The following is a 115,343-nucleotide window of genomic DNA, read 5'->3' as shown; positions in this document are numbered from 1 at the left end:
GGCGACGCCCTCGCCCTCGCGGATCAGGCCGAGCAGGATGTGCTCGGTTCCGATGTAGTTGTGACCCAGCTGGAGAGCCTCGCGCAGCGAGAGCTCCAGCACCTTCTTCGCCCGCGGCGTGAACGGGATGTGCCCGCTCGGCGCCTGCTGACCCTGGCCGATGATCTCTTCGACCTGTTGCCGGACGCCCTCCAACGAGATACCCAGGCTCTCGAGAGCCTTGGCGGCGACACCCTCGCCCTCGTGGATCAGGCCGAGCAGGATGTGCTCGGTCCCGATGTAATTGTGGTTGAGCATCCGGGCCTCTTCTTGGGCCAGGACGACAACCCGTCGCGCTCGGTCGGTGAACCGCTCGAACATGCCCTCGTGCTCCTCACGTGCCGTGCGCCAATGCTGAGCGCCTGTCTCAACAGCTGGCGGGGCCAGCGCACGGGCATCGGTGATGCCCGTGCTGTAACTCTATCGCCGCCCGGGGGTTCTGCTGGGCCCTCGTGGCCCCGCGAAACCGTCCGCAACGTTGATTTAGCCAACTTCGCACGCTCAACGGCTGTTCCCCCACCCGAACGAGTACGCGGACAGCGAAATCGCCGTGGGACGTGCGTCCACAGCCTGTGGACAACCCGCTCCACACCTGTGGATAACTCTACGTATCCGGCCCGAAGATCACCTGAGAAAGCTCACAGGGGCCCGTCACGCCGAGCGTGACGGGCCCCTGTGACGTACGCCTACCCTCAACCCCTTCCGGGGCCCTTCGAGTGGAACTCGTCGACGATCTCCTGGGGGATGCGCCCCCGGTCGGAGATCTCCTTGCCGGACTTCTTGGCCCACTCCCGGATCGCCTTGTTCTGCTCCCGGTCCGCGGTCGCGCCGCCGCGGCCGCGTGCGGCCCGGCCCCCCACGACCACACCACCCCGGGCGACACGAGAGCCGGCACTGACGTACTGGGCGAAGACGTCCCGCAATTTAGCGGCGTTCTTCTCCGAGAGGTCGATCTCGTACTGAATGCCGTCGAGCGCGAACTTGACGGTCTCCTCGGCGTCACCGCCGTCGAGGTCATCGACCAGCTTGTGAATGATCTGCTTGGCCACGCGCCGCTATCCTCCCGAACACAGGTTCTCCCGCAACGGACAAGACAATAACGCCAGGGCGGCAGTATCCGTCAATGGCGGGTCGAATATTACTCGGGCCGGACCAACGGGAACAGGATCGTTTCCCGAATGCCGAGCCCGGTCAGCGCCATCAACAGCCGGTCGATTCCCATTCCCATCCCGCCGGTCGGCGGCATTCCGTACTCCATGGCGCGCAGGAAATCCTCGTCCAGCTGCATGGCGTCCGGATCGCCGCCGGCGGCCAGCACCGACTGGGCGACCAGCCGTTCGCGCTGCACCACCGGGTCCACCAACTCGGAATACGCGGTGGCCAGCTCGAAGCCGTTGACGTACAGGTCCCACTTCTCGGTGAGGCCCGGGGTTTCCCGGTGCGCGCGGGTGAGCGGCGCGGTCTCTTCCGGATAATCCCGTACAAATGTGGGCTGCTGAAGCGAGCCGACGACCAGGTGCTCGAAGAGCTCTTCGGCCAGCTTCCCGTTGCTCCACTTCGGGTCGACCGAAAGGTCATGCTTTTCCGCATAACTCTCGAGTGCTGCCCGATCGGTCATCACGGTGACTTCTTCGCCGAGCGCCTCGGAGAGCGACCCGAACAGGGTCACCGAGCGCCACTGGCCGCCGAAGTCCCACTCGGTGCCGTCGTAGTGGGTCACCACGTATGATCCGGCGACCGCGAACGCGGCTTCCTGAATCCACTCCTGAACCTGCTGCTGCATCACGTTGTAGTCGGCGTACGCCTGGTACGCCTCGAGCATGGCGAACTCCGGTGAGTGACTGGAGTCCATGCCCTCATTGCGGAAGTTCCGGTTGATCTCGAAGACCCGCTCGATGCCGCCGACCACGGCCCGCTTCAGAAATAGTTCCGGAGCGATCCGTAGATAGAGATCCGTGTCGAGCGCGTTGCTGTGCGTCACAAACGGGCGGGCCGCCGCCCCGCCGTGCAGCAACTGCAGCATTGGTGTTTCCACCTCGAGGAAATTGCGGCGGAACAGCGACTCGCGCAGGCTGCGCACCACGGTGGCCCGGGCGCGAACGGTCTCCCGGGCCTGCGGCCGGACGATCAGGTCGACGTACCGCTGCCGGATCCGGGTCTCCTCGGAGAGCGGCTTGTGCGCGACCGGCAGCGGGCGCAGCGCCTTGGCGCTGATCGCCCAGGAGTCGGCGAGCACGGAGAGCTCACCCCGCCGGCTGGTGATCACCTCGCCGGTGATCCCGACCAGGTCGCCCAGGTCGATCAGGTGCTTCCAGTCGGTCAGCGCCTGCTCCCCCACCTTGTCCAGGGAGAGCATGGCCTGCAGCTCGGTGCCGTCGCCGTCGCGCAGGGTGGCGAAACACAGCTTGCCGCCGTTCCGGATGAAGATCACCCGGCCGGTGATCGAGACCGAGTCGCCGCTCGCGGTGTCGGTCGGCAGCTCGGCGTACCTCTCCCGGATCTCCTTCAGCGTCGCGGTGCGCGGCAGGTTGACCGGGTACGGCGGGATGCCCTCGGCGAGGAACCGCTCCCGCTTGGCCCGCCGGACCCGCATCTGCTCGGGCAGGTCCTCGGTGGCGTCGGTGGGCGGCACATTCTGCTCGGTCACGGCACGACTCTCTGGTGGGAAATCTGACAACGACAGCGCCCTAGCCTACTGAGCGGCCCTCAGACGTTCCGCTCATATACCATCCGCAGCCCGATCAGCGTGATCATCGGCTCGTGCACGGTCAGCGTCCGGCACTCGTCCTTGACCAGGCCGGCCAGCCCGCCGGTGGCGATCACGGCCTTCACCGGGCCGATTTCCTCGATCATCCGCTCGACGATCCGGTCGACCTGACCGGCGAAGCCGTAGTACATGCCCGACTGCAGGCACTCGACGGTGTTCTTACCGATCACCGAGCGCGGCTGCGCCGGCTCCACCTTGCGCAGCTGGGCGGCCCGGGCGGCGAGCGCGTCGAACGAGATCTCGATGCCCGGCGCGAACGCCCCGCCGAGGAACTCGCCCTTCGCGCTGATCACGTCGAAGTTGGTGGTGGTGCCGAAGTCGACCACGATCGACGGGCCGCCGTAGAGGGCGTGCGCGGCCAGCGTGTTGACCACCCGGTCGGCGCCCACCTCCTTCGGGTTGTCGATGGCCAGCTGCACGCCGGTCTTCACGCCCGGCTCGACGACCACGTTGGGCAGCTCGCCGTAGTAACGCCCGAGCATGGTGCGCAGGCTGCGCAGCGCGGCCGGCACCGTCGAGCAGGCGGCCACCCCGGTGATCTCCACGTTGTCGCCGGCGAGCAGGCCGCGGAACATCAGCCCGAGCTCGTCGGCGGTGTTGCGGGAGTCGGTCTTGACCCGCCAGTTGTGCACGAGCTTGTCGCCGTCGAAGGTCGCGAGAACGGTGTTCGTGTTACCGATGTCGATACAGAGCAGCATCTAAGGCCTCAGGTCCATGGCGATGTCGAGGATCGGCGACGAGTGCGTCAGCCCACCCACCGACAGGTAGTCGACCCCGGTCGCCGCGTAGGCCTCCACAGTGGCCAAGGTGAGATTACCCGTGGCCTCGAGCTCGGCCCGATCTCCGACGGCCGCCACCACGTCACCGAGCAAGGACGGCGTCATGTTGTCGCAGAGGAGGAATGTCGCCCCCGCCTCCACGGCCTCCCATGCCTCGGCCAGCGTGGTCACCTCCACCTGCACGGGAATATCCGGAAATTTCCGAACAACCAGCTCGAAAGCCGCCGTAATACTCCCCGCCGCGAGCTTGTGGTTGTCCTTGATCATGGCGACGTCGTAGAGGCCCATCCGCTTGTTCGTTCCCCCGCCACAACGCACCGCGTACTTCTCCAGATGCCGCAGCCCCGGGGTGGTCTTGCGGGTGTCGAGCACGGTCGCCTTCGTGCCGGCCAGAGCATCGGCCCACTTCCGGGTATGGGTGGCCACGCCCGACATCCGGCAGAGCAGGTTCAGCGCCGTACGCTCGGCGGTCAGCAACGCCCGGGTAGGGCCTGTCACCACCGCGAGCACATCGCCGCGGCGTACCCGATCTCCTTCCGCCACGCGCGGCGAAAAGCTCGCCGTGCCGCCCGAGGTGGCCGCGAAGACCTCCAGCGCCACCGGCAGCCCCGCCACCACTCCGTCGGCCCGGGCCACCAGCTCGGCCGTGTCCATCTGGGTGGCCGGGATCGTGGCCTCGCTGGTCACGTCCCGGGGCGGATCGCCGAGGTCCTCGCCGAGGGCGGTGTAGACGATCCGCCGTACCTCATCCAGATCAAGACTCACGACATCTCCTCGAAGCTCTGCGTCAGCGCGCCCTTGCCGGACAGGCCGTTGAGCAGGTGACCGCGCCACTCGTCCTCGGCCACCGGGAAGTCCTCCCGCCAGTGGCAGCCCCGCGTCTCGCGCCGGGTCGACGCCGAAGCGACCAGCGCCGAAGCGACCGTCAGCAGGTTCGTCGCCTCCCAGGCCGCGTTGCGCGGGGTGGTGCGCAGCCCGGCCAGCCGGACCAGCTCCTTGGCGGTGCCGGCCAGCGACTCGGCCGAGCGCAGCACGCCCGCGCCGCGGGTCATCGCCCGCTGCAGCTCACCCCGGATCGCCGGGTCGGCCACCCAGGCCGGCCCTTCGCTTGGGAAAGACGGCTCGGCCTGCGGCGGCAGCTCCCGGGCGATGTCGCCGGCGATCCGCTTCGCGAAGACCAGGCCCTCCAGCAGCGAGTTGCTGGCCAGCCGGTTGGCGCCGTGCACGCCGGTGCAGGCCACCTCGCCGCACGCGTACAGGCCGGGGATAGTAGTCCGGCCGTGCAGGTCGGTGCGGACGCCGCCGGAGGCGTAGTGCGCGGCCGGGGCGACCGGGATCAGCTCGACGGCCGGGTCGACGCCGGCCGCCCGGGTGGCCGCCACGATCGTCGGGAACCGGTGCTCGAGGAACTCGCCGCCCAGGTGCCGGGCGTCCAGATAGACGTGGTCGGCGCCGGTGGCCAGCAGTACCCGGTGGATGCCCTTGGCCACCACGTCGCGCGGGGCCAGCTCGGCCAGCTCGTGCTGCCCGACCATGAACCGCTTGCCGGACTCGTCGACCAGGTGGGCGCCCTCGCCGCGGAGCGCCTCGGAGATCAGCGTCCGCTGCACCGAGGTGACCGCGGCGCTCACGAACGAGGTCGGGTGGAACTGCACGAACTCGACGTCGGTGACGGTCGCCCCGGCCCGCATGGCGAGCGCGACGCCGTCGCCGGTGGAGACCGACGGGTTCGTGGTGGACGAGTAGATCTGGCCCATCCCGCCGGTGGCCAGTACCACCGCGCGGGCCAGGATCGCGCCGACGCCGTCCTCCGCGCCCTCGCCGAGCACGTGCAGGGTGAGCCCGCAGGCCCGGCCGTCGGCGCTGCGCAGCAGGTCCAGCACGAGCGCGTGCTCGACCAGCCGGATCCACGGGTCGCGGCGGACCGCCTCGTGCAGGGCGCGCTGCACCTCGGCGCCGGTCGCGTCGCCGCCGGCGTGCACTATCCGGTCGGCGCGGTGGCCGCCCTCGCGGGTCAGCATCAGCGAGCCGTCCGGGTGGCGGTCGAACTCGGCGCCCAGCCGGATCAGCTCACGCACCCGGGCCGGCCCCTCCTCGACCAGCACCCGCACGGCGGCCGGGTCGCACAGCCCGACGCCGGCGATCTCGGTGTCGTTGGCGTGCGCGGCCGGGGTGTCCAGCGGGTCGAGCACGGCCGCTATCCCGCCCTGCGCCCACCGCGTGGAGCCGTCGTCGATGTTCACCTTCGTCACCACTGTGACGTGCAAGCCCTGTTCCCGCAGGTGCAGCGCGGCGGTCAGGCCCGCGATGCCGGAGCCCACGACCAGCACGTCGGTGGTCTCGCTCCAACCCGGCTCGGCGGCGGCGAGCCGGCGCGGCAGCTCCGGTAGATCGGCCAGAAGTGACATCTGCTCAGTAGACTCCGCCACCGCGGCGCTCGTCACGCGGGGGCGGCATCGGAGTGGTGGCCGTTACTTGTACTGGATGGGCAGGCTCTTGGCGCCCTTGCCCTTGAGCGTCGAGGTCAGGTCGGCGCCGTCCAGCCACAGGTAGCAGCGCACGCCGTAATCGCCCAGCGCCCACACGTCGGAGCTGCCCGGGAGCGAGATCACACCCGTACGATATTGAAGGTCTTTGTCGTTCGGGACGTTGACGTAGGACGCGACCAGCGTGCGGCAGCCGTCGTGGAAGGTGCGCCAGCCCTTGTCGTCCTTCGGGTAGTCCAGGTTCTTCGCGTACCAGATGCCGACGAACTCCGCGTTGTGCTTGGCCGAGCAGGCCACCCCCGGCATGTTCGCGATCGCCCCGGAGCTGTCCATCGCCACCGCGTAGCAGCCCAGCAGGAGGTCGGAGGAGCCGTCGGCGAGCACATTCTGCAGCGTGCCGACCCGCTGGACCACGGCGCCGTCGTCCTCCACCGAGCTGAGTTCGAGCGCCTCGCAGCGGAACCAGCGGGCGCCGCCGCTCCAGGCCGCCTTGCTGGGGTGGGTGACGCCGATCCAGATGCGCGCGGTGCGCCACTGGCCGCCGAGGTAGGTGGTGGCCTGCTCGTCGCAGACCCGGTAGGCGGCCTTGGCGCCGGCGGATCCGTCGGCCGGGGGCTCGTCGGCCTCCGCGACCGGCGAGTCGTAGGTGCCGACGTACACGGTCTCGGTGCGATGCCGCAGCTTGCAGTCGATCTCCTCGTAGGTCGCGCGCGGCCCGATCGGATCGAAATTGGCCCCATGGCAGGTCCCGGCGGTCGGCTCGAACCCGGTGGCCGGCTCCATCGCGCTCCACCCGTTGGTGAGGTCGCCGTCGACTCCACCGGGCATCCCGCACGCCGTGAGCAGCGTCAGGCAGGCAGCCATGATCCCCAGCCGGATCCCCGCCCGGTGTCCCACGCCCAGCTACCCCCCATTTTCGCCTGCTTGCCCGAGCATATGGCGATAAAAACCGAGGAGAAGCCCAAAAACCATTTTTCCGTACGGGAGGCGGGGCATCGCCGATCGCGGCCGCCCCCGCCTCACCACGCGGCCTGGCTGCCGCGCAAGGCCGTGGACGCGACTCTCGCGTGAGGTGGTGGGTCAGGGGCCGTCCCGCCGGTCACGTGGGAGCGACGGGACAGGCCTCAAACCGCGAGCGTGAGATCGCCGCGGACCAGGTCGCCGGCCATGCCGTCGGCCGCGGCGGCCGGGTCGGTGCCCAGGTCGATGATTTCGTTGTCGGCGTTCACGTGCACGACCCGGGGCTGGTAGGCGCGCGCCTCGGCGTCGTCCATCTGGCCGTAGGCGATCAGGATGACCAGGTCGCCGGGGTGGATCAGGTGGGCGGCGGCGCCGTTGATGCCGATCACGCCGGAGCCGCGCTCGCCCGGGATCACGTATGTCTCGAGCCGGGCGCCGTTGGTGACGTCCACGATCGCGACCTGCTCGCCGGCCAGCAGGTCGGCCTCCTCCATCAGGTCGAGGTCGACCGTCACCGAGCCGACGTAGTGTAGGTCGGCCTGGGTCACGGTGGCCCGGTGGATCTTGGACTTGAGCATGGTGCGCAGCATCAGCGGCCCTTCGCGAGGTGGAGCGGGACGTTGTCGATCAGTCGGGTGGCGCCGACCTTGGCGGCCACCAGCAGGCGCGCCGGACCCTCGTCGGGGGCCGGGCCCAGGTCGGGGCCGGTCAGGGCGAGGTAGTCGACGCGTACGGCCGGCTCTTCTTGGAGAATTTTGGTCGCGGTGGCCTGGACCGCCTCGGGGTCGGTGTGGGTGGCGCCCTCGCGCAGTGCCCGGGAGAGGGCGAGCGCGGCCGACCGCTCGTCGGCCGAGAGGTAGCGGTTGCGGCTGGAGAGGGCCAGGCCGTCCGGCTCGCGCACGGTCGGCACGCCGACGATCTCGACGCCCAGCTCCAGGTCGCGGACCATCCGGCGGATCAGGGCCAGCTGCTGGAAGTCCTTCTCGCCGTAGAACGCCACGTCGGCCCGGGTGAGCATCAGGAGCTTCTCGACGACCGTGAGCATGCCGGCGAAGTGCCCGGGCCGGCTCGCGCCCTCGATGATCTCGCCGAGCGGGCCGGCGTTCATCGTGATCGACGGCGCCCCGCCTGGGTAGACGTCCTCCCGGCTGGGGGCCCACACCACACTCACGCCCTCGGCGCGGCAGGCCTCGAGGTCGGTTTCGAGGGTGCGCGGGTATTTGTCGAAGTCCTCGTTCGGCCCGAACTGCAGCGGGTTCACGAAGATCGTCACCAACACGAACTGCGAGCGCTCGCGAGCGGCCCGCATCAGCGTGCGGTGGCCCTCATGCAGCGCTCCCATGGTCATCACCACGGCTACCTGATCGGGCGCTCCGGCGACGGCCGCCGCCAGCTCGGCTCGGGTATGGATCAGCGCGGTCACCGAGCGCTCCCTACGGCGGCGCGGGCGAGGACGTCCATCAGCGGGGCGGCGTCCTGGGGGCGAAGGCGGCCGGCGGCGATGGCGCGGTCGGCGGTCCGGCGGGCCAGCGCCAAATAGGCCGGGAGTGACTCATGCGGGAGGCGGTCCAGGTGCTTGCCGACGGTGCCGGCGTCGCCGCGGGAGACCGGGCCGGTCAGGGCGGCGTCGCCGAGCCGCAGCGCGTTGTCGAGCGCGGCCGACAGCAGCGGCTCGAGCACCCGGCGCGGCTGCTCGACGCCGGCCGCGCGCAGCAGGTCGGCCGCCTCGTCGACGAGGGTGACCAGGTGGTTCGCGCCGTGGGCGAGCGCCGCGTGGTAGAGCGGGCGGGCGTCCTCGGCGATCCACTCAGGGACACCGCCGAGGTCGGCGACCAGCCGGGTGGCGAAGGCGCGGTCCCGGGTGGTCACGCCCCAGGCGATGCCGGGCAGCCGGTCGAGATCCGCGTCGGCGCCCGTGAAGGTCATCGCGGGGTGCAGGGCCATGCCATGCACATCGCCCAGAACGGCGAGTCCATGAGCTCCCGAGGTGTGCGCCACGATCTGGCCGGGACGCAGCGCGCCGGTGGCGGCCAGGCCGGCGACCACCGAGCCGAGCGCGTCGTCGGGGACGGCCAGCAGCAGGAGATCGTCGGCGACGCGGGCGACCTCGTCGGCCGGAAGGGTCGCGGCCCCCGGCAACAGGCGGTGCGCCCGGTCGCGGGAGGCGGCGGAGACGGCCGCCGCGGCGACCACATGATGGCCGGCGGCGACGAGAGCGGCGCCCAGCACGGCTCCGACCCGGCCGGCGCCGATGACGCCGACGCTGAGAGGATGCACTGCACTCATATCAAGATCCAGTCCTCGAGACGGGGTACCGGTCGGGGTGAAGTATGCGCCGCCGTAACAGGCCCGTGACAACACCGTGTGAAGAACTGCACCGCACGGTGGGGCCTATGGTGTCGGGTGTGACGGGGTGGCGTGCCGCGATGGCTGCCGGGCTCTACGGGCCGGGCGGGTTCTTCGCCGGGGGTGGGGGCGGTCCGTCCCAGCATTTCCGGACAAGTGTGCACGCTTCGCCGCTGTTCGCCGGGGCCCTGCTGCGGCTGGTCGAGCGGGTCGACGCCGCGCTCGGGCTCCCGGAGACGTTCGACCTGGTCGATGTGGGGGCGGGCCGCGGCGAGCTGCTCGCGACCCTGCGCGCGCTGCTGCCGGCCGGCCTGGCCGAGCGGGTCCGGATGACCGCCGTCGAGGTCGCGCCGCGACCGGCCGGGCTCGATCCGGCGATCGCCTGGCGGCCGGCGGTGCCGGACGGCCTGGTCGGGCTGCTGGTCGCCACGGAGTGGCTGGACAACGTGCCGCTCGACGTCGCCGACCTGGACGACCACGGGCGGCTGCGGCTGGTGCTGGTCGACCCGGCGACCGGCAAGGAGACGCTGGGCGGCCCGCCGGACGCGGCCGACCTGTTCTGGCTGAGCCGCTGGTGGCCGGGGCCGGGCCGGGCCGAGATCGGCTGGCCGCGGGACACCGCCTGGGCCGACGCTGTGGGTTGTGTGCGGCGCGGGTGCGCGCTCGCGGTCGATTACGGGCACCTGCGTGACGAACGACCCGCTCTGGGCACACTCACCGGCTACCGGGGCGGCCGTCAGGTGCCGCCGGTCCCGGACGGAAGCTGCGATGTGACCGCCCATGTGGCCATCGACGCTGCGGCTGGGGCGGCCGGCGTACCGTACGAAATCGTCAGTCAGCGGACGGCGCTGAAGGCGCTCGGGATCGACGGCGCGCGACCACCCTTGGATCTGGCCCGCAGCGACCCGGCGGGGTACCTGCGAGCGCTCGCCGCGGCCGGTGCGGCCGCCGAGCTGATCGACCCGGCCGGGCTCGGCGGACATTGGTGGCTGCTGCACCGGATCAGGCTGGACGGGCGTGGGAGCATGCTCAGGTGACGGATGCGCTGCGGGAGATGACGGTCGGGACCGGCGCCGGGCTCGACACCGCCGACATGGTGCTCAACATCGGGCCCCAGCACCCGTCCACGCACGGCGTGCTGCGGCTCAAGCTCACCCTGGACGGCGAGCGGGTGGTCGCCTGCGAGCCGATCGTCGGGTACATGCACCGCGGCGCCGAGAAGCTGTTCGAGGTGCGCGACTACCGGCAGATCATCATGCTGGCCAACCGGCACGACTGGCTGTCCGCGTTCGCCAACGAACTGGGCGTGGTGCTCGCGGTCGAGCGGCTGATGGGCATCGAGGTGCCCGAGCGGGCGATCTGGCTGCGCACCGCGCTGGCCGAGATGAACCGGGTGCTCAACCACCTGATGTTCCTCGGCTCCTACCCGCTGGAGATCGGTGCGATCACCCCGATGTTCTACGCGTTCCGCGAGCGGGAGACGCTGCAGGCGGTGCTCGAGGAGGCCACCGGCGGGCGGATGCACTACATGTTCAACCGGGTCGGCGGCCTCAAGGAGGAGGTGCCGGCCGGCTGGACCAGGCGGGCCCGGCAGGCGATCGCGACGGTCCGCAAGCGACTGCCCGACCTGGACAACCTGATCCGCCGCAACGACATCTTCCTGGCCCGTACGGTCGGGGTCGGGGTGCTCACGGCGGCACAGGCGGCCGCCTACGGCGCTTCCGGGCCGGTGGCACGGGCCAGCGGGCTCGACTTCGACCTGCGCCGGGACGAGCCGTACCTGGCGTACGACCAGCTCGAGGTTCCGGTCATCACGAAGAAGGCCGGGGACTGTCACTCGCGCTTCGAGGTGCTGCTCGACCAGGCGTACGTGTCGCTGGACCTCGCCGAGGAGTGCCTCGACCGGGTGGACCAGATCTCCGGGCCGGTCAACGTGCGGCTGCCGAAGGTGGTGAAGGCGCCGGAGGGGCACACGTACGCGTGGACCGAGAACCCGCTGGGGGTGAACGGGTACTACTTGGTGTCCCGGGGCGAGAAGACGCCGTGGCGATTGAAGTTGCGGACGGCCTCCTACGCGAACGTGCAGGCGCTGGCGACGCTGATCCCGGGGTGCCTGGTGCCGGATCTGATCGCGATCCTGGGGTCGATGTTCTTCGTCGTGGGCGACATCGACAAGTAAGCCGGTCAGCGCCTGCGCGGGCCGTACCCCTGCACGTAGCGCTCGTCGGGCTGCGGCTCGTCGGACCAGCCGGGGTAGGCGGCGAAGTCGGCCAGGGTGCCCACGTTGGTGTCGTTGGCCGAGGGGCGGTGGCGGCGGGCCTTGTAAGCCGGGTCGCCGGGCGCCTGTGGGCCGTCGTAGCCGCCGCCGAGGCCGTAGCCGGCCACATCATGGTCCAGGTGCGAGTAGTCGCCGTAGCCGTCGTCGTGGTAGCCGTTCGCCGATCCGTATTCGTTCACGGGGGCGTAGTCGTTCGACGGGTCGTAGCCGTTCGACGGTTCGTAGTGGTTCGACTGGTCGTATCCGTTCGGCGATTGGTAGCCGTTCGGCGAGTCGTAGCCGTTCGAGGGCGCGAAGCCGTCTGACGACTCGTAGCCGTTCGGCGACTCGTAGCCGTCGTCGGGCGGCTCGTAGCCGTTCGACGGCTCGTGGCCGTTCGGGGCGCCGTAGATTCCGTTGGGCTGGGCTTGGCCATCGCCCGGGCGGCCGCCGTAACCATTGGCGGCGGAGCCGTCGCCGAAGCCGTTCGGGGCGGGAGGGACGACCCGCGGGGAACCATAGGTGCCGCCAACCCGCGCCGCGGCATACCCGTTGCTTCCGCTGAAGTCGGCGCCCGGCGAACCCGTGCGCCCGTACTGCCCGCCGCCGGGCCGGACCGAGGCCGAGGCGCGCTGCACGGCCGGCGAAGAAGGAGCGGGCACGGCGGCCGCCCCGCGCGGCGCCGGGATCGACGCCGAGGCGGCGACGGGACGAGGGCCGGAAGTCATGCCGGGCTCGCGGCGGCCTCCGAAGGACGGCTCGTCGAACTCGGGATCGGAACCGAGATGCGGACCAGGGCCGAAACCGGGGCCGGCGTGCGGGCCGGGGCCGGGCGGGCGGACTGCTGCGACGGCCACTGCAGCCGCAGCGGGAGCCGGGGCCGGGACTGCCGCTCGGCCGCCGCTGGCGAAGCCGGGGTCGGGCATGCGGCGCGGGGCGGCCGGAAAGGGGTCGTCGGCCGGTCGCCCGGCATCCCGGAAAAATCCGGAATTGTCGGATTGGGGGGCGCCGGACGCGCCGCGGCCGAACTCGGCTCGCAGGTCGCGGCGTAGGCCCTCGATCTCCTCGGAGACCCGGTCCTCGACGTGCATGCGCTGGAGCACCGGGTCGTTGCGGATCAGCACCGACGCGCCGATCAGCACCACGCTCACCGCGATCAGCAGCACGGCGAAGCGCACCGCGCCCGAGCTCTGCCCCAGCAGCACGACGGCCGCGGCCAGCGGGGCGAGCAGCACGCCCGCCCAGATCAGGCCGCGGAGCAGTCGCGAGCTGCGTCCCGTCTCGTCGTCCCCATCCGGCATGGGCGCCGATGCTACCGAGCGGACGCCAAGATTGAAACGGGGAAGCGCCGGGCTCCGGGGTGGAAACCCGGCGCTCATCCCACAATCGGCCAAATGAGGGTGAAAAAGGTCACCCCGCGGCCAGCGCGCCGTCCGAGCTGAAGACCAGGCCCACGCTGATCGTGCCCTGCTTGAGGGCCGTCTTGGTGAGCGGGCCGCCGGCGTCCAGGGTGGCGAACTTGCCGGCCTGGAACTTGTAGACGTCGACCAGGCCCTGCTGGCACTTCGGCCGCTGCGGGCACTCCGCCGGGCCGCCCAGCACGGTCGCCGCGCCGGAGCACTTGGCGGCCAGGTCGGACAGCGTCTTCACGCCGTACTTGTCGGCGAACGCGGTGGTGACGGCGAAGGCGTTCTGGTCCTGCGCCTGCGACGCCTGCCCGAAGACCAGGCCGACCTTGTCGCCCAGCGCCTGCAGGTTGGTCACCGTGGTGGTCAGGTCGGACGAGGACGGGTCCTTGCCGTTCTTGTCGACCTTGCCCTGGAGGAACGTGGCGAGGGTGGCCGCATACTCCGGCACGACCGAGAGGGAACCCTTTTCCAGCGCGGGCTCGTAGAGCTCGCGGTTGCCGATCTGCTGCACCTTGACCTGGAAGCCGGCCGCGGTCAGCACCTGGCCGTAGATCTCGCCGAGGGTGGCGGACTCACTGAAGTTCGCCGCGCCGACGGTGATGTTGCCGGAGCCTTTCGCCAGGCCCGCGGTCAGGTTGTTGGTGGTGATGAACTCGGTCGCCGCGGCCTTGGAGGACTTGCGGTCGATGTCGACCGCCTTGTTCAGCGCGATGAGCTTGGTCGTGTCGAGCGCCGCGGACACCTTGTCGAGCGCGGCGATCAGCTGCGGCGACGACGCCTTCTTGTTGATCGCGGGGATGACGTTGTCGGTGTTCTGCAGGTTCTTGTCGTCGGTGAGCACCACCAGGCCGTTGCCGGCGACCGGGGCACAGCCCGCGCCCGCAGCCGACGAGGGTGGCGCCTGCGTACCGGAGGAGCCGGCGCTGCCACAGCCGGCGAGAGTGACGATGGCCGCTGTGGCGCTGGTGGCCATCAGGAGCAAGTGTCGACGCATACTGCCGCCTTCTGTGTCCCGGCACGACCGTCGGGGCCGTGCCGCGTGTCCGACGGGCAGCCGAAGTGCGTTGCCCGTTTGTATGCAGGCCTAGGTCTACCCGGTGGGTATGACAACATCGCGGAAAGATGCTGGTCTGTTACGCGGTCGTCGCCGCCCGGCCCCGGCGGCGCCGCCGGGCGGAACGCAGCGGACGGGGCGTGACCAGGCGTTCTATCCCCGCGAACAGTCCCTCGGCGAGAAGTGCGAGGAGCACCACAGCGATGCCGCCGGCCACGATCTGGGCGCCACCGCGGCTGATGCCGAGTCCGAACCCGGCCGAGATGATCGTTCCGAGGCCGCCGCCGTTGACAAGTGTTGCGAGCGTGGCGGTCGCGACCACCTGCACGACCGCGGTCCGCAGCCCGGCGGCCAGGTACGGGACCGACAGCGGAAGCTCGACGCTGCGCAGCAACTGGCCGCCGGAGAGGCCCATCCCGATCGCCGCCTCCTTGGTCTCGGGGTCGACCGAGCGCAGCCCGACGTACGCGTTCGCCAGCAGCGGAGGCACCGCGAACACGGCGAGCGCCAGGATGACCGGCAGCTTGCCGAAGCCGATCGCGGTCAGCGGGAGGATCGTGAGCAGGGCGAGCGTCGGAATCGCCCGGGTGAGATTGGCCACGGTGACCACCAGGCCGCCGCCCCGGCCGCGGTGGCCGAGCCAGATGCCCAGCGGCAGCCCGACCACGCAGGCGATCAGCACCGCCCAGAACGTGATCACCAGGTGTTCCTGGAGCCGGTCGAGCAGGCCGCCCGGATTGGTCCAGTTCAACGGGTCGTTGAGCCAGACGATGCCGTCCCGGAAGTAGCTCATGAGGTACGCCTCCGGCTCCACGGGGTCAGCACCCGGCCGACGCCGACCAGGGCCAGGTCGAGGACCAGCGCCAGGACGACGCAGAGCACCGTGCCGGTGACGATCTCGGCACGGTAGAAGTTGTTCGCGAAGCCGCCCAGGATCAGGTCGCCGAGGCCGCCTTGGCCGATGATGGCGCCGATGGTGACCAAGGCCACGGTGGAGACCGTGGCCAGCCGCAGGCCGATCACGATGGCGGGCAGCGCCAGCGGCAGCTCGACGTGCCAGAGCCGGCCGAATCGCCCGTACCCCATGCCGGCCGCGGCGTCCTTGACGTCGGCCGGCACCTCGGTGAGGCCGGTCAGCGCGTTGCGGATCACGAGCAGCAGGGCGTAGAGCACCAGTGCGATCAATACCGTCACCCGGCTGGTCGCGCCGAGCAGCGGGGCCAGCAGCGCGAGCAACGCCAGCGACGGAATCGTGTACAGCACGCCGGAGAGTGCAAGAATCGGGCCGGTCAACGGTCTGATCCAGTACGCGAGGACGGCGAGCGGCACCGCGACCAGCAACGCGATCACCACGGTCTCCAGGGTGATCCCGATGTGGAAGCCGAGCTTGCTCATGATGGTGTCCGCGTTGTCCTGGACGTACTGCCAGGAGAACCACGGATTTCCCGGCCCGTCACCCGCGGGTGCGGCCAGCGGCACGGGCGCCGTCGCCGGCGACAGGAAGGACATAGGTGGACGCTACCGCGATCAAGGGGACCGGGCCCGCCCGGAGCGCCGCGTCGATCACGCTGGAGGACATCGGCAAGACGTACCCGGACGGCACGGTCGCGGTCGGCGACTTCAGCCTCGACGTGCGCGCCGGCGAGCTGACCGTGCTGATCGGGCCGTCGGGTTGCGGAAAGTCCACCATCCTCCGCATGATCAACCGGCTGATCGAGCCGACCCACGGCCGGATCCTCATCGACGGGCAGAACATCCTCGAGCGCAACCCGGTCGAGCTGCGCCGGCACATCGGCTACGTGATCCAGAACGTCGGCCTGTTCCCGCACCAGAACATCCGGACCAACATCGGCACCGTCCCGCGCCTGCTCGGCTGGGACTCCAAACGGATCACCGAGCGCGCCGACGAGCTGCTCGACCTGGTCGGCCTCGACCCGTCCCGGTACGCCAAGCGCTACCCGCACGAGCTCTCCGGCGGCCAGCGGCAGCGCGTCGGGGTGGCCCGGGCGCTCGCCGCCGACCCGCTGGTGCTGCTGATGGACGAGCCCTTCTCGGCGGTCGACCCGATCGCCCGCGGCCGCCTGCAGGAGGAGTTCCTGCGCCTGCAGGCCACCGTGCGCAAGACGATCGTGCTGGTCACCCACGACATCGACGAGGCGGTACGGCTGGGCGACCGGATCGCGGTGCTGGCCGAGGGCGGCAGGCTGTTGCAGTACGCGCCGCCCGCCGAGCTGCTGGCCAATCCCGAGTCGGCCGCGGTGAGCGACTTCGTCGGCGCCGACCGGGGCATCCGGCGGCTCGCGGTCACCCCGCTGCGTCGGGCGATGGTGGCGATCGAGTCGGCCGCCACCAAGACGGGTGGGCCGACCGTGGACGCCGAGGGGACGCTCTACGACGCGCTGGCGGTGATGCTGGCGAGTGACGCCCCGGAGGTCGTGGTCGTCGAGGAGGGCAAGAACGTGGGAGTGGTCACGCGTACGTCAATCTTCGAAGTGCCCGAAGCGGAGGCGACGCGCTGAGATCGCGTCGCCTCCGGTGGGTCTATCTGGTGCCTCGATAGCCGCCGAGCGTCGCCAGGCCGACGAGCCAGCCGACGAACAGGCCATAGGTGGCGCCGCTGCCGGCCGATTGGAACGCGCCGAGCATCGACGGGTTCTTCAGGAACAGTGTGGTGACCAGCGCCGCGAAGCCGCCGGCGAAGATGTACGACGCCCAGCCCGCGAAGAACTGGCTGATGGTGCCGCGCGCCCGGGCCAGTTGCGAGCCGGGCAGCAGGTAGAGGAACAGCGCGGTGAACACGACCACGAGAATCGCCCGCAGGTCGGCCACGAGGATCTCACGGAGCGAGTCGCTGGAGTTGAACGTCCAGTGCGGCCAGGCGAGCAGCCGGAGCCACCAGCCGCCGGCGGTGTTGGGGTTGGTGTTGTGGGATACCCAGTTCGCGTACCAGGTGCTGCCGAATACGAGAACCAGTATGAGCGCGGCCATTGTGCCCGCACCGGGTGCCGACTTGAAGCGATTGCCGAGAGCCATGCGCCGGTATTTCCCGGAATGGCTGGCCCCTCAAACTGGCTCCGTCAAACGACGCTAGTGGATCAGTGCGTTTGGAGGTAGTCGATGAACGCGGCGCGCAGGAGCGGCTCCGACTCGCCGTACCCGTGCTCCGCGTAGCCACCCTTGCCGCGGAACTCCCGCCAGAGCGCCACGTACTCGTCGATGATCGGGCCGATCGAGTTGGGCGCGCCGTCGAGCTCGCCGACGTCGTCCGAGTCGGGCAGGTGCTTGGACACGGTCCAGAAGAACTTGATGTCGTGGTGCTTGCGCGCCACGGCGAACGCTCGCTCGCGCAGCTCCTCGGTGGGCAGGGCGTCCAGTTCGGCGAAGCTCGGGGTGGTCATGACGGCAAGCATAGGACCGCCCGGATCGGCTATCGGGTGGATCCCCAGGGTCCCTCGTCCCAGCGGTCGGTGCGGGCCGCCGCGGTGCTGGCCGGGGTCCAGCTCTCCAGGTCGGGCGTCCAGTTCGCGGCGGCGGTCGTCGGCGCGGCGTTCCAGTCTTCGCCGACACTCGGCAGCAGCGGCCGCCCGTAGGTCTCGACCAGCCGGGTGACGATCAGGCCGCCACCGAAGACGCAGGCCGCGGTGGCGAACAGCGCGATGTCCAGCCCCTTGCGGCCGGACCAGTCCAGGTAGAGCGTCATCGCCGCGACCGCGAACAGCGTGCCGAAGATTCCGCCGCGCCGGCCGTACGCGCTGGTGCCGGCGAGCATGGCGAGGCCGAGCGCGATGCCGCTCCACTCCAGGCCGGTGCCCGGCACGATCGGCTTGGCCGACTGGGCGGACATCAGGATGCCGGCGCCGACCGCGAAGACCGAGGAGACGACCAGCGCGATCATCACCGGCGCGATCACCACGCCACCGCGTCGGCGGGCCGGATCGCCGTACGGCCGCATGCTGCCCAGCCAGCGACGGACCGGGGTGACCGTGCCCAGGGCGCCGCCCAGCACGGCCAGCAACGCGAACCCGCCGAACAGGAAGAACGCCTGGTGGGTCGGGTCGTACCGGCCCTGCACCACGATCGGGTGACTGCTGAGCTGATCGAAGACGATGACGCCGAACGCGGCCCCGAGGGTCGCCGCCCAGCCCGGCACGTGCAGCACCACCACGACCAGGCCGACCACGATCGCGCCGGCCGCCGCGATGATCAGCGCCGGGACCGCGGCCTTGACCAGGCCCTCGTCGCCCTGCGTCGCGTACTGGAGGGCGGCCGCCAGGGCGATCGGGCCCAGCGCGACATTGGGCACGCCGGCCCGCAGGCTGAGCCCGGCACCGAGCGTGAGCAGGCCGATCGCGGCGCCGTTGACCAGCAAATTGTCCAGGCCGGGCCGCTTGAGCGCGTTCGGGTCGAGCCGCCAGAGCAGGAAGCCGAACGCGGCGGCGGCCAGCAGGAGCACGACCTCCCAGCCGAGGTGGATGCCCAGCCGGTCGCGGCCGTCGTCGTCGCGGCGCAGGTCGGTCGAGGAGATCTCGCCCGAGTCGGCGAACTCCTGACGGCGCTGCTCGGCCGTGGCCAGCGTGTTCGCTCGGTAGGCGGCCGGATCGGCCGGCTGCTCGCCGGTCCGACGGAAGGTCGTCTCGTCGTACGCCATCGTCCGTGCCTCCTCATGTGCGTCTCCGTGCGGCCGAGACGCACGCCAAGCGCGAGCACGCATGCTCGTGCTCCGAAGCATACGGATAGTGCTCGGTCACAGTTCAAGGCCGAAATCGTGCCGGATCAACGACGGGCGGTAGCCCCCGGCGCATCGACGCTTGCCATTGACGACAATCTACCGGCGGCCGCTCGGGCGGTCCGAGTCGTCCTCGTCCTTGGCGTCGGGTTTTTCCGGCACCCGGCAGGCCCGCTCGAGCCAGAGCGCGGCCCCGACCAGGGCGAGCGCGGCGACCAGGCTGCCCACGGCCTTGGGCAGGTCGTCGTGCGCCGCCTGGGTCGACTCCATCGCCAGGTAGATCACCAGCCCGGCCGAGAAGCCCGTGGAGATCGCCCCGACCAGCGAGGAGGCCTTGGCCAGCGCGACGTACCGGGCCACGGCGAGCGGATCGACCCGCATCGTGCCGGGTTTGCGCTGGATGCGGGCGCTGGTGTTCTGCGCGAGCAGGGCCTCGGCGATGGCCAGCACGACCAGCACGATCACCGGCGACCACGGCAGGTCGGGCAGCGAGCCGTAGGAGAAGCTGATCAGCAGCCAGCCCAGCGCCGCGGCGGCCAGCCCGGCGACGACCAGCACCGAGATGCTGGTCGGCCGCAGCGACGGGTCCGACTTGGGCGCCTGCGGATTGCTCACGCCTTGAACTCTAACGGCAGATCCGGGCGGGGGGTCATCCCCGCGAGGTCGGCGGCGAGGGCGGGATCGTTGAGCAGGTCGGTCAGCCAGCCGTGGCCGGGCAGCCGCCCGTACGGCTGGATGTCGATCCACGGGCGGAGCACGAACGCCCGCTGGTGCGCCCGGGGGTGCGGCAGGGTCAGCTCCGCGTCGTCGACGAGCACCGGCTGGTCGTCGGCGTCCCAGACCGCGATCACGTCGACGTCCAGGGTGCGGGGGCCGAACCGGCGCTCCGGGTCGCGGACCCGGCCGGCCGCGGTCTCGCACGCGCGCGCCCGGTCGAGCCAGTCCCGCGGGGCGGCGGCCGGGTCCACCGCCAGCACCGCGGCGTTCAGATAGGCGGGCTGGTCGGTGTCGCCCCACGGCGGCGTCTCGTAGATGCCGGAGACCAGCACCACGCTCTCGCCGAGCAGCCGGACGGCCAGCTGCAGGTGCTGGTACCGGTCGCCGAGGTTGCTGCCGATCGACAGCACCGCCCGGCTCACGACCGGACCCGCCGCAACGTGCCGGACACCCGGCTCACGACCGGCCTCCCCGCAGCGTGACGGCCACGTCGGCGAAGTCGTGCGGGATCGGCGCCTGCGGCTTGTGGACGGTGACCTCGGCCGCCGCGACCCGCTCGTCGGCCAGGCAGACCGCCAGCAGCCGGTCGGCCAGCGTCTCGATCAGGTTGACCGGTTCGCCGGTGATCACCGCGACCAGCCGCTCGGCCAGTTCCCCGTAGTGGACGGTGTCCGCCACGTCGTCGGTGGCGGCCGCCTTGGCCAGGTCGAGCTCGAGCAGCACGTCCACCACGAAATCCTGACCCTGCTCCCGCTCGAAGTCGAAGACCCCGTGGAAACCGCGCGCCTTGAGCCCGCGCAGCGCGATCCGACCGTTCACGAACGTCACCTCTTACTCAATCGGGGGGCGCCGGAGGCGCGCCAGACGGCGAGGGCGTCGGCGGTTCCGCGGACGTCGTGCACGCGTACGCCCCAGGCGCCGGCCGCCACGGCGAGCACCGAGGTGGCCAGGGTGGCAGCCTCGCGCTCGTCGACCGGGCGCGGGTTGCCGTCCGGGCCGGCCAGCAACCGGCCGAGATAGGTCTTCCGGCTGGCCGCGAACAAGACCGGAAAACCCAGGTCGACGAGTACGTCGAGGTGGCGGGTGAGCTGCCAGTTGTGCTCGGCGTTCTTGGCGAAGCCCAGGCCCGGATCGATGATGATCCGGCCCGGGTCGACACCCGCGGCGACCGCCTCGCCGACCCGCTCGAGCAGTTCGTCGCGCACCTCGGCGACCACATCGTGGTACACGGCCAATTTGTTCATGTCCCGGGAATGGCCCCGCCAGTGCATCAGGATCCACGGGCAGCCGGCGTCGCGGGCCACGGCGGCCATCGCCCGGTCGGCGAGACCGCCGGAGACATCGTTGATCGCGGTGGCGCCGGCCGCCAGCGCCGCCTCGGCGACCGCGGCCCGGGTGGTGTCGATGCTCATCGGCACGCCCGCCGCGGCCAGCCCGGTGATCACTGGGACGACCCGGGCGATCTCGGTCTCCGCGTCCACCCGCTCCGCTCCCGGTCTGGTGGACTCGCCCCCGATGTCCACGATGCCGGCGCCGGCCCGGTACAACTCGACGCCGTGCTCGACCGCGGTGTCCACGTCGGTGTACCGCCCGCCGTCCGAGAAGGAATCGGGAGTGACGTTGAGGATTCCCATCACGACCGGGTGATCTCGGCGGCTTGTTTCCCCGCCCGTGAGCTGCGCATCCCTTGGCTGAGTCGTCACGCAACGAGGGTAGGACGGGCGGGTTGTGGCACGTATGTACGATGTCCGGTGACTCATTTTCACGCACGCGTTTACCTTGCGTAACGAATGAGCCGCTTGTAGCCAAGAAGTACCCGCCGTACTCTTCGGATCTGGGCATCATCGAACCGAAGAGAGCAGACGAGCATGGCAGTGCCCGAACGGCTCACTCGACGTGGTGAGCTGGAAGTAGCACGATATGGGCGTCGCCGTGCGGCTTCACAACTGCGACGTGTCCGGACCCCCCTAACCGGACGCGGGGAGGTTTACCAATGATCGCCACTGAACTCGCCACGCACGTCGTGACAGTGTTGCAGCAGGGCATCCTGGCCGCACCCCAACAGCCAAAGGGCATCAACACTCAGGGCATCGTCACTTTCTTCGCCAGCAACATCGCGCCGATCCTCCTGGCCGTGCTGGGCGTGATCTTCATCGGGCGAGCCAGCCGCGGTGAGATCTCCAAAGTCCTCACCAGCTCGGCGATCGCGATCGTCGGCCTCGCGTTCATCGCGGGCGCGGCGACCCTGTTCTTCCTCGGCGACTTCCTCATCTCTCTGATGTTCAAAAACTGAGATGCGGCTCCGAACCGACGACGACATCTACCGGGCGCGCTTGGTCTATCTGGGTCCGCCCGGCTACACCCTGCCCGTCCACCTGCCGTACGCGCAGTACGGCATGTTCGTCGCGCTGGTACCCCTGTTCTGGCTCGGGCACTACCTGATCACGTTCGACTTCGACCCCTTCCCGGCGTGGGAGATCGCCCTCGCCATGGTCACCACGTCCTACGTGTTCCGGCACGTCGACCCCGACCGGCCCGCCCGGGTCGTCATCCGCACGGCGCTGACCGACTGGCGGCGCACGCGAGAGCCGGCCGTGGAACAGCGCGATCCGAGACTTGTCGCCACTCGTATCCGGGTTCGGGAGGAGTTGGTATGACCAGTTTTGCCGTACGCTCCCTCGGAGTCGGCGCATGACCGGACCTTCACCGCACGGGCGTTCCCCGGCGGATTCCCCCACGCCGGACAGGCACGGTAACGGTATGCGATCAGACCACTACCCTTCGCCAGATTCGGCGGATGTCAACGCCGAAGAGTTCGTCGCCGCGCCGGGCCATGGCGCGGTCGGTGTCTTCCAGGCGCCGCAGCCGGTCCGGCCGCGCGGCACGAGCGTCGACACCACCCTCGATATCGACTCGCCGTTCCTCGACCTGTTCGGTTCGACGCCGGCGCCGGTCTCGGCGGCGCCCATCGCCACCGCGGGCTCGTCGGCGGATCCCGAGGCCGACTTCGACTTCGGATTCGACTTCGACTCGCCGGGCGCGACGCCGGCCCCCAAGACGCTTCCCGCCCAGCCGGTCTCGCCCCCGGCCACGTCGGCGCCGGTGAGCGCTCCACCGCCGGCCCCGTCGCGGGTGAGTCCCCCACCGCCGCCCCCGTCGCGGGTCAGCGCCCCGCCCGTGGCCCGGCCGCAGGTCAGCGCGCCACCGTCGGCCGCGCCGCCGGTCGTCGACGACGGGCCGTCCGGCGCCTGGGGTGTGCCCGAGCCGGTCTCCCCGTTCAGCCGGGCGCCGGTCGGGCCGCGGGCCGACTTCTATCCGGATGCCGCCGCGTCCAGGGACGAGCAGTGGCCGGACTTCGACGACTGGCCGGCCAACCCGTCGATGGCCGTCGCGCCCCCGCCGACCGCCCCGCCGCCCAGCACGCCTTCGCCGGCGACCGCCGAGCCGACCGCGCCGCCGCTGTGGCAGACCGTCGGCACGCGACCCGCGCCGGCGTCGGCCGTCCAGCCGTACGCTCCCCCGGCACCGGCCGAACCGGAGCCGGCCCTGCCCGTACCGTCGCCGGCGAAGCCGCCCGCCAAGCGCAAGGAAAAATCCCCGGCCCGGAAGAAGAAGGCCGAGGTCAGTCCTTCGAAGACGGACGCCAAGGCGGCGCAGCTACGCCCGCACAAGCTGAAGTTCAACGACCGTGACCCGGTCATGGAGCTGGCGATCAGCGAGATCGCCGGGCACCTGACCTTCACCCAGAGCACGGTCACGGCCTGGTATTACCTGCCCGAGGTGCGCTGGGCGTTCCGGCCCGACGCCGAGCGCGAGGCGCTGCTGTCGGCCATTTCCGAGCAGTATGCCGGCCTGGCCGGGTTCCGCCTGCACCTGCGGCGCACCAACCGGCCCTTCCCGGCCGACGAATGGGCCCGCACGGTCGACTCGTTCACCGCAAAACCCCTTCCCGACGTACGCGGTGCGACAAGCTGGTCCGACCACCTCGTCGCGGCCCAGCGCCACCTCCTCTCGGTCAACCACGCCGAGGGGCAGACGTATCTCGGCGTGACCTTCGCCCGGCGCTCGCTCGGCGACACCTTCGCCGAGCGGATCCTGCGCGTCTTCGGCAAGGGCACCTCGGACGGCGAGCGGCGCAAGCTCGGCCGCACGGTCGAGCAGTTCGACGAGGTGCTCAACGCGTTCGGCATGCGCGGCCGCCGGGTCGCGCCGAACGAGCTGGAGTGGCTGCTCTACCGCTCGGTGGCGCTGTGCATGGCGCCGCCCGCGCTGCTCTCGCCGATCACCAACGGCCAATGGGAGACCGGCGACCTGCTCGCGCTCACCGAGCAGGTGGAGCGGTACCGGACCCCGTACGGCTCGACGGTCAAGCTGGTCAACCGGATGACCGGCGAGGAACGGCACGTCGCGGTGCTCTCGGTCGGCCGGATGGAGCCGTTGGAGATCCCCGAGAAGCACGAGCCCTGGCTGCACTTCCACGAGCGCCTGCCATGGCCGATGGAGCTGTCCTCGCGCCTCGACATCCTCGGCTCGAACAGCTCCTTCAAGAACCTCGAGCACCGGCTCCGGATGATCCGCTCGCAGCAGCTGGACTACGCCGAGCACGGCATCGACGCCCCGCCCGAGCTGGAACGGCTCGCCAAGCGGGCGCTGGTGATCGGCGACGAGATGACCACCGGCCTGCCGGTCGAGTCGGCCCGGGCGCACGGCTGGCACCGGATCGCGGTCGGCGGCGCCACCCGCGAGGAGTGCCTCGAGCGGGCCCGCCGGCTGATCCAGCTCTACTCCCGGGAGTTGCGGATCTCCCTGCAGCACCCGAAGAACCAGGACCAGCTGGCCCGCGAGTTCATCCCGGGCGAGCCGATCGCGAACACCGGCTACGTCCGGCGGATGCCGGTCAAACTGCTGGCCGCGGCGGTGCCCCAGGCAGCATCGACCGTCGGCGACCGTCGTGGAGACCTGATCGGGCGTACGGCGGGGACGTGCCGGCGGCCGGTCTTCCTCGACCTGCACTTCCCGATGGAGGTGCGGGAGCGCTCCGGGCTCGGCGTGTTCGTGGCCGAGCCGGGCGGCGGCAAGTCGACCCTGATGGGCGCGCTCGGCTACCTGAACGCCCGGCGCGGCGTGCAGGTGACCCTGCTCGACCCGTCCGGGCCGCTCGCCCGACTGTGCCAGATGCCGGAGCTGCGGCCGTACTCTCGCGTCCTGAATTTGACCGGCTCCGAGCAGGGAACGCTGGCTCCCTACGCGCTGATCCCGACGCCGGTCCGCTCGGAGTTCCCGACCGGGCCCGGGGGCGACCGGGAGTACGAGATCGCCGTCTCCAACGCCCGGGCCGAGCGCCGCATGCTGGTCCAGGACATCTGCTCGATGCTGGTGCCGCCGCAGGTCGCCAAGGAGGCGTCCACGGCGACGCTGCTGCGGCACGCGGTGCGGCAGGTGCCGGCCGAGGAGGCGTCCACCCTCGACGACGTGGTCCGCACCCTGCAGGGCCTCGACGACGAGGAGGGCAAGGAGCTGGCCAACCTGCTCCTGGACACCGCCGAGATGCCGCTGGCGCTGCTGTTCTTCGGCTCGCCCCCGCAACACCTGCTCGGCGCCGACGCGGCCCTGACGGTCATCACGATGGCCGGCCTGCGCCTCCCCGACCTGAAGATCGAGCGCGAGTACTGGTCGGCCGAGGAGTCACTGGCCCTGCCGATGCTGCACACGGCCCACCGCCTGGCGGTCCGGCGCTGCTACGGCGGCTCGATGTCGTCCCGCAAGATGGTCGGCTTGGACGAGGCGCACTTCATGGAGGGCTGGCGCTCCGGCCGGTCGTTCCTGGTGCGGCTAGCCCGAGACTCCCGCAAGTGGAACCTGGCGGCACTGGTGGCCTCCCAGAACCCCAGAGATATCCTCGGGCTGGACGTGCAAAACCTGGTGTCGACGGTCTTCGTGGGCCGCATCGCGGAAGACCAGGAGATCGCGTCCGAGGCGCTACGCCTGCTGAGGGTCCCGGTGCACGACGGCTACGAGGCGACGCTGGCCTCGCTGTCCCAGGTCGACGCGTCATCCCAGCAGAGGCTCGGCTTCCGAGAGTTCGTGATGCGCGACGTGGACGGGCGAGTCCAGAAGGTCAGAGTCGACGTTTCGTACGTCGAGGGCCTGCTGGAACACCTGGACACCACGCCATCGGCACCCCCGACAGCAATCCCGGCGTCCACACCGGACATGGAGGACTGACCGATGCTGCGGCGGGCGCTGGCCCTGACCATGACAATGTTCATCACAGTCGTAGCCTCTATCGTCTGGGCAGTGGCACCCACAACCTCCGCCAGCGCGGCTGTCGGCGGCGGCGTGCTGAAGGCTCCTAACGGAGCTTGCAACACCGAGGAATGGCAAATTGATATTTCGGGCTGCGTCAGCCGTCTAGCAGATGTGAGCGCAGATCGCGCTCAATGCCTTTTACCTCCGACGCCAAGCACGCCAGATTCCGGATTGGCGGGATGGTTCGCGGAGAAGCCAGCCTCAGCTGACGGCCTCGGCTATGACGGCCTCTACAGCAAATACGGCTACGCCGGTTACAGCTACACCACCTACGACCTCAGCAGCGGCTGCGCTTCAACCCTGATAGATCCGGACTATAAGTTCGAGACGACAATCGCCAACGGCGAGTTCATGATCTCAACAGCGGTGATCGGTGCCTCGAATGCGCTCAGAGAGCGCGCGTGGGACCCACAAACCCTGTGGGGTTGGGCAAATCCGCTGGTCGAGCAGGCTACCAAGGCTGTCTATGAGAAGGTATTCAGCGTCTTCGGCGTCATCACGCTCGCCATCGTCGGTCTTTACCTTCTATGGCGATCGAGGCAAGCGGATATGGGTGCTGCCACCACGACGGCAGGCTGGGCAATTCTTGTAATGGTCGGAGTCACAGCAATTGCAGCATGGCCAGTTCGATCCGCCAACCTTGCGGATCAGACCCTCGTCACAAGCCTCAGTGTCGTACATGAGGCCGTTGGCCCTCGTGCGCACAACACGCCTCCAGGCCAATGCGATGACCCCACTCCTGGCGCGTGCGACGACAACCGTCCACCGGCCGTTCGCGCGAGTGACACTGCGACAGAGACGATCCTTTATCGAAACTTCCTCCGCGGCCTTCTCGGTTCAGCCGACAGCGAGACTGCCAAGAAGTACGGATTGGCTCTGTATGAAGCGAAATCCATCTCGTGGCAAGAAGCCGAGAAGCTGCGGGCGAATCCCCAAACTCGAGACGCTCTAATCAAGCAGAAGAATGCGCAGTGGGAAAAGGTTGCCGAGCAAATCAAGCAGGAGGACCCTGAGTCATATCAGTACCTTCAGGGGATTAACGGCATGGACCGGATCGGCGCCGGGTTCATCTCCATGCTGGCCTCGGTCATGTTTGCCATGTTCGATCTGACCGCATCGGTACTGGTCCTGTTAGGTTTCCTTGTCTTCCGCTGGGCCGTCATAGCTGCTCCAATCCTCGGCACGGTTGGCCTTCTGCGGCCGGCCAGCGCAGGCATCCGGCGGCTTGGTAATGCGGTTGTCGCTGCGATCTTCAACATTGCGATCTTCGGGACCGGCGCGGCGATTTATTTGTTCGCTGTTGATCTGATCATGAATACGGCTAGCCTTCCCGGCTGGCTGCAGGTCGTGCTGGTCTGGTTGGTTGGCGTCGTCGGCTGGCTGCTGCTGCGTCCATACCGGCGGATCACGCAGCTCGGCGGCAAGGACAGCGTGCGGGCGATCGCGTCGGCCGGGTCGTGGCATCGGCGGTTCTTCCAGGACATGCGCGAGGCCGCCAAGCTGGACATAGCCGACGGTGGCGGCACCCGTGAGCCCACGATGGGCAAGAATGGCCGGCCCGTCTACATCGACCAGAGCAACCTGCGGCCCGAGGCCCGCCTCGAAGACCCGGCGCACTCGGCGAACCGCCCGGAACTCGAATCCACCCGGAGCGGCGGCCGCGAGATCGTACCGGCACAGACCCGGCCCGACGGCAGCGAGACCCATCATCGCGACGCCCCAGCTTCGGTCGGCGATCACCCACGACCCGAGCCCGCACGGGCCCGCACGAGCCGCTCCCCAGGGTGGACCGAGCCGGATGTGGCCGAGCAGCCGGCGTCCTACGCGATCTATCGACCGGAGACCGGGAGCACCACCCGCGAACCGGCCACTCCTCGGGTGCGCTCCGAGGCTAAGTGATCCGCATGCCCCGATTCCTCGAAATCAGCCTCAATCGGATCTTCCGCTCGCGCGTCGGCGTGGCCATCGTCATCGTGGCCATCGTGGCGGCGGTGGTCGGGATCGGCCGGATCTTCTCGGACGGCCACCCCTCCACACCGGCGTTGGGCGCGGTCTCGCCCGCTCCGGTGGTCAGCATCAACCCGAGCGACGACGACAGCGTGGTCGACGACTCGGCGCCCCCGCCGGCGCCGTCCACTAGCCCGGGCCGGGCCCAGCCCGAGGAGGTCGCGTACGCGTTCGCCTCGGCCTGGTGCAACCACCAGAAGGTGACCCCTAAGGCGTGGCGTGACCGGCTGCTGCCCAACGCCACCCAGAACCTTGCCGATGAGCTCAACGGCGTCGACCCGGCCGGCGTCCCGGCCGATCACGTGGTCGGCCGGCCGTCGCTCGTGCCGGTCGGTGCCACGGTGGTGAACGCCGTCGTCACGATGGACTCCGGCAAACTCAACCTGCGCCTGGTCGCGCCGGACGGACATTGGCTCGTCGACGGCATCGACTGGGACGGGTCATGAGGATCCCGCGACCTCGCAGGATCGTCCTCCTGGTCGCGCTCGTGGCGACCCTCGCCGTACTGTGCTGCGCCGGCAGCGTCACCGCCGTGTTCTTCGGCTTCTACGACGAGAGCAACAACAGGTCGGACGTCAACAGCGCGTTCGGGTGCGGCAAGGGCGGACCGATCAACCCCGACACCAAGATGCCCTCGATCCGGCAGTACAGCGCGGCGCAGATCCGGAACGCCGCCATCATCATCAATACCGGTTCCGACCTGAAGATGCCGCCGCGGGCCTGGGTCATCGCGGTCGCCACCGCCATGCAGGAGTCTCGCCTGACCAACCTGGGCAACCTCGGCGCACGCAACGACCACGACTCGCTCGGGCTCTTCCAGCAGCGGCCCAGCTCCGGCTGGGGAACGCCGACGCAGATCATGGACCCGGTCTACGCGAGCACCAAGTTCTACGAGAAGCTCAAGACCATCGCCGGCTGGGAGACGATGCCGCTGACCGAGGCGGCCCAGCGAGTGCAGGTCAGCGCCTACCCGGACGCGTACGCCAAGCACGAGCCGGTCGCCACGCAGATCGTCAACGAACTCGCGCACGGCGCAGCCGGCGCGTTGGGCAGCTCGGTGACCATGGTTTGCGCCGCCGCCGGACAGATCGCGGCCTCCGGCTGGACCGTGCCGGTCAAGGGCGCGGTGGTCGGCTCCGGATTCCGCACCCCGGAACGGCCGACCCACCAGGGCGTCGACCTGATCGTGGCCCGGTACACCCCGATCATGGCGGCAGCCAGCGGAATCGTGTCGAAGGTGAAGTGCGACGAGGACCATCAGGGCCGGCAGACCTGCGATGTCGACGGGTATCCAGGCAAGGGCGGCTGCGGCTGGATGGTGGAGATCCAGTCGGCTGGCAACATCATGACCAGGTACTGCCACATGGTGCAGCGACCGTTCGTCAAGGAGGGCCAGCAGGTCACGGCCGGCGAGGTCATCGGGCGGGTCGGCACCAGCGGCAATTCCTCCGGGCCGCATCTACATTTCGAGGTACACCTGAACGATGACCGGTCGAGTGCCGGGGCGATCGACCCCGTCCCGTTCATGAAGCAGCAGGGCGTACCGCTGGGAGGTGAGGGATGACCGGAGGAGCCGTGCCGGATCCGTTCGCGGGCCATCCCGACTGGGCCCTCGATCCGCCGCGTTCGATCGTGCCCACGCCCGCCAACATGAGCGGAAAGCTCCGCGGTCGGCGGGTGCTGATCGGCCTGCCGGGTCATGGGTGGCGCGCCGACCTGCGCGCGGACGAGAAGGTGGTGCAGGGCAGCCGCACCTACGTACCAGTGATGGTCGAGTCGGAGTGGTATCGCGCCGAGGCCGAGCAGACCGAGGTCTTCGCTCCGCTGGTCCCCATCGAGCGAGTCTGGGTCGAGGAGTTCGGCATCGCCGGCGCCTTCCCAGCCGACCTGGGCCTGGCCTCGCGGCTAGTATCGCTGGACGAGCCACCGCGGAAGGAACCGGTGGCCGCCCTCGACGCCGGAACGATTACTGGTCGACGGGTCGTCCAGATGCGCGAAGACGGCAGCGAGCGTCGTGACCTGCGAGGCGTGACCGAACTGCACACTAACGAAATCGGCGACGTCTGCGCTCGCGTGGCTGCAGAACTCGACTGGTATCGCTGGGCTGGGAGCGGCAAGGCTCCGAAAACGCTGGAGGTTCGAGCTAACCTGCTATGGGTCGAATGAGATCAAGCGATTTTGGCGCCTGAGCAAAGGCGCCAGCCTCCGCCTTCCTCTATCACGCGAAATCGCCAGTCCTCGTTGCGGCTGCTGCCGAGCTCGCCGTTCGCAGATCCCGAGATCGTCAGCTGAGTGGTCACGTCCTCTTGCTTTGCGGTGACGGCTTGCCGTGTGAGGGCACCCCAACTTACCGACACCTTGACGTTGAATTGTTTCTCGCGGGCGACGATCTGATCGCGCAGGGCGCCGATCTCAGCAAGTTGTGGGTTCTTACAGGTGAACAACTGAGCTGACTTGTCATCACGGTTCACCAGATAGGCGAGCAGAAAGCTGTCGGTCACGACGTCCGGCTCACTTCGATCGATCTTCGTGGCGTTGTCGTAGATCGAGACGAAAACACCGACGCCTCCCAGGCACAGCAAAGCCATGATGCCGCCGACGGTGGCCAAGATCAGCCGACTGCGTCGCGCAGGCGGCTTTCGCACGGGTGGGACCGCCGGCGGCGGCATCTGTGGCGCCTGTGGCACTCCTCCGACAACGGGCTCCTGCGGCTGCACACATACGACAGTAGTGCCTCCGTACACCCGAACCGTGCCACACCACCCACCTCCGTGAATGCCGCGGCGCGTAACCCGCTGGCCCCCGGGAGCGCGATCCCGGCCCCGGTCTGGGATAAGTTTTATCCGCACAGAGGAGGTGAGGGCGGTGGCGGATTCAGCTTCACGGGTCCAGCAGGCTGCTGCCCTGCACCGGCAGGCTGCCGCCGTCGCCGAGGCCGCCGCTGTGGCGCTGGAGTCCGAGGTGCTGCCCGCCGCCGATCCGCTGGAGCAGCATTCGCTGGCCGAGCAGCTGCGGGTTGCGGCCGCCAACCTCGCCCCGGGGTGGCTGGGCTCCCCTCTGGAGGCTCAGTCGGCCAACACCCCTCTCGGCGGCGTCTTCCCGCCCCAATTCGTCCGGCTCGGCGTCGCCCAACCCCTCGACGATGCCCGTTTTCCGGCAATTGTCCCCCTGCTCGGCACCGGACACCTCACGATCGACGCCAGCGCCACCGATTCCCGGGTCTTCGGCCTCTTGCGCTGCCTGCTGCTCCGCCTACTCGCCGCCGCCCCGGCGGGCTCCGTGCTGGTCCGCGCCGTCGACGGTGTCGGCGGCGGCGCCGTCTTCGAGCCTTTCGCCGACCTCTATGACGCCGGCCTGATGTCCCCACCCGCCACCGACCGGCAGGGCCTGCGCGACGTGCTCGCCGAGGCCGACAAATGGCTGCGCCCCGGCCGCGGCGGCCCCCCGCGGCGCAGCCGCCGCGATCGGATGATGCTGGTCGTCATCGCCAGCCTGCCCGAGCTCACCGAGGGCGAGGAGCTGCGGCGGATCGCCGCGCTGGCCCAGCAGGGGCCCGATTCCGGCCTGCACCTCATCGTCGCCGGCTGGCCGCCCCCGCCGCTGACCGCCGAGACTACTCAGGCGCCGCTCCCGCGGACGACCAGCGTCACCGTCCGCGACCCGTATGTGGTGATCGGCGACCCGCCCGGCGCGACGTACGGCTCGGCGCCGGAGGCGGTCTGGTTGAACGCCCCGGTCTATCTCGATGACGACCCGCCGCCCAGCCTGGTCGACACCGTCTGCCGTGAGCTGGCCACCCACTCCGCCGCCGCCAAGGTCGGCCTCGCCGATCTGCTGCCCGAGCCCGGCGAGCAACTTTGGTCCGGCGACGCCGCCGACGGCCTGGGCACGATCGTCGGGCACGACGGCGACACCCCGCTCGTGCTGCGCTTCAACGACCTGACCCCGCACTGGCTCGTCGGCGGCCGGTCCGGCGCCGGCAAGACCGCCTTCCTGATCAACGTGCTGTACGGCCTCGGCGCCCGGTACAGCCCCGCCGAGATGGCCCTCTACCTGCTGGACTTCAAGGAGGGCGTGTCGTTCGCCGAGTTCGTGCCGACCCGCCGCGATCGCACCTGGCTGCCGCATGCCCGCGCCGTGGGCGTCGAGTCCGACCGGGAGTACGGCCTGGCCGTCCTGCGTGAGCTCGACGCCGAGATGACCCGCCGCTCGGTGGCCTACAAGCGGGCCGGCGTGACCCGCTTCGCCGACCTGCGGCAGGTGGCCGCCGAGGAGGGCCAGTCCCGGCCGCTGCCGCGGATCCTCTGTGTCATCGACGAGTTCCAGGTGCTGCTGGCCGGCAACGACCCGATCGCGACCGAGGCGGTCGGCCTGCTCGAGTCGCTGGCCCGCAAGGGCCGCTCGTACGGCATCCATCTGATCCTGGCGAGCCAGACCGTGCTCGGCGTCGAGGCGCTCTACGCGAAGCGTGACTCGATCTTCGGCCAGTTCCCGGTGCGGATCGCCCTGCCCGGCGGCGGCGACGTGCTGGAGCCCACCAACGACTCGGCCGCCGGCCTGCCCCTGGGCACCGCCGTGGTGAACACCGCGGGCGGTCTCGGCGGCCCACGCGGCGCGACCCGGGGCCACGAACGGGTGGTTCGCTTCCCCGATCCGCATGCCGACCGCGAGGTGCTCAGCGCCCTGCGCCACAAGCTGTGGGGCGCCCGCGACCCGGAGGCTATCCCGCCGCGCATCTTCGCCGGGTACGCGCATCAGCACCTGGCCGACGACCCGACGTACCGGTCGGTGCTGGCCGGTCGGGCCGCCCGCCCGGCCGCCCTGGTGGGCCGCGTGATCGACGTGAGTCTGTCGACGGCCGCCTTCCCGCTCGACTCCTCCCCGGGCCGGCATCTGGCCATCTTCGGCTCGTCGGCGTCCGGTTCCGAGGTCCTCGACGCGGCCGCCCGCAGCGTGGCCGCCTTCCACCAGCCCCGGACGACCCGCTTCGTGATCTCCTCGCTGGTGGCCGAGGGCGACCGCCTCGCCGAGACCCTGGCCGCCGAGATCGGGCACCGGCAGGAGGTGTCGCTGGTCGACGCAGCCGGCCTGGCGAAGGGCATGGAGCTGGAGACGCCGGGCTACCTCGTGGTGTTCGGGATGGACGCGGCGAGCCCGGGCGGCCTGCCGGGCCTGCGCCGGCTGCTGCGCGAGGGCCCGGGCCGCGGCGTGCATCTGTTGTCCTGGTGGCGGGGCATGCGCCGGTTCAGCGAGGAGACCGGCGGCAGCGCGGGCCGGGAGGATGTGGCCGGCCTGCTGTTCCTGAACTGCCCACAGTCCGATGTGGCGCTGATGCTGGGCCGCCCGGTCGATTGGCACCCCCGGCCGAATAGAGCGCTGCTGCACGACCGCCACGCCGACCGCACCGTCACGGTCGTGCCCTTCCTCGAGCCGGAAAGCGACGAGCTATGACGGGGACAAGAGGGCCGGAGAGCGACGAGCAATGACGGACCAACAGGAACAGGCGATTCCCGCGCAGGCAACCCCGCCGGCGCCCGGCCCATGGGCGGAGTATCTCGCCGCCGCCCAGCGCCTGGATGCCGTCCGTCGCGCCGCCAGCACCGCGGCGGGCGAACAGCAGGCGGCCGCGACGGCGGCAAGGCAGGAGCTTTCCGCCGTACGGGCACGGCTCGCCCCCCAGCAGGCGCGTCTGGTCCGCGACTTCGGCGTACCGGAAATGGATCTCGCCCCGCGCCCGCCGGAGGTGCAATCGGCCGCGCTGGCCATGGCCGGCGGCCCGACCGCCGTGCTGGTGGCGCTGCAGCAGGCCCGACGCACCGCCGACGCCGCGGACGCCACCATCATCGGCCCGGCCCCGGGCGGCGGCGCGCTCCGACCGGTGGCCCGCAACCTGCTGATCTACGGCCCGTTCGCGGCCGCCGTACTGCTCGTCCAGATCGTGCTCTACCTGGTCGCCCCGCAGGGCTCGGTGCCGACCTATGCGCTGCTCTGCGGCCTGAGCATGCCGGTGCTCGCGTTCGGGCTGGGCTGGGCCACGATCGGCTTCGTCTACGACGACAAACAGACCAAGACCAAGGTGGACCGTACGCCGATCCTGGGCGCGATCGTCTGCCTCACCCCGGTGCTGCTGACCTGCATGGGCGTCGGCCTAGTAGCATTTTTCCGATAAATCCGACAGGCGAGGCGGACATGGCGAACGTCGAAGAGGTCAAGGCCAACGTGGCCGCGTCGGTCGACGGCGCCGGCCGCGCGGCGAACGGCATCCAGCAGGTCAACGACCAGCTGGAGGACGCGCTGGCGCTCCTCCGGATGACCGCGATCGGCTCGTTCCACCCCTCGGTCGCGTCGGCGATCGCGCAGCTCGAGCAGGCCCGCACCCGCCTGGACGAGGCGGCCCAGCTGACCCGCGCCGCGATGGACGCCGCCGATGCCTTCCGCACGGTGATCTAGGGCAGCGCCGCCGTCAGGTCCACCTCGATCAACTGACCGCGGTAGCCGAGCGCCGTCACCCCGAGCAGCGTGCTGGCGGTCGTAAAGGCCGGCCCCAGCGCCGACGCATTGAGCCGGTCCCACACCCCCGCGAGAACCGCGCTGTCCGGACTGACCACGTAGATGATTGATCGCACCACATCGCCCGGAGATGCGCCGGCCGCCGCCAGCACGGCAAGACAGTTCGCGATGACCTGGTCGGTCTGCGCGTCGTAATCTCCCGGCGCCCCCACCACCGCACCGTCGAGGTCGAGCGGACACTGCCCGGCAAGGTGGGCCAGCCTTCCCTCGGACGTAATCGTCACGTGGCTGTATCCGGCCGTCTCATGCACGCCCGGCGGGTTGATTTTCTCGAGCACGCGGCCAGTATCGCCGATCATCCGAACCAGCCGGGCACGTCGACCGGGAAGATTCCGGAGGGCACGACCGTACGCAGCGACGACTCGACCACCCGCACGCGGTCGGCCCCGAGCTGAGCGACCCAATCGGCCCGCAGCCGCTCGAAGATCTCCGCCGACTGCTGGAGGCAGTCGACGCCGCGCGGGGTGAGCCGCACCAGCTTGCTGCGCGCGTCCCGCGGGTCGTCCACCCGTTCCACGTAGCCGAGCGCGTCCAGCCGGTCGATGGTCTTGCCGGCCGCCTGCTTGGAGACGCCGAGCCGCCGCCCCACCTCGCTGGCACTGGCCCCGTGCACGCCGATGGCCTGCATGGCGAAGCCGTACACCGGGCGGACGTCCGGGTGGCCGCGGGTCGCGAGGTGGGCGTGCAACTCGTCGATGAGCGAGCGGAAGCCGGCGAACAGCAGCAGCGGCAACTGCCAACCCGGCGGATCTTGATCGTCAACGGAGGGAAAGGGCATTGGCAAACTCGACAACCTGGTTTACGGTTTAGACAACGTGGTTGTCGATACTACCGGAGGTAGTTCGTGTTCACCCAGCACACCCTCGAGTCCGCCCCGGCCGAGTCCCGGCCGCTGATCAAAAACACGGTGGCGCACCTCGGCCACCTGCCCGACGCCGTCGCCAAACTCGCCGAGTCGCCCGAGATGCTCGGCGGCTTCCTGCAGGCCAGCGGCCGATTCGAGGCCAGCACGCTGGACCCGCTGGCCCAGGAGGTCCTGGTCATGACGATCGCGACCCGTAACGGCTGCCGGGTCTGCATCGCCATGCACACCGGCCGGCTCCGCGAGCTGAATGCCGACTCGGCCCTGATCACCGCGCTGCGAGACCAGAAGCCGCTCGACGACGCGCGGCTGGAGGCGATGCGCCAGTTCACCCTGCGGGTGCTCGCCACCACCGGCGACGTGCCCGATGACGAGCTCGAGGAGTTCCTGGCCGCCGGTTACACCCGGCGCAACGCGTTGGAGGTGGTGCTCGGCATCGGCACGTACACGATGTCGACGTTCGCGAACAGGCTGGTCAGGGCCTAACGGGCGTTGATCAGGGCCATCGCCTCGGCCCGCACCTTGCCATCGGTCTGGAAGGCGCCCCGGACCGCGCTGGTGATCGTGCGGGCGCCGACCTTCCGGATTCCGCGCATCTCCATGCACAGGTGCTCGCACTCGAGCACCACGATCACGCCGCGCGCCTCCAGCCTCTCCAGCAGCAGGTCGGCGATCTGCGAGGTGAGCCGCTCCTGCACCTGGGGCCGGCGGGCGTAGACCTCGACCAGGCGGGCCAGCTTGGAGAGGCCGGTGATCCGTCCGTGCGCGCCGGGGATGTACCCGAGGTGGGCCACCCCCTTGAAGGGCAGCAGGTGATGCTCGCACATGCTCATCACCTCGATGTCGCGGACCAGCACGAACTCCTCGTGGTCCGCCTCGAACGTGGTGGTGAGCACCTTCGCCGGGTCGACTCGAAGACCCGCGAAGAGTTCGGCGTACGCCCGAGCGACCCGGGCGGGAGTCCGCTCCAGGCCGTCGCGGTCCGGGTCCTCGCCTATCGCGATGAGGATCTCGCGAACCGCCTTCTCGATCCGGGCCAGGTCGACGGCAACCTCAACCGGGGTACCGGTGAGCTTGCCGTCGACCAGGCGCGCGGCGAGATAGTCGAGATCGCCGTCGTCGCTGATCAGTTGCTGCCTTCCGCGAGGCCGTTCGGGTTCGAGCCGACCGCGAACTGACCGTCCGCCTCGGCCTGAGCCTTCAGCTTGTCCCGCTCGGCCGGGGTGAGCACCGGCGGCGCCTCGGACGGCAGCCGCTTGCCGAAGCCGTTGAACGGCGACATCGGCGGCCGCTTGACGACCCGGGCACAGATCCGGTCCATGTCCTCACGGGTGATGGTCTCCTTCTCCATCAGCTCGAGGACCATGCTGTCGAGCACGTCGCGGTACTCGACCAGGATCTCCCACGCCTCGTCGTGCGCGAGCTCGATCAGGGCGCGGACCTCGGTGTCGATGTCCGCGGCGACCGAGTCCGAGTAGTCCCGCTCGTGGCCCATGTTGCGGCCCAGGAACGGCTCGTCGCCGCTGGTGCCGTACTTGACGGCACCCAGCTTCGAGCTCATGCCGTACTGGGTGACCATGGCGCGGGCCAGGCCGGACGCCTTCTCGATGTCGTTGCCGGCGCCGGTGGTGGGCTCGTGGAAGACAAGCTCCTCGGCGGCCCGGCCACCCAGCGCGTACGCCAGGGTGTCGATCATCTCGGCCCGGGTCTGGGTGTACTTGTCCTCGGTCGGCAGCACCAGCGTGTGCCCGAGCGAGCGGCCACGCGGCAGGATCGTCACCTTGTGCACCGGCGCGGAGTGCGGCAGCGCGTACGCCACCAGCGCGTGCCCGCCCTCGTGGTACGCGGTGATCTTCTTCTCGTTGTCGCTCATCGCCCGGGTACGCCGCTCGGGGCCGGCGATGACCCGGTCGATCGACTCCTCGAGGAAGTAGTTCGAGATCGCCCGCTTCTCGTTGCGGGCGGTCAGCAGCGCCGCCTCGTTGATCACGTTGGCCAGGTCGGCGCCGGAGAACCCGGGCGTGCGGCGAGCCACCGAATCGAGGTCGACATCGGGCGTGAACGGCTTGCCCTTGGCGTGCACCCGCAGGATAGCCTTGCGGCCCTCCATGTCCGGGTTGTCCACCGGGATCTGCCGGTCGAAGCGGCCCGGGCGCAGCAGCGCCGGGTCGAGAATGTCCGGCCGGTTGGTGGCCGCGATGAGGATGACCCCGCCCTTGGTGTCGAAGCCGTCCATCTCGACGAGCAGCTGGTTGAGCGTCTGCTCGCGCTCGTCGTGACCGCCACCCATGCCGGCGCCGCGGTGCCGGCCGACCGCGTCGATCTCGTCGACGAAGACGATCGCCGGGGCGTTGGACTTGGCCTGCTCGAACAGGTCACGGACGCGGCTCGCGCCGACACCCACGAACATCTCGACGAAGTCCGAGCCGGAGATCGAGTAGAACGGAACCCCGGCCTCGCCGGCGACCGCGCGGGCCAGCAGCGTCTTACCGGTTCCGGGCGGGCCGAAGAGCAGCACGCCCTTCGGGATCTTGGCGCCCAGTGCCTGGTATTTCGCCGGGTTCTGCAGGAAATCCTTGATCTCGTGCAGCTCCTGGACCGCCTCGTCGGCGCCGGCCACGTCCGCGAACGTGGTCTTCGGCGTGTCCTTGGTGATCATCTTCGCCTTGGACTTGCCGAAGTTCAGCACCCGGGAGCCGCCGCCCTGCATCTGCGACATGAACAGCAGCAGCAGGACCACCAGAATGGCGATCGGCAGCAGATTGATCAGCAGGCTGAAGAGAATGTTGTCGCCGGACACCTTGGTGTCGATCGTCCCGGTGATCCGGCCGGCGGTCTTGGCCTCCTGGGCTTCCTGCCAGATGACCTGAGTCGCGTCGTACGGATACTGAGTCTCGATCTTGTCGGTCGTCTTGCCGTCGAACCGTTCCGGCTGGGCGAGGTCGATCTGGAGCGTCTGCTCCTTGTCCTTGATGACGACCGTCTTGATACCCGGCTGGTTCAGGCGCTCCTGCGCGACCGATGTCTCGACGCGCTGGTAGCTCGGACCGCTGGTGAAGAACGAGCTCAGGGCGATTACGCCGATGATCACCAGAATGATCCAGACCACCGGGCGGCGGAAGAAACGCGTACGCTCCATGCTGTTGTCGGGCGGCGAGCGCCCGGACCCTCCTGATCGGCGTCCTGGTCACTTCAACGTCGCCGCCCACCGGCGGCCCCTCCGGCGCTTGTGACACTGCGTCCATCGGTCACTCGACGGTACACCGTACGTGCCGTTCGCGAACCCGTGAGCCCGCTGGCCGGACACCCCCAAGCCCTCGTCCGTTCAGCCGTCTTTCGTGGCAAATCCGCCCATAAAGACGAATTCTGAGAACAGGCTGAGGAAGCGGTTCAGCTACGGGCGTACACCTCGGGCTTCAACACCCCGACGTACGGCAGCTCACGGTAGCGCTCGGCGAAGTCCAGCCCGTAACCGACGACGAACTCGTTCGGGATGTCGAAGCCCACGTACTTCACCGGGACCTGCACCTTCACCGCGTCCGGCTTGCGGAACAGCGCGACCACCTCGACGCTCGCCGCCGACCGCGACTGGAGGTACTTCATCAGCCAGGAGAGCGTCAGCCCGGAATCGACGATGTCCTCGACCACCACCACGTGCCGGCCGGTGATGTCGCGGTCGAGGTCCTTGAGGATGCGGACCACGCCCGACGAGGTGGTGCCCTGCCCGTAGGAGGAGACCGCCATGAACTCCATCTCGGTGGACGGGCCGTGGTGGCCCAGCGCCCGGGCGAAGTCGGCCATGAACATCACGGCACCCTTGAGCACGCAGACCAGCAGGATGCCACCCTCGGCGCCGGCATGGTCGGCGGAGACCTGCTTCGCCAGCTCGGCGGTCTTTTCCCGGATCTGCTCCTCGGAGATGATCACGTGATCGATGTCGGCGTCGTACCAGGAGCCCTCAGCCATGAAGTAAGACTGCCGCATCAAGGTTGCCGTCCGACGCACGGGGCGGTAGTCCAATGCCGCAGAACGGCTGGAAAAGTGCCCGTTCCACCCGGTAAGACCGACGAATCAGGCATCCCGAGTGACAGTTCTCACAGGCCCTCAGGGCACTCGAACGAGTCCGCCGCGCACCCGGGCCACCCGGATTCCCCCAGGCAGATACACCGGCCCCTGACCGTGCCAATCGGTGATCAGCGCGTCGAGCGCCTCGACGTGCCGATGCGACAGCGCCGCACCCGAGGCGCCCAGTTCCTTGGCCCAGGCGTGGAGGACCCGGGTCCGGATCGCACCCACCATTCCCGACAAATCAGAAATGCGAAGGCCATCGTTCCCGTACGCCGAAAGCAGCGCCGAACGAGCGAGGTCGTCCAGAGCCGCGTTGTCCGCCGCGATCTGCCCCGCCGAGCGGGCCAGGTTGGCCACCACATCCGCCCCCAACGCCTCGACCAGCGCCGGAAGGGCCGCCCCCCGCACTCGGGACCGCGCGAACGCCGGATCGATGTTGTGCGGGTCGTCCCACGGCACCAGCCCCTGAGCCGCGCAGGCCTTGCGGGTGTCCGCCCGCGCCACGTCCAGCAGAGGCCGCAGGAAGATCCCCTTCCGGTACGGCATCCCGGCCAGCCCGCGCGGCCCCGCCCCGCGAGCGAGCGCGAGCAAGACCGTCTCCGCCTGATCATCCCGGGTATGCCCGAGCAGCACCGCCGCGGAGCCGCATTTCCCGGCAACGTCAGAAAGCGCCGCATATCGAGCATATCGGGCCGCCGCCTCGGGGCCGCCGGGCAGCCCGGCAACCGACACGGTCGCGACTTCCACAGGCGCAAATCCGAAATTTCCGGCCCAGTCGGCAACGTCGGCCGCGCGCGCCGCCGACCCCGCCTGCAGCCCGTGGTCAACCGTCACCAGCCCGACCGGGCGACCCGCGGCCTGCCCGACAAATCGGGCAGCGGACGCCAGCGCCAGCGAATCCGCCCCACCCGAGCAGGCGACGAGCACGAGCCCGTCCGCCGGGAGCGACCGGCGCACCGCCAGCCGCACCGCCGCGACCGCCGCCGGGATCCGCGCCACCTACCCGCCGATCGCCGGCTGCGGCCCGTGCACCCGGGTCACCCAGGCATCCGGATCGCCCAGCTCGTCGAGCCGCGGGAGGGTCAGTGGCGAGTCGAAGACCTTGTTGAAGCCGGCCATCCCGACCCGCTCCACCACACCGTGCACGAACTTGCGGCCCTCCGCGTACTGCCGCATCTTGACCTCGATGCCGAGCAGGCGGCGCAGCGCCTTCTCCAGCGGGTTGCCGCTCTCCCGGCGGCGGTTGAACTTCGCCCGGATCGCGTCGACGCTCGGGATCACCTCGGGGCCGACCCCGTCCATCACGAACTCGGCATGCCCCTCGAGCAGCGTCATCAGCGCGGTGAGCCGGTCGAGCACCGCCTTCTGCGCCGGCGTCTGCACGATGTCGAGCACCGAGGCGCGGCTCTCCGGGTCGCGCAGGGCCTCGGAGAGGGTGGCCACGCTGCGGCGCAACCGCTCGACGATGTGCTCGCCGCTCTGCGACGCGTCGGTGAAGGCCTGCACCTCGCCCAGGAAGTAGCCACGCATCCACGGCACCGCGGTGAACTGGGTGCGGTGGGTCACCTCGTGCAGGCAGACCCAGAGCCGGAAGTCGCGCGGGTCGGCGCCGAGCTTGCGCTCCACCTCGACGATGTTCGGCGCGTTCAGCAGCAGCTGGCCGGGGTTGCCGGAGAACACCTCATACTGCCCGAGCACGCGGCCGGAGAGATAGGCCAGGATCGTGCCGGCCTGCACGCCGGTGACCCGGGAGCCGATCGCGTCGGCGAAGCCGCCCGGCGCCCGGTCGCCGGAGAGCCGGCTGACCAGCGGGACGATCACCTGCTTCAGGCCCTGGATGTTGACCGCGGCCCAGTCCTTGCGGTCGACCACGCGCACCGGCGGCACCTCGACCTGCGGATTCAGCCCGGTATACGCCGCGACGTGCCCGGCCGCCTCCTCGGTGAGCGCCCGCAACTCGGACACCACCGCCATCGCATCCTCGTAGGAGACCGCGGGCCCCGATTTGGACAGGGCGCCCGCGGTCGCAGCGGCCAGATCCCAGTCAACGAACTGCGCCATGAACCCACCGTACCCGCGGAATTCCAGCCCGCACTCAGGTGAAACCCTGACTCAGCAGCCGCAGGCCACCAGCCGCGCGGGCACCCGATCCAGGGCATCTTTGGCCGCGTAGACGTTCCCCGACCCGCTCGCCATCACCGCGAAGACCAGCAGCCGCCCGTCCTTGGTCACCAGCGAGCCGGCCATCGTGTTGACCCCGCTCAGCGTGCCCGTCTTGGCCCGGACGATCCCGTACGCGACCCGATTCGGCTTCGGCGAGTCGAACCGGTCCTGCAGCGTCCCCGACCAGCCGGCCACCGGCAGCCCCTCGAAGATCCCGGTGATCGCCGGCTGCTTCCCGCTCGCCGCCAGCGCCAGCACCTGGGTGAGCAGCGACGGGCTGATCCCGTTGTGCTTGGACAGCCCGCTCCCGTCGTACAGGTCGGCCTCGTCGCCGGGCAGCCCCAGCGCCCGCAGCTTCGCGATCACCGCGTCGGTCTCGCCGTCGAAGCTGGCCGGCTTCCCGGCGGCGATCGCCACCTGCCGGGCGAGCACCTCGGCCAGGATGTTGTCGCTCTGCTCGAGCATCCAGTCGGTGATCTGCACCAGCGGCGGCGACTGCACCTCGCCGAGCCGGGCGCCGGGCGCGACACCGGTGGCGGCCACCGCGGACGGCGCCTTCCCGCGCTTGACCGTCGCCGGCGAGACTCCGAGCAGCTTCGCGAAGGCCTGACCGGCCGAGATGCCCGGATCGTCGAACCGGGGATCGCCGCCGTGCTCGTTGTGCTCCGGCTTGACCCGCCCGCCGTTGGTCATCAGCGACTGGACCTTGGCGACCTGCCCGTCCGGCGAGACGTCGCCCGGCGACCAGCCGAGCCCGGTCTGCGGCCCGCTGAACAGCGACGTGTCCACCACCACCCGGGTCGGCTTGGTGCCGCCCAGCGCCCGCTTGACCTGGGCGGCGAGCTGGTCGAGCCGGGCCGCGCCCGGGTACAGCCCCTTCGCGTCCACCGACAGCGTCGGATCGCCGCCGCCGACCAGCACCACCTCGCCCGGCGTGCGGCCGGCCACCGCCGTCGTGCTCAGCCGATACCCGGGCCCGCGGGCCGCGAGCACGGTCGCCGCGGTCAGCAGCTTCGTCGTCGAGGCGGGCGTGGCCGGCACGTCGGCGCCCCGGTCGTACACCGTCTGCCCGGACGCCACGTCGATCACCGACACGCCCACCGAACTGCCCAGCGCCTTCGCGCCCACCAGCGGATCGAGCGCCGCCTTCACCTTGGCCGGATCCGGCGCCTTCCCCCCGGCACCGACGGCCCCCAGCACCGGAGTCGGCGTCGGGTCCGGCCCCAGCGTCGCCTTCGCCGCCGTCTTCGGCTGCTCCTGCCCGGGCCGCATCAACCCCACCGCGGCGACCCCGGCAAGCAAAACCACGATCACCGCGAGCAGGGCGTAAATCTTGCGCGATTTGGCCGTACGCGAGGAGCCAGGCCCCGCCTCTTCAACGCGATCACCGTCGTTGGTCCCGGCCGCTGCGCGACCTGCGGGCTGAACTGCCGGCTCGCGCTCCCGGCCGCCCCCGGTGCCCGCCCAGTCCCGCGCCACCCACCCCGGCTGCCCCTCCCCGCCCTCACCAAAGTCCCCAGGAACGCCAGCCGCGCCCGCCCCAGCGGCAAGCCCAGAGCCCGCCTCAACGCCCGCCCCCGACCCAACGCCCACGCCCGGCCCAACACCCACGCCCGGCCCAACACCCACGCCCGGCCCAACGCCCACGCCCGGCCCAACACCCACGCCCGGCCCAACACCCACGCCCGGCCCAACGCCCACGCCCGGCCCAGCACTCGCGCCCGGCGCCACCTGTCGCGACGGGCCCGCCGCGCCCGGCCCGGCACTCGCGTTCGGCCGGCCGGGGGCCACCTGCGCACTCCCGCGGGGCTGCGCGTCGGCGGGCGCCCCCGGCGCGTCCGCGTTCAGCGGCGCCGACGCCCGGCCATGTGGACCGGCCGCGGGCGGTGTGGCCCACGCGCCCCGCGCCTGCTCGGCCGACTCGGGCCGGGTCGTGCCAGCCCGCCCGTCGGCCGTGGGCCGGGTAGAGCCAGCCCGCCCGTCGGCCGCGGGCCGGGTAGCGGCGGCCCAGCCGTCGGCCGTCGGCCGCGTCGCGGCGGCCCGCCCGTCGGCCGTGGGCCGGGTTGCGGCCGCCCGCCCGTCGGTCACCGGCCGGGAGTCGCCATTCCGGGGTTCCATTTGCTGATCTTCCGCCCATTTCGCGCCACTCGGGCGCTGCCGCTCCGATTCCACCCGACCAGGTGGCAACGCCGCATCGGCTGCCAGGACACGCTGCGGCGGCGTGGCCCACGGCGACCCGCCCGGCGCCTCGGGAGATCCAGAAGGAACGCTCGCGCGACCCGCGGATGGGCTAGCGTTTTCCGCGGCATGGTGCGGCTCGGGCGCGCCCTCGTAAACGGGCCCGGTGTGTGAATCTTGCCTCCCCACGCGCCCCTCCTCGCCCGCTGCGCCAGACTTAGGGGAGACTAGCGACATCCGGCACATCGTTGCGCGCGGATCCAGTGGGCACTGATCTTCGGCCTCGGTTCCCGCCCGTCGTGACCGGCATTTTCGGTGGGCGAGTCAAGGGAGCAAAACTATGGATTTCGACGTTCTGGTTGAGATCCCCAAGGGCCAGCGAAACAAGTACGAGGTCGACCACAAGACGGGCCGCATCCGTCTCGACCGGACCCTGTTCACCGCTACGCAGTATCCGGCGGATTACGGCTTCATCGAGGGCACCCTCGGTCAGGATGGCGACCCGCTGGACGCCCTGGTCCTGGTGCAGGAGCCGACGTTCCCGGGCTGCCTGATCCGGTCCCGCGCGATCGGCATGTTCCGGATGAGCGACGAGAAGGGCCGCGACGACAAGGTCCTGTGCGTTCCCTACGAGGACCCGCGGCAGGAGCACCTGCGCGACATCCACCACCTGGGCGAGTTCGACCGGATGGAGATCCAGCACTTCTTCACCGTCTACAAGGACCTCGAGCCCGGCAAGTCGGTCGAGGGCGCCACCTGGGTCGGTCGCGTCGACGCCGAGGAGGAGATCCGCGCGTCGTTCAAGCGCGCCGAGGTCGCCGAGGCCGAGGGCGCCGAGCACCACTGACCGGCCACGCCGGCCGGCAGCAGCTGTTTCGTCAGTGGCCAGCCCACCCAGCACCAGCCACGATCCGGCCTCCGGGCCGCGGCACGACCCCGCCGCGGTTCGGAGGCCGTGACATTTTCTATCCCAGCGAAATGTTGCCGACGGCGTCGTAGAGCCCGACCACCGCGCAGGCCACCGGGATCACCGAGACGACGACCAGGGTGTCCACGAGATCGGCGGCCCGGCCCAGGTAGGGCGACGGCGGCCGGGTGGAGTAGGTAGCCCCCGCGACCACGGTCACGATCGCCAGCAGCAGCGCCGCGGCGACCAGCACCAGCAGCAGAAGCGCGCTGGCCGAGCGCAGCAGGCCGACCCCGAACGCGAAGACCCCGACCAGGCCGCCGACCACCAGCGGCACCCGCTGCCGCAGGGTCACGAACAGCCGGGAGCGCAGCAGCAGCGAGGTGGCCGAGACCGCCAGCAGGAGGCGCGAGGAGAGCGACCCGGAGGCCGCCAGCACCACGAACGCCCCCGCCGCCAGCACCGCGTGCCCGAGCAGCATGCCGGCCAGCAGTTCCTCGGTACGGGTGACCGCCGCGAAGACCACCTCACGGTCGGGCCGCTCGCGGGCCGAGTCGAGCACCGACCCGGCGGTGAAGCCGGCCGACCCGTCGGTGCCAGTCGGCAGCGTGACCGGCGGCGTCGGCATCTTGCCGAACCGGATCGCCAGCAGCGGCAGCGCCCCGATCCCGCAGACCAGCACCGAGATCAGCACCGCCGCCGCGCCCGCGGCCGTGGTGAACATGCTCACCACCGCGGACACCGCGCCGAGCAGGCCGACCACCACGCCGCCGGTGAACAACCGCAGCGACGCGGCCACGCCGACCCCGCCGAGCACCGCCACGATCAGCAGCGCCACCGAGCCGGCCAGCAGCTCCGAACCGCCGAGCCAGGGCAGGGGCGCGAGCACGCCGACCCGGTCGATCGACGCGACCAGCAGGGCGCCGCCGGCAAAGGCATAGGGCATCGCGTACGCGCCGAACGCCGCCCCCGCCCGCCCGTCGTTGTAGGCCCGTGACGCGGTGACGCCGGCGAACGCGAGCACGATCGCGACGGCCAGCGACACGTACGCCGCGGCGTTCCAGGCCGGGCCGACCAGCATGGTCGCGATCAGGCCGACGCCCAGCAGCACCCCGGCCGCGGCCAGCGTCGCCGTCCGGGTGGAGGAGGCCGTCCACGCGCTGCCCCGGCGGCGGGCGCCCTCGGCGATCGCTTCGACGACGTCGTCGTATTCGAGCTCGGGCCACGCGTTGTGCGCGGGGACCAGGTGCAGCACTTCCCCGTCCCGTACGCCCTGCGGGTAAAGACCTTGCGAGGTCGCCAGCGCGGCGCCATCGGTCCGCCGGAGCACCCACCCACCATGTTTTTCGCCGTCGTCGGCCAGGCCCTCGCCGGCATGCCGGAGCACCTCGGGCAGCAACTCGGCGAGCGGCACGTGCTCGGGCAGGGCGACATCGACGCGCCTGCTCGGAGCGCTGATCGTGACCCGGGCGAGGCCGACGCTCATGCCTTCTTTTCCTATCGACGGTGGTGAGGCTGCGGAACGGTCCGCACTTTACCTACCATGGGGCCGTCGCGATGTCCGGTTAACGGCGCGCGCACGGGGGGTGACCACACACCCTTGTGGACGAAGGGGACAAACCTGGCATGAGCACGGTGGTGATCAAGCGGTCGGCGCGCCGTGCGGCGCCGGAGATCCCGACTGGAGAGATCGCCGTCGAGCCTCCTCCGGAGATCCCGCAGACGACCGGCGGGCGCTGGCAGCAGGCGATGATGGCGCTGCCCATGCTCGGTGGCTCGGTGGCGATGGCGATGATGATGGGCCAGGGCCGCAGCGGGCCGTACGGGTACGTCGTCGGCGGCCTCTTCGGCGTGTCCTCGATCGCGATGCTCACCACCAGCTTCGGCGCCAGCGGCTCGCCCAAGAAGGCGGAGATGATGGCCGCCCGCCGGGAGTACCTGCGGCACCTGGCCGGCCTGCGCCGACGGGTGCGCGAGACGGCGACCCGGCAGCGCGTCGGCATGCTCTACCGGCACCCCGACCCGCACCAGCTCTGGTCGACCGCGGGCAGCTACCGGGTGTGGGAGCGCCGCCCGGCCGACCCGGATTTCGGGGTGGTGCGGCTCGCGGTCGGCCCACAGACCCTGGCCACCCCGCTGATCCCGCCGGAGACCCGGCCGCTGGACGAGCTCGAGCCGATGACCGCGGGCGCGCTGCGACGCTTCCTCGACGCGTATTCGGTGGTTCCCGACCTGCCGGTGGCGGCGTCGCTGCGCGGCTTCGCCCGGGTCTTCCTGCGCGGCGCCGGGCCTACCGGCGAGCAGGACGCCCGCTCGCTGACCCGGGCGGTGATCTGCCAGCTCGCCACGTTCCACGCGCCGGACGACATGATCGTCGCAATCTGCGCCGGCCCGGAGCGCCGGGCCGAGTGGGAGTGGGTCAAGTGGCTCCCGCACAACCTGCATCCGTCGCGGACCGACGCGCTGGGCCACGTCCGGCTGGTCGCGAGCACCGGGCCCGACCTGGAACGCCTGCTCGAGGACGTGATCGGCAACCGGCCGCGGTTCGGCGGCGGCTCCGGCGGTCACGCGCCGCACGTGGTGATCGTGCTGGACGGCATCAATCTCAAGGGCGCCACCCAGCTCGACGACGGCATCGACGGGGTCACCGTGCTCGACCTCGACGAGTTGCCGCCGCGCATGCTGGACCGGTCGCTGCTGGTGCTCGAGGCCGCGCACGTGGGCAGCCGGCGGGTGCTGAACACGTACTCGATGGATCACGAGGCCGAGGTGGGCACGCCCGACCAGTTGAGCGTCGAGCAGGCCGAGGCGGTGGCCCGCCGGCTGTCCCCGCTGCGGCTGGCCGCGATGTCGAAGTCGTCGGACACCCCGCTGGCCACCGAGATGGGCCTGGCCGAGCTGCTCGGGCTGGGCGACCCGGAGACGTTCAGCGTCGCGCAGAGCTGGACGCCCCGGCCGAACCGCGACAAGCTGCGCGTGCCGATCGGCCTGGGCGCCGACGGCAGCGCGATCGAGCTCGACCTCAAGGAGTCGGCGCAGGACGGCATGGGCCCGCACGGCCTGCTGATCGGCGCCACCGGCTCGGGTAAGTCGGAACTGCTGCGTACGCTGGTGATGGCGCTGGCCGCGACCCATTCGTCCGAGACGCTGAACTTCGTACTGATCGACTTCAAGGGTGGCGCGACCTTCTCGTCGCTCGACCGGCTGCCGCACACCGCCGCAGTGATCACCAACCTGGCCGACGAGCTGGTGCTGGTCGACCGCATGGTGGACGCGATCGACGGCGAGATGATCCGCCGCCAGGAGCTGCTGCGGAAGGCGGGCAACTACGCCAGCCTGCGCGACTACGAGAAGGCCCGGGCGGGTGGCGCGGCGCTGCCCCCGCTGCCGTCGCTGCTGGTCATCTGCGACGAGTTCTCCGAGCTGCTCAGCGCGAAGCCGGACTTCATCGACCTGTTCGTCCAGATCGGACGGTTGGGCCGGTCGCTCGGCGTGCACCTGCTGCTGGCCAGTCAGCGGCTCGAGGAGGGCCGGCTGCGCGGCCTGGACACGCACCTGTCGTACCGGATCGGCCTGCGAACCTTCTCGGCGCTGGAATCGAGGGCCGTGCTCGGCGTGCCGGACGCCTACGAGCTGCCCCGCTCGCCCGGCCACGGCTACCTGAAGTTCGGCACCGAGCCGCTGCTGCGATTCAAGGCCGCGTACGTGTCGGGCCCGCTGCGCAAGGCCGGCGCCCGGGCAGCGGCCGGTGGCGCGACCGCCGTCCCCCAGGTCCTCGAGTACTCGACGCGCTACATCCCCGCCCCCAAACCGGTCAAGCCGGTGGAGGCCAAGCCGGAAGAGATTCCCGCCGGCGAGAGCGTGCTGGACGTGATGGTCGACCGGCTCAACGGCCAGGGGCCGCCGGCCCACCAGGTCTGGCTGCCGCCGCTCAACCAGTCGCCGGCGCTCGACGAGCTGCTCGGCCCGGTGGTCGCCGACCCGACGCGCGGCCTCGCCTTCGCCAACCCCGAGCTGCACGGCGCGCTGCAGGTGCCGATCGCGGTCATCGACAAGCCGCGCGAGCAGCTGCGCGACGTGATGTGGCTACAACTGGCCGGCGCGGCCGGGCACGTCGCGCTCGTCGGCTCGACGCTCTCCGGCAAGTCGACCGCGCTGCGCTCGATGATCTGCGGGCTCGCGCTCACCCACACCCCGGCCGAGGTGCAGGTCTACTGCCTCGACTTCGGCGGCGGCTCGCTCACCACGGTCCGCGACCTGCCGCACGTGGGCGGGGTCTCCGGCCGGCTCGACACGGTCGGCGTCCGGCGTACGGTCGGCGAGATCCAGACCCTGCTCACCGAGCGCGAGTCCCGGTTCGCGGCGATGGGCATCGACTCGATGGCGTCCTACCGGCGGCGCCGGGCCAACAAGGCGGGCACGGGCGCCGACGCGGATCCGTTCGGCGACGTGTTCCTCGTGGTGGACGGCTGGTCCACGCTCCGCAAGGAGTACGAGGAGCTCGAGCCGGTGATCACCGACATCGCCACCCGGGGTCTGTCCTACGGCATCCACGTGGTCGCCTCCAGCTCGCGTTGGATGGATTTCCGGCCGGCGATCCGCGACCTGTTCGGCTCCCGGCTGGAGCTGCGGCTGGGCGACCCGAGCGACTCGGTGATCAACCGGCGGGCCGCGATGAGCGTGCCGGAGAAGCCCGGCCGCGGCATCGTCGAGCACCCGACCGACAAGGCCAAATTCCTGCATTTCCTGACCGTACGTCCGGAACTGGCCACCATGGCCGACACGAACGCGCTGGTCAAGGCGGTCGCCACCAACTGGCACGGCCCGCTCGCCCCGCGCGTGCGGATGCTGCCCTCGTCCGTCCCGTACTCCGAAATGGACCTTGATCGCAGCTCCGGGCTGCGGCTGCCGATCGGCATCTCGGAGGCCGACCTGCAGCAGGTCGAGATCGACTTCGCCTCGGACCCGCACTTCCTGCTGTTCGGCGACGCGGAGTGCGGCAAGAGCTCGTTCCTGCGGGCGCTGGCGACCTCGGTGGTCCGCCGGTTCACGCCGGAGGAGGCCCGGATCATCCTGGTCGACTACCGGCGCAGCCTGATGGACCTGCCCGAATCGGAACACCGCATCGGGTACGGGATCCAGGCGCAGAAGACGCTGGAGCTGATGCAGTCGGTGGCCGGCTACATGGAACGCCGCCTGCCCGGCCCGGATGTCACCGCCCAGCAGCTGCGCGACCGGTCCTGGTGGACCGGCCCGGAGCTGTTCGTCCTGGTCGACGACTACGACCTGGTGGTGGCCGGCCCGACCAACCCGCTGACCCCGCTGCTCGAATACCTGCCGCAGGCCCGCGACGTCGGCCTGCACCTGGTACTCACCCGGCGGGCCGGCGGCGCGAGCCGGGCGCTGTACGAGCCGGTGATCCAGCGGCTCCGCGAGCTGTCGGTGCCCGGCCTGGTGATGTCCGGTCCGTCCGATGAGGGCGCTTTGATCGGTGCGGTCAAGCCGACGCTGATGCCGCCGGGACGTGGCCGCCTGCTCACCCGCCGTGAGGGCGTCCGGCTCGTCCAGCTGGCACATCAGCCGCCGTATGCGTGAAACCCCCCGAATTGACAGACTCCCGGTGCGATAAGCATCGACCAACCCCAGCAATATCGCGCCGTTTCGGAGTAATCTGCATCGACCGTTCAGGATCGGATGAGCGATGCACCCCGTGACTGCCGCGAGCACGACCGCCCACCCCCGGGCGCGATGCCGCCTGTCCCCAGGCAGGGAGCGTTTCCTGCGCCCTGGTGGTCCGCGTTACCTTCGCCCCGGCGGTGCGCTGCGCCTTCGCCCCGGCGGTGCGCTGCGCCTTCGCCGCGGCGGTGCGCTGCGCCTTCGCTGCGGCGGTGCGCTGTGCCTTCGCCGCGGCGGCGCGCTGCGCCTTCGCTCTGGCGGTGCGGGTTGCTGAGCGGGCGGCGCCTTGCCTCGGCAGCGCTCGCCGGGGTCGTCGCGCTCGTCGTCCCGGCCGCCCCGGTGACCGCCGCCCCCCTGTCGGCCGTCCCGCGCCCGCTCGCCGAGCCGGTCAACCCGTTGGTCGGCGACCAGGTCCGCAACGACGAATGGTATCTGCGCACGCTGAACATCCAGGGCGCCTGGACGTATGCGAGCGGCGCCGGCGTGACGGTCGCGGTGATCGACTCCGGCGTCGACGCCACCCACCCCGACCTGGTCGGTCAGGTGCTGCCCGGCGTCGACCTGGTCGACCCCAAGGGCGACGGCGACACCGACCTGGTCGGCCACGGCACCACCGTCTCGGCGATCATCGCGGGTCGCGGCGACGACACGAACGGCATCATCGGCATGGCTCCCAAAGCCAAGATTCTTCCGGTACGCGTACTGGACGAGGAGAACCGCTACAACGACGCGATCATCGTGGCCAAGGGCGTCCGCTGGGCGGTCGACCACGGCGCCCGGGTGATCAACCTGTCGCTCGGCGGCAACGGCTTCAGCGCCACCCTGTCCGCGGCGCTCGACTACGCGTTCGCCAAGGACGTGGTGGTGGTCGCCTGCACCGGCAACACGAGCGCCTCGCCGGACACCGAGGTGTGGTATCCGGCGCGCGAGCCCGGCGTGGTCGCGGTGGCCGGCATGGAAAAGGACAGCAGCCAGCTCTGGTCCGGCTCGATCACCGGCAAGGAAACGGTGGTGACCGCGCCCGCCACGCAGTTGGTCGGCGCGCAGGCCGGCGGCGGCTACTGGAAGGTCCAGGGCACCAGCTTCGCGGCCCCGATGGTGAGCGGCACGGCGGCGCTGATCCGTTCCCGCTGGCCCACCATGCCGGCCGGCGAGGTCATCAACCGCATCATCCGCACCGCCACCGACCGCGGCCCACCCGGCCGCGACGCCACCTACGGCTTCGGCGAGGTCAACCCCACCGGCGCCCTGACCGCCTCGGTCCCGGCAGTCTTCGAAAACCCGCTCGACGACTCCCCCTCCCCCGGCGTAGCCCGCTTCGGCTCGGCCCCCGCCCCCGGCCAGGCCCTGTCCGCCCCCGACGACGCCTCGGTCCCGACCCAGCACGCCGCCGCCGGCCAGGCCGCCTCCCCCACCACGATCACCGCCAGGCCCACCCGCCACGCCTGGCTCCTGGCCGCCGGCCTGCTGCTGGTCTCCGCCGCCGCAGCCCTACTGACCATCCGCCGCTTCGCCTACACGACATCGCCACACTCGCTTGCCGCGCGCCACACTCGCTTGCCGCGCGCCACACTCGCTTGCCGCGCGCCACACTCGCTTGCCGCGCGCCACACTCGCTCGCCGCGCGCCACACTCGCTCGCCGCACTCGACCACCACGCCGCACTTCTCGGCCACCGCGCGCTCTCGCCGCCACGCCGCACGCCCGCCGCCCACCACGCGGCACTTCTCGGCCACCGCGCGCTCTCGCCGCCACGCCGCACGCCCGCCGCCCGCCGCCCGCCGCCGCCCGCCGTCGCCCGCCGCCGCCCGCCGCCGCACGCCGCCGCCCGCCGCCGCCAGCCGCCGCGCGGCGCCCGCCACTCTCGGCCGTCGCGCGCGGGGCTCGCCGCGCGACACCTTGCCGTGAGGGTGAGCGGCGGCAGGCAGGGTGACCCTTCGCCTGGCTCGGCCCGCCCGAGTTGCAGCACAGCCCGGATGCGGGCGGCACAGGGGCCGGGACGGCAGCCAGGTCGCTGGGAAAGCGGAGACTTGTCTGTCCCGTACGGTAGCGGGAATTTGATCTTGCTCTTTTGGACCGGGTTACGCGCAGTCTGCCGTGGAGACGCCGCGGGTTCGGGTCAGGCCTTCCTGAGCCACCGGGGCCGCCTCGGCTGCGGTCAGGGCGAAGCCGGTGTTCTTGTCGTCGGCGGCGGCGGCGAAGATCACGCCGAGCACCTGGCCGGTCGGGGTGATCAGGGGGCCGCCGGAGTTGCCGCTGCGGACCAGGGAGCGGATCGTGTAGATCTCGCGGGTCACGTTGTTGGAGTCGTAGATGTCCGGGCCCGTGATGCGGCTGACGTCGCTCACCCGGGCGGACTGGGCGTCATACGGCCCGTCCTGCGGATAGCCCAGCACGATCGCGCTCGCGCCGGTCGCCGCCGGCTTCGTGGCGAACGGCATGATCGGGGCGCGCAGGCCGGGCACGTAGAGCACCGCCAGATCGCGCTCCGGGTCGTACACCACGACCTTGGCCTGCAACTCACTGCCGTTGACCTCGACCGCCACGTTCCGGGTGCCGGCCACCACGTGCGCGTTGGTCATCACCCGCTCGTCGGCGTAGGGGAAGCCGGAGCCCTCGATCCGCCGCGAGCAGCTGGGCGCGGTGCCCAGCACCTTGATCACCGAGCTTTTCGACTTCGCCACGATCTGCGAGCCCTTCAGCGCCGGGTCGGGCGCCGCGACCTCCTTGGTGCGGGTCGGCGCCAGGCCGCCGAAGACATCGGGGAAGCCGTTCGTGTCCAGCGTGTCGCGCAGCGCCGAGGAGAGCGCCTGCGCCTGTTCCGGCATCAGGCTGTCGATGCCGCCGAGGATCGCGCTGCTGCGCACCTCGCGGTTGAGCCCCTCGAACGGGGTCGAGCCGAGCGGCACCGCGATCAGCCACGCCACCAGCAGCACGGCGACCAGCGAGATCAGCGCGCCGCCGGCGTCGTCGACCCGCTGCAGCGGCTTGCTGGAGATCTGCCGGCGCAGGTGGGTGCCGAGCCAGCCGGCCAGCGTCTGGCCGAGCACGGCGAGCGCGAAGATCGAGGCGAGCGACACCACCAGCCGGGCGGTCGGGTCGGTGAAGTTGTCGGCGATCAGGGGGCCCACCTGCAGGCCGATCAGCACGCCGCTGAAGAAGCCGCCGAAGGACAACGCACCGATGACGAAGCCCTGGCGGTACCCGCTGATCGCGAAGACCAGCATGAGCAGGATCAGGATGCCATCGACCACGGACACTCACTCAGCGTAGAGGGGGCGGGCCAGGGCAAGATCATGGCAGAACCTCGTCCGGCGCGCCGCCGCGTGCGGCGGGGACCGGTGCTGATGCCTCCGGCAACTCCACTATGCGTCCCGGCTGCCACGGCCGCGACCAACCACCCATGTCGAGCAATACCGAGATCACCCCTGCCGTGAAGCCCCAGACCAGCAGTCCCCGAACCTGAAAGGCGGGCCCGACCCAACCGCTGGGATGCCGCACCCGGATACGGTTCTGCGGGTCGACCAGTTCACCGATCGGCAGACGAGCCACGTGCGCGACCTCGGCCGGCTGCCGCGGGCTCACCTCGTGCGGCCTTTTCCACCAGGCCAGCACCGGCGTCACCACGAACGAGCTGACCGGGATGTAGAGGTCGGGCAGCAGGGCCAGCACCTCGGCGCTGGCCGGGTCGAGCCCGACCTCCTCCTGGGCCTCGCGCAGGGCGGTGGCGACGGCGTCGGCATCTTCCGGGTCGGTGCCGCCGCCGGGGAAGGCCGGCTGGCCGGCGTGGTTACGCATCGTCGCGGCCCGCTGCAGGACCAGCAGGTCGGGCTCGCCGGGGGTCTGCTCGCCGAGCAGCACCAGCACCGCGCTGGGGCGGCCGCCGCCGGCCGGCGGGCGCAGCGTGGTGAAATCCTCGGTACGGCAGGAGTCGACCCGGCCCAGCAGCGGATCGAACCAGGACGGCAGGTCGCCGGGGCGCGACAGCACCCGCCCCTGGCTCACAGCGCCACCGTCAGGCCGGCCCACTGCTTGACCAAAGTGGACAGCTTGGCCGCGTCGAGCGGGAGCCTATTCACGTATGACTTGCCGGATGCGTCCATGAAGATGGTGATCGGCAGGTTCGTCCCGGCGATCGCGTTGGCCAGCTTCTTGTCCGGGTCGAACAGCGTCGGGAAGCTGACACCCTTGTCCGCCGCGAAGGACGCGCCGGCCTCGCGGGAGTCGCCGGTGTCCACGCCGATCACGGTGACCCGGCCGGCCGTCTGGGTGGCCACCTTCTGCATCAGCGGCAGCTCGCGGCGGCAGGGATCGCACCAGGACGCCCACAGGTTGACGATCAGGGGACCGGGCACCGAGCGCAGCGCGATCTGCTCCTTGCCGGTGAAGCAGGGGAGTTTGAGGTCGGGCAGGGTCGGCAGGGAAGGCACCGGCTGGCCGGTGATGCCCTGACAGTCGGCGAACGGCGACGGGGTGTCGGTCGACTTGGCCTCGGCGGTGCACCCGGCCGCCACGGCCGCGACCAGCGCGAGCATGGCGGCGACGAGCGGGCGCGACGGCCTCACGGGGCCTCCGGCTCGGTGACCGCGGCGGCCGGCACGAGATCGGGGTCGACCCCGGCGGCGATCGCCAGCTCGCGCGCCCGCGGGCCCTTGAGCAGCTTGGCGGCGGCGGCCGCGTCGGTCGGGCCGGTGCCGTACGACGGGCACATGGTGGCCAGCGTGCAGGCGCCGCAGGCCGGCTTGCGGGCGTGGCAGACGCGCCGGCCGTGGAAGATCACCCGGTGCGACAGCATGGTCCAGTCGCGTTTCTCGATCAGCTCGGCGACCTCGAACTCGATCTTGACCGGGTCTTCCTCGTGCACCCAGCCGAAGCGGTTGGTCAGGCGCCGGAAGTGGGTGTCGACGGTGATGCCGGGGACGTCGAAGGCGTTGCCGAGAATCACGTTGGCCGTCTTGCGCCCGATGCCGGGCAGCTTGACCAGCTCGTCGAGCTTGTTGGGCAGGACGCCGTCGTACTTTTCCACCAGGACCTGGCCCAGCTTCATCAGCGAGTCGGTCTTCGCCCGGAAGAAGCCGGTCGGGCGCAGCAGTTCCTCCAGCTGGGCACGATCGGCGCCGGCATAGTCGGCGGCGGTCACGTACCTCTTGAAGAGCGTGGGGGTCACCTGGTTGACCCGGACGTCGGTGGTCTGCGCGGAGAGAATGGTGGCGATCGCGAGCTCGAGCGGGGTGGTGAAATCGAGCTCGCAATGCGCGTCGGGGTGCGTCTCGGCGAGCACCTTGGCCATCTTGCGGGCGCGTCGCTTGCGCCCGATCGGCGTCTCCCCCGCGAACCGCTTGACCGACCGCACCACCAGAGTCACCGCTAAAGAGTACGTCGCGGGTACGACAGGAACTCCTCACGCCCGCGGCGAGATCGACCCGTCGTCCCCGATCCTCGCCCCGGTGCTCGCGAAGTCGGCGGCGGTGAGCTGCTGGACCAGCTTGCGGCCCCGTTCGCCGGCGGTGTCGCGGGTCGGGAGGCCGAGACCGTCGAGGTACGTCGACCGGAACTCCCCGCCGGCATACGACCCGTCCGAGCCGAGCGTGACCCGCAGGATCCCGCCGTACTTGAGCGCGCCCTGACTGTTCAGCGTGTGCCCGGCCCCGGCGAAGTTCCCGAGGCTGTACGCGATCAGCTTGCCCCGGTAGAACTCCATCGCCCGCAGCACGTGCGGGCTGTGCCCGACGACCAGGTCGGCGCCCGCGTCGATGACGGTGTGGCTGAACTTGATCGGGTCGCCGCGGTTCTCCCCGTGGAAGATCTCGTTGCCCGGCTTGACGTGCTGCATGGCCGCGCCCTCGGCACCCATGTGCACCTGCACGATGACCAGGTCGGCCCGCTGCTTCGCCTGCTGGATCACCGTCCGGGCGTGGTCGAGGTCGTTGAGGTTGTTGGCTCCGGCGTACCCGGCGAAGCCCACGACCGCGACCTTGATCCCCTTGACCTCGACGACGGTGATCTCGTCCTGCGCACCGGTGTACTTGATGCCGGCGGCGTCGAGCGCGGCCCGGGTGTTCAGCGCGCCCTGCACGCCGAAGTCGCGGGTGTGGTTGTTGGCCAGGTTCATCAGCTGGAACCCGCCCTCCTTCAGATGCGCCGCGTAGGACGGCGGCGACCGGAAGGCATAACAGTTCGGCTCGGGCGGGGTGCCGCACTTCGAGGCGCCGGTGTCCTCGGTGAGCGGCTGCTCGAGGTTGCCCATCACCAGGTCGGATTTGAGGTCGGCCCGCACCGGGTCGAAGAAGCCGGCGCCGTCCCTCGGTGGCATCCCGTTCGGCGCGTTGCTCATCATGATGTCGCCGGTGGCCGAGACCGTGATCCGCCGTACGCCGGCGGTGCCGGCGGTGCTGGCGGCCGGTTTCGCGGAAACGGGAGCGGAGACGGGGGCGGCCTCGGCCGGTTCCAGCCACAGCGGTCCGGGGACCGACCCTCGCTGCGCGAACGCGACGCCACCCAGCCCGATACCGGCCAAAACGGCCAATGCGATCGTCGCGGTGAGGACGGGACGCCCGAAAAGGCCCGGGCTTTGGGACGGGGGCTGGGAATTCATCGACGGCGACGATACCTTCGGGTAGCACCGCGGGCGACCCCCTCAATGCCTTCCTGTCGCGCGGCCGTGAGCGACGAAAACCACTGCCCGTCACGGTCGGAATGGTTACCCTGCAGTATTCGGATCAAGGGGTGCCTGCCCGATTCCCGCCCGCGTGCGCCTAGACTGATCGAGCGCAGGCGTTGCGCGTGTTCGGAGGTGCGGCGATGGATGAGGTACTGGCGCGCAGCGGAATCTTCCAGGGCGTAGACCCGGAGGCCGCCGAGGCGCTCGCCAAGGAGATGGACACGGTCGAAGTCCGCAAGGGTGACGTCCTGTTCAACGAGGGCGAGGCCGGTGACAGCCTGTACATCGTGCTGTCCGGCAAGATCAAGCTGGGTCGCCGGGCCGCGGACGGCCGGCAGAACCTCGTGTCGATCATGGGCCCGTCCGACATGGTCGGCGAGCTCTCCCTGTTCGACCCGGGTCCGCGCACGGCGACCGCGACCGCGGTGACCGATGCCCGGCTCGCCCGGCTCAAGAAGACGTCGCTGCGCCCCTGGCTGAACAATCGGCCGGAGATCGCCGAGCAGTTGCTGCGGGTGCTGGCCCGCCGGCTCCGGCGCACCAACGACGCGCTGGCCGACCTGATCTTCACGGACGTGCCCGGCCGGGTGGCGAAAAACCTGCTGCAGATGGCCGGCCGCTTCGGCACCCGCGACGGTGGTGTGTTGCGCGTCACCCACGACCTCACCCAGGAGGAGCTGGCCCAGCTGGTCGGCGCTTCCCGCGAGACGGTGAACAAGGCGCTGGCCGACTTCGCCTCCCGCGCCTGGCTGCGCCTGGACGGCAAGAGCGTGATCATCCTGGACCCGGAACGCCTGGCCAGGCGAGCCCGCGTCTAGGCGATGACGGCCAGCGCCCCCGGTCCGAAGGACCAGGCGCCGGTAGCAGCACAGCCCCGGAGCGCCTGGCCCGCCGCGCTCGGGTCTGACCCCCGTCGACAAACGCCCCAAATACGCCTGAAAAGGCGACAAAGCCGCGTCATTCATATCCGTGTCGCACCCGCTCGGCCGCTCGTTACGGAGGTGGTCGAGAGGCACCGGCGAACACGAGAGGGCGCGGCTTTGAACATGGTGGGGGGCGTACACCGCATCGGGGTCCCGACGTGACCGTGCTCGACACGGCGATCGACCCGCGCACCCCTGCCTATCTGGAGAGCCGCGGGATCGCCCTGGAGCGGCTCGCCCGGCTCGAAGCGGCGCTGGACCAGGCGCGTGCCGGCGGCGGCGAGAAGGCCGTGACCCGGCACCACGCGCGCGGCAAGCTGCTGCCCCGGGAACGCGTCGAGATGCTGCTCGACCAGGACAGCCCGTTTCTCGAGCTGTCCCCGGCGGCGGCCTGGGGCACCGAGTTCCCGGTCGGCGCGGGCGTGGTCACCGGGCTGGGCGTGGTCGAGGGCGTCGAGTGCGTGATCATCGCGACCGATCCGACCGTGGACCGCACCGCGCACAACCCGTACCCGCTGGAGAAGATCCGCCGGGCCGCCCGGATCGCCTCATCCAACCGCCTGCCGCTGATCAACCTGGTGGAGTCGCCCGGGGACGGCGCCGCCGGCGGGCCGCACCGGGCCGGCGGCCTGGCCCGCGACCTGGGCCGGCTCGCCGCCGAGCGGGTGCCCATCTTCTCCGTCGTGTTCGGCCCGGTCGGCGGCAACGACGCGTACCTGCCGCAGCTCTCCGACTACACGATCATGGTGCGCGGGCACGGCTCCGCGCGAAGCCCGCACGACCAGCCCGCCGAGGACGAGCGGGATGGCCTGCGGCTGGCCCGGCAGTGCGTCCGGCGGCTGAACTGGCGCAAGCGCGGGCCGCTGCCGCGCACCTTCCCGCCGGCTGCGCCCAAGTACGACGCCGAGGACCTGCTGTCGATCATCAAGACCGACGACCCGCGGGAGATCCTCGCCCGGATCCTCGACGGCAGCGACTTCGACGAGTTCAAGCCGGCGCACGGCCCGGCGCTGGTGGCCGGCTGGGGCGAGCTGCACGGCTACCCGGTCGGGGTGCTGGCCGGCACCGGTGCCGCGCACACCGCCGCCGAGACGCAGAAGGCCGTGCACCTGATCCAGCTCGCCAACGCCACCGACACCGCGCTGCTGCTGCTGGCGGTGCGGTTCGGCCCGGCCGAGATCGAGGCGCTGACCCTGTCCACGGTGCCGCACCTGGCCCTGGACACCGGCCGCGCCGGCGACCCCCGCTTCGTGTTCAGCTGGCCGGCCGAGGAGCCGGCCGGCGGTGACGACGACGGTGTCATCGACCCCCGCGACACCCGTACCGTCCTCGGCCTCTGCCTCTCCGCCACGCACAGCGCGGTCGTCGAGGGCGCCGGGCACGTCGGTGTCTTCCGACCCGGAAAGGTAGACCAGTGATCCGACGTCTTCTGGTGGCAGATCGAGGGGAGATCGCCCGCCGGGTGTTCGCCACCTGCCGCCTGGTCGGCATCGAGACGGTCGCCGTCTACTCGGACGCCGATTCCGACGCGCCGCACGTGGCCGAGGCCGACTATGCCGTACGCCTCGACGGCGGAACGCTGGCTCCGCCGACTGATAGTCCAGGCTTGGGTAGAGGCACAGCGGCTGCGTACTTGCGTGGTGATTTGATCATCAAGGCCGCGCAGCGGACCGGGGCGAACGCCATCCACCCCGGCAACGGCCTGCTCGCCGAGGACCCGGACTTCGCGGCCGCGGTCGCCGACGCCGGGATGATCTGGGTCGGCGCCCCCGCGAAGGTGCTCGGCACGCTGCGCAGCAAGCGGGAGACCAAGGCGCTGGCCGCCGAGGCACGGGTGCCGGTGCTGCCGACCTTCACCGAGCCGGCCAAGGTGACCGGCTACCCGGTGCTGATCAAGCCGGACGCCGGCTCGGGCGGCGCCGGCATGCGGGTGGTGCGGGACGCCAGCACGATCGCCGAGGCGATCGCGTCGACCCGGCGCGAGGTGGGTTGCGACGTCTTCTGCGAGCCGTACGTGGAGGACGTCCGGCACATCGAGATCCCGATCCTGGCCGACGAGCACGGCTCGGTCGTGCCGTTCGGCGAGCGCGAGTGCTCGGTGCAGCGCCGCTACCAGCAGATCATCGAGGAGACCCCGTCCCCGGCGGTCGACCCGGGGCTGCGCGAGGAGCTGTGCCGGGCGGCGATCGTCGCGGTCCGGGCGATCGGCTACGTGGGCGCCGGCGCGGTCGAGTTCCTGCTGGACTCCGCCGGCGACTTCTGGTTCCTCGAGTTGACCCCGACCCTGCAGGCCGAGCACGCGGTGACCGAGTGCGTCTCCGGCTACGACCTGGTGCGGTTGCAGCTGCTGGTGGCCGAGGGCGGCATGCTGCCGATGCCGGGGCCGCCGCCGATCCGCGGGCACGCCATCGAGGTGCGGATCTGCGCGGAGGATCCGGCGTACGCCTGGCTTCCGGCCTCTGGCACTTTGCACCGGTTCGCCGTGCCCGACGTGGCCGGCGCCTTCCGCCCGCTGCCCCAGCCGGGCCTGCGCCTGGACGCCGGCGTGGAGGACGGCTCGATGATCGGCGTGCACCCGGACCCGACGCTGGCCAAGCTGATCGCCTGGGCGCCGACCCGGCAGGAGGCGGCCCGGATGCTCGCCTCGGCGCTGACCCGGACCCAGCTGCACGGCGTGGCCACCAACCGGGACCTGCTGGTCCGGGTGCTGCGGCATCACTCGTTCCGGACCGGGGACCTGGACACCAACTTCCTCGACCGGCGGCCCGAGGTGTTCGCCCCGCTGCTGTCGGCGGTCGACGCGGTACGCATCTCCTGTCTTGCCGCCGCCCTGGCCGGCGCGGCCGGACGACGCGCAACCGCCGCCGTGCTCGGCTCCCTGCCCTCCGGCTGGCGCAACGTGCCGTCCGGCTCGCAGACCGCGGTGTACGACGGCCCGGCCGGCCCGGTCGAGGTCGGCTACCGGATGAACCGGCACGGCGAGCTGGCCGGCTGGTGGGTGCGCGCGGTCGACCCGGAGGAGCTCGACCTGGCCGGCCTGGGCCAGGCCCCGGTGCTCGACGACCACCCGGAGACCGTGGTGGTGGCGGCCGGCGACGAGCGGGTGGTGCTGGACGTCAACGGCATCCGGCTGACCTTCAACGTGCACCGGGTCGGCGAGGTCTCCTACGTGGACAGCCCGGAGGGCTCGGTGGCGCTGCGCGAGCTGTCCCGGTTCCCGCTGCCCGCCCCGGAGGCGGCCGAGGGCTCGCTGATCGCCCCGCTGCCCGGCGCGGTGCGGCGCGTGCTGGTCGTGCCCGGCCAGCGGGTACGCGCCGGCGAGCTGCTGCTCACCCTGGAGGCGATGAAGCTGGAGCACCCGGTGCACGCGCCGAGCGCCGGCGTGGTGGCCTCGCTCCCGGTGCACCCGGGCGCCGAGGTGGACACCGGCGAGCTGCTAGCGGTCCTGGATCCCGAGTAGGCCGAACAGCCATTTCTTCTTGGCCGGCTTGAACTGGGCCCGCACGGTGGGCGTGTCGTCGCCGGGCGACCAGCGCGGCGGCGGCACCGGCGGGTCGCCCGACTCCAGGTCGACCTTGGTGAGCAGGTCGCGCAGTTGCTCGGCGGTGGGCCGGGAGGCCGGGTCGTTGGCCATCCCGTAGCGCAGCAGCTGGACAAGCTCGCGCGGGACGCCGGGCAGGTCGGGGATGGGCTGGTGGAACAGGTCCATCAGGGTGATCAGGCTCGGGTTGCGGTCACCGTCCCAGCGGGGCGGGCGGCCGCGCATCACCGCGTACAGGGTGGCGCAGAGGGCATAGACGTCAACCGCGCCGGACGGGTTGTCGTGCCGGAACATCTCCGGCGGCGCGTACGCCGGGGTCAGCACCTCGAGGGTGACCGAGGAGTCGCGCATCTCGCCCAGCACGGCCAAGCCGAAATCGGCGAGCAGGGCCGTGTTGAAGTGCGAGTAGAGGATGTTCGCCGGCTTCACGTCGCGGTGCAGCACGCCGTTCGCATGCGAGTGCACCAGCGCATCGGCGATCTTGACGCCCATGTCCTTGGTCTCGACCGCGGTCAGCGGCCTGATCCGCATCCGGTCCAGGTAGGAGCCGTCGCACAGCTCCATGATCAGGTACGGATGCTGGTCGACCGTGACGCCCACGTCGAACAGGTCGACCACGTACGGATGCGACGACATGCGCCCGGCGGCCCGCGCCTCGCGGAGGAACCGGGCCTGGTCACGGTTGCTGTCCAGACGGCGGTTTTCCACCTTGATGGCGACCTCGCGGCCGACCGAATCCTGCATGGCTCGGTAGACGGTCGCGTAGCCGCCGCGGGCTATGACGGACAAACCAGACATGCCCGGCACATAAGGCACAGGCAGCGGTCCCGGCGGAGTCCCCGTCATGGAAGAGAACTTACGCCAGGACCGAGCGAGGTCATCCCGGCACGTCGGACGCGTAAATGACAGTTTCGATCGGTTCGGTGTTCAACGTGTCCCGAAGCTCCTCGGCGGCGGCCCGTTCACTCGCCTGTTCGGTCGAGTAGGCGAGGGTCACCGCCTCGTCCGCGGCCCGCCGGGCGTCGTCGCAGCGATCGGCCGCGGCCAGCACCCGGGCGTAGGTCATCGCCGCCAGCACGCCGCTGCGCACGTCCTCCGACGGCGCCTCGCGAGCCCGCTCTATCCAGGTCAGGGCGGCCTCGACCCGGCCGTCCGCGAGCAGAGCCGACGCGTACGAGGCGAGCGCGTGCCGCCGGGAGAAGAGCAGCGACGGGGAGCCCTGGTCGCTGGCGATCGGCGCGAGCAGCCCGATCGCGGTCGCCGCGTCGCCCGCCCGGACCCGCGCCTCGGCCAGCAGCACCCGCGGGCCGACCTGGGCCGGCGCCAGCGGGTTGTGCGGCTCGACCGCGGCCATCACCCGGCGGGCGTCGGCCTCGGCCAGAGTCAGGTCGCCACGCTGCAGATCGACGAAGCCACGCAGGGTGCCGGCCATCCCCAGCAGCAGCGGGTGGCCGGTCCGGTCGGCGTACCCGAGGGCGTCGGTGAGCAGGTCGAAGGCGTGGTCGAACTCGCCCAGGCCGCGGGCGATCGCGCCGCGCACGACCATGGCCAGGCCCCGGCCCCAGTCGTCGCCGACCGCGTTGAAGTCCCGGTACGCCCGGCGCGCCTCGCCGTCGGCCTCCCCCAGCTCGCCCAGCTCGCTCGCCGCGTACGCCTCGACCGCCCGCAGCGTGCCGACCGCCCAGGCCTCGCCGACCCGGTCGCCGAAGGGCAGGAAGATGCGGGCCAGGCGGCGCGACTCCTGCAGGCGGCCGGCCAGCAGCCGGGCGAACGCGGTGGTGCCGCGCAGCCAGGACCGGCCCACCGGGTCGCCGAGCTCGGCGAAGAGCCGGGCGGCCCGGCCGAGCACCGCATCCGTCCCGGCGAAGTCGCCGCGGGTGGTGGTCACCCAGGCCAGATTCTGCAGCGCCCAGGCCTGGCCGTGCCGGTCGCCCGCGGCCAGCGTCACCTGGTACGCCGCGGCGAACCGGCTGCTCGCCTGGCTCAGCCGGCCGGCCAGGAAGTCGGCCATCCCCAGCCGCCGCATCGCGTTGGCCCGCTCGGGCAGCAACTCGGCCTCGGTGGCCACGTCCAGCGCTTCCTGCCAGGCCGCGACGGCCCGGCCGATGTCGCCCAGCGCCTCGTGCGCCCGGCCCACCACCAGCAGCGCCTCGGCCTTGCTGGTCGGCTCGTCGGCCGAGTTCTTGGCGATCTTCTCGCCGTACGAGAGCGCCTCCTCGGCCCGGCCCAGGCGCAGCAGCGCGCGGGCGTGCACCAGCTGGTCGGAGAGCGGCAGAGCGTCCTTGGCCAGCAGGGCGGCGCGCTCCGCGTACTCGATCGAGGCGGCCGGCTCGATGTTCGCGAGGGCCCGCCGGGCCATCCGGCCCAGCGCCGCCACGCCGAGCGGGGCCACGTCACGCACCGCGGCATCCGGCCGCAGCCGCACCTGGTCGGCGAGCTCGACCGTGCACTCGGCATGTGCCGCCACGAACGCGTCCCGCTCGTTCTCGGTGAGGCTCAACCGTGAGGCGCCGTCGTAGCCGAGCCGGTCGATGGTCTCCGGGGCGGCCCACTGGGCGAGGTACGCGTGCCGGTCGGCGAGGTCGGCCTTGCCGATCCCGGAATACGCCGCCTCGCGCATCAGCGGCGTGGTGAACGCGTAGCCGCCGCGCACCCGGTGCAGCATGCGGCGCTGCAACAGCTCGTCGATCGAGCGCTCCAGCTCGACCGCGGCCACCGCGCCGGGCCGGGCGTCGCTGGCCGCCCGCCGCTCGCGCAACGCCTCGATCACTCCGGTCGGCACGGTGTCGCCGACCACGGCCGCGTCCCGCAGCACCGCGCGCGGCTCGGGCGGCAGCGCGTCGATCCGGGCCGCGAGCACCGCGGCCAGGTCGCGGGAGAGCAGTTGACTGCTGACCGAGCTGCTCAGCGAGCCGGAGGCCAGCTGCCACTTGCCGGCGGCGTGCGCCCCGATCGCCGGGGTCAGCGCGCCCCGCTCCATCAGCAGCGTGACCATCTCGGCCAGGTAGAACGGGTTGCCCTGGGCGGTGGCGAGCAGCCGGTCGGTATCCGCCTGGGGCAGCTTGCCGCCGTTGAGGTAGGAGGTGAGCAGCCGGGACGCGTCGGCGCCGCGCAGCGGGGGCAGCGTGTGCACCTCGGCGTCGGCGAGCCGGGTCAGCGCGCCGGCCGTACGCACCAGCTCCGGCCGGCCCAGCAGCAGCACCACGACCGGGCCCTCGAGCAGCGAGAGCGTGCGGCCCAGGGCGTCCACCGTCGAGGCCGTGGCGTCGTGCAGGTCATCCACGATGACCACCAGCGGCGCCTCGGCGGCGAGCGCGGAGAGCAGGTCGCCGACCGCGATGGAGACCGCGTCGGCGTCCTGCCGGGTGGTGGCCGGCTGCCAGTCGGCGCCGGTGGCCGGGCCGACCGGGTTGGTCGGGGCCTCGCCATAGCCGAGCAGGCCGAGCAGCCGGTCAATGTCGATCTTGGCAGCCTCGCCGTCGCGGCTCAGGCGGTTGGCCAGCTTGCGCAGCCGCTCCTCGACCACCGAGCGGCCGACCGTGGACACCACGTCCTTGGGCAGGCCGACCGACTTGCGGACCAGGTCGGCCAGCGGGGCGAAGCGGCGGCGCTCGCCGAACGCGCGGCAGCGCACCCGCAGCACCCGGGCGCCGGTGTGCGCCGCGTACCGTCCGCCGGCGCCCACGTCATAGCCGGTGGCCAGGCGCTTGACCTCGCCGGCGAAGCGAGACTTGCCGATGCCGGCCTCGGCGGTCATCACCATGACCCGCGGCGTGTTCGAGTCGATCGCCTCGGCGAGCCGGCCGGCCACCCGGCCGAGCTCGGTCTCCCGGCCGACGAACGGCGCCTCGTCGCCGAGGCCCGATCTCGTGCCCGGCGCGTCGTGCAGGCCGAGCAGTTCGAACGCGGGCACCGGCTCGCGCTTGCCCTTGAGCCGCAGCGGGCGCAGCTGCCGCCAGGAGGCGACGTGCCGGGTGCCGGCGCTGGTGCGCGAGCCCGCGTAGACCGCGCCGACCGCGGCCGCGTCGGCCAGCCGGGCGGCTGTGTTCACGGTGTCGCCGATGACGGTGTATTCGATGGACGCCTGGATGCCGGCCACCACCTCGCCGGTGTTGAGCCCGACCCGCAGGCCGAGCGGGGCGCCGCCGCCCCGCTCGTCGTCCAGCACGCGGCGGACCGCGCGCTGCATGCTCAACGCGGCGCGGACCGCCCGCTCGGCGTCGTCCTCATGGGCGACCGGGGCGCCGAAGACGGCCATGATCCCGTCGCCGGTCAGCTTGTCGACATGACCGCCGAACGTCTTCACCGCGCCGGCCAGGGCGGCCAGCACCCGGTCGGTGACCGCGCCGACCCGTTCCGGGTCGAGATCCTCCGACCAGGAGGTGAAATCGGACAGGTCCCCGAACAGCACGGTCACGATCCGCCGCTCGGCGGCGGGCAGGGTGGCCGCGGCCGGGAGGGCGGCGCCGCAGTTGTGGCAGAAGCGGGCGCCGGGCACGGCGACGGTTCCACACACCGGACAGGTCACAGCCGATCCAACCCGTCGGCCCTTGTTCCTGATTCCCGATTTTTGTGACTCAGATAATCCAGTTGAGCTTTGGCACTGAAGATCGCCGCAAACCGCACCGCCGGGTCGATGTCCGGATAAACGAGATCCACTACCTTTTCCGGGGTGTCGGCGCCCTGCCCCATCGCCGCCTCGACCTGGGCCAGCCGTTCCCGGCGGTGATCGAGGTAGAACTGGGCCATCGCGGCCACGTCCGGCTGCGCCGGGCCGTGGCCGGGGAGCATCGGGACATCCGGATGGGTGCGGAGCAGCTCCAGACTTTCCAGGTACGCCCCGAGGTCGCCATCCGGCGCGGCGACGACTGTGCTGCCGCGGCCGAGAACCGTGTCGCCGGTGAACATCGCGGGACTGTTCCCCGATTCCGCGAGAAAACACACTGAATCGGCGGTGTGCCCCGGTGTGTCCAGAACGCGGATGCGGAAGCCGTCGCTCGCGATGTCGGCATCGAACGAGGTCAGCACGGGGGTGCCGCCCAGCATCGCGGAGAGCCGGGGCGCGCCCTCGACGTGGTCGAAGTGACCATGCGTAATCAAGATGGCACGGAACGGAGCATGCTCGGCGATCGCGCGGAGATGGCCCTCGTCGAGCGGGCCGGGGTCGATCACGAAGCCCAGCTCCTCGCCCGGCGCTCGCAGGACCCACGTATTCGTGCCGTCCAGCGTCATCGGGCCTGGATTGGGCGCACGGAGCAGCGTCACCCAGCCCGGCCGGCCGTCGAGCGCAGCTCCCCCCATGCGCAAAATCGTACGTCGCGCACGGGGGTGGAGCCGAGGACCGGATGTGCGATCTCAGCAGCCGCTCAGGTCACGCAGAGCGACCCATCAGGCGATCTCGTGCTATCCGGCGACTTCGATGATCGCCTCGACCTCGACCGGGGCGTCCCGCGGCAGCTCGGCGACCCCGACGGCGCTGCGCGCGTGCCGGCCCTGCTCGCCGAAGACGTCACCGAACAGGTTCGAGGCGCCGTTGACGACCGTGGGCTGATCGGTGAACCCGGGCGCCGAGGCCACGAAGCCGACGACCTTGACGACCTTCACGACCCGGCCGAGGCCGACCAGCGCCTCGACCGCGGCCAGCACGTTCACCGCGCACGTGCGGGCCAGCTCGGCGGCCTGCTCGGCGGTGACCTCGGCGCCGACCTTCCCGGTCTGCGCCAGCTTGCCCTCGACCATCGGGAGCTGGCCGGAGACGTACACGTGACTGCCGGTCTGCACGGCCGGCAGATAGGCCGCCAGCGGTGGCACCACCGGCGGCAGGCTGATGCCGAGCTCGGCCAGCCTCGCGTACGCGTCGACCCCGCCCTCGCCCGCGATCGGCGTCGTCATGACTTCGGCCGCTTCATGTAAGCGATCAACTGCTCCGGGTTGGGGCCCGGAACGACCTGGACGAGCTCCCAGCCGTCCTCGCCCCAGTTGTCGAGGATCTGCTTGGTCGCGTGGACCAGCAGGGGCACGGTCACGTACTCCCACTTCTGCATCGCCTGATGACTCCCTAATCGTCGGGTACCGGGTCAGCTTAGGACCCACGCGACGGCCGCCTTGGTTAGGCTGAGACCTGCCGACGAGATCACGGAGGGCGAGATGACGCACGCGCAGGGCGGCCACCCGGGTCATCCGGAGCCCGCGCCGCTGCCGTCGCCCGATCCGGAGCCGCCGCAGCCGATCCCGCCGGACGACCCGGTCCCGCCGGAGCCGCCGCACACCTGGGATTACGCGGAGGCGCCCACGGCGATGATGCCGGCGGTGACCCCCGAGCGGACCCAGGTGATCGCGCCCTGGCAAGCCCGGCACGAGGCGCCCGGCCAGTGGCAGACCGAGCCGCCGGAGCACCCGGCCTGGCAATACCCGCCGGCGACCGAAGCGGTCGAGGCGCCGGCCGAGCCGATCTGGTCCGGCCCGCCCACCCCGGCGGCCAAGGGCAAACGCGGCGCGCTGTGGGTGTCGATGGCGCTGACCGCCACGCTGATGCTCTGCGCCGGCGGCGCGGTCTCGGCGTACTTCCTGCTCCGGGATGCCGACAACCCCGGCTCGCCGGACCCGGCCACGGCGGTGAACAGGTTCCTCACCGCCGTCTACACCCAGCAGGACGCGTCCGCCGCCGACAATCTGGTCTGCCGCGAGGCGCGCGACCCGACCAAGCTCACCGACCGGGTCCGGGAGATCAAGAGCTACTCCGACCAGTACCAGGACCCGGTCTATCGCTGGGACGAGCCGGCCGTGTCCAACTCCGGCGAGGACCGCGCGCTGGTCTCGGTCGAGGTGACGATGTCCACCGGCGATGAGAAGACGGCCCGGCAAGACCTCGAGTTCACCGTGATCCGCAAGACCGGGTGGCTGGTCTGCGAGGTCTCCGGCTGACAGCCCGCCGTACCGTGGAGGGCATGGGCGAGCACGTCAACAGCAGATGGCCGGCGCGGCTGCACGTCGTGACCGGCAAGGGCGGCACCGGCAAGACCACGGTGGCCGCCGCGCTGGCGCTCGGCCTGGCCGCGGGGGGCCGGCGCACGCTGCTGGTCGAGGTGGAGGGCCGGCAGGGGATCGCCCAGCTCTTCGAGGTGGAGCCGCTGCCCTACAAGGAGCTGCGGATCGCCCAGGTGGCCGGCGGCGGCGAGGTACGCGCGCTCGCGGTCGACCCGGAGGAGGCGCTCCTGGAGTACCTCGACATGTTCTACCACCTGGGCGCGGCCGGCCGGGCGCTGCGCAAGGTGGGCGCCATCGACTTCGCCACCACCATCGCGCCGGGCCTGCGTGACGTACTTCTCACCGGCAAGGTGAAGGAGGCGACCACCCGCTCGCACGACGGCCGCCGGATCTACGACGCCGTGGTGCTGGACGCGCCGCCCACCGGCCGGATCGGCCGCTTCCTCAACGTCACGGCCGAGACCGCGAAGCTCACCAAGGTCGGCCCGATCAAGACGCAGAGCGAGGGCGTCGCGTCGCTGCTGCGCTCGCCGATCACCGCGGTGCACGTGGTCACCCTGCTCGAGGAGATGCCGGTGCAGGAGACGCTGGACGCGATCGCCGAGCTCAAGGCGCTGCACATCTCGCTCGGCCGGATCATCGTGAACGGCGCCCGCCCGGCGCTGCTCACCGCCGGCAAGGTGACCAAGGCCGAGCTCAAGCGCGGCCTGGCCGAGGCGGGCCTGCCCGTCGACGCGGCCACGGTCAACGGCCTGGCCGCCGAGGCCAAGGCGTATCTCACCCGGCGCGACCTGGAGGAGTCGCTGCGCGGGGAGCTGGCCGAGGTCGGCCGGCCGACGATCGAGCTCCCCCTCCTGCCCGGCGGCGCCGACCGGGCCGGGCTGGACGAGCTCGCGAGCGAACTCATGCGGGCCTGACCCTGATTACCCTGGAGTACGTGGTGGCTGAACCTCTCGATGTCGACCGTCTCCTCGCCGATCCGGCCACCCGCATCATCGTGTGCTGCGGCGCCGGTGGGGTGGGCAAGACGACCACCGCGGCCGCGCTCGGCGTGCGCGCGGCCGAGGTGCACGGCCGGCGCACCGTGGTGCTGACCATCGACCCGGCCCGCCGGCTGGCCCAGTCGATGGGCCTCAGCGAGCTGGACAACACCCCGCGCCAGGTCAAGGGCATCGACGGCGAGAACGGCGGCGAGCTGCACGCCATGATGCTCGACATGAAGCGCACCTTCGACGAGGTGGTGCAGCAGCACACCACCCCGCAGCGCGCCGCCGAGATCTTCGCGAACCCCTTCTATCAGGCCATGAGCTCGACCTTCTCCGGCACCCAGGAGTACATGGCGATGGAGAAGCTGGGCCAGCTGCGCGCCACCGACGAGTGGGACCTGATCGTGGTGGACACCCCGCCGTCCCGCTCGGCGCTCGACTTCCTGGACGCGCCGGCCCGGCTGTCCCGCTTCCTGGACGGCCGCATGCTGCGCCTGCTGCTCGCGCCGGCGCGCTCCGGCAAGAGCATGTTCAGCCTGGTCACGGCCTCGTTCGGGCTGTTCTCCCGGGCGGTGCAGAAGATTCTGGGCGCCCAGCTGCTGACCGACCTGTCGGGCTTCGTCGCGGCGCTCGACTCGATGTTCGGCGGCTTCCGGCAGCGCGCCGACGAGACGTACCGGATCCTGCAGGACCCGCAGACCGCGTTCCTGCTGGTCGCGGCCCCCGAGAAGGATGCCGTACGGGAGGCCGCCTACTTCGCGGAGCGCCTGGTCGCCGAGCGGATGCCGCTCGCGGGGGTCGTGCTCAACCGCATGCACAAATCGGAAATTTCTGGTTTGAGTGCGGAACGCAGTGAGGCGGCCGCCGCGGCGACGGATCAGCAGATGACCGCGGACGCTCTCCGCGTACACGCCGCATTGATGCGCCAGATCGAGCGCGAGGCGAGCGTGGCGGCCACGTTCACCGATGCGTTCCCCGGCGTCCCCGCCGCCTCGATCGCGGCGCAGCCCGCCGACGTTCACGACGTCGACGGGCTGCGGACGATCGGCACCCTGTTGGTGAGTTAGCTCAGCGCGTCGGGATGAGCACCTTGTCGGCGCTGGACTCCCGCAGAGCGGCCTCGAACATCTTCCGCCAGCTCGCCACGTGCGGGTGGCGGCGCAGCAGGGCCCGCCTCTCCCGTTCCGTCATGCCTCCCCAGACGCCGAACTCGATCCTGTTGTCCAGGGCGTCGGCGAGGCACTCGTAGCGGACCGGGCAGCTGCGGCAGATCCTCTTCGCCACGTTCTGCTCGGCGCCCTGCACGAACAGCGCGTCAGGGTCGCCACTCTGACACGCCGCCATGCTGGGCCAGTCGCTGATCATCCCCATCTGTACACGTCCCCCCTTGCGTTACCCCCTGACGCCCGCACCGCATATGTCCCCCAAGCCGTGCAGACGTCGTGCGACAAGCTCGCCGGACCATCATGCTCTGTAGTCGGGCGATTACGCAACGTTGTCCCTCAAAAACCCATAGCCCGGGAGTATCGGGCAATTCGCTTCGGGGGGCTGCGCCGCACGGGGTGGAAGGCGCAGAATCAATCTGGGCGAAGCACGACGTTCTCGACAGGCGACGCGTGCTCCGTTCCCGTACCCTGCTCGGGTGACCTCCTGGATGCGCAGACGCGATCACAACATTTTCGCCAACGGCAGCTCACTACTGGTGTGCGGTCTCCTCGCCGGCCTCGTGGTCGCGGCCGCGGCCTTCCCGGCGGCGGCCATGTCCGGGCTGGCCGTCAAGGCCGGTGGCGAATCGTTCGCGAGTCTGCCCAGCGAGCTCAAGGACTTCAACTCCCCGCAGATCACCCGGATCTACGCGTCCGACAACAAGACGCAGATCTCCCAGTTCTACGACGAGTTCCGCAGCGACGTCCCGCTCAAGGACATCTCGCCGTACATGAGCAAAGCGATCGTGGCGGCCGAGGACCGGGACTTCTACCACCACAACGGCGTCGACCTGAAGGGCGTGGCCCGGGCGTTCGTCAACAACAACAACGGCAAGGCCCGGCAGGGCGCCTCCACGATCACCATGCAGTGGGTCCGGATGGGGCTGGCGTACTCGGCGACCAACCCGCAGGAGGTCGTGGACGCCACCAAGGACACGCCGAAGCGCAAGCTCACCGAGATGAAGTACGCGCTGCAGATCGAGAAGGAGCTCACGAAGGACCAGATCCTCGAGCGCTACCTGAACATCGCCCCGTTCGGCGCCCAGGCGTACGGCGTCTTCGCCGCCAGTCAGGTCTACTTCAACAAGAAGCCGAAGGACCTCACGATCGGCCAGGCCGCCATGCTCGCCGGCATGGTCAAGGCGCCGTCCAGCTTCAACCCGACCACCCCCGACGGGTACAAGCAGATCCTCGAGCGCCGCAACAACTACGTCATCCCCGGCATGGTCACGATGGGCATGATCACCCAGGCGGAGGCCGACAAGGCGGTCAAGGAGCCGATCCCGCGAACGGTCAAGCCGGTCGGCAACGGCTGCATCTCGGTGGCGAAGAACGCGTGGGGCTTCTTCTGCGACTATTTCTACCGCTGGTGGATGGGCCGGGAAGAGTTCGGCCAGACGCCGTACGACCGGGAGCGTCGCCTGAAGAGCGGCGGCTACCGCATCGTCACCACGCTCGACGTGAAGGCCCAGACGTCGGCCCGGGCGAACATCTCCGACGAGATCCAGGACGACAACAAGAACGCGCTGCTCGTGGCGGCCGTCGAGCCCGGCTCCGGCAAGGTCCGCGCGCTGGCCGCCAACCGGAAGTACAAGCTCGACGACCCGGCGCACCCGCAGAACGAGATGTCCTCCGACCCGCGGAAGGCCGGCCAGGGCATCCGCGGCACCTATCCGAACACCACGAACCCGCTGCTGACCGGCGGCGGCGACATCACCGGTTACCAGGCCGGCTCGGTGTTCAAGATGTTCACCATGGTCGCGGCCCTGGAGAAGGGTTATCCGCTCGGCTACACGATCAACGCGCCCAAGCAGTTCCGGTCGAACTACATCATCGACCCGAGCAGCCCGTCCGCCTGTGCGGGCACGCACTTCTGGTGCCCCGGCAACGCGGGCGAGGGTGAAGCGGGCGTCTACAACATGTGGACCGGCTTCGGTAACTCGGTGAACACGTACTTCGTCCCGCTCGAGCAGACCGTCGGCGCGGAGAACGTAGTGGCCGTCGCCAAGCGCTTCGGCGTCCAGTTCCGGGTGAAGCAGGACGCCGACCTGGCCAGCCCCGGCAGCGCCAACCAGTGGGGCGCGTTCACCCTGGGCGTGTCCGCGTCGACGCCGCTGGACATGGCGAACGCGTACGCAACGCTGGCCGGCGACGGCATGTACTGCGAGCCCACCCCGATCGAGCAGATCACCACCCAGACCAACGAGAAGCTCGACGTCGGCAAGTCCCACTGCATCCGCGCGACCAGCAAGGACGTGGCGCGCGCGGCGCTGGATGCGGCCCGCTGCCCGGTCGGCGACTCGGCCCAGCTGGGCCAGTGCCGAGGCACCACGGCCGGCCAGACCCACGGCGTCGTGAAGCACCCGGTCTTCGGCAAGACCGGCACCACCGACCGCGACAAGACGGCCGCCCTGATCGCCGGCACCACCTCCCTGGTCGTGGCCGGCTACCTGGTCAACCCCGACTACCAGGACCACCCCGACCGGATGTCCCACCAGATCGTGAACCCGGCCGTCTGGAACACGCTGGCCGACTTCATGGACGGCAAACCCAAGGTCCAATTCAAAACCCCGGACAACGAGAAGATTGCGTACGGCGATCAGCGCTCCATCCCCGACGTCTCCTGCGACTCGATCGGCGACGCCAAGGACCGCCTCGAGGGCGCCGGCTTCGACGTCTCGGTCGGCAACACGGTCGACTCCACCTGCCCGGCCGGCACCGCCGCCGACACCAACCCGAGCGGCCGCACCATCAAGGGCGGCGTCGTGGTCATCGAGGTGAGCAACGGCCAGGGCGCCCAGACCCGAACCAACCCCTCGACCAACCCGACCTTCCCCACCCCCACCATCCGCCCCACCAGACCAGGACGCTGACCCACAGATCGGAAAGCCGCCCGACCCGCTGCTGCGGGTGGGGCGGCTTCACGCCGTACGGCAAAAGCGGCGTGAGGTCAGGCACCCAGCTGACGCCGGACCTCGGCGGCCACTCGGCCGCCCTCCGCGCGGCCGGCCACCGCGGCCTGAGCCGCCTTCATCGCCGGGCCCATGTGGGCGCGGCCGGTGAAACCGCCGGCCGCCAGTGCCTCGGCGACCAGCTCGGCGATCTCCTCGTCGGTGAGCTGTTTGGGCAGGTAGCGGTCGATCACCTCGCCCTCGGAGCGCTCCTTGGCCGCCTGCTCGGGCCGGTCCGCGTCGGCGAAGGCGGTGGCCGCCTCGCGGCGCTTCTTCGACTCCTTGGTGAGGACCGCCAGCACCTCGTCGTCGGAGAGGTCGCGCGCCTCGCTGCCGGCCACCTCGGCGTTGCGGACGGCGGCCAGGGTCATCCGCAGCGTCGCGGTGGTCAGCTCGTCGCGCGCCTTCATGGCGGTGTGCAGGTCATCGTTCAGGCGGTCTTTCAGCGTTCCCATGGACGGAGAAACTACTCTTGCCGTCATGCGTAAGCGTCCCCTTATTGCCTTGGCCGCCGGTGTGGCGGCGGCCGGAGCGGCCACCTTCGCCTATTCGTCGCTGATCGAGCGGAACCTTTTCACCCTGCGCCGCTTCGACGTGCCGGTCCTCGAGCCGGATGCCGAGCCGCTGCGCATCCTGCACATCTCGGACCTGCACATGATGCCCGACCAGCGGCGCAAGCAGGCGTGGGTGGCGGCGCTGGCCGGCACCGACCCCGACCTGGTCGTGGTGACCGGCGACAACATGGCCGACCCGGCGGCGCTGCCCGGCGTGCTGCGCGCCCTCGACCCGTTCCTGTCGCTGCCCGGCGCCTTCGTCTTCGGCTCGAACGACTACACCGGCCCGGTCTGGGGCAACCCGTTGCGCTACATCCTGCCCGGCGAGCGCGAGTACGTGCGGGGCACCGGCCTGCCGTACGAGGACCTGCGCGCCGCCTTCGTGGACGCCGGCTGGTCCGACCTCAACAACGCCCGCACGGTCATCAAGGCCGGCGGCCGCTCGATCGAACTGGTCGGCGTCGACGACCCGCACATCGACCAGGACGACTACCCGTCCGTCGCGGGCCCCATCGCGGGCGGCGCCGACCTGCACATCGGCGTCACGCACACCCCCGCCTCCCGCGTCCTCGACGCAATGGCGGCCGACGGCTTCGCCCTCCTGCTGGCCGGCCACACCCACGGCGGCCAGGTCTGCGTGCCCGGCTACGGCGCCCTGACCACCAACTGCGACCTCCCGCACAACATGGCCAAGGGCCTGCACCGCTGGCCCGACTCAGACGCCTGGCTACACGTCTCGGCCGGCCTCGGCACCCACCCCACCGCCCCGATCCGCTTCGCCTGCCGCCCGGAGGCCTCGGTACTCACCTTGATACCTCGCTGACCTGCGATTTTGCGGTTAGGGGGATACCGATTTCGCGTCCGCCCCGGCGTCGGATAGTATTTCCAGGCAGCTCGGGGTGTGGCGCAGCTTGGTAGCGCGCTTCGTTCGGGACGAAGAGGCCGTCGGTTCAAATCCGGCCACCCCGACCAAGGTAGTTGCAGGTCAGGGCCGGTCTTCCGCTCAGGGAGACCGGCCCTGAACACTTTTCCAGCCTGCTTCTGAAGAAGATCTTGCCCCCGGGACTCCGTGCACCCCAATCAAAGCAGGGCTGTGCCGACGTCCGAGGCGAACCGCGGCGCCTAGCAAGTAGTATCGCCGATGATACTGAGCGAGGTATCCTGGGAGCGTGGCGGACAAGCTGGCGAAGATCCTGGCGGAGATGCGCCGGAACCCTAACAATGTCCGGTTCGCCGACCTGCTGTTCGTGTGTCGGCACTACTTCGGAGAGCCGCGGTCGCAGGGCACGTCGCATTACGTCTTCAAGATGCCCTGGCCCGGCGACCCCAGGGTCAATATCCAGGACAAGGGTGGCAAGGCGAAGCCGTACCAGGTCAAGCAGGTCCTGGCCGCGATCAAGAAGCTGGAGGAACGATCGTGAGCGTGGCGGATCACTACACCTACCGAGTTCACTGGTCGGCGGAGGACGGGGAGTACGTCGGGACTGTAGCGGAACTGCCGTCGGTTTCATGGCTGGCTGAGGAACGTACGGAGGCGTTCGTCGGTATCCAGCGGGTCGTTGAGGAGATCGTCGCGGAGATGCTGGCGTCTGGTGAGGAACCGCCCGCTGCGATCGCCGACAAACATTACTCCGGGAAGTTCCAGGTTCGTGTTCCCGAAGAAGTTCATCGTCGACTCGCAATCCGCGCCGCCGAGCAGGGAGTCTCTCTGAACGCCCTTGCATCCTCGCGGTTGGCTGCGGACTGACGTGGCTGCCGCGTGCACTGCATGCCGGGCGATGTGGCCGACCCGGCACGCGGCCCCTGGAAAACGAGCTGCAGGCAATGCGCGGGCGGGGTAGGTGCGGAGCCCGTTGTTGCTCTCACCGTATCTACTCAAGAGATGTCACGCCATTCACTCAAGGCGGCCCGGCGAGCGGCGAAACTGCCTGCGCTGTGGGTGCCCCTGACCGCACTTGCAGCAGCCGGAGTGCTAGCTCTGCCGCTTGGGCAGGTCTCCTCCTGGGCTATGCCAACCAAACAATTGCAGGGTAAGGATGAGGCCGATGTCCGTAACGCCACGCGGCAGATACTTCTCGCAGCCGTCGGTCGTAGTTGCACCTTGATCTTGGACACTTGAATCTGGGAACTTGACTGTCCTGGAGATCAGGAGTCCTGAAACATCATGGTGAACAAGCACTATCCGGCCAAGTTCAACGCCGATGCGGTGGCGCTGTATCGGTTTCGACCGGGCGCGACGATCGCGCAGATCGCCGACGACCTGGGCGTGAACGTAGAGCTGCAACGCGATCCGGATGATGTTATGGGTCGCGCGATGGACTACGCCGTGTTGCGTCTGTCACTCCTGACCAACTCGTCAGCACGCGGACGTTCATTTGCGCGACGAGAGGGGGGAAGTGGAAGGTCGGTCACCGTTGCCAAACCTGCCGCTACCGTCGATGCGTCCGGACTCAATAGCTGCTTAATGGTAACGAGCCGAATGTCAAGTCCGTCAGCTCGGCGCGCCCGTGCGGCTTCCTCGTGAGATCCCCGAGCGAAGCTGAAGGCAACGATGTACCCGGCGGTCTCGCCCGCACGCCTTACGGCCGTCTCAAAATTGTCCACTACGTTGCGACCCACATGATCTGATTGCTTGACTTGAATAGGCTCGTTTAGCATGAAGCTGTAACCATCAATTCCCAAGTCCCCTGATTTCGAGTCGAGTGGGTGCCGTTGAACTTCTGAATCACCCAGTTCTGAAACTCAAAGGGCCTTAGTCGGCGTAGGTCATTCTCAGTGACGGGCAGCCCTTCCGTGAGGAACTGGAGTCTCGGATTGTATTTCTTGAGCCTCCTGACCATCAAATTGACGGCCGTGGGACTAATGTCGATGCCAATCCACCTTCTATTCAGTCGCTCGGCTACCGACACTGTAGTGCCACACCCGCAAAAGGGATCCAACACGACATCGTCTTCGTGCGAGCTGGCCGCGATGATTCGTTCGAGGAGCGACTCTGGCTTCTGGGTTGGATATCCGAGTCGCTCCCGCGCTTGCGAGTTGATCGCAGCGATATCGGTCCATAGATCCTGCACGGGCACGCCTGCATTGTTATCCAGGTATCGTTTGAGCCGAGGTAGCCCTTTACCGTTCCTGGCCCAGTAAATCATTCCGGCACGATCAAGCTCCTCCAACTTCGATGGCGGGTTTTGCCAATGTGCGCCTTTGGCCGTAGGGTCGATTCCTCGCCACGGTTCCCCGGTCTCACCACTTCGAATACCCGGCGGCATCAAGGTTATCAGCGTGTATCTTCCCCGTTCGTCATGGTATTTGTACTTGGAGGCGAGGTATTCATCTCGATAGCCATGGTGTTGCGGATTCCACGTATGTCCCGGGCCCGCATAGTAGAGGATGCAGTCATGGACTGGTGCATACCCTTTGGTTGATCCGTGCGCCCCGGTGCGTTTCCACACTATTTCACTTCGAAACCAGTCCTGGCCGAATACCTGATCCATCAGAATCTTGAGGTAGTGGCTGGCGTGTGGATCGCAGTGGAGATAAATCGACCCCCTTGCCGTAAGGACTCGGCGTAGCTCAAGTATCCGCTTCCTCATCCAATCGATGTATACCTCGATTCCGCCCGCCCAGCGATCCTCGAACGATCTAACCTCAGCCTCGTCGCCCCATATCACTTCATACCGCCGGTTTGAAAAGAATGGCGGATCCAAATAGATGAGGTCAATGCAGTCGGCCGGAAATTGACGCAGTTTTGGAAGATTGTCGGAGCAGTAGAGAACCTGCGTCTCCAGGCGACTAAGCATCGACCCGCCCTTCTCCGGGAAAGTAACGGTCCAGTCATGATAATCACAGAGTAAGCAACCGTCTACCCTACGTAAGGAGCGGCGCGTCTGCAGGGGAGGGCCGCGCAGCCGTGGTATCTGACGGATTTCCCAAGCCAGCCGACCAGGAGGCGCCGATGACCTTTCCCAAGGGAGAAGCGGTCCACGGTGCAATACGGCCGTGTCGTAGGAAGCTTGGGCGGGCGACGCTGAGACCCCGCACCGCATCGGTTTCCGCGTCGGTCAGCCAAGCTTGAGCCTGACCGCGAACGTCCGCCGACTGCCCGATCCCTGGTCAGGACGTTAGAGAACGACACCACACGTCATCGCGCAGACTTGGAAAGCGCGTTGGGGCATGGCAGCCCGGGCGGCGCCAATCGATCTCAACTGGCGCGGCCGGTTGTGTATGAGGACGAAGAGCGTCACGCTCGCAGAGTCGGCTGGGATGCAACAACCGGAACCCTCGTTGTAGATCTTCGGGAAGGTGAGGCGCTGGTGCCGGTTCTGACGCTGGCTTTGAGAAATCCTGGCGAAGGCGCGGTCGACTGCACTGCGATCAAGCGGCGTAGACGGATGGTGACCAGGGTATTGACCTGGGGCTTCGTATTGGTGTCGAGATTGGGCAACTCGTTCGGGATGAAGAGGCCTCGACAGAATCGAATCCGACCACGCCGGCCGACGAAAGGTCGGCTTGGGGCTTGGCCTTTCCGGGCCGGCCCTGACTTTGCTTCTGCAAGCCCCGCTTTGGAGAGATCCTGCTGATGAACCTGGAGGCGGTCGGCGCTTGTCGCGTAGTCGCGACGGTCGAATCCGTGGCATGGCTTCGTCTCGATGCGTGCATTAGCCAGTTATTACGACAAATGTGGTCCCATCCCTTCTGCCCTGGCGGACCGGCGCCTCGCTGATCCAGTTGTCGGAGAAATTCTGGAGGAGTCAGCCAGTGAGGCCTTGACCAAGCAACGCAAACCAACCTGAACCAACGGCCTGAGCTGCACCTTTATAGCTTGGCGATGCATCTCGCCGGCATCCGTACCTCATTCGGGACGAAGAGGCCGTCGGTTCAAATCCGGCCACCCCGACCAACGAAACACCAGTTCAGGGCCGGTCTTCCGATCAGGGAGACCGGCCCTGACTGCTTCACCAGGCCCTCGGGGAATATCTGGAAGAAGATCTTGCTGGATCGCTCCCCGCTCACTCGCAACAGCCGGTCGAGCGTCCGAACCGGGGAGCTGACCGGCATGACCTTCCCGGTCGGCGCGCGTCGCCGACTCCCACCCGGGTGATGAATCAGGTCTTCGCCCCTTGTTGGCGCAGCGGCCGCGTACGTCACGGGAGGCCAGCCTGGTCGAACTCGCGCTGGAGCCGGGGCCGGCGGCGATGCTCCTCGCGCAAGGCCTTGATGAGCTCGTCGACCTCTGCCGCCTGGTCTGTCCCAACGGCCAGCGCCCGCATTCGGCCCAGACGGCGAGCTGCGTTCTTGTACGCGCGGGCGTCAGCGTCACGCAGGTCGGTAAGGACGAGTTTGCGCAGCACCGGCAGCGTGCCGAGCGGATCGACAGGCTCGTAGGCGTCGGCCAGATCGCTCCAGGTGCGGGCGTCGGTCAGCTTGAGGTCGTGCGCCAGCGTCCAGGCCAGTTCCGGATCTTCGAGGTGATGCAGGGCGAAGACGACCGCGTCGTACGGTGAACGGGCAAGAGTGTCGAGCACCTCGTCGCGGTGATCGGGCCATGCCTGGTCGGCTGCCCGGCGTAACTGCTGCGCGGTCGAGGAGGACGGCCAGCGGCGGAACACCTCGAGGCGCGTCGCGATTTCGGCGTCAGGCCGGTGCTTCGCGAGCAGCTCGCACCAGTACTGGGCGGCGCTGAGCGACTGGTGCCCGCCGTCGAAGTCGGCGGCCTGCCTGGCCCAGTCGATGGCCAGGTCTACCTCGCCGATCTCAGCGAGAGCCTGCGCGGTGTCTTGTAGCCAGGCGGCCACCTTCCGGTCCCGGGTGTGGGTGGCGATGATCGCCTCGACGTCGCGGTCGACCACCGCGAGCCTGCGGGCGTTGTATTCCAGCAGGAGCCGGGCGTGGCCGTCCTGCGCAGCTTGTTGCAATATTTTGGGGTCGGCGAATCGTGCCGGCTCCACCGGCTCCGACCCGAGCCCGTCGGCGATCTCGGCCAGCTTTGCCCGGTAGAACGCCGATCCGTCCGGTCCCAGCGCCTCGGCGTAGTCGGCGACATCGATGGTGAAGAAGTCCTGACTGCCGTCGAACTGAAACTTGATCATCCAGAGAACCAGCTTCGACGCCGGCGGCCGGGCTTTCGCCACGACCTTGGCATGCAGTTCGAGCATGTCGCGGATCGCGTCACCGATGATCCCGCTGGAGTCGTCGGCGCGCAGGATCACCCGTACGGCGGAAGCGATCGCCTTCTCCGTCAGCGGCAGCAGCGTGGCGGGATCCATCGCCTCGGCCGCCTCCCGCAGCTGGGCCACGGCCTCGTGCATCTGCCTGCCGTGGGCGTTGGCGGCACCCCACCGGTGCAGGTCTGCCCGGGTTCTGATCAACCCGAGGACCACGTCGCCAAGCTTCTCCTCCCGAAGGCCAGGGCTCATGACCGCGATTATCGCCAGTCCGGGTGAACCGTGCTGGCGCCAGGCTCCGGGGTGGGGTTCGGCGTGTCGATCGACCGCCAGGTTCGAGGCTGTTGCCCTTCTGCGCGAGCGACAACTGGCCGCGCCTTACAGCCAGCCCGGCTATGACAGAGCAGGGCAGCCAACCGTGCAGTTCTACGGCGGCCCCCCAACGCAGCAGACCCGGGTCCTCCGGCAGCCGTCCAACCGCCTCAGCATCATCGCCTTCGTCCTGGCCGCCCTTTCCCTGCTCTTTCCGCCGATCGTCGTGCGGCTGAGCCTGCTCTAAGAATTCAAGATCCGGGGGCGCGGCCCACGCCGTACCCCCGCTATCTTGATCTTCAGGTGTTTTCGCGATCGATTTCGTGGCCATTCATTTACATCACCCGATGGAGTGATCGGGTAATGTCGTGAACGCGTAGGCAAGCAGGCAATCGGAGCTATGCACGAATTGCCGCCCTATAGCGTGGATAGCCTGTCCACGGTCCCAATTCTGTCTTAGGTGAGTCTTAAGTCGGCCACCCCGGCGACCGGGGCATGCCTATGGTCGGTGCGAACGTCGTGCTCGGCAGCGCGAGTTCAGGCCGCGCCCCGAACGGCGCGCCTGAACTGGATCTTTGATCACCGTGGGGGCGGTTGGGTTGCCGGGTTCGACCCATCGACCATGAGAGGTATCTCGACGTGCGCTCCCTACGTCGGCAGGCCGAACCGCGCCATGACGTACAAATCGGCCAGCTGGAGAAAGAACCGCGGCGGCACGCCCGGCGCTCTCGTCTCAACCGGAAATGGTTTTTGACCCTGATCCCCGTTGTCGGCATTGTCGGGGCATTGGCGGCCAATGTCGCGAACGGTTCCACCACCCGGCCGATCAACTACAAGGTCACCGCGCCGATTTCTCTGCAGGCCCTGGGCGTCGACCTGACCTCGGCGAAGACCGGCGAGACCATCACCGCCGGCGCCAAGCTGGTGGCCGAGCGCCCGACGACGGTCAAGTACCTGGTGATCGCGGTTCGCGACTCGTCCGGTGACATTCAGGACTTCCCGCGGGCGGCGAACGTCAAGATCGGCACGAGCCAGCAGGAGTTCACCTCGAAGCGCTCGTTCGGCAAGGCCGGTACGTACACCTATTCCGTCGCGTACATGGGAAATGATGGGGTTTGGAAGAACCTCGGCGTGCGGCAGACCTTCACCGTGGTGCCGGCGAGCGGCGGCGGACCGGCCCCGCAGCCGAGCACGTCGAGCCCGACGACTAAGCCGACCGACCCGGCGCCGGCGCCCAGCACCTCGTCGTCGAGCCCGGCGCCGAGCGGGCCGACCGGTGACTTCCCGAACGCCGGCAACACCGGCGTCCCGTCCGGTACCGTGCTGACCACCTACAGCGGGCCGTGCGAGATCAATACCCCCAACACGGTCATCGACAGCAAGATCGTCAACTGCGACCTGGGCATCAACACCACCGGCGTCATGATCAAGAACTCGCGGATCAACGGCGAGGTCAATGACGGCGAGGGCAAGAAGACCAGCTTCACGATCCAGGACTCCGAGGTCATCAACCCGGCCCGGGCGGCCTGCCAGTGCATCGGCTCGGACAACTTCACCGCGCTGCGGGTCGAGGTCAAGGGCGGCAACCGCGGCATCTACTGCCGGCTGAACTGCACCGTCCAGGACTCCTGGATCCACGGCACGAGCCTGCTCGCCACCCAGCATGCCTCGGCGATCCGGGTCGAGCAGCACTCGACGATCATCCACAACACCATGCAGTGTGACTGGACGGCGCTGACCGACTCCGAGATCGGCTGCTCGGCGGACATGACGGGCTATCCCGACTTCGCCCCGATCACGCACAACACGATCTCGAACAACCTCTTCATGGCCAACCCGACCGGCACCGGCTTCTGCGCCTACGGCGGTGCCACCAACGGCAAGCCGTTCTCCAGCGACCCGACGAACGCGACCTACATCAAGTTCACCGGCAACGTCTGGCAAAAGGGCTCCGACGGCAAGTGCGGCACCTACGGCCCGATCACCGGCTTCGACAAGACCCGCACCGGCAACGAGTGGTCCAACAACAAGTTCGACGATGGCACGGTGATCCAGCCCGAGCTGTAACAGAACGACCGCTTCAGTGACGCCGGGCTGTCGGGCCCGGCGTCACTGCATCTCAAAACCACACTGCATTTCAAAACCACTTCGACGTACGCGTGACACCGCCCCAACCGCAGCGGCCTCCCCGGTAACCGGCTTGAACGGCGAGACGACTGTCTGGCTCACCGTGGCGTGCCGCTCGATCCACCGCTGACTTGGACCGGCCCCGCCCGCTGCCCCGCACATCGCGACGCACCATGACCTCGTATCTGCGGGGTGCCCCGTATCAGAGAACGGCCCGCGATCGCCCCGCTGATGAGGAGAGGCCGGTTTTCGGCATCGCGGGGTTTGCGGTGTCGAAAACCGGCCTCTCCTCATCAGCTTCCCAGGGGCGATCGCCCGCGGCGCCGAAGGCCACTCCAGCCAGCTCAGAGCGCCAACTGTGGACGGACCGGCACCGCCGCCACGGCCGGACCGACGCTGCGCCCCGGGAGTTGCTGCGGCACCGCGTACGGCCCGAGCATCGATTCGACCGCGGGCGCGATGGCCGGCCGCGCGTCGAGCTGGATGAGCCGCGCCGCGCGGGCCAGGGAGCCGGTCTCGCCGTCGCGGAAGCCCTCCCGGTAGCCCTTCTCGTATCGCTCGCCGCGGCCGAGTGCCCGGCCGAGCGCGAAGCAGGAGGATCCGGCCAATGCGAGAAGGAAGAACAATGCGAAGGGTGTCACGGAATGTTCCTTCCGAGTAATTAGCACCAATTAGGCGAAAAGTACCCCAAAAGGATCTCGCATGCGGTAGCGCGGAGATCAAGTACGCGGATGGGTGAATGTCTACCCCACCGGGTCCTCGACCAGGCGAGCGGCGAGCCGGGCGGGCAGGTCACCCGGGTCGGCCGGGCGGTACAGGTGATAGCCCTGCCCGTACGCGCAGCCCAGCCGCCGCAACGCGGTCAGCTGCGCGGCGTTCTCGATCCCCTCGGCCACCGTGCGCAGGCCGAGGATCTGCGCCAGTTCGACGATCGTGCGCACCAGCGCGAGATCCTCCCCGGTCAGCTCGGCCCGGGCGATGAACGCGCGATCGATCTTCAGCTCGTCGACCGGCAGTTCGCGCAGATACGCCAGCGACGAGTACCCCGTTCCAAAATCGTCAATGGACAGCTGTACGCCGAGGCCGCGCAGCACATGCAGCGCCGCCTTGCCCAGATCCGGCTCGCTCATCAGCACCGACTCGGTCAGCTCGAGGGTCACCGCGCTGGACGGCAGGCCGGCGATCGCCAGCGCCCGCATCACGTTGTCGGCGAACCGCGGATGCACCAGCTGATGTCCCGACACGTTGACGTTGAGCCCGAGGTCGGGGAAGTGCCGCCGCCAGCGGGCCACCTGCGCCGCGCTGGTCTCCAGCACCCACTGCCCGATGTCGACGATCAGCCCGAACTCCTCGGCGATCGGGATGAAGTCGACCGGCGAGACGAACCCCCGCGTCGGGCTGTGCCAGCGGATCAGCGCCTCCACCCCGGTCGGCGCCCCGTCCGCAAGCCGGATCAGCGGCTGGTACTGCACGCGGAACTCGCCCTCGCGCAGCGCCCGCTGCAGGTCGCCGCGAAGGCTCAGATGGTCGAGCGCCTCGGTGTGCATGTACGGCTCGTAGACCAGTACCCGGCCCGGCCCCTCCTTCTTCGCGCGGTACATCGCCACGTCCGCGTTGTCGAGCAGCGCCTCGGACCGCTCGACCGGCTCGCGGGAGGTGGCGATGCCGACGCTCGCGCCGATGAAGACCTCCCGGCCGGCGACCCGGAACGGCTCCTTGATCGAGGCGACGATCCGCCCGCCGACGACCGTGGCCGCCTCGACCGGGGAGTCGTGCAGCAGCGCCGCGAACTCGTCGCCGCCGAGCCGGGCGGTGGTGTCGCTGGCCCGTACGCAACTGCGCAGCCGCCGCGCGACCAGGGCGAGCAGCTGGTCCCCGGCCTCGTGGCCGAGGCTGTCGTTGACCGCCTTGAACCGGTCCAGGTCGATGAAGAGCACGCTGGTCGGGTCGGTCTCGGTGCCGCGCGAGGCGAGCACCCGGTTGAGGATCTTCAGGAACAGCGCGCGGTTGGGCAGCCCGGTGACCGGGTCGTGGTGCGCCTCGCGGACCGCCTCCACGGTCCGGGCGTCGGTCAGCGCCAGGCTCACCTGCTGGGCGAACGCGTCCAGGTGATCGCGCTGCTCGGCGTACTGGTCGGCGTCGCCCGGGAGCTGGGCGACCAGGCTGCCGGCCATCTCGCCGGTCACCCGGACCGGCGCGGCGATCACCGTGCCGACACCGTCCGTGCTGATCAGCGCCGAGCCGCCGGTCATCGCGGCCCGCGCCGCCGCCTCGTGCACCGGCCCGCCCTCGGTCCGGCCGCAGGTGGAGGCCACGCTCAGCCGCCTATCCGGGCCGCCCTCGGCGAGCAGCAGCGCCACCGTGGCGTCGCCGTGCAGCAGTTCGGCCGCGCCGCCGGTGACCGCGTCCAGGATCTCCGGCAGCGGCCGCCGGGCGGAGATCGCCCGCTGGATGGTGAGCAGCGACTCCACCAGCCGCTGCCGGGTCTGCGCGGTGGTCGCCTGCCGCTCCTTCTCGGCGCGCAGGTGCCGCTCGGCGGCCAGCACCCGGATGCTGCGCAGTGCCAGGCCGAGCACCTGGGCCATGCCCTGGAGCATCTGCCGCTCCTCGGCGCCGAACGCCTCGCCGTCCCGGCAGACGATCAGCGCGTCCGCGTTCTCCCCGCCGAGCGGGTTGGCGACCGCGTGCAACTCGCCCACCTGCGGCACGTCGAGCAGGGACTCGCCGGCCGCGACGGCGAGCAGGCCGGCCTCCGGGACGGTGCCGCCGAAGCCGTACGCGCCGAGCACGCGTCCCTCACGTACCACCGCTCCGGTCTCGGCCTCGACCATCTCGGTGGCCCGTTCCACGGCGCTGGCGATCGCCGTCTCCTCGTCCTCGGCGGCGTTCACCGCCGTGAAATACTCCGTGAGCAGGTGCGTCGACCAGGTCAGCATCGGCTCAGGCCAGGGCGAGGGTGACCAGGGTGAGATGGTGCAGCCCGCTCCCGCCGTCCACCCGGGCTATCTCGCCGGTGGTGTAGAAGCCGGCGAACGGGGCGTCGTTCAACGCCGTACGCATCGTGTCGATCTCCTCCTGCATGCCGCCCTCCACCAGGCCGGCCCGCCGCCCGCCGCAGTCGAAGGCGAGGACGCCGAGCGGGGCCAGCCCGTCCAGCCCGGCGATCGCCTCGGTGCACGACCAGGTGGCGCCGTCGAGCAGCGCCTGCCGGTCGGCCTCCATGAGCCAGACCAGCGCGCCCTGCGGCACGTCCGCGGCGCCCCAGACCGAGCGTTCCTCGTCGTCCCCGCCGTGGATCACCCGGATGTCCTCGCCGTTGCGCCGGGACAGCCCGAGCGGCTGCAACGCCCGGCCGCGCTCGAAGAACTCGTCGGCGGTCCCGTCGAAGTTGTTGCGGCGCAGCAGCACGTCCAGCGCCGGCTCGCCGTCGAGCAGGTAGACGTGCGGGCCCTGGCTCTTGGTCACGACCATCGGGGGCTCGGTGCGCCGCCAACCGTGCGCCATGCCGATGCCGATCGGCCCGTCCGAGCCGAGCGCGAGCCCGACCACCGACCCGGTGCGCACCTCGTCGTCGCAGAACTGGAAGGTCCGCTCGAAGTGCCGGTCGTCCGCGGCGAATCCGCCGACCATCGGCCAGGCCGCGCCGATCGTCGAGTACGCGCCCCGCACGATCTCGTTCGGCCGGCCGGACATCCCGTCGCAGAACAGGATCAGCACCCGGTTCGGGTCGTGCAGCCCGCGCAGCGCCTCGGCCACCTGCGCCCCGGCCGCGCGTGGCTCGTGCGGGTCGATCGCCGCCGCCCGGACGTGCACGGTGAAGCCGTCCCCGCCCAGTGCGGCCACCGCCAGCCCGCCGACGGTCATCCCGGCGTTGCCCAGCTCGCCCATGGTGGTGCCGCCCACGATGCTCGCGTGCGGGCCGGCCTCCGCCCGTACGGCCGCAAGCAGTTCCGGCAGGTCATACGCCACCGAGCAGAAGACGAAGACGGCCTTCGCCGACCGGCCGCCGATCGCCTCCGCGGCGGCCTCGGCACCGGCCTTCGCCGCGTCGGCGGCACTGCTCTGCCCGGCGCCGAACCAGCGGTGCGGGTTGGTCTGCATGATCCTCTGATCGGCACGGTTTGTCGGTTGCTGAGTGGTTGCGTCCGGGGTGCCGTCGGTTGTCTCCGGCGGGCCTGACAGGCTAAGACCTTGTGACTGCCTCTGAAGACCTCGCGCGGCGCGTCCGCGACGTGAGCCGCCTGACCGGCGAGTTCGTCCTGCGATCGGGCCGGACCGCCACGGAGTATTTCGACAAGTACCAGTTCGAGGCCGACCCCGAGCTGCTCGACCAGCTGGCCGAGCGGATGGCCGTGCTGATCCCGGAGGGCACCGAAGTGCTGGCCGGCCTCGAGATGGGCGGGATCGCCGTGGTGACCGCGCTGGCCCGGCACGCCAAGCTGCCCACCGCGTTCGTCCGCAAGCAGGCCAAGCAGTACGGCACGGCCCGGCTGGCCGAGGGCGCCGAGGTGGCCGGCCGGCGGGTGCTGGTGGTCGAGGACGTGGTGACCTCGGGCGGCCAGGTGGTCATCTCCACCGGCGAGCTGCGCAAGCTGGGCGCCCACGTCGACCACGCCCTCTGCGTGATCGACCGCCAGGAGGGTGGCGCGGCGGCACTGGCGGCCGACGGCATCACCCTGCGCGCCCTGCTGACCCGCGAAGACCTGTCCTGATTCCCGCCGCGCGGCGTCCTTGTCCGCCCTGACAAGGCGCCACGCTCGGTAGCGGCTTATTACCTTCAAGGGCGACAACCCCTTTCGCGTACGCGTGAGCACAGTCCCCGGTGCAGCGCCTCGCTGGGTGGGTGGTCACCCTCCGCGCGCGGCCGCCGGGCTGTCCCGGCCGGCAAGCCGAACCCGCCCGCCGTGCCCCCGCCGGTCGCGCCGCACCCGCTCAAGCTCCCGAACACCAACGCTGCAAGATCCGTGGCAGCCGCCGCGACACCGAAGAGTTCCCGTTCGCCTCGAACCCGTGCTCATCAAGGTCGCGAGCGGCCCGCCCGAGAGCGAAGACTTCGCGCGCGAAGCAAACAGCACGCCTTCATGATTCGCGGAGCGGGACGGCACGAGCGGGGCGGCCAGCGCGACACGGCGTGGGAGGGCCCGGTCCAGCGCGAGACGGCGATGCGACACGGCGCGGCCGAGCAGCGCGACACGACGCGGCCCGGGCAGCGCGACACGACGCGGCCCGGGCAGCGCGACACGACGCGGCCCGGGCAACGCGACACGGCACGGCCCGGGCAACGCGACACGGCACGGCCCGGGCGACGCGACACGGCACGGCCCGGGCGACGCGACACGACGCGGGCCAGGCCGGACAACGCGACACGACGCGGGCCGGGCGACGCGACGCTGGCCAGGCAACGCGACACGGCACGGCCCGGGCAACGCGACACGACGCGGGCCAGGCCGGACAACGCGACACGACGCGGGCCAGGCCGGACAACGCGACACGACGCGGGCCGGGCGACACGACGCTGGCCAGGCAACGCGACACGGCACGGCCCGGGCGACGCGACACGACGCGGGCCAGGCCGGACAACGCGACACGACGCGGGCCGGGCGACACGACGCTGGCCAGGCAACGCGACACGATGCTGGCCAGGCAACGCGACACGGCACGGCCCGGGCGACGCGACACGACGCGCCAGGCGACGCGACACGACGTCGTATCTGCGGGGTGCCCCGTATCCGAGACCGAGGACCCAGCCAGCTCAGCGCGGAGCCAGCCAGCTCAGCGCGGAGCCAGCCAGCTCAGCGCGGAGCCAGCCAGCTCAGCGCGGAGCCAGCCAGCTCAGCTCAGCGGGACTCGGCGGCGAGCAGTTCGGCGATCTGGACCGTGTTGAGCGCCGCGCCCTTGCGCATGTTGTCGCCGGTGATGAAGAGGTCGAGGGCTCTCGGGTCGTCCATCGCCCGGCGGATGCGGCCCACCCATGATGGGTCGGTGCCGACCGCGTCGATCGGCATCGGGAACTCGCCCGACTCCGGGTCGTCGACCAGGATCACGCCCGGCGCATTGCGCAGGACCTGCCGGGCGCCGTCGGCGTCGACCTCCGACCCGAAGACCGCGTGCACAGCGATCGAGTGCCCGGTCACCACCGGCACCCGGACGCAGGTGGCGGAGACCTTCAGGGCCGCGATGCCGAGGATCTTGCGGGACTCGTTGCGCAGCTTGAGCTCCTCGGACGACCACCCGAGCGGGGCGATCTCGCCCGACCAGGGCACCACGTTGAGCGCCAGCGGCGCAGTGAACGGCCCGAGGTCGTCGCCGATCGCCTGGCGCACGTTGCCCGGGCGGGAGCCGAGCAGCCGATCGCCGGCCACCTTGCTGAGCTGGTCGTGCAGGGTGTCGACGCCGATCTGACCGGCCCCGGACGCCGCCTGGTACGACGCCAGCACCAGCTCGCGCAGGCCGTACTCGCGGTGCAGCGGCGCGATCGCCATGATCATCGCCATCACCGTGCAGTTGGCGTTGGCGACTATGCCGCGCGGGCGCTCGCGCATCGCCTCCTGGTTGACCTCGGGGACCACCAGCGGCACGTCCGGCTCCATCCGGAAGGCCGCCGAATTGTCCACCACGGTCACCCCGCGGGCGGTGGCGACCGGCGCCCACTCCCGCGAGACGGCGTCGGGCAGGTCGAACAGCGCGATGTCGACGCCGTCGAACGCTTCGGGCGTCAGCTCGCGCACGGTCAGCTGCTCACCGCGGCAGGAGAGCTGTTTGCCGTCCGAGCGGGCGCTGGCCAGCAGCCTGATCTCCCCCCAGACGTTGCGCCGGGAGGAGAGCAGCTCGAGCATGACTGTCCCGACGGAGCCGGTGGCCCCGACGACGGCGAGCGTGGGCTGCGCCATGGGACGGCCTACCGGCCGGTCCCGCCGTACACCACCGCCTGCTCGCCACCACCCAGCTCGAACTGGTCGTGCACGGCGCGGACGGCGGTGTCGAGGTCGGTGTCCCGGCAGACCACCGAGACCCGGATCTCCGACGTGGAGATCATCTCGATGTTGACGCCGGCCTCGCCGATGCAGGCGAAGAACGAGGCGGCGACGCCCGGGTGCGACCGCATGCCGGCGCCGATCAGCGAGACCTTGCCGACGTGGTCGTCGAAGAGCAGGCTCTTGAACTTGATCTGCTCTTTGATCTTGTCGAGGGCCGTCATCGCGGTCGGGCCGTCGGCTTTGGGCAGCGTGAACGAGATGTCGGTGCGGCCGGTGCCCTCGGTGGAGACGTTCTGCACGATCATGTCGATGTTGATCTCGGACTGGGCCACCGTGTTGAAGATGTGGCCGGCCGCGCCCGGCTCGTCGGGCACGCCGACGATCGTGATCTTGGCCTCGCTGCGCTCGTGCGCGACCCCGGTGATCAGTGCTTGCTCCACGTCAGGGTCCTCCATAGATCCGGTGACGAGCGTGCCTTCTTTGTGCGAGTACGAAGAGCGTACGTGGATCGGCACCTTGAAGCGGCGCGCGTACTCCACGCATCGCAACATCAGCACCTTCGCCCCGCCGGCGGCGAGCTCGAGCATCTCCTCGTACGTGATCTTCTTGATGTGCTTGGCGTCCGGCACGATCCGCGGGTCGGCGGTGAAGACGCCGTCCACATCCGTGTAGATCTCGCAGACGTCGGCGTGCAGCGCGGCCGCGAGGGCCACCGCCGTGGTGTCCGAGCCGCCGCGGCCCAGCGTGGTGATGTCCTTGGTGTCCTGCGAGACGCCCTGGAAGCCGGCCACGATCGCGATCGCGCCCTCGTCCAGCGCCGAGCGCAGGCGGCCGGGGGTGACGTCGATGATCCGGGCCTTGCCGTGCGTCGAGGTGGTGAGCACGCCGGCCTGCGAGCCGGTGTACGACCGGGCCTCGTACCCCAGGTTGTGGATCGCCATCGCGAGCAGCGCCATCGAGATGCGCTCGCCGGCGGTGAGCAGCATGTCCAGCTCACGGCCCGGCGGCAGCGGGCTCACCTGGTTGGCCAGGTCGAGCAGCTCGTCGGTGGTGTCGCCCATCGCGGACACCACGACGACCACGTCGTCGCCGGCCTTGCGGGCGGCCACGATGCGCTCCGCCACCCGCTTGATGCGCTCGGCGGTCGCGACGGACGAACCACCGTATTTCTGCACCACCAGTGCCACGGGTAACCATTCCTTCGGCGCTACAACGACAAATCCCAACTACCCTAGCCGCGACCCACGTCGGGGCCGACAGGCGATCCCAAAATCCGGCCGGGGGACGCGACACGCCAGGGCGGAGAACGACCGGTTCGGGCCGCGGAGGCGAGAATGTCTCGGTGCGCCCACGCCTGAGGACCCGGTTCGCGCCGGCCGCCGCGCTGCTCGCGCTGGCGGTCACGGCGGGCTGCGGCGGCGCGCCCGATCCGCAGCCCACCCCGACGCCCTCGGCCGGCGGCGACGACACCCCGGACTCGCGCTCCGACCTGATCGCGCGGGCCACGCTGGCGCAGGACAAGGCGTACGCGGCGCTCTACACGCTGACCGAGAGCGGCAACGGGCGGCAGCACAACGTGGTGGCCACCATCGGCGCCGACGGCACCTGGCGGGTCGACGTCAGCCACGCGATGCTGGGCGAGACGGCCGACGTCTCGATCGTCTCGACCGCCGCCGGCGTCTTCCAGTGCACCGTCTCGGCCCCTTCGTGCGTACGCGTGGCGGACCCCGGCAAGAAGGTGCCGAAGGACTACTCGCCGCAGGTCGAGCGGCTGTTCCGGCAGTGGCTGCCGGTCTTCACCGATCGCCAGTCGGCGCTCGCGGTGACCGAGGTGGACCCGATCGACGGCGCCCAGGGCACCTGCTTCTCGATCGACTCGATCGCCGCCTCGATCAAGGCGCCGGTCGACATCGGCATCTACTGCTACGCCCAGGACGGCGTGCTGACCGCGGCCCGGGTCGACTTCGGTCAGCTCAAGCTGGTCAACCAGGTCGCCGGGCCGGCCACCGTGCCGCTGCCCGGCCCGGTCGGGCCCGGCCCGGCGATGACCACGGACAGCGCGCCGGCCGTGGTCCCGTCGCCGGGCGACTCGACTCCCGTCGAACCGACCGGGGGAGCCTCACCCGCCTGACTCCGGTATCCCACGATCCGGGCGTAGAGTTAGGCGCGTCCGAGTTGATCACGTAGGGTGATTCCGACATGTGGCACGCACTCCTCCTTCGCTGCCGCGACGAGGCCCCATCCCAGGCCGGCACCTCGTCGCGGAGTTTCTGCGTTCTCTGAGATCGCGGCGCCGCCTCCTCGCCTCGCCTTCCTCTGGAGCAGCCACATGTCCACCGTCAACAACCCCTTCGCCACGCAGCGCCCGAGCGCGATGCCGTTCGAGCGATACACGCCGTACGGCAAGCAATTCGTCGTTGATCTGCCCGACCGCCAGTGGCCCACCCGGCATGTCGAGGTAGCCCCGCGCTGGTGCGCGGTCGACCTGCGGGACGGCAACCAGGCCCTGATCGACCCGATGTCCCCCGAGCGCAAGCGGCGCATGTTCATGCTGCTGGTCCAGATGGGGTACAAGGAGATCGAGGTCGGCTTCCCGGCCGCCTCGCAGACCGACTACGACTTCATCCGACAGCTGATCGAGCAGGACCTGATTCCCGACGACGTCACCGTCCAGGTGCTGACGCAGTGCCGGGAGCACTTGATCGAGCGCACCTTCGAGTCGCTGCGCGGCGCCAAGCGGGCGATCGTGCACTTCTACAACTCGACCTCGGTGCTGCAGCGCCGGGTGGTCTTCGGCCTGGACAAGGACGGCATCACCGACATCGCCACCAGCGGCGCCCGGTTCTGCCAGAAGTACGCGGAGATCCACACCCCGGACACCGAGATCTTCTACGAGTACTCCCCCGAGTCGTACACCGGCACCGAGCTGGAGTACGCGCTGGAGGTCTGCTCGGCGGTGATCGACGTGATCGACCCGACCCCGACCCGGCCGCTGATCATCAACCTGCCGGCCACGGTCGAGATGGCCACCCCCAACGTGTACGCGGACTCCATCGAGTGGATGCACCGCCACCTGCCCCGCCGCGATTCGGTGGTGCTGTCGCTGCACCCGCACAACGACCGCGGCACCGGCGTGGCCGCCGCCGAGCTGGGCCTGCTGGCCGGCGCCGACCGCATCGAGGGCTGCCTGTTCGGCAACGGCGAGCGCACCGGCAACGTCGACCTGGTCACCCTGGGGCTGAACATGTTCTCCCAGGGCATCGACCCGATGATCAATTTTGCCCAGATCGACGAGATCAAGCGGACCGTCGAGTACTGCAACCAGCTGCCGGTGCACGAGCGGCACCCGTACGTGGGCGATCTGGTCTACACCTCGTTCTCCGGCTCGCACCAGGACGCGATCAACAAGGGCTTCGCCTGGCTGAAGGCCGATGCGGACGAGGCCGGCGTCGAGGTGGACAAGTTCACCTGGGGCGTGCCCTACCTGCCGATCGACCCGAAGGACGTGGGCCGCAGCTACGAGGCGGTCATCCGGGTCAACTCGCAGTCCGGCAAGGGCGGCGTGGCGTACATCATGAAGGAGGAGCACAACCTCGACCTGCCGCGACGGCTGCAGATCGAGTTCTCCGGCGTGGTGCAGCACCACACCGACGAGGAGGGCGGCGAGGTCTCCCCGCAGCAGATGTGGGACATCTTCGCGGCCGAGTACCTGATCGACCACCAGCTCTCCACCGCGTTCAAGATCGAGGGCTACAGCACGGCCACGGTGGACGGCAAGGTCGAGATCGACGTCGAGGTCTTCCACCGCGGCGTCCGCCGTCCGCTGGTCGGCCTGGGCAACGGCCCGATCGACGCGTTCGTGCAGGCCGTCCAGCCGCTGGGCATCCAGGCCCGGGTCCTGGACTACAACGAGCACGCGCTCACCGCCGGCGGCGACGCGCAAGCCGCGGCGTACGTGGAGGTCGAGGTCGGCGACAAGGTGGTCTGGGGTGTGGGCATCGACGCCAACATCGTGAGCGCCTCGATCAAGGCCGTGACCAGCGCGATGAACCGCGCCCGCTGACCGATCGGTCCCCGCGCGCCGCCCCGGTGCGGCGCGCGGGATGATCCACTCACGGGCGACCGACCCGGGCACAACGGGCACGCCGCACTTACGCTGGAGCCGTGCCCCTTCGTACTCGTCAATGGACACTGCTCCTCGTCGCCGCCGCGGTCAGCCTGACCACCGCCTGTGACAACACCTCGATCATCGATTACGGCCCGTCCACGGCGGCCGTCGCGCCCGGCACGGCCGGCGCCCAGCTCGCCAAGCTGACCGTGGCCGCGCCCGGCTCGATGAAGGGCTACAGCCGGGAGAAGTTCCCGCATTGGCGCAGCACCGGCAGCAACTGCGACGTCCGCGACTCGGTGCTGAAGCGGGACGGCACCAAGGTCAAGCTGTCCGGCTGCAACGTGGTGGCCGGCACCTGGAAGAGCATCTACGACGGCAAGACGCTGACCGCGCCGAGCCAGGTGGATATCGACCACCTGGTGCCGCTGGCCAACGCGTGGCGCTCGGGCGCGTCGGCGTGGACCACCGCCCAGCGCGAGGACTTCGCCAACGACCTGGACGATCCGCAGCTGGTCGCGGTGTCCGCGTCGGCCAACCGCTCGAAGGGCGACCAGGACCCGTCCACCTGGAAACCGGCGGACCCCGCCAGCTGGTGTACGTATGCGGAAGACTGGGTAGCCGTGAAGACCCACTGGAAACTCACGGTCACCACGGCCGAGAAATCCGCACTCGCCGACATGCTGGGGAAATGCTGATGTCCACGGATCTGACCACCGACATCGTCGCCGGTCCGGGCGGCGTGATGACCGATGAGGTCGGCGTCGTCACGGGCGACCTGACGCTGCACACCGAGGTCGCCGGCGATGCCGCGACCGTCCGCGTGCAGTACAAGGAGGCCGACGAGTGGTACACGGTCACCGGCGGCAAGGCGAAGCTGAAGGATCCGGCCGACGCCGCAGCCGTTCACCAGGTCGCGGTGGGCATCCTCAATCGCCCCGAGGGCTGAGCGGGCGCGGCCGCTCCGGCGGCCACGCCCCTCGATAGCTCAGACCGGCGTCGCCGCCGGCTTGCGGCCGGCCACGACCTCGTCGTCGACCACCGGGAAGTGGCAGGCGGTGAGGTGCGTCTGCGGGTCCTGCAGCCGCGTGATCAGCGGCGGCTCCTCCGTCGCGCAGATGTCCTGCGCCTTCCAGCAGCGGGTGCGGAAGCGGCAGCCGGACGGCGGGTTGATCGGGCTGGGCACGTCGCCGGTGAGCAGCACGCGCTCGCGCTGCGCGCGATCACGCCGGGCCGGGTCGGGCACCGGGACCGCCGACATCAGGGCGACCGTGTACGGGTGGCGCGGGTTCTTGTAGAGGTCGTCCCGATCGGCGAGCTCCACCACCTTGCCGAGGTACATGACCGCGACCCGGTTCGAGATGTGCCGGACCACCGACAGGTCGTGCGCGATGAAGACGTACGTGAGGTCGAATTCGCTCTGCAGGTCGTCCAGCAGGTTCACCACCTGCGCCTGGATCGACACGTCGAGCGCCGACACCGGCTCGTCCGCAATGATCATCTTGGGCCGCAGGGCGAGCGCGCGGGCGATGCCGATGCGCTGGCGCTGGCCGCCGGAGAACTCGTGCGGGTACCGGTTGTAGTGCTCGGGGTTGAGCCCGACCAGCTCGAGCAGTTCCTGCACGGCCTTCTTCAGGCCCTGCGGGGTGGGGATGTTCTGGATCTGCAGGGGCGCCGAGATGATCGAGCCGACCGTGTGCCGCGGGTTCAGCGACGAGTACGGGTCCTGGAAGATCATCTGGACGTCGCGGCGCAGCGGCCGCATCTGGCCCATGGACTTGTGCGAGATGTCCTGACCCTCAAAGATGATCTTGCCGCCGGTCGGCTCGAGGATCCGGCTGAACAGCCGGCCCGTGGTCGACTTGCCGCAGCCGGACTCGCCGACCAGGCCGAGCGTCTCGCCGGCGCGGACCTGAAGGTCGACGCCGTCGACCGCGCGCACGTGTCCGACCGTACGCTTGAACAGACCCCTCGTGATCGGGAAGTGCTTCTCCAGCCCCGACACCTCGAGCAGGTTCTCGCTCATCTTCATCAACTCCGCTCAGAGGTTCGGTAGCACTTCCTGCTGGAAGATCTTGGTGCGATCCTCCGCGGGAAGGTGGCAGGCGACCAGGTGGCCGGCTCCGGTACCGGGGCCGCCGTCGCGCAGCACCGGCACCTCGGTGAAGGACCGCCTGCCGTTGCGCCCGGCGTACGGGCAGCGCGGGTTGAAGGCGCAGCCGTCAGGCAGGTTGATCAGGCTGGGCGGGGTGCCCTTGACCGGGGTGAGCCGGTCGCGCACGTCCCGGTCGAGGCGGGGCATCGAACCGAGCAGACCCCAGGTGTACGGGTGCTGCGGCGTCCGGAAGACGTCCAGCGCCGAGCCCTTCTCGATGACCTTGCCGCCGTACATGACCAGCACGTCGTCGGCGAGTTCGGCCACCACACCCAGGTCGTGGGTGATCATGATGACCGCCGAGCCGAACTCCTCCTGCAGGTCGCGGATCAGGTCGAGGATCTGCGCCTGCACCGTCACGTCCAGCGCGGTGGTCGGCTCGTCCGCGATCAGCAGCGCCGGGTCGTTGACCAGCGCCATCGCGATCATCGCGCGCTGCCGCATGCCGCCGGAGAACTGGTGGGCGTAGTCGTTGAACCGGCGCTCCGGCTGCGGGATGCCGACCCGGGCGAGCATGTCGATGGCCCGCTCCCGGGCCACCTTCTTGCTCACGCCGGGGTGGTGGACCGAGTACGCCTCGACGATCTGCGACCCGACCGTGAAGTACGGGTGCATGGCGCTCAGCGGGTCCTGGAAGATCATGGCCATCTTGCCGCCGCGCAGCTTGCGTACCTGCTCGTCGGTGGCGGTGACCAGTTCCTGGTCGTCCAGCCAGATCTCGCCGGTGACCTTGGCGTTGCTGCGGGTGCGGTGCAGGCCGAGCACCGCCAGCGAGGTGACGCTCTTGCCGGAGCCGGACTCGCCGACGATGCCGAGCGTCTTGCCCTTCTCCAGCGAGAAGGTCGAGCCGGTGACCGCCTGAACGATGCCGTCATCCGTCTCGAAACGGACATTTAGGTCTTTGACTTCGAAGAACGGACGTTGAATTGAAGCGCCAATGGACGCCGAGCTGATGGACATTTGGGACGCTCCTCAGCCCAACCGCACGCGCGGGTCGATGACGCCGTACAAGAGGTCGACGATCAGATTCATGATGACGATGAAGCCCGCGGCGAACAGCGTCACACCGAGGATGATCGGCAGGTCGCTGCTGCGGATGCTGTTGAGCGCGAAGTAGCCCAGGCCGCGCAGGTTGTAGACCGCCTCGGTGAGGATGGCGCCGCCGAGCAGCGCGCCGAGGTCCAGGCCGAAGACGGTGACGAGGGGGGTCAGGCCGGAACGCAGACCGTGCTTGCCGATCACGGTGCGCTCGCGCAGGCCCTTGGCCCGGGCGGTCCGGATGTAGTCCTCGCCCAGGGTCTCCAGCATGTTGGCCCGGGTGAGCCGGGCGTACGTCGCGGCGAACAGGAAGGCGAGGGTGATCCAGGGCAGCAGCAGGCCGGTGAACCATTGCCAGGGATTGTCGAAGAACGGCGTGTAACCCGGATTGGCGAAGCCCAGCCAGTACACGAAGATGCTCAGCGACAGCAGACCGGTGAAGTAGATCGGGAGCGAGACGCCGGCCAGAGCCACCGTCATCGCCGACCGGTCCCAGATCGAGCCGCGCCGGAGCGCGGAGACGACACCGAAGAAGACACCCATCAGCACCCACAGGACGGCGGCGCCGAGGGCGAGCGAGAAGGTGACCGGAAGGGCGTGGATCAGCAGCGGCCACACCTCCTGGCTGTTCTTGAACGAATAGCCCAGGCAGGGTGCCGAACAGTGCGTCACGTCCGCGCCGGTGACGTAGTCGCGGCCGGCCACGATTCCCTTCAGGAACTTGCCGTACTGCACGATCAGCGGGTCGTTGAAGCCGAATTTCTCGCGGATGCCCGCGAGCGCCACGGGGTCGGCCTGCTTCCCGACGTAGAGCAGCGCGGGATCGCTCCCGGTCAGCTTGGGCACCAGGAAGAAGACGCAGAAGGTCACGAAGGTGACCACGATCAGCGTCACGACGGCGTTGATCAGCCGCCGGATGATATATGCCAGCACGACTCTCGGCCGAGTGCCGGGCGGGCGCCGAATTCTCGCGAACTCGGCCCCCGCCCGGAGGGGGCGGCCTTCACCTGCCCTTCGTTCTACCCGTGGTTGCTACAACTACCGGGTACTGATTACTTGCCGTCGCTGACGCCGAGCTGCGAGAAATCAACCATGGCCAGGGCCTGGTTGAAGTACACGTTGGTCAGCCGCGGGTTGTAGTAGTTGAGCGCCTTGTCGAAGACGAACGGCAGGTAGTACGCGCCTTCCATGACGAGGTGGTTGGCGTTCGCGTAGTCCTGCGCCGCCGCGGCCGGGTCCTGCTCGCTGAGGCCCTTGGTGAACGCCGCGTTGATCGCCGGGTCGTTGATCTCCGGGAAGTTGAAGTTACCGGACTGGGCGATGAACGAGCCCATCGCGATCGGCGCGAGGTAGCCGTAACCCGTCGCGAAGTCGGCGCCCCAGCCCGCGATGATGATGCCCAGGTTCTTGGCCTTCACCGTGGCCGGCGAGCCGGCGATCGAGCCGATCAGCTTGCCGTCGTACTGGAAGATCGACGCGTTGATGCCGGCCGGCTTCAGCGCCGCCTGGAGGGCGGTCGCGGTCGCGATCTCGGCCGGCTTGTTGTTCCGGACCGCGATCGTGGTGCTGAAACCGTTGGGGTGGCCGCACTTCTGCAGTTCCTGCTTGGCCAGGTCGAGCTGCGGCTTGCCCTGGGCGCGGTTGTACGGGTCGTACTTCACGTCCGAGCCGAGGATGTTCGGCGGCAGCATGTTCGTGGCGATGTCGCCACCGGCGATCGGGCCACCGCGAGCGGTCTGCAGCGTCGTCGGGTCGGACGCGTAGATGATCGCCTTGCGGCAGTCGACGTTGTCCAGCGGAGCGACCGTCTGGGCGAGAGCCGCGTACCGGATGAAGCCGTTGTTCGGGTTGGCCGCGTTGGCCTTGAGCTTGTCGTTCGTCAGGATCTGGGTACGCGCCTGGGTCGACACACCGCTCTGGCTCGCGTCCAGGTCGGCGGTGCCGGCGATCAGCCGGGCGTCCATGTCGTCCGCGTTCGTGGTGACCGTCAGAACGATCTTGTCCGGGAGCTGCTTACGGACCGAGTCGGTGGACGGGTCCCAGTTGGGGTTCTTGACCAGCGTCGCGCCCGTGTCCGGGTTGATGCTCTCGAACTTGTACGGGCCGGAGGAGGCCGGCGCGAGCGCGTACTTCTCGCCGGTGTCCCGCTTCTGCGGCACCGGGGCGCCGATCGGCATCGTGATCTCGTACGGGAAGTTCGCGTTCGGCTTCGCCAGGTGGAAGATGATCGTCGAGTCGTCCGGCGTCTCGACGGTCTTCAGACCCATCTTGTTCGGGTCCTTGTCCTTGTACGGGCCGGGGTAGTGCTGGCCCTGGTCAAGGTCCTGGATCGCGTACAGCGGGCCGTTCGGCAGAACGTCCTGAGCGAAGGTGCGCTCGATGCCGTACTTGATGTCCTTCGAGGTGATCACGGAACCGTCGTCGAACTTGACGCCGCTCTTCAGCTTGTACGTGTAGGTCTTGCCGTCCGCGCTGATCGTCGGGGCCGCCTGGGCCAGGTCCGGAACCAGCGTCAGGCCGTCCTTGCCGGGCTTCGGCGCGTAGGTCATCAGCGTCCGGGAGTACAGCCGACTGAAGTTGATCGTCCAGGCGTAGTACGCGATCGCCGGGTCGAGCGAGTCGGGCGCCTGCGGGCTCCACAGGTTGAGCGTGCCGCCCGTCTTGTCACTCGGGTTGACGATCTGGGTCGTCGACGCGTTGAAGGTGCTGGTCGAGCCCCCGTTGGTAGTGGTGCTGCTGTTCTTGTCCGAGCCGCCACCGCATGCGGCGGTCAGCCCCAACGTGAGGGCGGCCGCACCGGCCACCATCACTTTCGTCTTTCCTGCCACCAAAACTCCTACCTCCTAGAACGGCGACCCTGCGGGGTGTCGCCGAGATTCATGCGATGAAACCGCTTCGGATCCTGCTCTTCGTCAATGCGCCTTCGGGTCCAATGCGTCGCGAAGGCCATCGCCGAACAGGTTGAAGGCCAGCACGGTGATGAAGATCATCGCGCCGGGAATGATCATGAACATGGCGTCGTAGCGGTACGTCGCGACGGCGTCCGAGAGCATGCCGCCCCAGGAGGGGTACGGCGGCGGGATACCGACGCCGAGGAAGCTCAACGCGGCCTCGGTCAGGATGTTGGTCGGGATGATCAGCGTCGTGTACACGAGGATCGGCGCCGCCAGGTTGGGCAGCATCTCGCGGAACAGGATGCGCGGCGACCGCGCGCCCAGGCTCCGCGACGCCTCGACGAACTCGCGCTCCCGCAGGGAGAGCGTCTGCCCGCGGACGATGCGCCCGATGTACGGCCAGCCGAAGAACCCGATCACGATGACCAGCACGACCACCCGGGACCAGCGTGGACCCAGCCCGAACGAGGTGGGCGGCAGCACCGAGACCAGCGCGATCGAGAAGAGCAGCTGCGGGAACGCGAGCAGGAAGTCCATGATGCGGCTGATGATCGAGTCGACCCAGCCGCCGACGAAGCCGGCGGTCATGCCGAACAGCACGCCGAGGATCGTGGATAGGAAGGCGGAGAGGAACGCGACCGTCAGCGTGGTCTGCGCGCCGTAGACGATCCGGCTGAAGATGTCCCGCCCGTTGACCGGCTCGACACCGAGGATGAACTCCTTCGAGATGCCGCCGAGACTGCCCTTCGGCAAACCGAGAGTGGGATCGATCGCGTCGTTGTGATATTCGTCGTACGGGTGCCCGAGCAGCTTGATCAGCAACGGGGCAAGGATCGCCATGACGATCAGGACGATGATGACGATGCCGCCGCCGACCGCGACCCGGTCTTTCTTGAGGCGACGCCAAGCGATCTGTTTCAGGGACCGACCGGCGATCGCAGTCTCGCCGGCATTCCGTTCCACAGCCGCGTCGTCGGTGGGCGTCGTGATCTCGTCGGAGATCGACGCCTCCGGGCCAAGCGACATCTAGCGCCGGTCCTCTCCCGGGTAACCGGGACGACGCGGGGCGCTCACAGCCGGCGGCACACCGAATTAGCGGCGGGCCGAAGGCGATGGCTCCCGCAGCGTCCGGCAACCGATCGGTTGTCTCATGCCTCGAGTGCCGACCCTCGTTGCACGGTCAGATGAGTCCGCGCCACGAAGGCACTCGACGGCGGTGGTGCCGCCATCGCAAGGAACATTCACCTAATGTGGTGCCTCGGTCAAGTTCACGGACCGCACTCGGACGGTTCCGTGTCTCCCCCGTTATCAGGCTGTGACCTAAGACACCGACCAAACGGAAACTACCTCGCCAGAAGCAACGGATCTAGCCAATCCGGACGAATTCACTAGCGCGGTGTTACAGGGAGATTACGCGACGTAGATCTAAATAGCTCGACGGCCCTCGAATGCGCGGCCGAGCGTGATCTCGTCGGCGTACTCGAGGTCCCCGCCCACCGGAAGACCACTGGCCAAACGGGTGACCTTTATACCCATCGGTTTGACCATGATCGCCAGATAAGTGGCGGTGGCCTCACCCTCGGTATTCGGATCGGTGGCCAGGATCAGCTCCTGCACCTCGCCCGTGCCCAGCCGCAGCAACAGCTCACGGATGCGCAGCTGATCCGGGCCGACGCCCTCGAGCGGATTGATCGCGCCGCCGAGGACGTGGTACCGGCCGCGGAACTCGCCGGTCCGCTCGATCGCGACGACGTCCTTCGGCTCCTCCACGACGCAGAGCACCTCGTTGGAACGCCGCGGGTCGCGGCACACCCGGCACTGTTCGGACTCGGCCACGTTGAAGCAGGTCGTGCAGAAGCGAACCAGCTCCTTCACTTTGCGCAGCGCGGTGGCGAGCCGGTTGACGTCGGCCGGATCGGCGGAGAGGACGTGGAAGGCGATCCGCTGGGCGCTCTTGGGTCCGACACCCGGGAGCCGCCCCAGCTCGTCGATCAGGTCCTGGATGGCGCCTTCGTACACGTGCTCAGAACCCGGGGATGCCGAGGCCGCCGAGACCGCCGGTGGCCGGCCCCATCTTCGCCTCGGTGAGCTCGCGCTGCGCCTCGGCCGCGTTCCGGATGGCGGCGAGCACCAGGTCTTCCAGCGACTCGACATCGTCGGGGTCGACCGCCTTGGGATCGATCCGCACCGACTTGACCTCACCGAGCCCGGTCATCACCACGGACACCAGGCCCCCGCCGGCAGTGCCGGTCACCTCGGCGGCGGCCAGCTCGGCCTGCGCCTGCGCGACCTGCTGCTGCATCTTCTGCGCCTGCTTCATGATCTGCTGCATGTTCGGCTGTCCACCGGGGCGCATGCCACCGCTCCTCACTAGAAGGTCACCACGTCCTGAGCGCCGTCGATACCCACCCGGCCGACCACGTCAATCGCCGCCCAGCGTAGTCGCCACCCGAAACAATCCCGCCACACGCCACCCACGCCGCTCCCACCTGGCGACCACGGTCGCGGGAGAGAGGTGGCCAACTCGGGCCCGGGCCCGCGCGGCCGGCCGATCCCAGGGCACAGGTCAGCTCTCCCCGATCTTCTCGGCTCCCAGGACCTCCTGCAGCAAGCGCATGGCCTGCTGCTCGCTGCTCTCCCGCGCCGTCTTCTCGTCGATCACGTCGTCGAGCGGCTCGTCCCCCGGGTCAAAGCCGTCATAACCGGACCCCCCGCCACGCGGCGGCCCGTCGTACTCGGGGTCGTACGGCGCTTCCTCCGCCGGCGACCCATCGGACCAGGCCGACGAGGACGCGGCGGTCGGAGGCGCCGGCGGGGTGGCCGGGCGAACGGCCCCCTGCCGAGCGGTCGCGGCAGCCCGGGCGCCGGCCGCGGCGGCCCTCGCAGCCGCCAGGCCGCTGCCGGGGCCGGCGTTGCGAGCAGCCCGCGCCGCGGCGGCCGCACCGGCACTCCCGGCCGCGGGAGCGGAAGCCGGACCACCAGCCCGGGGCGCGCCGCTGCTTGGAGCCGTGCCGCTGCTTGGAGCCGCACCGCTGCTTGGAGCCGCACCGCTGCTTGGAGCCGCGCCAACGCCAACGCCTGGCACCGCACCACCGCCAGGAGCTCCAGCACCGCCGGGCATCGCACCACCGGCAGGAGCCCCACCACCGGCGCGAGGCACACCGCCGGCCGCGGTCACACCACCGCGGGGAGCCGCACCGCCAATCGGGGTCGGGCCGCCGGCCGGGGCGCCAGAGGTTGGGGTGACACCGCGCGGGTCTGGCATGTCGCCGGACGGACCGCCACCCACTGAGGCACGCCCGGCTGTTGAGCCGACACCGGCGCCCCCCGGCCCGGCGGCTGACACGTCGACGCCAGGCGCGACGGATGTGGGCGACGGGGCGACAGGTCGCTCGTTGCCGTTCCAGGTGCGGTCGTGGTCGGAGGAGGTGACCTCGGCGGCCGGGAAACCGTCTGACGGCCGGGCTAGGCCACCGGCGACGCCATCGGGAGCGCCGTTCGACCGTGCGCTTGCCGCATCCGGCACGGCGTCGGTGTCATCCCGGGGCGGGCCGCCGGCTTCGGAGAACGCACCGCCGGCCGGGCCGATGGGGCGGACCTCCGGCCAGTCCTCTTCCTCCTCTTCGACCGCCGGCTGGGCGACGCTCAAGCCGCCGGGTTTGACCGGCTCTGGCCAGTCGTCGTCGGAGGAACCCGCGGACTCCGTCTCCTGCCGCCGGGCCTGCGGCGGACGGGCCGACGCGGCCTGCGCCTGCTGCGCCCCGGACGCCGCCCGCGGAGCGGTGGACATCGGAGCGCGCGGGCCGGGCTCGCGGGCCACGGCGCGACCGGCGCTCGACGGAGCCTCCCGGCGGCCGGGACCGCGCGACGGGCCGCCGCCGTTGCCGCTCTCGACGCTGCCGACCTCGCAGCGGATCTGCCAGCGGCCGCCCAACGTCTCGTAGAGCGCGTTGGTGACGAGCGCCGACTCCTGTGTGATCCGGGCGGCGGCCCAATCATGCTGGTGCACCAGGACGACCGTGTCACCCTCCAGCGACCGGACCACGGCATCCGCGACCATCGGGCCGATGACCTTGCCGCGCGGCTGCTTCCGCACCTCGGCGACGACCTCCGGCCACACCTCGCGCACACCCGACACGGTCAGCTGGCCGGGGGTGTCGGCCACCGCCGCGGCCGCCGGCTCCTCGGGTGCGTCCGGCAGAAGACCGGCGGGCTCGGCCGGGCGCGCCGCCGGAACCGGTCGGGACTGCTCGGCGGCGGGCTCGTAGTCGGGCGGCCACAGACGGGGCCGCAGCCACAGACGGGGCCGCAGCCACAGACGGGGCCGCAGCCACAGACGGGGCCGCAGCCACAGACGGGGCCGCAGCCACAGACGGGGCCGCAGCCGCCGACTCGGGAACCCCAGCCGCAGCGCCCGAAGAAGGCACGCCAGGCGAAGACCCAACGCCCGAAGGCGCGCCGCCCGTAGAACCAGCGCCCGAAGGCACAGCAGGCGGAGGCCCAACCGCCTCGGCCGCGACAGGCTGATCCGCCGACGGCTCCGAACCGGACGCCGCCGCCCGCCGCCCCGCCGCCGGCCCCGCCGACCGCCGACTCGCGGCTGCCGCAGCCGCAGCCGCCCGAGCCGCCGACAAACCGCCCCCAGACGCGCCCGCGCCGATGGCAGGCGCGCCACCGCCGCCAAGCGCGCCCCCACCGCTACCAGACGCCCCGCCACCGACGGCAGGCTCGCTCGTGACCACCGGACCCGCGGCGGCGACCGGCGTCGCCGCGGGAGGCGCTCCACCGCTCTCCTCACGTACGGCCGAATTGTCACCACTCAGCGTGAGCCGCCGCTCCATGCGCTCCAACCGCTGCAGCAGCGCACCCGTCGAATCCTCGGCGCCCGGCAGCAGCATGCGGGCCGTGATCAGCTCGAGCAGGAGGCGGGGCGCCGTCGTGCCGCGCATCTCGACCAGGCCGTTGTGCACGATGTCGGCGCAGCGGGACAGCGTCGCCGGGCCCAGCCGGCCGGCCTGCGCGCTCATCGCCGCCAGCTGGTCGGCCGGGCCGTCGATCAGGCCCTTGGCCACCGCGTCGGGCACCTGCTGCAGGACGATCAGGTCGCGGAACCGCTCCAGCAGATCGGACGCGAACCGGCGCGGGTCGTGCCCGGCCTCGGCCACCCGGTCGATCGTCGAATAGGCCGCGGCCCCGTCACCGGCCGCAATCGCGTCGCACATCTCGTCGATCAGGGTGACGTCGGTGACGCCGAGCAGGGCGACGGCCCTCGCATACGACACCCCCTCCGGCCCCGCGCCGGCGATCAGCTGGTCGAGCACCGACAGGGTGTCTCGCGCGCTGCCGCCGCCGGCCCGCACCACCAGCGGGAAGACCGCCGGCTCGACGTGGATGCCCTCGGCGTCGGTGAGCTGCTGCAGGTAGGGCCGGAGGACCGCCGGCGGGATCAGCCGGAACGGGTAGTGGTGGGTACGCGAGCGGATCGTGCCGAGCACCTTTTCCGGCTCGGTGGTCGCGAAGATGAACTTCACGTACTCCGGCGGCTCCTCGACCAGCTTGAGCAGCGCGTTGAAGCCGGCCGACGAGACCATGTGCGCCTCGTCGATCACGTAGATCTTGTAGCGGCTGCTGGCGGGGGCGAAGAACGCCTTTTCCCGAAGGTCGCGGGCGTCGTCGACGCCGCCGTGGCTGGCCGCGTCGATCTCGATGACGTCGATCGAGCCGGCGCCGTCGTTGGCCAGCGAGCGGCAGGAGGCGCAGACCCCGCACGGCTCGGGGGTGGGGCCCTGCTCACAGTTGAGCGAGCGGGCCAGGATGCGGGCGCTGGACGTCTTGCCGCAGCCGCGCGGGCCGGAGAAGAGATACGCGTGGTGCAGCCGCCCGCTGCGCAGCGCCTGCGACAGCGGCTCGGTGACGTGCTCCTGGCCGATGACCTCGGCGAAGGTCCGCGGCCGGTACTTGCGGTACAGAGCGAGTGCCACTACCCCTCCTCAACGACCGCGCCATTGTCCGTCAGGGGTATGACAAGAACCAAAAACAAGGGACCCCCCGTGCACCCGTCAGAGCCCGCTTATCCTTGCTGCCTTCCGGCCCTGGGGAGGTTCACGAGATACACGCCGCACGAGGGGCTGCCCAAGAGCCTACCCGGCCCCGCCATCCGGCAAGCGGCGACCCACACGTACGTCCCGGCACGGATGTCTGTATCCTGGCCGACGGAGGATTCGCCTAGAGGCCTAGGGCGCACGCTTGGAAAGCGTGTTGGGTTAACACCCTCACGAGTTCGAATCTCGTATCCTCCGCCACTCTGAGCAGGGCAAACACGAAAAGGCCGGACCCGAAGGTCCGGCCTTTTGTCTACCTCCGTCTCAGTTTCCGTCTCACTACCGACCTGCTCCGGCCCTCCGGCCGCTCCTCCGTCTCGCTTCCGGGGGGCTCTTGGCCCTTCCAGATCAGGCCACCGACGCGCTTCGCGATGTCGGCCCGCACAGGGTCGGTGACGTGTTGGTAGCGCGCGGCCATGCCGGTCGTGGCCCAACCCATCACGTCCATGGCTGCGCGCTCCTGGACGCCGAGGACCATCAGCACGGTTGCCGCCGTGTGCCGCGCGTCGTGAAGGCGACCGTCCCGGACGCCTGCCTCCTTCAGGAGCTTCTTCCACTCGTGGTAGTCGGTGTTCGGGTTGAGCGGGCGGCCGGTCGGCGAGGTGAACACCCAGCCACTCTCGTTCCAGAGCTGGGCAGCTTTACGCCGTTCCTTCTCCTGCACCTCCTTGTGCTCCCGCAGGAGCTGAACCACGCTCGCCGGAAGGCCGATCACGCGGCGACCGGCCGCCGACTTCGTGTCGTCGGTGTCCTCGTTCGTCTGCTTTCGCTCAGGGCAGTAACCGGCCTTCTTGTCGCACGGCTTGCCGCCGCATCCGTGCTCGTATTTCGGGCGGAGCCGATTGCGGCGAACACGCAGCGCCTGCTTATCGAGGTCGAGGTGATCCCACTTAAGCCCGAGAGCTTCTCCCTGGCGCAGACCAAGCGCCAGCGCGATTGCCCATCGGGCGCGGTTCCGGCGCTCTCCTGCCGCCTCAAGAATGCACTGAACCTCCGCCACCGAATACGGCTCGACCTCGACGACGGTGAGGCGGGGAGACTTGGCGAGGCTCGCGGGATTCTGGGTGAGATGCCCCCGCCGCATCGCCTCGTTCAGTGCGGTCCGCAGCGTCCGGAACGCCTGATGAGCGGTCGCGGGTTTGCTGCCCTTTTCCTGCATCTTGCGAGTCATCTTCTCGATGTGCTCGGGCGTGAGCTTCTCAAGTCGATGCGCTCCGATACCGGGGTTGAGGTGGACGTAGACCGCAACGCGGTAGCCAGCCGCCGTGTTGGCCTTGACCGACGGAGCGGCGATGTCCTCGACCCAGTACGTCAGCCATTTCTCGACGGTCCACGACGAGCCAGCCTTTCGCACGCGGCCTGAATCGCGTTCCTTTTCCAGTTTGCGGACGGCGAATATCACCTCCGCTTCGGTCTTGCGCTCGACATGCCGCCGGTCCGGTTTCCCGTCGTCGCGGACCCCCATCGTGACTCGGCCGTGCCATTTGCCGTCTTTGCCCTCGTAGATGCTGGAAGCACCATTCGGATTGCGCTTCATGATTCCCCCTTTCAGGCAGCGGCCGGAAGCTGAATGTTCTGGTGACGGAGACGGCTGACGTATTCGGCCAAGCAGTCAGCGGGAATGCGGCGCAGTCGGCCGATGGTGACGGACTCGATTTCGCCGCTGGAAACGAGCGCGTACATGAGCGTCCGGCCGATGCCGAGTCGCTGCGCTGCCTGCTCGATCGTGAGGACAAGGGGGGTGGCGTCGGTGGCCATTGAGGTTCGCTCCTGGGTCGACGTAGCGAGGGGTGTTCAGTGCCTTCACGCGGGTCGCTGAGGCTCCGGCAGACGGTCGGAGCGTCAAGACGTAGGTGCGTCGCGCGGTTGCTACAGGGGGGTTAGCACGGCCCGCTGAGAGCGTCGTAGAGGCATGATCTCGGGCAGGGGTGGGTTAACGGATGCGCCGATGTCTCTGTGTGGCTCTCAGCGGGTCGGCCCCGGCCGCCGCGCGGGATCGCAGGGCGGCCGAAGTCGCGTGCCAGAACTGCCACAACTGCCAGAACCTCTCTGGGTTGGGGGTTGTGGCGGTTGTGGCAGTTCTGGCACACGGGTTACGCGGCTTGGCGGGCGGCGATCGGGTGCACGGTCGCTACCGGTTGGTGTACTTCGGGGTTGACCACGAAGCTCGGCGACGGGGGCCGTCCACCCGCCCGCTTCGGTGCAGGCGGGTCGAGCTGCCGGAGGTAGCCATGGGCTTCCAGCACGGACAGCGGCCCGTCGAAGTCGCCAGCGGTGGGAAGCTGCGACGACTTGAGCGCCCGGAACACTTCCCGTTTGGTGAACGCGCGGGTGTTCGTGCGCTCGATCCACGCCAGGACCGTTCGGGCGTTGCGGGTCGCGACGTCGGAGCCCATGTCGTCGAACGCGCCCAAGGCGTGTGCGGCGTAGTACTCGCCGATCCGCGCGGCCCGCTCGATGGTGTCGGCCTCGATCCGTTTGCCCCATCCGTCGTGCAGGTGCTCGGCGAGGTGGATCAGCCCAGCGATCCGCACGACCGCCCCGGTGTACTTACTGCCCCAATCGACGATGTGCGACCACGCGCCGCCGGGGGCAAGCCGAGGCTCGACCTGCCGCTCGATGTCCAACACGGCCTCGTTGGCCTCGGGCGTCAGGACCAGCACGGCCGGATCGGTCCACTCGGCGAGCGTGAGGACCAGGGCGTGAAGGTTGGCGTGATACTTAGCTGCTACCGCTGTAGGGATCGGGTCGGCCCCGACCTTGCGGCGTCCGACAGTGTTCTCCGGGACAGCGAACAGGATCCGGGCCAGCAGACCCAAGCCCCGGAAGCCGGGCATTCCCGCGATGTCGCGCAGGATTTCCGGCTGCACGGCCAACCCCATCGTGAGGGCGGGTTTGTCGACGTGTCCGCCGTCGCGCGAGAGCCGGTCGACGCGCATCATGTCCCCGGCGTGTCCTTTGAGGAAAACCTCGAGATTGGGGGTGCCGGAGTAGCGGCCGGCCATGGTGGCGAAGATCCCGCCCTCCGGAGAGAGCACGGCGATCCGGCCGCCTTGCTCGGCGAGGATCTTTTGTGCGGTTTCGCTGGTCACGTCGTCGGCGACCAACTGCGGTTCGACCGGGATCGTGATGGCTTCGGCGTTCATCGCGGCGGCGGTCGCTTCCGCGATCAGGGTGTCCCGCCCGGCCGCGTCGGCGTTGGCGGCGGCGAGCGCGGCTTTCTCGGATGCCTTGCCCGCGACCTTGGCCATGAGCCCGGCTTCGATGATCGCGGGTGCGGTCCGCTCGACCAGGGCCTTTTCCGCCATCAGGATCGGGCCGACCATGGCCGCGAATACGGCCGACTTGCGGGAGCCTGGCGGGAGCACGACGACCGTGAACAGGTTCGTCGGTTCCCGCCAGGATCCGCGTACCTCCACCTCGGCCCGGCCGCCCGCCGCCGTCGACAGACACGCGAGGGCGATGGTTGCGGCGGCGTCGATCGGGGTTTGGGTGAACTCGGCGACCGCGAACGCCTGCTCGGCCACCCAGCCGGGCAGCAACTCGGCAGGGAACGAGGGAAGGTGTCGGCCCTTGCCGAGGGGAATCAGCGGCGACCAGCCGCCCGGCACATCGACGTCATCGAGCATCGCCCGCCCAGCGGCCACCATATCGGCCGCGTCCGCTCCCGAGGCGGCGAGCTGGGCGAGCTGCGCGCCGAGGTCGGCGACCTTCCGCCGCTTTGCCAGGTCGGCGACGATGCCCGCGTAATGCCCGGCGTTGGCCACGGTGGGGACTTCGGCGATAAGGGTGTGTAGGTAGGGCACCCCGCCGACCTTGCCTATGTTCCCGGTCTCGGCCAGGTGCGCGGCCACGGTCAGCGTGTCGGTCGGCGTCCCAGCCGCATGCATGCCGCACATGGCCTCCCACAGCAGGCCGTGGGCCGGGCGGCCGAAGTCGCCCGGGGCCAAGGTGACGGCGAGGTCGGTCATCAGGTTCGGGGCGAGCAGGGCGGCACCGATGACGGCCTGCTCGGCGGCCAGGTCGTACCCGGCTTGAGTCACCAGTCAACTCCTCTCGGATCAAACGGCAGGGTCAGGCGGCAGGTCGGCCAATCGCGCGACGCTGGTCACGACCGGGAAGCCGTGCCAGCCCCGGAGCGACCAGGGCGAGGAGTTCGCGCATCAGGTTGAGGGCTGTCGAAAGCTGCCGACGGGCTACGTTTTCGTTGCTGTGCAACGGAATCCGGGCACGGATCTCGATGTACTCGACATCCCCGGCGCGAACGCGAGTGAGCCACGCCCGGCCGCCGATCTCGTCGGCGGTCAGGTCGGCCGACCGGTGCTCGGCCACCCCGCAGCGGTGATCGCGGGCGCACCAGGTCGTGTGCGGGGTCTCGGTGCGCTGGATGCGGGCCATTGTGCGGGTCTTCATCGGGTGCCCTTGTCGTGCAGTTCCCGCAGGCTGTTGATGATCCGGCGGCCGACCCGCAGGCGTCGTCCGTCGCCGCCGCATCGGCGGCACATCCCGAACGCGCGGCCGAACGGCGACCGGCGCTTGCCGGATCCCTTGCAGCGTCGGCAGGCTCCGAAGGGCCAGATCCAGCAGCCGACGCCGTAACAGAAGGTAACGATCACGAGAATGACGAAGAACAGGCCGGACAGACCGGCGGAAGGGGTTGCGGTCGCGGCGAGGGTGGCCACGGAAAGCCTCCAGGGGCAGATTTACGGGCTGAGCTGGGATGGGAGCGACCCGCGACCGGCCGATGTATGGCCTGACCAGGCCGGTCGCGGGTCGAGTCGCGTGAACGCGACCGGTCGCGGGTCGTCCGCGACCGTCAGGCAGCCTTCCGGCGGGTGATCGCCGCGTCGATGTCGTCGGACTTGGCACCCTTGAGCGCCTTGCCGTTGCGCTTCACATCTACGCTGCGTACACCGAACGCCCGGACCTGAGCCGAGATCGACTCGGCCGTCACGTCGGCGTACGCCTCCGGGAGCCGCTCGCCGAGCCGGGAGGCGATCTCCTCCCACTGCGCGCCGGTCTCGCCGCGCTCGATCACCGAGCGCACGTCGGCGAGCACGTCCCGGGCGACCCGGGCGACGTCCTCACCGGCCGCCATCCCGGACAGGGTTCCCGCGGCTTCCCGTAGTGCCCGCGCGGCGGTCAGGATCTTCTCGGCGTCGTCGGCGTCGGCGAGGTAGGTCCGCACCGTCGGGGTGGCGTCGGACGCGCCCCGCAGGATCCCCACGCCCTTGTAGGAGGGCAGCAGGGTCGAGCTGTCGTGTCCCTCGGAGTAGGCACCCGATCCCATCACCAGGTCGGACACCTGCCACGAGCCGGTCCGCAGGCTGAAGCGCACCTGGTGGTTGTCGCGGAAGGACACGAACTGCTGGGCGACCTGCCCCGAGCCGATCCCGGACGGGCGCTGGGTGGCGTCGACGAACCCGACTCCGGCGGCCGGGGCGACCTTGACCAGGTACACCAGCAGGGACGCGATCTCCTTGCTGATGTCGCCGAGGTCGAAGTACTCCTGGAACTCGTCCAGGAACACCAGTCGGACCGGCATCTTGTACTTCGGATCCCGGGCGATCTCCCGGGTCAGCTTGCCCTCCGGGCAGACGTCGACCGGCAGTTTCGAGAGCCGCTCGTACCGGTCCTGCACGTCGGCCTTGATCTCCCGGAGGGCTTCCAAGACGATCTCGGCGGGGTCGCCGTCGCGGGTCATCGCCAGACCGAACGCGCACCGGTCAGCGACCAGGGAGAACTTGCGCCAGTCCGGCTTGCCGCCCCCGTCGAGCACGGTGAGCTTCACGTACGGGTCCAGCGCCGCGTACAGCGCGAGCAGCCGGGCGGCGAAGGTCTTGCCCTGCCGGGGTTGGGCGCCGATCAGGATCGAGTTCCACAGCAGGTCAACGCTGACCTTGTTACCGCGCTCGTCCAGGCCGAACGGGGCAGGCTGCCACACGTCGGTGGCCTTGCACCGCAGCAACGGCGTTCGGCCGGCCCCCGCCGACAGCGGGTCCCGGTCGGCCACCCACAGGGTGTGCCGACGGTGCGAGCTGAAGTCCCGGCTGATGAACACCTGGGAGATCGCCACGTCCAGGCCCGAGGCGATCGCGCCGCGTGCCTTGACCGCCTCGTCGAACGTCTTGCCGTACGGCAGATCGATGCTGACCTGGGAACCGGTCCCGGAGGGGTCGCGGGCCATCGTCGAGCCGAAGCTGATCTGCTGGTGAGGCTTGTCCGGGTGGCCCAGACCGGCCGCGTAGTAGGCGCGGAGGATGATGTCCGGGTTCACCCTGCGGAATCGTCCGGCGACGGTGGCGGGGGTGATGATCGGCCGGTCGTCCGGGCGGCCGAAGTGCGCCAGGAACGCCACCACGGCGGTGACGACCAGGGCGCGTGCCCACCACGGGGCCGTCGCGTACAGGACCGGACCGCCGATCACCACGGTCAGCGCTTCGGCGGTCAGCACGAGGAACCGCCACATGCGGGTGGCCTTGACCTCCCGGTGCAGCTTGAGCCACATCGCGGGGTCGTTGGCGTCGGCGGTGCCCTGCCGAAGGGCGTATTGCTCGGTGACCCACCACCATTTGAGCTGCCGACCGGTCAGCCGGAACACCCCGACGGTGGCCCAGAACGCGGCGAGAATGGCGTACTTCGGCGAGCGCAGCGCGTGGAAGCCGCACCGGTAGCCGAACACCGCGAGGGTCTGCCGGACACTGTGCTTGATGTTCGGCCACGTCGACCAGCCGACCGGCACGATCGGCACCCGCCCGGCCGCCCCGGACTGCGGCGGGTCGACGGGCATGCCGCCAGGGGTCGGTGACTCGTCGAGGGTCACCTCAAAGTGGGTATCTCCCGCCACGCTCGTACGGCGAGTCCGGGCCTCGCCCAGGTCAACGACCTCAGCGACGTCGGCCTCAGCGGCGGTCCAATCGAAGTGCTCGTCAGGGGTTGGGTTCTGCGGGACCATCAGGTTCTCTCCTGTGGGTCGTCGAGGCTTGCGGAGGGACCGGCGGCACGGCGCTGCTTTGGTCGGTTGAGCCGTGCCGCCGGGCGAAGTCAGTGCGCAGCGGTCTCGGTGGGCTGGGCGTACAGGAAGCGGAAGAGCGCTCCGTGCAGGTCGATCAGGTCTCGGCCGTGCGTCGGCCGGGGGTAGCCGTGCCGCTCCAGCACGGTCACCACGTCCGCGAGCAGACCGAAGCTGAAACGCGGGTCGTCATCCGGTGCGGGCATCGGGTACAGGCGGTCGGTGTCCATCAGGCGGTTCCTTTCAGCGGTCGGATCAGGCAGCAACAAGAGCGGGAGTTTCGGCAGGTGCCGGGGCGGATGGTGGCGCGTCGGTGACGCGCAGCGCGGCCAGGTGACGCCGCACGGTCGACGGGGAAACCCCCGCCTTCTGAGCAATCGCGGCGGTCGACGCACCGGGCATCCGGGCGGCGACCTTGGCGACCTTGTCCGCCGACGCGGGACGCGGCGTGACGCGCTTCGGACGCTGCTTGGCAACCGCTGCGGCAACCGGCGTCGGCTCGGCCGGTGGGACGATCGGCTCCGGCTCGCTGACCGGCTCGACCGGCGGGGCTACCTCCGGGACGGCGACCGGCGGGGCGGTCACGGGGGCGGTGACCGGCGCGGCCGGGACGGTCAGGCGTCGGATCCGGCCGCCGATCTCGACCAGGGAGATCGACGCGATCACGATCAGGCCATCCACACTGAACGGGATCAGATACGGCGACGGGCCGGACTCGCCATAGCGCTGGGCCACGCCGACCATGTGCCAGTACGACACCCACGCCGCGATACCGGCGATCACGGCCGTTGCGACGAGCCGGGCGAACGACGACGCGCCCCGACTGACCGGGACTCGGGAGATCAGCTCGACCGCGAGCAGCAGCGACAGCGGCGACCATGCCGAGATCGCCTGGCTGATGGCGTTGTTCTCGGCGTGCAGGACGTTTCCGGCCAGCGACGCGGCGATTCCGAGGGTGAATACGGCTCGGATGGCCCATCCGAGCCGCTTGAGACGGTGGAGGTCGGGGTTCATCAGGCAACTGCCTTCCGGATGGCCGGGCGGGTAGCGGCTTCGACCTGGCGGGTGATGCGGGAGGTGGTTCGGCGCTGGCGGCGTCGGTTCAGCTCGGTCATGGCCAAGCGCTCCAGCGCGTAAATCTCGTCGACCAGGGCGTCAATGAGGTCGGGGTCGGCCAAGGCGTCGATGTCGGCCTGGATGGCCGGCCACTCGGCCTCGATCGCGGCCAGCTCGGCGGCCGAGGGCTCGCCGGTGAAGTGGTGAAGGGTGCTCACGGGATGTCCTCCAGACGTGGGGTCGGCACGGCAGTAGCCGTGCCGACCAGCAGAAACAAGGGGTTGGGAGATGCACGGTGACCTCAGCCGTGCGGCGGCGACCTTTTCTTGATCTGGGAGGTGCGGCCCGATTCAGTTGTCACGAGACAAGTCACGACCGGGCCTTCCCATGCGGGCGTGCCCCAATCCGACGTTCGCAAGTTTGCGGGTTTGCCCACAAACTTGCGTTGAGATCAACGTAGGGGACGTGTGTCGATCACGCAAGAGGTTTGCCCACAAACCCTCAAACTGCTGTACGGTGGAGGCATGAAGCCGCAGCCCACGGGCGTTGTCGCCCCGATCCAGCTCCGCATAGCCGACGACTTGCGCATGAAGATCGAGCGCGGCGACCTGGTGCCGGGCGATCCTCTGCCGACCTTGCAGGACATCTGCGCTGACTGGAACTGCTCGATGAACTCGGCACGCGCCGCGATCGTCCTGCTGAAGCAGCAGGGCTTGATCAGTGGCGGGCGCGGCAAGGCTCCCACGGTCCGCAAGCCAGTGCCGCGCGTGTGCCGCTCCTCGGACCGTCACCAGGCGGAGAAGGACCTGGTACGCGAGCCGGAGTCGGTTCGTGCCGCAACTGGCCTAGCCGAGATGGACATGAGCACAGCTATCGACGAAGTCACGTTCAACACCGAATACGACGTCGTCGTGCCGCCGCCCGCCTTGGCGCATGACTTTGGAATCACGCGAGATGCCGAGGTCTTGCAGCGGATCTACGAGATGCGCGACCGGAAAGACGGTCGGCTCCTGTCGTGGAGCGTTTCCTACCTGCCGATGTCCATCATTTCGGCGAACAAGGAACTTCTCGATCCGGCGAATGAGCCGTGGCCGGGCGGAACGATGCACCAGTTGTACACGGTCGGCGTGGAGATTATCCGAGTGACTGATCTGGTCTCATCGTCAATGCCAACTACCGCCACTGCCCACGAATGGCGGCTGGATGACGGCGTTCCGATGATTCAAGTTCGTCGTATCTCGTACGACACTGACGATCGCGTCGTTGAGATCACCGACGCCGACTTCCCAGCCGACCGCACCGAACTAAGCTTCAC

General features: G+C 70.0%; 104 protein-coding genes, 2 tRNA genes, 1 other RNA gene and 1 pseudogene (2 of these 108 cut by a window edge). 37 read left to right on the top strand and 71 right to left on the bottom strand.

Features of this window, described 5'->3' with window-relative positions:
* The 10 genes from IH26_RS0122750 to IH26_RS0122705 form a co-directional block, all read right to left on the bottom strand.
* Positions 1-360 carry the beginning of an ATP-dependent Clp protease ATP-binding subunit gene (locus tag IH26_RS0122750; protein ID WP_030438254.1) on the bottom strand. 2,163 nt of this gene lie to the left of the window's left edge, so the window shows 360 of its 2,523 coding nt (coding positions 1-360); it begins with the start codon at positions 358-360; its stop codon lies beyond the left edge, outside the window.
* Between the two features lie 371 nt (positions 361-731).
* Positions 732-1,088: a histone-like nucleoid-structuring protein Lsr2 gene (locus IH26_RS0122745; RefSeq protein ID WP_030438253.1), complete on the bottom strand. Its 357-nt coding sequence runs from the start codon at positions 1,086-1,088 to the stop codon at positions 732-734.
* 89 nt (positions 1,089-1,177) lie between these two features.
* Complete coding sequence (lysS, locus tag IH26_RS0122740; protein WP_030438252.1) at positions 1,178-2,686, bottom strand: lysine--tRNA ligase; 1,509 nt, start codon at positions 2,684-2,686, stop codon at positions 1,178-1,180.
* Positions 2,687-2,745: 59 nt separating this feature from the next.
* Positions 2,746-3,504, bottom strand: a complete 759-nt coding sequence (locus tag IH26_RS0122735; RefSeq protein WP_030438251.1) for a type III pantothenate kinase — start codon at positions 3,502-3,504, stop codon at positions 2,746-2,748.
* Complete coding sequence (nadC, locus tag IH26_RS0122730) at positions 3,505-4,350, bottom strand: carboxylating nicotinate-nucleotide diphosphorylase (RefSeq protein ID WP_030438250.1); 846 nt, start codon at positions 4,348-4,350, stop codon at positions 3,505-3,507.
* Positions 4,347-5,993, bottom strand: a complete 1,647-nt coding sequence (locus tag IH26_RS0122725; RefSeq protein WP_030438249.1) for an L-aspartate oxidase — start codon at positions 5,991-5,993, stop codon at positions 4,347-4,349. Before IH26_RS0122725 ends, nadC begins: the two co-directional genes overlap by 4 nt.
* A gap of 63 nt (positions 5,994-6,056) precedes the next feature.
* Positions 6,057-6,935 (bottom strand): septum formation family protein, encoded by an 879-nt coding sequence (locus IH26_RS0122720; protein ID WP_169789797.1) that lies wholly within the window; start codon positions 6,933-6,935, stop codon positions 6,057-6,059.
* 260 nt (positions 6,936-7,195) lie between these two features.
* Positions 7,196-7,621, bottom strand: a complete 426-nt coding sequence (panD, locus tag IH26_RS0122715; protein ID WP_030438247.1) for an aspartate 1-decarboxylase — start codon at positions 7,619-7,621, stop codon at positions 7,196-7,198.
* Positions 7,621-8,454: a pantoate--beta-alanine ligase gene (gene panC, locus IH26_RS0122710; protein ID WP_030438246.1), complete on the bottom strand. Its 834-nt coding sequence runs from the start codon at positions 8,452-8,454 to the stop codon at positions 7,621-7,623. The genes panD and panC overlap by 1 nt, the downstream gene beginning before the upstream one ends.
* The gene (locus IH26_RS0122705; RefSeq protein WP_051808398.1) at positions 8,451-9,317 is read right to left on the bottom strand and encodes a Rossmann-like and DUF2520 domain-containing protein; all 867 of its coding nucleotides are present in this window, start codon (positions 9,315-9,317) and stop codon (positions 8,451-8,453) included. The genes panC and IH26_RS0122705 overlap by 4 nt, the downstream gene beginning before the upstream one ends.
* A 140-nt stretch (positions 9,318-9,457) precedes the next feature.
* Between IH26_RS0122705 and IH26_RS0122700 the strand changes: the two genes are divergently transcribed.
* Both IH26_RS0122700 and IH26_RS0122695 read left to right on the top strand, forming a co-directional pair.
* Positions 9,458-10,414 (top strand): SAM-dependent methyltransferase, encoded by a 957-nt coding sequence (locus IH26_RS0122700; protein WP_084599007.1) that lies wholly within the window; start codon positions 9,458-9,460, stop codon positions 10,412-10,414.
* A 17-nt stretch (positions 10,415-10,431) separates the two neighbouring features.
* Entirely contained in the window at positions 10,432-11,556 is a 1,125-nt protein-coding gene (locus tag IH26_RS0122695; RefSeq protein WP_030438243.1) for an NADH-quinone oxidoreductase subunit D, read from the top strand.
* 5 nt (positions 11,557-11,561) lie between these two features.
* On the opposite strand, the gene IH26_RS0122690 is transcribed toward IH26_RS0122695, so the two are convergent.
* From IH26_RS0122690 to IH26_RS0122675, 4 genes are all read right to left on the bottom strand, one after another.
* Positions 11,562-12,935, bottom strand: coding sequence for a hypothetical protein (locus tag IH26_RS0122690; RefSeq protein WP_030438242.1), 1,374 nt, complete (start codon positions 12,933-12,935; stop codon positions 11,562-11,564).
* 109 nt (positions 12,936-13,044) lie between these two features.
* Entirely contained in the window at positions 13,045-14,037 is a 993-nt protein-coding gene (locus IH26_RS0122685) for a glycine betaine ABC transporter substrate-binding protein (RefSeq protein WP_034215827.1), read from the bottom strand.
* Between the two features lie 139 nt (positions 14,038-14,176).
* Entirely contained in the window at positions 14,177-14,890 is a 714-nt protein-coding gene (locus IH26_RS0122680; protein WP_030438240.1) for an ABC transporter permease, read from the bottom strand.
* Positions 14,887-15,606 (bottom strand): ABC transporter permease, encoded by a 720-nt coding sequence (locus IH26_RS0122675; protein WP_051808397.1) that lies wholly within the window; start codon positions 15,604-15,606, stop codon positions 14,887-14,889. The genes IH26_RS0122680 and IH26_RS0122675 overlap by 4 nt, the downstream gene beginning before the upstream one ends.
* A 2-nt stretch (positions 15,607-15,608) precedes the next feature.
* Here IH26_RS0122675 and IH26_RS0122670 point away from each other — a divergent pair, with 2 nt between their 5' ends.
* Complete coding sequence (locus IH26_RS0122670) at positions 15,609-16,616, top strand: ABC transporter ATP-binding protein (protein WP_051808396.1); 1,008 nt, start codon at positions 15,609-15,611, stop codon at positions 16,614-16,616.
* 22 nt (positions 16,617-16,638) lie between these two features.
* On the opposite strand, the gene IH26_RS0122665 is transcribed toward IH26_RS0122670, so the two are convergent.
* The 7 genes from IH26_RS0122665 to folP all read right to left on the bottom strand — a co-directional run bounded on the left by IH26_RS0122665 (position 16,639) and on the right by folP (position 21,174).
* Complete coding sequence (locus IH26_RS0122665) at positions 16,639-17,130, bottom strand: hypothetical protein (RefSeq protein WP_030438237.1); 492 nt, start codon at positions 17,128-17,130, stop codon at positions 16,639-16,641.
* A gap of 62 nt (positions 17,131-17,192) precedes the next feature.
* Positions 17,193-17,495 carry a hypothetical protein gene (locus IH26_RS0122660; RefSeq protein ID WP_245665406.1) on the bottom strand — a complete coding sequence of 101 codons (303 nt, stop codon included), beginning with the start codon at positions 17,493-17,495 and terminating at the stop codon, positions 17,193-17,195.
* A gap of 29 nt (positions 17,496-17,524) precedes the next feature.
* Positions 17,525-18,745 carry an ABC transporter permease gene (locus tag IH26_RS53820; RefSeq protein WP_051808395.1) on the bottom strand — a complete coding sequence of 407 codons (1,221 nt, stop codon included), beginning with the start codon at positions 18,743-18,745 and terminating at the stop codon, positions 17,525-17,527.
* 177 nt (positions 18,746-18,922) lie between these two features.
* Complete coding sequence (locus tag IH26_RS0122650) at positions 18,923-19,438, bottom strand: DUF3180 domain-containing protein (protein ID WP_030438235.1); 516 nt, start codon at positions 19,436-19,438, stop codon at positions 18,923-18,925.
* A complete protein-coding gene (gene folK, locus IH26_RS0122645) occupies positions 19,435-19,962 on the bottom strand; it encodes a 2-amino-4-hydroxy-6-hydroxymethyldihydropteridine diphosphokinase (RefSeq protein ID WP_030438234.1) in 528 nt (175 codons plus the stop codon). Before folK ends, IH26_RS0122650 begins: the two co-directional genes overlap by 4 nt.
* A 34-nt stretch (positions 19,963-19,996) precedes the next feature.
* On the bottom strand, positions 19,997-20,359 hold the full coding sequence (gene folB / locus IH26_RS0122640; RefSeq protein ID WP_030438233.1) for a dihydroneopterin aldolase: 363 nt from the start codon (positions 20,357-20,359) through the stop codon (positions 19,997-19,999).
* 5 nt (positions 20,360-20,364) lie between these two features.
* The gene (folP, locus tag IH26_RS0122635; protein WP_157437334.1) at positions 20,365-21,174 is read right to left on the bottom strand and encodes a dihydropteroate synthase; all 810 of its coding nucleotides are present in this window, start codon (positions 21,172-21,174) and stop codon (positions 20,365-20,367) included.
* 359 nt (positions 21,175-21,533) lie between these two features.
* Between folP and IH26_RS0122630 the strand changes: the two genes are divergently transcribed.
* The 7 genes from IH26_RS0122630 to IH26_RS0122600 all read left to right on the top strand — a co-directional run bounded on the left by IH26_RS0122630 (position 21,534) and on the right by IH26_RS0122600 (position 30,022).
* Positions 21,534-21,833, top strand: coding sequence for a hypothetical protein (locus IH26_RS0122630; RefSeq protein WP_030438231.1), 300 nt, complete (start codon positions 21,534-21,536; stop codon positions 21,831-21,833).
* A 1-nt stretch (position 21,834) separates the two neighbouring features.
* Entirely contained in the window at positions 21,835-22,197 is a 363-nt protein-coding gene (locus IH26_RS0122625; protein ID WP_030438230.1) for a hypothetical protein, read from the top strand.
* Positions 22,198-22,300: 103 nt separating this feature from the next.
* Positions 22,301-25,765, top strand: coding sequence for an ATP-binding protein (locus tag IH26_RS0122620; protein WP_157437328.1), 3,465 nt, complete (start codon positions 22,301-22,303; stop codon positions 25,763-25,765).
* Between the two features lie 3 nt (positions 25,766-25,768).
* Positions 25,769-27,748, top strand: a complete 1,980-nt coding sequence (locus IH26_RS0122615) for a hypothetical protein (protein WP_030438228.1) — start codon at positions 25,769-25,771, stop codon at positions 27,746-27,748.
* A gap of 5 nt (positions 27,749-27,753) precedes the next feature.
* On the top strand, positions 27,754-28,302 hold the full coding sequence (locus IH26_RS0122610) for a hypothetical protein (RefSeq protein ID WP_030438227.1): 549 nt from the start codon (positions 27,754-27,756) through the stop codon (positions 28,300-28,302).
* The gene (locus IH26_RS0122605; protein ID WP_030438226.1) at positions 28,299-29,420 is read left to right on the top strand and encodes a M23 family metallopeptidase; all 1,122 of its coding nucleotides are present in this window, start codon (positions 28,299-28,301) and stop codon (positions 29,418-29,420) included. The genes IH26_RS0122610 and IH26_RS0122605 overlap by 4 nt, the downstream gene beginning before the upstream one ends.
* Entirely contained in the window at positions 29,417-30,022 is a 606-nt protein-coding gene (locus IH26_RS0122600; RefSeq protein WP_030438225.1) for a hypothetical protein, read from the top strand. The genes IH26_RS0122605 and IH26_RS0122600 overlap by 4 nt, the downstream gene beginning before the upstream one ends.
* Positions 30,023-30,024: 2 nt before the next feature.
* Here the strand turns inward: IH26_RS0122600 and IH26_RS0122595 are convergent, their stop codons facing one another.
* Complete coding sequence (locus tag IH26_RS0122595; RefSeq protein WP_245665404.1) at positions 30,025-30,465, bottom strand: hypothetical protein; 441 nt, start codon at positions 30,463-30,465, stop codon at positions 30,025-30,027.
* A 256-nt stretch (positions 30,466-30,721) separates the two neighbouring features.
* Between IH26_RS0122595 and IH26_RS0122590 the strand changes: the two genes are divergently transcribed.
* The 3 genes from IH26_RS0122590 to IH26_RS0122580 are packed head-to-tail and all read left to right on the top strand — an operon-like array spanning position 30,722 to position 34,306.
* On the top strand, positions 30,722-33,307 hold the full coding sequence (locus tag IH26_RS0122590) for an FtsK/SpoIIIE domain-containing protein (protein WP_030438223.1): 2,586 nt from the start codon (positions 30,722-30,724) through the stop codon (positions 33,305-33,307).
* A 31-nt stretch (positions 33,308-33,338) separates the two neighbouring features.
* Entirely contained in the window at positions 33,339-34,025 is a 687-nt protein-coding gene (locus IH26_RS0122585) for a hypothetical protein (protein WP_030438222.1), read from the top strand.
* 20 nt (positions 34,026-34,045) lie between these two features.
* On the top strand, positions 34,046-34,306 hold the full coding sequence (locus IH26_RS0122580) for a hypothetical protein (RefSeq protein WP_030438221.1): 261 nt from the start codon (positions 34,046-34,048) through the stop codon (positions 34,304-34,306).
* Here IH26_RS0122580 and IH26_RS0122575 read toward each other — a convergent pair.
* Together IH26_RS0122575 and IH26_RS0122570 are read right to left on the bottom strand one after the other, a co-directional pair.
* Positions 34,303-34,704, bottom strand: a complete 402-nt coding sequence (locus IH26_RS0122575; protein WP_211268729.1) for a RidA family protein — start codon at positions 34,702-34,704, stop codon at positions 34,303-34,305. The two genes, IH26_RS0122580 and IH26_RS0122575, sit on opposite strands and share 4 nt — an antisense overlap.
* Positions 34,705-34,721: 17 nt before the next feature.
* Positions 34,722-35,204 carry a MarR family winged helix-turn-helix transcriptional regulator gene (locus tag IH26_RS0122570; protein WP_030438219.1) on the bottom strand — a complete coding sequence of 161 codons (483 nt, stop codon included), beginning with the start codon at positions 35,202-35,204 and terminating at the stop codon, positions 34,722-34,724.
* A 66-nt stretch (positions 35,205-35,270) separates the two neighbouring features.
* On the opposite strand from IH26_RS0122570, the gene IH26_RS0122565 reads away from it, so the two are divergent.
* The gene (locus tag IH26_RS0122565) at positions 35,271-35,774 is read left to right on the top strand and encodes a carboxymuconolactone decarboxylase family protein (protein WP_030438218.1); all 504 of its coding nucleotides are present in this window, start codon (positions 35,271-35,273) and stop codon (positions 35,772-35,774) included.
* Here the strand turns inward: IH26_RS0122565 and folE are convergent.
* The 6 genes from folE to dacB all read right to left on the bottom strand — a co-directional run bounded on the left by folE (position 35,771) and on the right by dacB (position 42,833).
* Positions 35,771-36,418 (bottom strand): GTP cyclohydrolase I FolE, encoded by a 648-nt coding sequence (gene folE / locus IH26_RS0122560; RefSeq protein WP_030438217.1) that lies wholly within the window; start codon positions 36,416-36,418, stop codon positions 35,771-35,773. The two genes, IH26_RS0122565 and folE, sit on opposite strands and share 4 nt — an antisense overlap.
* Positions 36,415-38,427, bottom strand: a complete 2,013-nt coding sequence (gene ftsH, locus IH26_RS0122555; RefSeq protein ID WP_030438216.1) for an ATP-dependent zinc metalloprotease FtsH — start codon at positions 38,425-38,427, stop codon at positions 36,415-36,417. Before ftsH ends, folE begins: the two co-directional genes overlap by 4 nt.
* 251 nt (positions 38,428-38,678) lie before the next feature.
* Positions 38,679-39,254, bottom strand: a complete 576-nt coding sequence (gene hpt, locus IH26_RS0122550) for a hypoxanthine phosphoribosyltransferase (protein WP_030438215.1) — start codon at positions 39,252-39,254, stop codon at positions 38,679-38,681.
* A 138-nt stretch (positions 39,255-39,392) separates the two neighbouring features.
* The gene (gene tilS, locus IH26_RS0122545) at positions 39,393-40,355 is read right to left on the bottom strand and encodes a tRNA lysidine(34) synthetase TilS (RefSeq protein ID WP_030438214.1); all 963 of its coding nucleotides are present in this window, start codon (positions 40,353-40,355) and stop codon (positions 39,393-39,395) included.
* Entirely contained in the window at positions 40,356-41,417 is a 1,062-nt protein-coding gene (locus tag IH26_RS0122540; protein WP_030438213.1) for a zinc-dependent metalloprotease, read from the bottom strand.
* A gap of 51 nt (positions 41,418-41,468) precedes the next feature.
* The gene (gene dacB / locus IH26_RS0122535) at positions 41,469-42,833 is read right to left on the bottom strand and encodes a D-alanyl-D-alanine carboxypeptidase/D-alanyl-D-alanine endopeptidase (protein ID WP_245665402.1); all 1,365 of its coding nucleotides are present in this window, start codon (positions 42,831-42,833) and stop codon (positions 41,469-41,471) included.
* A gap of 1,204 nt (positions 42,834-44,037) precedes the next feature.
* On the opposite strand from dacB, the gene IH26_RS0122530 reads away from it, so the two are divergent.
* A complete protein-coding gene (locus tag IH26_RS0122530; protein ID WP_030438211.1) occupies positions 44,038-44,544 on the top strand; it encodes an inorganic diphosphatase in 507 nt (168 codons plus the stop codon).
* Positions 44,545-44,662: 118 nt separating this feature from the next.
* On the opposite strand, the gene eccD is transcribed toward IH26_RS0122530, so the two are convergent.
* Positions 44,663-46,090, bottom strand: a complete 1,428-nt coding sequence (gene eccD / locus IH26_RS0122525; protein ID WP_030438210.1) for a type VII secretion integral membrane protein EccD — start codon at positions 46,088-46,090, stop codon at positions 44,663-44,665.
* A 140-nt stretch (positions 46,091-46,230) separates the two neighbouring features.
* Between eccD and IH26_RS0122520 the strand changes: the two genes are divergently transcribed.
* Positions 46,231-50,199 (top strand): type VII secretion protein EccC, encoded by a 3,969-nt coding sequence (locus IH26_RS0122520; RefSeq protein ID WP_030438209.1) that lies wholly within the window; start codon positions 46,231-46,233, stop codon positions 50,197-50,199.
* A 348-nt stretch (positions 50,200-50,547) separates the two neighbouring features.
* Positions 50,548-52,212, top strand: a complete 1,665-nt coding sequence (gene mycP, locus IH26_RS0122515; protein WP_425394394.1) for a type VII secretion-associated serine protease mycosin — start codon at positions 50,548-50,550, stop codon at positions 52,210-52,212.
* A gap of 148 nt (positions 52,213-52,360) precedes the next feature.
* Here mycP and IH26_RS0122510 read toward each other — a convergent pair whose 3' ends face one another.
* Genes IH26_RS0122510 through IH26_RS0122490 form a run of 5 tightly spaced genes read right to left on the bottom strand, consistent with a single transcriptional unit; the run spans position 52,361 to position 56,874 of the window.
* Complete coding sequence (locus tag IH26_RS0122510) at positions 52,361-53,539, bottom strand: MarP family serine protease (protein ID WP_030438207.1); 1,179 nt, start codon at positions 53,537-53,539, stop codon at positions 52,361-52,363.
* A gap of 34 nt (positions 53,540-53,573) precedes the next feature.
* Entirely contained in the window at positions 53,574-54,284 is a 711-nt protein-coding gene (locus tag IH26_RS0122505; RefSeq protein WP_169789796.1) for an NUDIX hydrolase, read from the bottom strand.
* Entirely contained in the window at positions 54,281-54,844 is a 564-nt protein-coding gene (locus IH26_RS0122500; RefSeq protein ID WP_030438205.1) for a TlpA family protein disulfide reductase, read from the bottom strand. Before IH26_RS0122500 ends, IH26_RS0122505 begins: the two co-directional genes overlap by 4 nt.
* Positions 54,841-55,638: an endonuclease III gene (gene nth, locus IH26_RS0122495; protein WP_030438204.1), complete on the bottom strand. Its 798-nt coding sequence runs from the start codon at positions 55,636-55,638 to the stop codon at positions 54,841-54,843. Before nth ends, IH26_RS0122500 begins: the two co-directional genes overlap by 4 nt.
* 42 nt (positions 55,639-55,680) lie before the next feature.
* Positions 55,681-56,874: a CapA family protein gene (locus IH26_RS0122490; RefSeq protein ID WP_030438203.1), complete on the bottom strand. Its 1,194-nt coding sequence runs from the start codon at positions 56,872-56,874 to the stop codon at positions 55,681-55,683.
* A 206-nt stretch (positions 56,875-57,080) separates the two neighbouring features.
* Between IH26_RS0122490 and IH26_RS0122485 the strand changes: the two genes are divergently transcribed.
* From IH26_RS0122485 to IH26_RS0122475, 3 genes are all read left to right on the top strand, one after another.
* A complete protein-coding gene (locus IH26_RS0122485; RefSeq protein WP_020515203.1) occupies positions 57,081-57,758 on the top strand; it encodes a Crp/Fnr family transcriptional regulator in 678 nt (225 codons plus the stop codon).
* Positions 57,759-58,021: 263 nt separating this feature from the next.
* A complete protein-coding gene (locus IH26_RS0122480) occupies positions 58,022-59,281 on the top strand; it encodes a carboxyl transferase domain-containing protein (protein WP_030438202.1) in 1,260 nt (419 codons plus the stop codon).
* Positions 59,278-61,323, top strand: a complete 2,046-nt coding sequence (locus tag IH26_RS0122475; RefSeq protein ID WP_030438201.1) for an acetyl/propionyl/methylcrotonyl-CoA carboxylase subunit alpha — start codon at positions 59,278-59,280, stop codon at positions 61,321-61,323. Before IH26_RS0122480 ends, IH26_RS0122475 begins: the two co-directional genes overlap by 4 nt.
* On the opposite strand, the gene IH26_RS0122470 is transcribed toward IH26_RS0122475, so the two are convergent.
* From IH26_RS0122470 to sp36, 5 genes are all read right to left on the bottom strand, one after another.
* On the bottom strand, positions 61,300-62,202 hold the full coding sequence (locus IH26_RS0122470) for a serine/threonine-protein kinase (protein ID WP_245665400.1): 903 nt from the start codon (positions 62,200-62,202) through the stop codon (positions 61,300-61,302). The two genes, IH26_RS0122475 and IH26_RS0122470, sit on opposite strands and share 24 nt — an antisense overlap.
* 79 nt (positions 62,203-62,281) lie before the next feature.
* Positions 62,282-65,932: an adenylate/guanylate cyclase domain-containing protein gene (locus tag IH26_RS0122465; RefSeq protein ID WP_030438199.1), complete on the bottom strand. Its 3,651-nt coding sequence runs from the start codon at positions 65,930-65,932 to the stop codon at positions 62,282-62,284.
* Positions 65,929-66,705, bottom strand: coding sequence for an MBL fold metallo-hydrolase (locus tag IH26_RS0122460; RefSeq protein ID WP_030438198.1), 777 nt, complete (start codon positions 66,703-66,705; stop codon positions 65,929-65,931). The genes IH26_RS0122465 and IH26_RS0122460 overlap by 4 nt, the downstream gene beginning before the upstream one ends.
* Positions 66,706-66,807: 102 nt before the next feature.
* Positions 66,808-67,296, bottom strand: coding sequence for a RidA family protein (locus IH26_RS0122455; RefSeq protein ID WP_030438197.1), 489 nt, complete (start codon positions 67,294-67,296; stop codon positions 66,808-66,810).
* Positions 67,293-67,448 carry a Sp36 family protein gene (sp36, locus tag IH26_RS59955; RefSeq protein ID WP_157437327.1) on the bottom strand — a complete coding sequence of 52 codons (156 nt, stop codon included), beginning with the start codon at positions 67,446-67,448 and terminating at the stop codon, positions 67,293-67,295. The genes IH26_RS0122455 and sp36 overlap by 4 nt, the downstream gene beginning before the upstream one ends.
* Positions 67,449-67,551: 103 nt before the next feature.
* Between sp36 and IH26_RS56015 the strand changes: the two genes are divergently transcribed.
* Genes IH26_RS56015 through bagB form a run of 3 tightly spaced genes read left to right on the top strand, consistent with a single transcriptional unit; the run spans position 67,552 to position 70,444 of the window.
* Complete coding sequence (locus IH26_RS56015) at positions 67,552-68,328, top strand: Rv0361 family membrane protein (protein ID WP_051808391.1); 777 nt, start codon at positions 67,552-67,554, stop codon at positions 68,326-68,328.
* Between the two features lie 23 nt (positions 68,329-68,351).
* The gene (gene bagA, locus IH26_RS0122440) at positions 68,352-69,308 is read left to right on the top strand and encodes an ATPase BagA (protein WP_030438195.1); all 957 of its coding nucleotides are present in this window, start codon (positions 68,352-68,354) and stop codon (positions 69,306-69,308) included.
* A 20-nt stretch (positions 69,309-69,328) separates the two neighbouring features.
* On the top strand, positions 69,329-70,444 hold the full coding sequence (gene bagB / locus IH26_RS0122435) for an ArsA family ATPase (RefSeq protein ID WP_030438194.1): 1,116 nt from the start codon (positions 69,329-69,331) through the stop codon (positions 70,442-70,444).
* A 1-nt stretch (position 70,445) separates the two neighbouring features.
* On the opposite strand, the gene IH26_RS0122430 is transcribed toward bagB, so the two are convergent.
* Positions 70,446-70,748 carry a WhiB family transcriptional regulator gene (locus IH26_RS0122430; protein WP_030438193.1) on the bottom strand — a complete coding sequence of 101 codons (303 nt, stop codon included), beginning with the start codon at positions 70,746-70,748 and terminating at the stop codon, positions 70,446-70,448.
* A gap of 283 nt (positions 70,749-71,031) precedes the next feature.
* Here IH26_RS0122430 and IH26_RS0122425 point away from each other — a divergent pair, with 283 nt between their 5' ends.
* Positions 71,032-73,455: a transglycosylase domain-containing protein gene (locus tag IH26_RS0122425; RefSeq protein WP_169789798.1), complete on the top strand. Its 2,424-nt coding sequence runs from the start codon at positions 71,032-71,034 to the stop codon at positions 73,453-73,455.
* A gap of 77 nt (positions 73,456-73,532) precedes the next feature.
* On the opposite strand, the gene IH26_RS0122420 is transcribed toward IH26_RS0122425, so the two are convergent.
* Entirely contained in the window at positions 73,533-73,988 is a 456-nt protein-coding gene (locus IH26_RS0122420; RefSeq protein WP_030438191.1) for a GatB/YqeY domain-containing protein, read from the bottom strand.
* A gap of 25 nt (positions 73,989-74,013) precedes the next feature.
* Here IH26_RS0122420 and IH26_RS0122415 point away from each other — a divergent pair, with 25 nt between their 5' ends.
* The 4 genes from IH26_RS0122415 (at position 74,014) to IH26_RS0122400 (ending at position 75,834) form a co-directional block, all read left to right on the top strand.
* On the top strand, positions 74,014-74,910 hold the full coding sequence (locus IH26_RS0122415; protein WP_030438190.1) for a metallophosphoesterase: 897 nt from the start codon (positions 74,014-74,016) through the stop codon (positions 74,908-74,910).
* A gap of 72 nt (positions 74,911-74,982) precedes the next feature.
* Positions 74,983-75,059: transfer RNA gene (locus IH26_RS0122410), tRNA-Pro, on the top strand.
* A gap of 197 nt (positions 75,060-75,256) precedes the next feature.
* A complete protein-coding gene (locus IH26_RS0122405; protein WP_245665397.1) occupies positions 75,257-75,508 on the top strand; it encodes a toxin HicA in 252 nt (83 codons plus the stop codon).
* On the top strand, positions 75,505-75,834 hold the full coding sequence (locus IH26_RS0122400) for a type II toxin-antitoxin system HicB family antitoxin (RefSeq protein WP_030438188.1): 330 nt from the start codon (positions 75,505-75,507) through the stop codon (positions 75,832-75,834). The genes IH26_RS0122405 and IH26_RS0122400 overlap by 4 nt, the downstream gene beginning before the upstream one ends.
* A 225-nt stretch (positions 75,835-76,059) precedes the next feature.
* On the opposite strand, the gene IH26_RS64565 is transcribed toward IH26_RS0122400, so the two are convergent.
* The 4 genes from IH26_RS64565 to IH26_RS0122395 all read right to left on the bottom strand — a co-directional run bounded on the left by IH26_RS64565 (position 76,060) and on the right by IH26_RS0122395 (position 80,464).
* Positions 76,060-76,371 (bottom strand): hypothetical protein, encoded by a 312-nt coding sequence (locus IH26_RS64565; protein ID WP_211268728.1) that lies wholly within the window; start codon positions 76,369-76,371, stop codon positions 76,060-76,062.
* A gap of 35 nt (positions 76,372-76,406) precedes the next feature.
* Positions 76,407-76,745: a hypothetical protein gene (locus tag IH26_RS64560; protein WP_157437326.1), complete on the bottom strand. Its 339-nt coding sequence runs from the start codon at positions 76,743-76,745 to the stop codon at positions 76,407-76,409.
* A complete protein-coding gene (locus tag IH26_RS58120) occupies positions 76,739-77,884 on the bottom strand; it encodes a site-specific DNA-methyltransferase (protein ID WP_084598998.1) in 1,146 nt (381 codons plus the stop codon). The genes IH26_RS64560 and IH26_RS58120 overlap by 7 nt, the downstream gene beginning before the upstream one ends.
* 1,344 nt (positions 77,885-79,228) lie before the next feature.
* Entirely contained in the window at positions 79,229-80,464 is a 1,236-nt protein-coding gene (locus IH26_RS0122395; RefSeq protein ID WP_157437324.1) for a DUF6880 family protein, read from the bottom strand.
* 202 nt (positions 80,465-80,666) lie between these two features.
* Between IH26_RS0122395 and IH26_RS59945 the strand changes: the two genes are divergently transcribed.
* Positions 80,667-80,807: a hypothetical protein gene (locus IH26_RS59945; RefSeq protein WP_157437323.1), complete on the top strand. Its 141-nt coding sequence runs from the start codon at positions 80,667-80,669 to the stop codon at positions 80,805-80,807.
* Between the two features lie 539 nt (positions 80,808-81,346).
* The gene (locus IH26_RS56010; protein ID WP_157437322.1) at positions 81,347-82,627 is read left to right on the top strand and encodes a hypothetical protein; all 1,281 of its coding nucleotides are present in this window, start codon (positions 81,347-81,349) and stop codon (positions 82,625-82,627) included.
* 404 nt (positions 82,628-83,031) lie between these two features.
* Here IH26_RS56010 and IH26_RS0122380 read toward each other — a convergent pair whose 3' ends face one another.
* The 3 genes from IH26_RS0122380 to IH26_RS0122370 all read right to left on the bottom strand — a co-directional run bounded on the left by IH26_RS0122380 (position 83,032) and on the right by IH26_RS0122370 (position 86,788).
* The gene (locus IH26_RS0122380; protein WP_030438185.1) at positions 83,032-83,328 is read right to left on the bottom strand and encodes a hypothetical protein; all 297 of its coding nucleotides are present in this window, start codon (positions 83,326-83,328) and stop codon (positions 83,032-83,034) included.
* Between the two features lie 102 nt (positions 83,329-83,430).
* Positions 83,431-85,623 (bottom strand): putative bifunctional diguanylate cyclase/phosphodiesterase, encoded by a 2,193-nt coding sequence (locus tag IH26_RS0122375; protein ID WP_030438184.1) that lies wholly within the window; start codon positions 85,621-85,623, stop codon positions 83,431-83,433.
* Positions 85,624-85,627: 4 nt separating this feature from the next.
* Positions 85,628-86,788 carry an FIST signal transduction protein gene (locus IH26_RS0122370; protein WP_030438183.1) on the bottom strand — a complete coding sequence of 387 codons (1,161 nt, stop codon included), beginning with the start codon at positions 86,786-86,788 and terminating at the stop codon, positions 85,628-85,630.
* 92 nt (positions 86,789-86,880) lie between these two features.
* Between IH26_RS0122370 and pyrE the strand changes: the two genes are divergently transcribed.
* Positions 86,881-87,399: an orotate phosphoribosyltransferase gene (gene pyrE, locus IH26_RS0122365; protein ID WP_030438182.1), complete on the top strand. Its 519-nt coding sequence runs from the start codon at positions 86,881-86,883 to the stop codon at positions 87,397-87,399.
* Positions 87,400-88,524: 1,125 nt separating this feature from the next.
* Here the strand turns inward: pyrE and IH26_RS0122360 are convergent.
* Both IH26_RS0122360 and IH26_RS0122355 read right to left on the bottom strand, forming a co-directional pair.
* Positions 88,525-89,577: an aspartate-semialdehyde dehydrogenase gene (locus IH26_RS0122360; RefSeq protein WP_030438181.1), complete on the bottom strand. Its 1,053-nt coding sequence runs from the start codon at positions 89,575-89,577 to the stop codon at positions 88,525-88,527.
* Between the two features lie 8 nt (positions 89,578-89,585).
* Positions 89,586-90,851, bottom strand: a complete 1,266-nt coding sequence (locus IH26_RS0122355) for an aspartate kinase (RefSeq protein WP_030438180.1) — start codon at positions 90,849-90,851, stop codon at positions 89,586-89,588.
* Between the two features lie 155 nt (positions 90,852-91,006).
* Here IH26_RS0122355 and IH26_RS0122350 point away from each other — a divergent pair, with 155 nt between their 5' ends.
* The 4 genes and pseudogenes from IH26_RS0122350 to IH26_RS0122335 form a co-directional block, all read left to right on the top strand.
* Positions 91,007-91,795, top strand: a complete 789-nt coding sequence (locus tag IH26_RS0122350; protein ID WP_245665395.1) for a hypothetical protein — start codon at positions 91,007-91,009, stop codon at positions 91,793-91,795.
* Between the two features lie 198 nt (positions 91,796-91,993).
* Entirely contained in the window at positions 91,994-93,727 is a 1,734-nt protein-coding gene (gene leuA, locus IH26_RS0122345) for a 2-isopropylmalate synthase (RefSeq protein WP_030438178.1), read from the top strand.
* A 101-nt stretch (positions 93,728-93,828) separates the two neighbouring features.
* Positions 93,829-94,470, top strand: coding sequence for an HNH endonuclease family protein (locus tag IH26_RS0122340; RefSeq protein ID WP_030438177.1), 642 nt, complete (start codon positions 93,829-93,831; stop codon positions 94,468-94,470).
* 14 nt (positions 94,471-94,484) lie between these two features.
* A pseudogene (locus tag IH26_RS0122335) lies at positions 94,485-94,721 on the top strand (hypothetical protein); the annotation flags it as partial.
* Between the two features lie 39 nt (positions 94,722-94,760).
* Here the strand turns inward: IH26_RS0122335 and IH26_RS0122330 are convergent.
* The 10 genes from IH26_RS0122330 to ffs all read right to left on the bottom strand — a co-directional run bounded on the left by IH26_RS0122330 (position 94,761) and on the right by ffs (position 105,992).
* Complete coding sequence (locus IH26_RS0122330) at positions 94,761-95,798, bottom strand: ABC transporter ATP-binding protein (RefSeq protein WP_030438175.1); 1,038 nt, start codon at positions 95,796-95,798, stop codon at positions 94,761-94,763.
* 15 nt (positions 95,799-95,813) lie between these two features.
* Positions 95,814-96,887 carry an ABC transporter ATP-binding protein gene (locus tag IH26_RS0122325; protein ID WP_030438174.1) on the bottom strand — a complete coding sequence of 358 codons (1,074 nt, stop codon included), beginning with the start codon at positions 96,885-96,887 and terminating at the stop codon, positions 95,814-95,816.
* Positions 96,888-96,899: 12 nt separating this feature from the next.
* Positions 96,900-97,898, bottom strand: a complete 999-nt coding sequence (locus IH26_RS0122320) for an ABC transporter permease (protein WP_030438173.1) — start codon at positions 97,896-97,898, stop codon at positions 96,900-96,902.
* 119 nt (positions 97,899-98,017) lie between these two features.
* Positions 98,018-99,793 (bottom strand): ABC transporter substrate-binding protein, encoded by a 1,776-nt coding sequence (locus IH26_RS0122315; RefSeq protein WP_245665394.1) that lies wholly within the window; start codon positions 99,791-99,793, stop codon positions 98,018-98,020.
* 84 nt (positions 99,794-99,877) lie between these two features.
* The gene (locus IH26_RS0122310; RefSeq protein ID WP_030438171.1) at positions 99,878-100,885 is read right to left on the bottom strand and encodes an ABC transporter permease; all 1,008 of its coding nucleotides are present in this window, start codon (positions 100,883-100,885) and stop codon (positions 99,878-99,880) included.
* 399 nt (positions 100,886-101,284) lie between these two features.
* Positions 101,285-101,878 (bottom strand): recombination mediator RecR, encoded by a 594-nt coding sequence (gene recR / locus IH26_RS0122305; RefSeq protein WP_030438170.1) that lies wholly within the window; start codon positions 101,876-101,878, stop codon positions 101,285-101,287.
* Positions 101,879-101,882: 4 nt separating this feature from the next.
* Positions 101,883-102,191 carry a YbaB/EbfC family nucleoid-associated protein gene (locus tag IH26_RS0122300; protein ID WP_030438169.1) on the bottom strand — a complete coding sequence of 103 codons (309 nt, stop codon included), beginning with the start codon at positions 102,189-102,191 and terminating at the stop codon, positions 101,883-101,885.
* Between the two features lie 234 nt (positions 102,192-102,425).
* Positions 102,426-103,988, bottom strand: a complete 1,563-nt coding sequence (locus IH26_RS63020) for a hypothetical protein (protein ID WP_157437321.1) — start codon at positions 103,986-103,988, stop codon at positions 102,426-102,428.
* Entirely contained in the window at positions 103,882-105,840 is a 1,959-nt protein-coding gene (locus IH26_RS63015) for a DNA polymerase III subunit gamma and tau (protein ID WP_245665393.1), read from the bottom strand. Before IH26_RS63015 ends, IH26_RS63020 begins: the two co-directional genes overlap by 107 nt.
* Before the next feature lie 55 nt (positions 105,841-105,895).
* An RNA gene (gene ffs / locus IH26_RS57115) (signal recognition particle sRNA small type) lies at positions 105,896-105,992 on the bottom strand.
* Between the two features lie 81 nt (positions 105,993-106,073).
* On the opposite strand from ffs, the gene IH26_RS0122290 reads away from it, so the two are divergent.
* Positions 106,074-106,161, top strand: a tRNA-Ser gene (locus IH26_RS0122290).
* A gap of 52 nt (positions 106,162-106,213) precedes the next feature.
* Here the strand turns inward: IH26_RS0122290 and IH26_RS0122285 are convergent.
* From IH26_RS0122285 to IH26_RS0122245, 9 genes are all read right to left on the bottom strand, one after another.
* The gene (locus tag IH26_RS0122285; RefSeq protein ID WP_034215824.1) at positions 106,214-107,497 is read right to left on the bottom strand and encodes a tyrosine-type recombinase/integrase; all 1,284 of its coding nucleotides are present in this window, start codon (positions 107,495-107,497) and stop codon (positions 106,214-106,216) included.
* An 11-nt stretch (positions 107,498-107,508) separates the two neighbouring features.
* A complete protein-coding gene (locus IH26_RS0122280; protein ID WP_030438167.1) occupies positions 107,509-107,718 on the bottom strand; it encodes a helix-turn-helix domain-containing protein in 210 nt (69 codons plus the stop codon).
* A 335-nt stretch (positions 107,719-108,053) separates the two neighbouring features.
* Positions 108,054-110,006, bottom strand: a complete 1,953-nt coding sequence (locus tag IH26_RS0122275; protein WP_030438166.1) for a DUF3987 domain-containing protein — start codon at positions 110,004-110,006, stop codon at positions 108,054-108,056.
* Positions 110,007-110,034: 28 nt separating this feature from the next.
* The gene (locus IH26_RS0122270) at positions 110,035-110,358 is read right to left on the bottom strand and encodes a hypothetical protein (RefSeq protein WP_034215823.1); all 324 of its coding nucleotides are present in this window, start codon (positions 110,356-110,358) and stop codon (positions 110,035-110,037) included.
* Positions 110,359-110,369: 11 nt separating this feature from the next.
* Complete coding sequence (locus IH26_RS0122265; RefSeq protein ID WP_084598996.1) at positions 110,370-110,642, bottom strand: hypothetical protein; 273 nt, start codon at positions 110,640-110,642, stop codon at positions 110,370-110,372.
* A gap of 134 nt (positions 110,643-110,776) precedes the next feature.
* Positions 110,777-112,783, bottom strand: a complete 2,007-nt coding sequence (locus IH26_RS0122260; RefSeq protein ID WP_245665391.1) for a cell division protein FtsK — start codon at positions 112,781-112,783, stop codon at positions 110,777-110,779.
* Positions 112,784-113,004: 221 nt separating this feature from the next.
* Positions 113,005-113,202 carry a hypothetical protein gene (locus IH26_RS53805; protein ID WP_034215822.1) on the bottom strand — a complete coding sequence of 66 codons (198 nt, stop codon included), beginning with the start codon at positions 113,200-113,202 and terminating at the stop codon, positions 113,005-113,007.
* A gap of 25 nt (positions 113,203-113,227) precedes the next feature.
* Complete coding sequence (locus tag IH26_RS0122250; RefSeq protein ID WP_030438162.1) at positions 113,228-113,986, bottom strand: DUF2637 domain-containing protein; 759 nt, start codon at positions 113,984-113,986, stop codon at positions 113,228-113,230.
* Positions 113,986-114,246 carry a DUF6284 family protein gene (locus IH26_RS0122245; protein WP_030438161.1) on the bottom strand — a complete coding sequence of 87 codons (261 nt, stop codon included), beginning with the start codon at positions 114,244-114,246 and terminating at the stop codon, positions 113,986-113,988. The genes IH26_RS0122250 and IH26_RS0122245 overlap by 1 nt, the downstream gene beginning before the upstream one ends.
* A 306-nt stretch (positions 114,247-114,552) precedes the next feature.
* Between IH26_RS0122245 and IH26_RS0122240 the strand changes: the two genes are divergently transcribed.
* Positions 114,553-115,343, top strand: partial view of a GntR family transcriptional regulator gene (locus IH26_RS0122240; protein WP_030438160.1) — the 5' portion only. It continues 22 nt past the right edge of the window; only the first 791 of its 813 coding nucleotides appear in the window; it begins with the start codon at positions 114,553-114,555; its stop codon lies beyond the right edge, outside the window.

The sequence above is a fragment of the Actinoplanes subtropicus genome (assembly GCF_000721705.1).
Lineage (GTDB): Bacteria > Actinomycetota > Actinomycetes > Mycobacteriales > Micromonosporaceae > Actinoplanes > Actinoplanes subtropicus.
The sequence above is the reverse complement of the archived record's forward strand: the minus strand, read 5'-3'. Positions and strand labels throughout refer to the sequence as shown.

Coding starts and splice junctions, on each gene's coding strand:
- IH26_RS0122735 (WP_030438251.1), bottom strand. CDS start 3,504: ATGCTGCTCTGTATCGACATCGGTAACACGAACACCGTTCTCGCGACC.
- IH26_RS0122725 (WP_030438249.1), bottom strand. CDS start 5,993: ATGTCACTTCTGGCCGATCTACCGGAGCTGCCGCGCCGGCTCGCCGCC.
- IH26_RS0122720 (WP_169789797.1), bottom strand. CDS start 6,935: ATGGCTGCCTGCCTGACGCTGCTCACGGCGTGCGGGATGCCCGGTGGA.
- panD (WP_030438247.1), bottom strand. CDS start 7,621: ATGCTGCGCACCATGCTCAAGTCCAAGATCCACCGGGCCACCGTGACC.
- IH26_RS0122705 (WP_051808398.1), bottom strand. CDS start 9,317: ATGAGTGCAGTGCATCCTCTCAGCGTCGGCGTCATCGGCGCCGGCCGG.
- IH26_RS0122700 (WP_084599007.1), top strand. CDS start 9,458: ATGGCTGCCGGGCTCTACGGGCCGGGCGGGTTCTTCGCCGGGGGTGGG.
- IH26_RS0122695 (WP_030438243.1), top strand. CDS start 10,432: ATGACGGTCGGGACCGGCGCCGGGCTCGACACCGCCGACATGGTGCTC.
- IH26_RS0122690 (WP_030438242.1), bottom strand. CDS start 12,935: ATGCCGGATGGGGACGACGAGACGGGACGCAGCTCGCGACTGCTCCGC.
- IH26_RS0122685 (WP_034215827.1), bottom strand. CDS start 14,037: ATGCGTCGACACTTGCTCCTGATGGCCACCAGCGCCACAGCGGCCATC.
- IH26_RS0122680 (WP_030438240.1), bottom strand. CDS start 14,890: ATGAGCTACTTCCGGGACGGCATCGTCTGGCTCAACGACCCGTTGAAC.
- IH26_RS0122675 (WP_051808397.1), bottom strand. CDS start 15,606: ATGTCCTTCCTGTCGCCGGCGACGGCGCCCGTGCCGCTGGCCGCACCC.
- IH26_RS0122665 (WP_030438237.1), bottom strand. CDS start 17,130: ATGGCTCTCGGCAATCGCTTCAAGTCGGCACCCGGTGCGGGCACAATG.
- IH26_RS0122660 (WP_245665406.1), bottom strand. CDS start 17,495: ATGACCACCCCGAGCTTCGCCGAACTGGACGCCCTGCCCACCGAGGAG.
- IH26_RS53820 (WP_051808395.1), bottom strand. CDS start 18,745: ATGGCGTACGACGAGACGACCTTCCGTCGGACCGGCGAGCAGCCGGCC.
- folP (WP_157437334.1), bottom strand. CDS start 21,174: ATGGGAATCCTCAACGTCACTCCCGATTCCTTCTCGGACGGCGGGCGG.
- IH26_RS0122630 (WP_030438231.1), top strand. CDS start 21,534: ATGATCGCCACTGAACTCGCCACGCACGTCGTGACAGTGTTGCAGCAG.
- IH26_RS0122625 (WP_030438230.1), top strand. CDS start 21,835: ATGCGGCTCCGAACCGACGACGACATCTACCGGGCGCGCTTGGTCTAT.
- IH26_RS0122620 (WP_157437328.1), top strand. CDS start 22,301: ATGCGATCAGACCACTACCCTTCGCCAGATTCGGCGGATGTCAACGCC.
- IH26_RS0122615 (WP_030438228.1), top strand. CDS start 25,769: ATGCTGCGGCGGGCGCTGGCCCTGACCATGACAATGTTCATCACAGTC.
- IH26_RS0122610 (WP_030438227.1), top strand. CDS start 27,754: ATGCCCCGATTCCTCGAAATCAGCCTCAATCGGATCTTCCGCTCGCGC.
- IH26_RS0122605 (WP_030438226.1), top strand. CDS start 28,299: ATGAGGATCCCGCGACCTCGCAGGATCGTCCTCCTGGTCGCGCTCGTG.
- IH26_RS0122600 (WP_030438225.1), top strand. CDS start 29,417: ATGACCGGAGGAGCCGTGCCGGATCCGTTCGCGGGCCATCCCGACTGG.
- IH26_RS0122585 (WP_030438222.1), top strand. CDS start 33,339: ATGACGGACCAACAGGAACAGGCGATTCCCGCGCAGGCAACCCCGCCG.
- IH26_RS0122580 (WP_030438221.1), top strand. CDS start 34,046: ATGGCGAACGTCGAAGAGGTCAAGGCCAACGTGGCCGCGTCGGTCGAC.
- IH26_RS0122570 (WP_030438219.1), bottom strand. CDS start 35,204: ATGCCCTTTCCCTCCGTTGACGATCAAGATCCGCCGGGTTGGCAGTTG.
- ftsH (WP_030438216.1), bottom strand. CDS start 38,427: ATGGAGCGTACGCGTTTCTTCCGCCGCCCGGTGGTCTGGATCATTCTG.
- hpt (WP_030438215.1), bottom strand. CDS start 39,254: ATGGCTGAGGGCTCCTGGTACGACGCCGACATCGATCACGTGATCATC.
- IH26_RS0122540 (WP_030438213.1), bottom strand. CDS start 41,417: ATGGCGCAGTTCGTTGACTGGGATCTGGCCGCTGCGACCGCGGGCGCC.
- IH26_RS0122530 (WP_030438211.1), top strand. CDS start 44,038: ATGGATTTCGACGTTCTGGTTGAGATCCCCAAGGGCCAGCGAAACAAG.
- eccD (WP_030438210.1), bottom strand. CDS start 46,090: ATGAGCGTCGGCCTCGCCCGGGTCACGATCAGCGCTCCGAGCAGGCGC.
- IH26_RS0122520 (WP_030438209.1), top strand. CDS start 46,231: ATGAGCACGGTGGTGATCAAGCGGTCGGCGCGCCGTGCGGCGCCGGAG.
- IH26_RS0122490 (WP_030438203.1), bottom strand. CDS start 56,874: ATGAATTCCCAGCCCCCGTCCCAAAGCCCGGGCCTTTTCGGGCGTCCC.
- IH26_RS0122485 (WP_020515203.1), top strand. CDS start 57,081: ATGGATGAGGTACTGGCGCGCAGCGGAATCTTCCAGGGCGTAGACCCG.
- IH26_RS0122470 (WP_245665400.1), bottom strand. CDS start 62,202: ATGTCTGGTTTGTCCGTCATAGCCCGCGGCGGCTACGCGACCGTCTAC.
- IH26_RS0122460 (WP_030438198.1), bottom strand. CDS start 66,705: ATGGGGGGAGCTGCGCTCGACGGCCGGCCGGGCTGGGTGACGCTGCTC.
- IH26_RS0122455 (WP_030438197.1), bottom strand. CDS start 67,296: ATGACGACGCCGATCGCGGGCGAGGGCGGGGTCGACGCGTACGCGAGG.
- sp36 (WP_157437327.1), bottom strand. CDS start 67,448: ATGCAGAAGTGGGAGTACGTGACCGTGCCCCTGCTGGTCCACGCGACC.
- IH26_RS56015 (WP_051808391.1), top strand. CDS start 67,552: ATGACGCACGCGCAGGGCGGCCACCCGGGTCATCCGGAGCCCGCGCCG.
- bagA (WP_030438195.1), top strand. CDS start 68,352: ATGGGCGAGCACGTCAACAGCAGATGGCCGGCGCGGCTGCACGTCGTG.
- IH26_RS0122430 (WP_030438193.1), bottom strand. CDS start 70,748: ATGGGGATGATCAGCGACTGGCCCAGCATGGCGGCGTGTCAGAGTGGC.
- IH26_RS0122425 (WP_169789798.1), top strand. CDS start 71,032: ATGCGCAGACGCGATCACAACATTTTCGCCAACGGCAGCTCACTACTG.
- IH26_RS0122420 (WP_030438191.1), bottom strand. CDS start 73,988: ATGGGAACGCTGAAAGACCGCCTGAACGATGACCTGCACACCGCCATG.
- IH26_RS0122415 (WP_030438190.1), top strand. CDS start 74,014: ATGCGTAAGCGTCCCCTTATTGCCTTGGCCGCCGGTGTGGCGGCGGCC.
- IH26_RS64560 (WP_157437326.1), bottom strand. CDS start 76,745: ATGCTAAACGAGCCTATTCAAGTCAAGCAATCAGATCATGTGGGTCGC.
- IH26_RS58120 (WP_084598998.1), bottom strand. CDS start 77,884: ATGCTTAGTCGCCTGGAGACGCAGGTTCTCTACTGCTCCGACAATCTT.
- IH26_RS0122375 (WP_030438184.1), bottom strand. CDS start 85,623: ATGCTGACCTGGTCGACGCACCTGCTCACGGAGTATTTCACGGCGGTG.
- IH26_RS0122370 (WP_030438183.1), bottom strand. CDS start 86,788: ATGCAGACCAACCCGCACCGCTGGTTCGGCGCCGGGCAGAGCAGTGCC.
- IH26_RS0122360 (WP_030438181.1), bottom strand. CDS start 89,577: ATGGCGCAGCCCACGCTCGCCGTCGTCGGGGCCACCGGCTCCGTCGGG.
- leuA (WP_030438178.1), top strand. CDS start 91,994: ATGTCCACCGTCAACAACCCCTTCGCCACGCAGCGCCCGAGCGCGATG.
- IH26_RS0122330 (WP_030438175.1), bottom strand. CDS start 95,798: ATGAGCGAGAACCTGCTCGAGGTGTCGGGGCTGGAGAAGCACTTCCCG.
- IH26_RS0122325 (WP_030438174.1), bottom strand. CDS start 96,887: ATGTCCATCAGCTCGGCGTCCATTGGCGCTTCAATTCAACGTCCGTTC.
- IH26_RS0122310 (WP_030438171.1), bottom strand. CDS start 100,885: ATGTCGCTTGGCCCGGAGGCGTCGATCTCCGACGAGATCACGACGCCC.
- IH26_RS0122300 (WP_030438169.1), bottom strand. CDS start 102,191: ATGCAGCAGATCATGAAGCAGGCGCAGAAGATGCAGCAGCAGGTCGCG.
- IH26_RS0122285 (WP_034215824.1), bottom strand. CDS start 107,497: ATGAAGCGCAATCCGAATGGTGCTTCCAGCATCTACGAGGGCAAAGAC.
- IH26_RS0122280 (WP_030438167.1), bottom strand. CDS start 107,718: ATGGCCACCGACGCCACCCCCCTTGTCCTCACGATCGAGCAGGCAGCG.
- IH26_RS0122270 (WP_034215823.1), bottom strand. CDS start 110,358: ATGGCCCGCATCCAGCGCACCGAGACCCCGCACACGACCTGGTGCGCC.
- IH26_RS53805 (WP_034215822.1), bottom strand. CDS start 113,202: ATGGACACCGACCGCCTGTACCCGATGCCCGCACCGGATGACGACCCG.
- IH26_RS0122250 (WP_030438162.1), bottom strand. CDS start 113,986: ATGAACCCCGACCTCCACCGTCTCAAGCGGCTCGGATGGGCCATCCGA.